This is a genomic window from Lentibacillus halodurans, from assembly GCF_900112045.1.
GTDB classification, from domain to species: domain Bacteria; phylum Bacillota; class Bacilli; order Bacillales; family Amphibacillaceae; genus Lentibacillus; species Lentibacillus halodurans.
In genome coordinates, this window is the sequence record NZ_FOJW01000010.1 from 57,672 (window position 1) to 140,791 (window position 83,120).

Consider the following 83,120-nt stretch of genomic DNA (forward strand, 5'->3'; position numbering starts at 1 on the left):
CTCGAAATTGTCTAAAGGGATGAAACAGCGGGTTCTGCTCGCAAAGGCACTTATGCATAAACCTGATCTTGTTTTTCTGGACGAACCGACATCTGCGCTTGACCCCGGGAATGCAGCACAAATCCATCGCGGGTTGCAGAAATTAAATGAAGCCGGAACAACCATATTTATAACAACACACAACATGGAAGAAGCGACGGTGTTATGCGACCGTGTTGCATTTCTGCACAATGGTGAACTGCAGGAATTGGACAGTCCCAATGTACTTCGCTACAAGTACTCCACCCATGCTTTTCATGTGGAAACATTTGCCGGTGATAAACTGGTCATTGAAAACGAGCGTGGCAATGCCGATCAAATTAGAGATCTGATTGCAAGCGGACAAGTAAAAACAATGCATACTGATAATCCGACACTTGGTCAGATCTTTTTAAAAGTGACCGGAAAGGAGCTGGTATAATGAACATTCAACGTATAAGTGCTATTTTTGAAAAAGATATAAAAGACTTCATGAAAAACATGATGCTGCTGACGATGCCGATCATCCCTGTCGTACTGGCGTTAATTTACGATCGGATGGGTGATGGTGAGGAACTTCCACTTATGCTAATATATCTGATTGTCGGGGTGACTTTTTCGGCGGTCACAGCAAGCTGCATGATGACAATGATGGCTGAGGAGAATGAAAAGAAAACATTGCGCGGACTTATTTTGTCACCTGCTTCCTTTTTCGACATTATTATTGGAAAAAGTCTAGTAACAGGACTGATAACCATGATATCCCTTGCTGTATCTTTAATGATCATTGGTATAGAACCCTTCCTCAATGTCCAGGCGATCATAGGGTTAATTTTATTATTTCTGTTCTTTCTGCTGCTTGGTATTGGTATCGGACTATTTTCAAAGTCGATTGCGGCTACGTCTGCCTATCTGATGCCGGTTATGTTTTTGTTCGGTTTTACACCGATTATTTATTCTCTTGGGCTTAATGAAGGCGGTATGACCATTGCCATTGCCGAAACATTTCCGATCATGAAGGCCGTTGAGGCGCACGATAACAACTCCTGGTCTTCCATCGGCATCATAGCACTTTGGGTCGTAGGTGCCGCCTTGTTCATGTATATCTGTTTTAAAAAGACAGCAACCGATGATTAAAAAAGCCTTGGTATCTTTTATTCCGGCGTGCAGCCGCATTTTCAAATGAGAATGCGGCTGTCTTTTTTTGAAATTTTTCTGAAATCGATTTTCCTGTCAAGGCCGTTTCTAAATATTTTATGAACAAAGTATCACAAATTCATGACCAATTTTCAACGAATGATTGACAGCCAGCCAAAACGGGAAACTGTCTGATACAATGGTTCATACGATAAACACTAGATTCATAGTGAATACCAAATCACTAACTTAATAGCTGGGGTGTTGCCTCTTGAGAGATACACGGAAGCATCTGAACAAATGGATTGTCTTGATACTCCTTGGAATTATATTGCTGCTTAGCGGCTGCAGTGAATTAACTGTTCTAGACCCTAAAGGTCCGGTTGGTGAAAGCCAGAAAGATTTGATCCTGTATTCACTGGTATTTATGATGGGAATCGTCGTTGTTGTATTTTCCCTGTTTGCCTTTATGGTCATAAAATATCGGGATAAACCAAACCGGAAAGAAAATGACTACAAACCGGATTTGCACGGTAATCGGACGCTCGAAATCATTTGGACGATCATCCCCGTCATGATCGTAACAGCGCTGTCCATTCCAACTGTATCAACATTATTTGACCTGGAAAAACCACCAGAATCGTCAAATGATCAGGAACCGCTTGTCATTTATGCGACGTCCGCTGATTGGAAGTGGTTTTTCAGTTATCCGGAACAAGGCATCGAAACCGTCAATTATTTGCACATTCCAACGAATCGGGCCATTGAATTCCGATTATCCTCGGCTGATTCAATGGCTTCATTATGGATTCCTGCTTTAGGCGGCCAAAAGTACAATATGACCGGTATGGAGACGATACTCTATCTGCAGGCTGATGAACCAGGTATTTACGATGGGCGTAACTCCAATTTTAACGGTGAAGGCTTTGCTAGACAGACATTCAAAGTCCATGCCGAAAACAGTGCCGAATTCCAGAATTGGGTGGCATCGATACAAAACGAAGCACCTGAATTAACGCAAAATCAATATGATTCACTGCTAAAACCAGGGCTAGAGGGTAAAATGGCATTCTCATCAACGCATCTTGCGTGGGTCGACCACGGCACGAATGAAGGCAGAGATTATTCAGTCGTACGGCATTGGGATGCTTTTGGTGAATTACTGCATCTGGAGAATGGTGAAAACCATGAACATAAGTGAGCCTAAAAAGAAGGTGAATATGAATGCAGCTGGATGAATTTTTCGTTACTGGAGAACCGCTTATCTATGCAGGAATGGTTGCCATTGTACTTGTAACAAGTGCCATCATCTTCCTGCTGACCTATTTTAAAAAATGGCAATGGCTGTGGCGTGAATGGCTGACCACCGTTGACCATAAAAAGATTGGAATCATGTATATCTTAAGTGCACTTGCAATGTTGTTCCGCGCCGGTATGGATGCACTGATGATGCGGACACAGCTTGCTTTCCCAGATATGAATTTTTTGAATGCACAACATTATAATGAAGTTTTTACAACACATGGAACGATCATGATTATTTTCATGGCGATGCCGTTTCTAATTGGTTTGATGAATATTGTTGTGCCGCTCCAAATTGGAGCGCGTGACTTTGCATTTCCATTCGTCAATGCATTGAGTTTCTGGTCTTTTTTCTTCGGGGCACTGTTATTCAATATTTCATTTGTCATCGGCGGATCACCTGATGCCGGCTGGACTAGTTACACTCCGTTATCAGGAGCTGCGATGAGTCCGGGACCGGGCCAAAACTTTTACCTGCTCGCCTTACAACTGTCAGGTATTGGAACATTAGCAACCGGTATTAACTTAATGGTCACGATTATTAAAATGCGTGCTCCAGGCATGACACTATTTAAAATGCCGATTTTTACGTGGTCAACGCTGATCACATCGTTCATTATTGTGTTTGCATTTCCAATTTTGACGATAGCACTGGCGCTGTTGACCATTGACCGAATATTTGGCTCTCAGTTCTTTACTGTGACCGGTGAAGGGCTGCCAATGATGTGGGCTAACTTATTCTGGATGTGGGGTCACCCGGAAGTCTATATTGTAATACTCCCGGCATTCGGTATCTTTTCGGAAGTCATCTCAACATTTGCCAAAAAGCGATTATTCGGGTACAACGTTATGGTCTGGTCGATTATCTTAATCGCAGGCCTGAGTTTCCTTGTCTGGGTCCACCATTTCTTTACGATGGGAGCAGGCGCATTTGTCAACTCCGTGTTCTCGATTTCGACGATGGCAATCGCCGTTCCGACCGGAGTCAAGATTTTCAACTGGCTGGCTACACTGTATAAATCCAAGATACAGATGACAACAGCGATGATGTGGGCTCTTGCCTTTATACCGAGCTTTGTTATCGGCGGTGTAACAGGCGTCATGCTGGGGATGGCAGCGGCCGATTATCAGTTTCACAACTCATACTTCCTGATCGCCCACTTCCATTATGTCTTGATTGCAGGTACTGTATTTGCTTGCTTCGCCGGTCTTGTATACTGGTATCCGAAAATGTTCGGGCACAAACTTAATGAACGAATCGGCAAATGGAGCTTTTGGCTTTTCGTCATCGGCTTTCACGTGTGCTTTTTCCCGCAATATTTCCTGGGTCTGGACGGAATGCCGCGCAGAGTTTTCCATATCATACCAGAATGGATGCCGCTGAATCAAATCGCAACAGTCGGCGCATTTGTGATGGGAATAGGTTTTGCCGTCTTTGTTTTCAACATTTATTACAGTTACCGTCACAGTGAACGTGAAAAAACGGGCGACCCTTGGGATGGCCGGACGCTTGAATGGGCGACACCGACACCGGTGCCTCATTACAATTTTGCCATTGTACCGCATGTTGAGTCGCATGATGCCCATTGGGATATGAAGCAAAAGGATAAAACCATTTATAACGAGTCGAAACTTGAACCGATTCACATGCCGAACAGTACCGGCCAGCCGTTTATCATGATGGCCATCTTATTCTTTGCCAGTTTCGCGCTTGTTTTCGAATGGATATGGCTTGCAGTTGCCGGACTGATCGGTGCACTTGTGATGATGGGCATCCGTTCATTCGACTATGATGAAGGCCACCATGTTGAAGTGGATGAAATTAAGCAAACAGAACGCTCGGCGAGGAGGTTATAGCATGAATGCAGACGGATCGAACGCCAAACCGCTGGAATATCAGACAAAAGAAGGTCAACTAAACATTCTGGGCTTTTGGATTTTTCTGGCGGCGGAAATCGTGCTGTTTTCAACATTATTTGCCACATATGCCGTACTGTTTAACCGTACTGCAGATGCCCCGCCACCAGCAGAGCTATTTGAACCGGGAACTGTCCTTGTCATGACGTTCATCCTGCTGACGAGCAGTTTTACATGCGGAATTGCGATTCATGGAATGCGGCGCGGCTCGGTAAAAGGCTTAATGACGTGGCTGATCATCACATTAATCCTCGGTTTAAGCTTTCTTGGCTTTGAAATCTATGAATTTGTTCACTATGCAGGTGAAGGTGCTACACTGCAGTCGAGTGCATTCTGGTCTGCATTTTATATCCTTGCAGGTACACACGGCGTGCACGTGACACTTGGGATCGGCTGGGCCACGCTGCTGCTTGTCCAGCTTGCTCAAAGGGGCATCACTTCTGTCACAAGCAGAAAAGTATTCATTATCGGTCTGTACTGGCACTTTTTAGACGTAATCTGGATATTCATCTTTACCGGTGTTTATCTGATCGGGATGGTGGTTTAGTATGGCAAATCGTTCCAAACGGATTCCGATTCAGCATGTTGTAGGCTATGTGATGTCGATCGTCCTGACAGTGCTTGCAGCCTGGGCAGCACTTAACTCCAACTTGCCCGTGATATGGATCATTATTTTGATTCTGGCGCTGGCTGTCATTCAGGCAGGCATTCAGCTGTTCATGTTCATGCATATCATTGAGCGCGGAACAGGCCACGCACCATGGCAAATGATCTTTCATGGATTTATACTTGCAGCCATTGTCGTTGCAGGATCTTTGTTTACCATGTCATTCGGGTTTAATCATGATCATAACGATGATGGCGGGCATGAGCAGCATGAACAGCACGAACAGGAATAAAGATACATCACCAGCGTTAAAAAACCTCTTCCGAATATGATGGAAGAGGTTTTTTAAATACCTGCATCCCGCTTTTCTGATCGGACTTCCGGGAATCGAGGCATGAGAGTGATGAGCGAATAGTCAAGATGAGTAGCTTTCCTTGAATTTTTCAGAAGTGTTGACGATTTTGATAATAAACATGACCCATGCCACTTCCGCTACAATAAGGCTTGCATAGAGCATGATCCATGTAATGGAAAATGCAGCAGGAACTGCAATGAACATGACCTGAATAAAATAAATCCACATTCCCGCTAAAAGAATGGATTGAATCAATGCCAGCGTTTTCTTTTTAAGCTGAACGAAGATAAATGGTGTGACTGTCGCCAGAAGCATAAACATTAATGTGACACCCATTAAAATCCTCTCCTTGAAATGTAAACGTCTTCTTACTATTATTGTAACAAATTTGTTTTAATTTTGACACGCAATGTTCACAAATTGGTTTATTTTTTCCCATTTTAATTTGCAATCAAATACGCCCACAGCTTAAACCGCTTACTACATAGCTAACTGCTCACATGATACAGATCATTGAAAAAGCCCAAAAGCTGTTGACTTGGAGCCGACCAGCTGAATGCTTTGGCTGTTTCGCGTGCCTGCTTGCCAATCCTTTCCCGCAAGGCTGTGTCCTCCAGTTTCATGATCGTATGGATTAAGTTATCTTTGTGACCCGGATCATAGTGCAACCCATTTTCACCATCCGTTACCTGTTCTGCAGTCGGTCCTGAATTGGCTACAATAACTGGCAGCCCCGAGGCCATTGCTTCAAGTATAACTAAACCGAGTGTTTCAGTTTGCGACGGAAAAACAAAGATATCAGACGATGCATAAGCCTTTGCCAGCTCTTCCCCATGCATAAAGCCAGTAAACACAGTCGGTGTCCCTTCGAAATAAGATTCGAGTTTTTCCCGGTGCGGACCATCACCAACAATCGCCAGACGGAATTGATCGGAATAATGTAAGACATGCCGGATTTTTTCAATTTCTTTTTCCACCGCCAGACGCCCGACATATAACAATAATGTCTTATCCATTTCCCCATCACATAAGTACCTGCGTGTGGCTTCATTCTGATAGTGCGAGCCGAATGTATCCAGATCAACTCCCCGCTCCCATACATGAACATTTTTGAAACCACGGCCTGTCAGTTCGTACTTGACGGATTTGGAGGTACATAGGTTCAGATCTGCCCGGTTATGCATTGTTTTAAAAATCCACCAGAGTGCAGGTTTTAAATATGGTACCTTATAATAATCTGCGTAATGCGGAATATTCGTATGCCAGGAAGCGACAAGCGGCCATTTCTTGCCATAATAAATGCCAGCCATTCCAAGGAGTGCCGGATTCACAACATGAACGATATCCGGCTGAAATTCGTTCAGAAACCGGCCAACTTTTGGATTAGGCATCGCTACTTTTCGAGATTTATAAAGGAAGAGCGTGTGTGAAGGAATCCCTTTAACGGGAATACCGTTGAATTCATCAAGCCCCTGATCGGGAGCTATTATCAGTAATTCATGCCCCTGCTCATGAAGCCATTTGACCGTAGCGGCGATACGCGTCACGACACCGTCCACCGCTGGCAAAAATGTTTCTGTAACAATGGCTATTTTCATCCATAACAACCCCATATCTGATTTCAAGTAATGTTTATCCCGCCTGAACAGGCAGTAAGTTCCCCATTTAAGAAAGATATACAGCACATGTTGTAAACGGGGATTAACTGTCTGCATAAATCCGATGCTGTTCCATTAACATTCAGCGGGAATGCTACGCCCCGCTGAATGAAATATCACTTTATTTTTCCTAATAAATGACAAGTTATGTATTGACATCCATTTGGTGTAAAGATTTAAAAAATGGTTAATCTAAAGCAGGAGAAGACTTTCAGGAGGTGAACAGCATCGTTTTCAGCAGTCATTTTAAAGCATCCGATGGTGTCAGACTATTTTACCGTGGATGGATCCCAGAAAACCCACGCGCGCTCTTAATATTAGTTCATGGTGCAGGCGAACATTCAGGCCGTTATGCCAATATCGGTGAAGCATGTATGGAGCATCAGATTGCCTTAATTGCACCTGATCTGCGCGGATTTGGGCAATCGGAAGGAGCGCGTGGGCATGTCAATCATTTTAAAGATTATATAGATGACTTGAAAAACTTGATTGAGTTACTCCATTGTCAATATCAATTTATTCCATTGTTTTTATTCGGACATAGCCTTGGCGGGCTGATTGTCATTCGATATGGACAAATTCACTCACATAAAGCAAATGGATTTGTTTTATCGTCACCCGCATTAGGGTTTCGAATTCGTGTCCCATTACTTTTAGAAAAATTAATGGAACTCATTTCCCGACTATCCCCGAATTTCTCGGTTCAGCCGTCCAAATGGGCGGGGATGCTCAAAAAAATCCGTCAGTTGGAATCCTACTTTCCCGAGCCTGTACTGGAAATGGAGGATGATCCGTTCTACACGTTTGAATATACGCCCCGCTGGTTTACAGAGCTGCTTCATAATGGCATCCACGCCCTGTCGGATGCTTCGAGATTCAGTTTTCCCCTGCTATGTTTTTATGATCAGGAAGACCCAATTGTTCATCCCGGTTCCGTCCAACGTTTTCTGGACACTGTCTCCGTCCAGGATAAAAAGTATATTCTGTTTGCTGAAGGCCAGCACAGACCCTGGAATGCTCCCCATTGCGATCAGGCTTTGAATGATGTCTTCACATGGCTGAATACGCGTTTATGAGGATGTACATGGGGAATGATCCGATTCAGGCTGCACGAAACCGCTTTTGCTTATTCACATACGCATCCCCAAGCTGATTTAATTTAGCTAGACATAGGGACCTGTGACTGTATACGCCCGTCAATTCGTTCAAAAATATCATCTAAATCCCTGCCTGTAATGGTAAGGCCGTGATTTTTAAGACCAATGATAGCTCTTGATGGATCCTTTGAACTTCTAACCAGATCTGCCACGGTTTCAGCCAATTCAATCGTACCGCACGGGTAATTGACCTCAGTAGCCTGTACACCCTCAATCCATGCATGTATATGGACAATGGCACCAACCTGAGGATGCTCTTTATAAATCATCCAGTGCTCAATCGCATCAACCGAAGCTCTTTTCGGTTCTGTATGAGGTGGCACACTAATTTCCATCGCATTTTTCTCCGCATTAAAATCAGTAATATACAAGAGATCCTTACCGATAACCTGTAAATTGGCTTTATCGACACCGCTTGCACTCATCCAGAAACTGCTTTCATTTTCTCTGGTACTAAGATTACCATAACTGAGACCGCCGATGCCGTATAATTTTTTTAACTGTCGCATATCACGAGATGTTAGATAATCTTCCAACGGAAACGGTGCCGGCAGCAGATCCATCTTATCCAGCTTTTTACCGGATATGTACATTTTTTTTGTATTTTCATTGCCATTCCATAAACGTTTCTGAAGATTATCATTAAAATGATTGTCAATGACCAATTGCGAGGAGGCTACAGGTTCCAGACGCTCAAATATTTTCTGGAAAAATGTCTCGTCCCTCTCAGATTCATATGTGATTTTGTAAAAACCTTGTTCAGGTGTAACAAAATAGATATCCGTTTGAGTCTGCGTGTGCAGAATATATATCAAGTGATTTGACAGAGATCTGATCAAATAAGGATAGGCAGCTTCAAACGTGCTTTTAGGTGTCTCGTCCGCTTCAATAATGGAAACGACGAACGTTGCCTGCGCTTTACGGCGGAACGGGCGCGGCTTTTCACTGTCAAGAACGTTAAAAACAACCCGTATATTATCGGTAGGATCCGGACAATAATCATATCCCTCTGTTGAAAATTTTTGCTTTAAACCGTCAACAAACCATGTTGAAAATGAACTTCTTGTATTACCTGTAATCGTAAACTGATGCATATGCATTTCCTCCTTATTTCCTGTCAATTTCATAGATTTTTATGGTTCGAATACGACTTTCATCGCCGCATGATTGCCTTTGTTTGCTGCTGTAAATAAGGCATCATGATAGTTTTCAAGCGGGAATTGATGTGTAATTAATGGTGAAAGATCAGCTCGTCCAAGCCTCATTAATTCAATAGCAACATCAAAGGTTCTGACGGGTTTTCCCTGATAATCCTCTGTACCATATGCAAAAATACCTTTAATAGCCAGCTCATTAAGCCAGACATAAGACCAGTCAATACCGTCCATCACACCGGCCAGTCCCACAAGCACAACTTTTCCTCTGCTTTTTGCAAAACGGATGCCATCATTAATACTTTGCTTTCTGCCAACACATTCATAGACAATATCAGCTCCGCCCTGGATGACCTCAGGACCATACAACGGCTTTAATACCTTGCCGTTGAGCGATTTGGCCAGTTCTGGAACGTACGATGACGGACGTAAAAAAATCATCTCATCCGCCCCATAATGGGAGGCAAATTCTGCCTGTCGATCATGTTTCACTAAAGCAACGATCCTGCAATTGATATTGAGAGCTCGGATAGCCGCAATAATACAAGTCCCGATAACACCTCCCCCAATAACCAGAACAGTATCATCTTCTTTCGGCGGATTTTGCATAACACTATGTAATGCACAGCTAAAAGGTTCAACCATAACACCATTTAAATTGTCTACCTCTTCTGGCAGCTTAAATATCTGACTTTTATGTGCCACCACAGAGGAACTCCATCCGCCGCCGGTATCTTTACAGGAGCCGATTAACAATCCCGGTGCCAAATTCCCTTCCGTTTTATGCTGGCATAAACTGTATTGTCCTTCACGACACGCAGAGCACAGTTCAAAAAATCCTCTTGGCTCGCATGAGAGAACAGGGTCAATGACAACCCTATCCCCCGCTTTCAATTCAGATACTTGAGACCCGGTTTCAGAAATTTCGCCAATGATTTCATGACCAATGGTAAATGGAAATGAAGCAAACGTAGAGATTGCCGGACTGTCATTTAAAAAAATCAAATTAAGATCACTGCCGCAAATACCTCCAAACGTCACGTTCACTTTAGCCCACGCTTCATTTGGCAGTTCCGGTTCCGGCTTTTCTGCATAACGCAGACATGACAGCTTTGAATTCCAATACTGTGAAGGCTTGAATCTTCCGGCTATCTTACTGTAAACATAACGTGGCATCTTATAATCGAATTCCAGACCTTTCAATTAAAACCCCTCAGTTTCTTAACAAACGAATTACTTTTATCGTATCCAATCGAACGTCTGATTATTCAGCTTACCCTTAAAATGTAAATACAAAAGAACCTTATTTCACCGTTAAAATAAGGTTCTTCGTGGACCTAACGTTTCTTTTTATCCGTCGATTTCAACGCTTCCTCATACTCAAATTCAACTAACGCTACAATCAACTGCTTCGCGTTTTCAGCAATACGTTTCATTAACTGAACCATGATTGTTTGGCCCCCTTTTTCTGTACTGCAAAATGTATATCCTTAAGTTGTGCAAACAGAAAATTAATATACAGCGTGATGTAATGTTAATCGGCTAATATAATGGATAATTCTGGGCCATACTAATACATATACATGGTACAAACATCAAAAAGGAATCGTTATATGACTAAAAAATAGCTGTCATCCTGTTAAGTTTAACGCTGATTTTAGGAATCATTACCTGGTACGGTTTTTCTGCACCAACAAAAGACATTGATGATCAAACGGCTGCTCTTTATCTTCCAAACCAATTGTAATGCTCCTGATTGATTCTCTTATGGATGAACCTTTGCAAAGGGCAATACAAGAATGAACGGATGGTTTATATAAACTTGTTGAATGATGAGATTGGATATAGTGAAATGGCTTCAGACTTCATAGAGGATTCCAGAATCAATTTCATCGCGTGGAAAGACAATGAAGAGAATCATGTTTTATCCGCTTTTCAGCCTGAGGGAGATTATACGGACCCATACGGGCAGATATGGGATATACGTGGGGATTTTTCCATATTAGATTTATCCGTAAACGAGCAATACGATATAACATATGACAATTTTCGGACGCCCTTGCAAGACTCCATAGCGCTCTTCACTCTCATCACGGACGTTATCTTGTCGTCGATGCAAAACCCGGCTATGAATTCATTGGAGAGCACACCCCCTACTCATGTTGGAGATGCAGGACATGGCTCTTTACATAAGAAGAATTCGCTTACATCCATGATTATCACTGGAACCAACACTGTCCTGAGCATGAACGCGTGGTGGATTTTAGAAAATGGATAATTGAACTGGCAGATGATTAAAGAAAAGTCATCGGGTATTACCAAACCACAAACATTACTAGAAAAAAAGTGAGTGCCTTCCCTATGCTATATACATGGCTAAGACAAATCGCAAAATTATTAATACATTCAAGGTTTCGAGTTGAAGTTATTGGATATGATAATATCCCGAGACATCAAACGTTTATTGTGGCAGCTAATCACACTAGTTATTATGATCCCATACTCCTAGCATGTATCATAAACAGACCAATTCATTTTATGGCAAAAGCAGAATTATTTCAAAATTATTTTTGCAGTTATTTTCTCAGCTTACTTCATGCTATTCCGGTAGATCGTCAAAGCAGAAATGTCATACATCCTGTACGAAAATCTTTAAGGATTATTGACAATGGAAATATCTTTGGAATTTTTCCAGAGGGTAAAAGGTGTAAAAATGAGATGAATGTTGCACCTAAAAAAGGCGTTGCCTTTTTTGCATGCAAAACAAAAGTTCCAATATTACCTGTTGCCATCAAAGGGATTAAGAAAGGGTATCGAACACCGGTAAAAATTATAATCGGGGCACAAATCATTACAGACCAGTTTGATACATCTGATTACGCAACCATCTCCTTGAATGTAATGGATAGAATCAGAAAACTGCGGACTAATGCAGACTAAGTAATGATAGATAAATTAGTCACGTATCGTATATTTTACGATAAGGAAGGATATAGTTTTAAAAAGTGACAATAGGTGATGGCAATGTATTATTTTATTGTGAATAACACGTCTGGTGGTGGAAAAGCTTCAGAAATCTGGAATCACACCGAAACGATCCTTCAGAACAAGAATATCCATTATCGTGTCTTCCATACACAGCACGCAAATCATGGATCAACATTAGTACGCGATATTATCCATAAAGAAAAAGCCAGGGCAATTATCGCAGTGGGAGGCGATGGCACTGTCCATGAAGTTATTAATGGATTGACCGGTTCATCCATACCGCTTGGCATCATTCCGGCAGGATCAGGGAATGACTTTTGCAGAGGACTTGGGATTCCTATGAAATACAACAAAGCATTGGATCGTATCTTGCAAGATGAACCGAAATTAATGGATGTCGGCTGGATCAATGGCAGATACTTCGGGACCGTTGCTGGTATCGGCTTTGACGGTCAGGTGGCTCTTGAGACGAACAAGTCCTCCAATAAAAAAATGTTGAATCTCGCCAAAATCGGCAGGGTCTCCTATATCATGAACGTTTTGAAAGTATTATTCTATTATCAACCGACAAACGTGGAATTACAGGTCGATTCAAAGCAAACCAAACACAAGGATGTATGGTTAATTGCCATTGCAAATTTACCATGTTATGCAGGGGGCATGTATATCTGCCCCGATGCCCGTAATAACGACGAACTGTTTGATATTTGTATTTTAAAGGACATATCAAGATGGAAGCTTTTGCGATTATTTCCTTCTGTTTTTAAAGGAAAACATATTAATCATCCTGCCATTACCATAACAAAGGGAAAAAAGGTGACAATCAATTCAAATAGCCCAATTACCGCACATAGCGATGGAGAAGTCATTGGTCAGACACCATTTAATATCAGACTAGAACCATTAACCATCTCGATCCTGTAGCTGATCAAGGACGGAATACATCATGGCTTGTGATGTAAAATCCACTATGCGTATTCTTAGACTAACGATTCAATCCAATCTTTGATATCGATGGTACGTAAATATTTCGGCAATGAACTGGTGCCGCACACAATCATGGCTACGAATGAGTCCTGTTTATGCAGCCCACCATGACTTCCACCGCCAACATGTGTCGGAGAACTCTCACCTTTAAATTCATAGCCTGGTTTGGCACTGACTGCAAGATAGTCACCTTCATGTGATACAAGTGATGCATACAACCTTGCCAAAGCATCGGGATAATCTCCATACGTTATGTTGTTTTCACTGATATCGATATCCAATATATCGCGGTTTCCATCAATAAACCAGGATTGGCCATATGGATCAACTGTATCTCCTTCAGGATGAAAATACAACTGCCCATCATAAACGCCGGACATGACCGTTACTGATTTTCCGTCTTTAAATGCAATCACATCAATTCGGTCATCCTGCTTCAATATGTTGGCAATCTTGTCTAAAGGTAACCTTCTGGGATTAAGTGTATAAATGTATGCCATTCTTTCGTTGACACCCAGAACAATTTCATCCTCAGGCATGACACCTTTACTGAGCTTGACAATTCGATAGCTGCCTAGCTGTTTCCTTAAATCAATGATCGCCTTTTGTCGATTTTGATGAACCCACGCTTGCCCATTATCACCCAAAATAATCCAGATGTTGTCTACAAGTGCATCATCCCAGGTTGGATATGAATTCAGGATTTGCTGTAATTTGTTGTCCGCTTTTTCAATACCTTTAATATCCCGCCTGCCGTTCTTATGAACACTTTTATCAAGATCCGGGAAGTAGACGATTGAGAATCGCGGAAGATTGTCTTCACTTATGAGACTTTTCAATTCATTTACCGAAAATTGATCATTGAATCCATACCTTGGCCAAAAAGATATATTCTTTTGTAGAGAGGTTTGTTTACGGATGAATCCATATGAGAAAAGTTCCGGACGATATGTCTTAAGATCCCTTTCTATATCTGTCAGCGATGATAGCAGAACAGGCATTCTCAAATAGCCGGGGTAACTGCCCCTATACAGGAGCGCATTGATGGATGCCGTCTGGATTCCCTGATCACTTAATTTTTCGTGAATCGTTTTGTGCTGCTTGCTTAAATGGACGTGATTTAAATTATAAAAAACATCTCTCACAGATTGCCTAATACCCAATTTAAACAATTCTTTAACGGTGCTTCCATAATTGACGATTCTTTTTTCCCCTTGATGATACCATACTAACCCCGGAATTTTATGTTTATCACAGTAAACACCTGTCAGCAGCGTGCTGTCAACATTGACTGACATCGTAGGAAAAGGACAAATCAAATCGGGATAATAATGTCCCTTTTCCATAAAGTATTTCAGTGCAGGGGCTTTTCCGCTTTCGATAGCAGGCTGAATGGAACTATCCATTAATGTATCAACCATAAGCATGATGACATTCTTTTTCGATGAGTGCGGCATAATAATGTCCTTTCTGAAAATTGTTTGCTGTTGTTAGTATGATACAGCTCGTTGAAATTATGATATGCGCAAATGGGCCTTTACAGGCAAATGATCGGATGCTTCAGGAAGATGTGTTTCCACTTCTGCTTGGACAACATCAATAGAAGGTGCAACAAAAATATAGTCTAATCGTGATCTCGGATTATCAGACGGATAGGTAAACCCTTTCCCATTTCCGGTCATTTTCCAGACATCCTGTAAATCCTCTGTCATTTTATTCCAGCGACGGGATTCGGGTTTCATATTAAAATCACCCATAATAATGAGGGGATGCAAACACTTGTCTAGTTTGTTGACCATATGACTTGTCTGCAAATGATGAAGAAACGGATGAAGGCTGAGATGCGTCACATTGATCTGAACGATCTTTTTATCGAGCTGAATCGTTGCATCCAGCAATGACCTGCCTTCAACGATCCCGGATATGAAATCAAATGGGTACGTTTTGTCCGCTGTAATCGGATAGCGTGAGAGAAGGGCATTTCCATATTGGCGAGCCGTTGATGCATCACCGGATTTTAACGTGAGGGATGGCGCGAATGCATAATCCATATCCAGTTCTTTGGCCAGCCAGGCAATCTGATTTTTATAATGACTGCGTTTTGAATAATGTTTGTCGACTTCAGTAAGACCAATGATATCAGCACCACTTTGATCAATCACTTCAGCAATTCTGTTCAAATCAATTCGATCATCCGTTCCCTCGCCATGGTGAATGTTATAGGTCATAACCTTGAATTCCATCGTAGGCACCTCTATATGATTACTGGCATTAGTTTGGCAGATTCATCTGTAATGGATACGTGGATGAATCCGGTTATCGTTACGTCTTGCTGCCACTAGCCTTCCCCTGACTGAAAAATGTATGAATATTTCATTAGGTTTTATTACTGAAATGAATTTCATAATTTAAATCCCTTGTACCCCTATCACCAAAGATCTCAGACGATACACAGCGCCGCCCCGGGCTTAGGCCTGGCAATCCCCGCATTCGGACTGTGACTGAATAACAACGATAAGTATTTTTTAAAAACCCCCTTTAAAACATTCTGCAGGTCTTTGTATTTTCAAAAAGGGCCATTATGAAATTGATTCACTGAAAAAAAATAATTTTAGCGTGCATTTCTTCTCTCATTTCAAGTATTGCGAATGAATAATATGGGAGCGTTCTTTTATCCGTCGGCGAGCCTGGGTTTAACAGCAGCTGTTTTTTAAAGTACCGGATCATCGGAATATGTGAGTGACCGAAAATGATGACATCCACATCATCACTGTCAAATACTTCAATCGCCCGCTTCTCGGTAGTCTTTTTGTCGCCATGACCATGAACGACACCAATTTTAAAGCCATTCAGGGTCAAGATTTCTTTAGACGGTAATTGTTCTTTAATATCGTCATCGTCAACATTGCCATGCACGCCAGCTACCTCACCGTACCGTGAAAGTTCTGTATAAGCGTCGATCGATTTCCAGTCACCCGCATGAATAATAAAATCGGCTGATTCGAGTTCTGTGGTAAGTCGTGCCGGAAGCTTTCCGGCTTTTTTTAAATGGGTATCACCTGTTACTACGATTTTCATGAGAAGACTCCTTTAATATAAAGAATGGCATACCATGAACAGGTGTGCCGGATAAACGAACATATTTTCTTTTTTGGATCCACTTTTAGTATGCTTTGGTAATGCAGCTACATAGTATAGTGGGTGGTTGACCATCTCCCCTAAGAGCAGGGAGGTGGTCGTTATGACGACATATAAAGCAGCTAAAAACATCTTGTATCGGTCAAGCAATCTTTATTATCTGTCTTAAATAGTTGCTGATACTGGGCAATCCACGCTACTGGTAGCTTAGTATACGTTTGTATATGTATATTAAAAACCCCTTTAAACATGCACCATCCACTGTACATACACCTGTACCAGTACATACAACATAATCGCATACTGATAGTTAAATTTGATCCCGTTTTTAAATGGGCTTAAACCATTTGTTCCGCTCAAGACAATGACAGGCATGATGAGCGGTGACAACAGGATGGATATCGCACTTCCGGAGGTGACGGACAGAACAACCAATTCCGGCGGGTATGGGAGCGAAATGCTTTCCAGTATGCCGGCAACCAAAACCATTACCGTCAGTGGTCCCAGTCCCAAGAAACCAAGCACGACAACGATGAGTGGAAGGAAGTATAATATATTAATAAATGGTACAACTTCCTGCATCGCGTAAATCCCGTTAACAATTGCTTCCCCTATTCCGGTCTGGTTCATGGAAAATATCATAACCCCCGCTGATATCAGTACACTGAATTGATAGGACTGCCCGGACAGTCCATTCACATAATAATTATTCATCTCCGCAAGCAACTTTTTCGGTTTTTTCTTTACCAGAAAATAAATGCCGGACCATATAATGATAACTAGTGGAATCAGGATCATCAGTTCAACTGCAAGCATTTCATACAAAAGGAAAATCGAGCCGAACAGCGTAATGAACAGCAAACCAAATTCAAGCGTCTTACATATTTGCTCTTTTCGGTTTGGAGACTGCTCAAGCACTGTATCCATTTCCGATTTGATTTCGGCTGTCAGATCAACACCATAGCGCTTTTCTTCAAAATAAGAAAAAATGATGGCCATGATCATGGCGGCGGCTGTTATGCAGAACCCCTGCAATATTGCCTTCGATAGGGATGCATTTAATGCCTCTACCGCAAACGCAAAACTCGGAATACTGATCACCCATAGTGTTGACAGGGCAAACGCACGCAAGAGAGCAGTTCCCTTAAATTTTTCCCATGCTTCTCCCTGTTCTTTTTTTAAAATATCATTGATGAATTGATACATCATCGGAATAACTCCGAACAGTAAGAAGTAGGAATTTATGTGTGTGAACAACATGATGCCAGCATAAAACTTGCGGCTTGTATTAAGCATATTATGGGCCAGACCAATGATATCCTCAATATACGGTTCCGATCGTAATACCCAGCCAATCATAGGGACGACAGCCAGCAGGCCAATAATATTGCTCATTTGCAGCAGGCCGCTTTGAAAATTTTTCGGAATAAACCCTTCTGCAGACAGCATGATCGTTGTGCCCGTCAGCAAAAGAAAGAGCGGCAGTTTGAAATGATTCAATTTTAAATGGATAGCTGCCAGACATAGCATGATCAAGCCAATAATGGCATGCACACGCGTTAAGACTTCGCTATCGAAAAAATATGTAATGAAGTACAGAAAAGTATAAAGGAAGATGGATAAACGCAAGCCCTTCATGATGACACGCATTTTATGGCTCCTTAGCATAGTGATCTATCTTTTATTGTAATCTTATTTGCAGGTAAAATATAGCATAATGCTAATATCACAGAAATCTCGTATTTAATTTCCATTTTTTCTTTTCAAAAAGTCATTTATCCTGTTCCTGAAATTCACCGATAGGCAACAAACTCCTCTGTATTTCCTTTCATTTTCTTAGAAATATCATCCGGGATTCCGGCCATTTTGTAGTTGTCATTCAGCTTCTTTAGAAAGCTTGCTGTCCAGGCATTTGTTCCGGCATCATGATCCACTTTTGTCATGGAGATCCTTGCTCCCGTTTTTTCCTGCATCCTGCCGGCATAGCCGAAATGATCCGGGTGATAGTGGGTAATGATGATATCCGTCACATTCTTTCCTTCTAATTCTTTATCCCATCTTGCCTCCGTTTGCTTATTGTGCAGGCCGGCATCGATCACCATCCACCCATATTCCCCTTCAGCCAGGAAGCAATTAACATGGTCAAGCCGAAACGGCAGATCAAGAGTAATTGGCTTTACCCCGTATGATTTTGGAATATCAGTTCTTTTTGTAGATTTTGTCACTCAAACACTCTCCCATCTATGACCCTGTGGTTCCTCACATTTCTTTATGTTCATCATACAAATGCTTCATCAGTTCTTCTCTAATTTCCCACGGGATAGGCTCCGATTGCTCCGTCTCTCTATTATAATTCACATAAATGGCTTTACTCTTCGCACAAATTTTACCTCTCTGGTGGATCTCTTCATACAACTCCAGACTTGATTTCCCGATTCGCTTTACCCATGTGAATACTTCCACCTCTGTTCCAAAATAAACCTGGTCTCTATAATCAATCGATGTATGAAGGATAATCATTCGCCATTTTTCAAAGGAATCATCTGGTGTAAATAATTTGAAGATGGGATTTCGCGCAGCTTCCAGCCAGACAGGCAAGGTGGTATTATTGATATGTCCGAGGCCATCTGTTTCAGAAACCCTTGGCTCGATTATTTTTCTGTACATAACTCTCCCTCATTTGCGCTTAAAAACAGCTAGAATGTAATAATTATTCTGGAAGACTTTCCCTTTGCCAGTTTATCAAATCCTTCATTAATTTTCTCAAGCGGGATTGTTTCCGTCACTAATTGATCCACTTGAAGGCGCTCCTGTTTAAACAGGCTAATGAATCTTGGTATATCTTTGTCTGGTACACAACTGCCGATATAAGAACCTTTCAAGGTCTTTTCTTCCACTGTCAGACTGACATAAGGAAAGGAAAAATGATGTTCCGGGTGCGGTAATCCTGTGGTTACTGTCGTTCCTCCGCGCTTCGTAATTCCGTAAGAAACCTCCATAGCAGGCACTGCCCCTGCTGTTTCAAATACATAATCCAGACCACCGCCTGTTGACTTGTGGATTTGCTCGATAACGTCCTCATCTTTAGAATTAAATGTCTCTGTTGCTCCCAATTCCTTTGCCCTAGCCAGTTTTGTTTCATTAATGTCCACTGCCACTACTCTGCTCGCTCCAGCAGCAACCGTCCCAATAAGTGCACTTAAACCTACGCCACCGAGACCTACAATAGCAACAGTGTTTCCCATCTTTATGCCAGCAGTATTCACGACAGCACCGACACCCGTTATTACTGCACAGCCAAATAAAGCGGCTTTTTCAAATGAAATAGTCTTATCAACTTTGACTAATGAATTTTCAGCGACAACAGCGTATTCGGAAAAAGCAGATACGCCTATATGGTGATAGATCTTCTCTTCACCAGCATGAAGTCTCCTTCCGCCATTAAGCAATGTTCCTTCACTATTTGATTTTGTCCCTATTTCACATAATGCGGGACGGCCTTCTTTACATGGAAGGCACTGTCCGCAGCTCGGAACAAATACACAAACAACATGATCGCCAGGTTTAAAGTCATTGACATCCTCACCTGTTTCAACCACAACACCGGCTGCTTCATGTCCCAGAGCCATTGGCAGGGGGCGCGGTCTTGAGCCATTAATCACCGACAAATCCGAATGACAGAGACTTGCTGCCTTTATTTGGATTAAAACTTCACCTTGCTGCGGCGGATCCAATTCCAGTGTTTCTATTTTTAAAGGGCGGCTATATTCATATGGTGGCTCAACTCCTGATTCGCGCAGAACTGCTGATTTGATGTTCATAGATTAAAACCTCCTATTCATCGTGAATTCAAGATTTTTTTATTACAACCGTGGGTTTCTCTATCTGATCATCTTACGGATTATTAAGCAGCTATATTTTTTCAGGAGTACCTTGTACGCGGCTTAAGTCAAGGATGCGACAAAGATGGTTGCCATGTAGAGCAAGGGAGAAAATAAACCGGAAAAACCCAATGAACAAACCTCGTCATCCTATAAAGCATTTCCCAGTATATTTTCCCTGAAAAAGCGTTTAATGTATGAATTCGTATCGTTTTTTAATAAGAATCTGGTAAAATAGTACGCTAAATACATCCCTTTGTGTTCTGGTTATTTTTGTGATGACTACATTTTACCAAATCGTGATGTATTTTTGTGCAATTTTTTGAAAATATCTCTTCATATCAGGATTATTTACGCTTTTAGCTGTGAAGTTGAAATAGTAATGATTATTCTCCTTCATATGGTACAATGTCACCGTCTTCCACAGCACCGTATCTTACATCTATTTCAAAGCCGCCATTCTCATCAATGGAGGGAATAACATATACCTTTTTATCTTCCGGCAATTCATCTAGTCCATCCTGGATATGCGCACGGATTTCCTCAGCGTCTTCTACAGTTCCTGCAGCCTTCATAGCTTCCACAAAAATATACATAGTAAGATAATGAAAACCTGCTTCAGAACCGGGGGCTTCTCCATATTCTTCGCGGTATTTCTCTACAAAGGCGGGAACTCCTGGATAATCCGCATTAACCAGCGGCATGGTTCCAATGGACCCTTCAAATGGTTCATAGGAATTCGATTCGGCAAGATTCTTCATTTCATCTAATTTTGCCTGATCCATCACAATAAATCCGCCTTCAAATCCCAGATCCCTTGCCTGTTGTGCCACTTTAGCCGTCGGTTCAGAAGGGCCACCAATGAATAATACATCCGGATCCTCCTCAAGTGCATTGGTTAAGATAGTATAGAAATCTGTATCTTTAGAAAAATCAATGGAGGAATTATAGACAACGTCTCCCCCTTCTTCTTTCCAATGTGGCAACAGAGCTTCTGCCCAATCTTTTCCATATTGAGTTACTGGAGGAAGGGCTGCAAGTTTATCCCCAAATCGTTCCATAGAATACGCTGTGAACGGTTCTATATAGCCATCATAGCTCGGAGGGATACGAATGGTAAGTGAATTTCCCGTTTCGGTAATCGCTGGTTCACTTGAATAGCCACCAATCAGGAAATTCTCCTCTTCATTAAATACCTGCAGGGCAGAGATCCCTCCACTATGCGGATTGAAGATAATAGGTGTATCATTTTCCTGTACCATCCGGCGGGCATTGGATGCTGTCTCATTCGGCAGATATTCATCATCCAAAGCCACCACATTTAACCGGTATGTTTCCCCGTTAACTTCAAAACCTTCTTCGTTGATTTCATCTACAGCAAGATTCAACCCATTTAAGACATTTTCTCCATAATAGGCTGAAGCCCCACTCAACGGGCCGCTGAATCCAATATTTACGATATTCTCCCCGTTATCCGCTTCAGCCGATTCCTCTCCGTTATTACCAGCTGAATCAATACAAGCAGATAGTACACATAAAAGTAACCCAAACATGAACATAACGCCAACATGTTTCATAGTTTAACCTCCCGAATTCAAGAATTAATTTAGTAAAATTCACGCACCTAAATATGCCTTTCTTACTTTCTCATTGGAAAACAATTCCTTAGGTTTCCCCTCAACTGCAATGCTGCCATTTTCATAAACATATCCCTTAGTCGCAATGCTAAGCGCTACTTTTGCATTCTGTTCAGCTAGAAGAATTGTGGTTCCATTATTGTTAATCTGCTGAATGCTTTTGAACATCTGCTCAACTACCAACGGGGCAAGGCCTGTTGATGGTTCATCGAGAAGCATCACTTTGGGCTTAGACATTAAAGCCCTGCCAATTGCCAACATTTGCTGTTGCCCACCACTTAAAGAGTGAGCAAAATTTGTACGTTTATCATAGAGAATCGGAAATAGCTCATAAACCTCTTCTAATGACTTCCTGATTTGTTTTTTGTTTTTACGATGGACATAAGCACCCATCATTAGGTTCTGCTCCACACTCATCTGTGGGAACAACTTCCTGTCCTCCGCACACTGTACAATACCCATTTGGACAATTTTATCTGGTGATTTCCCGTCTATCGAATCGCCCTTGAACAAGATTTCACCCGATACCAGCCTCACTAGACCACTGATGGCGCGGAATGTTGTGCTTTTTCCTGCACCGTTGGCACCAAGTAACACGACTATATCTCCTTCTTCCACGGAAATATCTGCTTGCTGCACCGCCGAAAAATTGCCATAATTCACTGTAGCTCCCCTTAATTCAAGCACTTGCATCCCCCCCTAGATATGCTTCGATGACTTCATCATTACTTTTAATTTTCTCTGGTGTACCTTCAGCAATTTTCTCTCCATAGTCAAGTACCATGATTTTATCGGCCATGTTCATGATCATTCTCATTTTGTGTTCAATTAGACAGACAGTAATCCCTTCATGAGCCATTTTTTCAATAAGAATCGAGAGTTTTTCCGTTTCATCCGGATTAATTCCTGCTGTTGGTTCATCCAAAAAGACTATTTCGGGATCTGTTGCTAAAGTCAAAGCAAAGGCAACCCGTTTCTTTTCTTCTTGGGAAATATTAGCCACAACCATGTCTGTAATCTCTGAAAGTCCGACATATTCTAATACCTTTAAAGCCTTTTCCTTACATTTCTCCCCCTCCTCTTTTTCTCTTTTTGTGCGAAAAACTGCATCAAACAGATTGGATTTTGTCCTAAGACGATGTCCGACCACAACGTTTTCAAATACAGTCGCCTTTTCAAACAAATTGGTTGTCTGGAAAGTACGAGACAAACCCTGCTTTGCTATTTTATTGGCGGGAAAGGTAGAAATGTCCCTCCCTTTGAAGAATACCTTTCCGGAACTTGGATGGTGCACACCGGTAATCAAATTAAAGTACGTCGATTTACCAGCACCGTTCGGGCCTATAATGGCATTGATTTTCCCCTTATCAACAGAAAAATCCACTCCATTGATTGCCGTCAATCCGCCAAATTTTTTTGTCAGGTTACTGGTTTCCAAAAACATATAATGACCCCTCTCCCCCGATATACTAATTGTTTAAGCTTCCAGTGTTGAGTCTTTTTCTTTCTTGACGTTTTAATTGCCAACTGTGAAAAGAACCGACAATCCCTCCTGGTGAAAATATAATTAGCATTGTAAGTAAAGGGCCAAAAACTAACATACGGTAATCCTGAAGGAATTGAAGATTCTGGGACAACCACACAATAAGCAATGTTCCAATTAATGGCCCCGACAACGTACCGATTCCGCCGACAATCATATAAGTCAACAAATCAAAGACAACGGTTGTATAAGATATTTCCGGTCCAATGAAACGAATGAAACTCGCGTACAAAGCCCCTGCAACACCTGCAAAAAAAGTGGAGAGCACAAAAGAGGTCAGTTTATTTTTCATTGTTGAAATCCCCAATGATTGGGCCAATTGCTCACTATTACGGATAGCAATAAAAGACCTTCCCGTTAATGAATTTACAATCCTGTATACGAGAAAGATCACCAAGAGAAGTACTACGAATACAAAATAGTATTGACCTAACGGTGTGGAAAATGAAATGGGCCCGATATCAGCAGGTGACGGAATCCCCATCAATCCCCTTACTCCCTCTGTCAAACGATCCCATTTATCGATAACTAAGTAGATGATATAACCGACGCAAAGCGTATAGATCGCAAAAAAGTGTTCTTTCGTCCTTAATGCTACCAAACCGATTAACAATCCAAATATACTTGTAATCAGCGGAGCAAGAATAAAGGCCAACCAAAAACTCATTCCCGCCTTGACTGTTAGCAGACCAAGTGAATAGGCACCTATGGCAAAGAAACCGGCTTGGGCAAGAGATAGATATCCTGTAAATCCGGAAATCAGATTCAATCCGTATACTGCGATTGTCCAGATAAAAGCCAATGTCAAAATGTGTATATAGTATTGGTTCGGAACAAACAAAGGAAAAAGTATGGCAAGGACAATCAAACTCACAATCAGCATTTTTTTATTAAGTATGACTCTCACCTAAGCTACCCCCTTTGCAAAAATACCCTGTGGTTTGATGGATAGTATAGCAATCAGCAGAACGAAAGCAATGATATCCTTATAGTCAGCGGAAATATAGGTCGCCCCAATACTTTCCGCGAACCCGAGGATATAGCCACCTAGAATGGCACCGGGAATGCTCCCCATTCCTCCGATAATAATAATGACGAAAGCTTTTAGTATAACCAGGTGACCCATACCTGGAAAAACCAGATTAATAGGTGAAGACAGTGAAGCACCAATTGCAGCCAAGGCACCTGCTACGAAGAATGTAAGGATTGCCACTTTGTTTGTATTTATGCCAACCAATGAAGCCCCTTCCCGGTTTTGTGCCATTGCTATAATCGTAGAACCCGTAAACGTCTTTTTTAAAAACAAATAGAGCAAAACCATTACTCCAATGGCTGAGACAACTATAATCAATCGTTGCCATGTAAAAGTAACACCACCCAAAGTGACCGCTTGACCATAAGGTGTCGACATTTCTCTGAAATCTGGCCCCCAAATCAGCTGTGCCACAGCTTCCAAGAAAAGAAGAATACCAATGGCAGCCACCTTATGCTGAATTGGGGTGGAATGCCGCAACGGATGGAAGACAATACGCTCCATCAGCACACTTATCAACCCTACTGTCAGTATAGATATAAGGATGGACACCCAATAGTTCATGCCGAAGTACACCATCATTGTCAATGTTAAATATCCCCCGAGCATATATAAGGCACCGTGTGCAAAATTGGGAATATGCAGGATACCATAAACTAGCGTAAGTCCTAATGCAACCAGACTATATACACTTCCTATAGTCAGACCATTAAAAAGTTGCTGTAATAATATATCCACTCTTTCCTCCTCCTTTTTAAGTTAACTACACTGGAAAAGAAGAAGGTGTCCCCTCGCTTCCCAGTCCCGATCATATTTGTTGTAAATTCATACATTTCTTCGTTCAGCAGCTTTCTCAAAATTGCATTGGTAGCTGCGGCAGCTTTTTTCTACATTCGACTTCAACTTGCCGGAGTTAGTTGTATGTGCAGCCATATGTTCGCCATTTGACAATTTCGTCATCTTTTTTAGTTTCAGAATAATAATAGCTTTACAGATTCTCCCTTTCTGGAAAACACATAGCTGCTGAACTTCAGGGTGTTTATTTAGCAATGATTCGAGCTCTCCACATGCCATACCTTATACTAAGAAATACTAATCATCCCGCTTTTGCCCCATCGATGATCTTCACCGTACCTGAACATGGTTAGAAAAAACTTGCGCAATCCAAGTTGATAAAAGCGCTTTCATTTTTTCCCTGTTATCTTTTTTCTTGTCTGGGGAACTCATTATGCCAGGTTAACTACAATCTTGTTATACCAGTGGTCAACAGAACATTATAACCAACCTTTTCTTGACTGCTGTTGTCTCCCGCGCGTACTGAATCAGGTTATACACATAGGAATCCTGGTTTGCAAAACGCTTATCCTGTGTCAGCCTCCTTCTTCCATCGATAATAGATCTGCTGGCAGATGATGAAAATACTGACTTTTTATTGTGCAACTAGGTAGTTCTCCAACCTGCTCCGCACTTCATGCGGAATATTGATCGTTTTTTGTTCTTCATAATTGAAACAGACTGTAACGGCCTGGGATCTTGCCACAGTCATCGCCGTCTCCAGATTGATCATGGTATGGGAGACAGTAAAACTCTTCCCTCCCACTTTTTCCACGTCCGTCAACAGTTTCAGTCTCTGTCCGGGGTATGCCTGAGAGACATAGTCACAGGAGATCGAAGCCAAGATGAAATTAAGGGAATCCCCCCGTTCTGGACATATTTCCTGAAAGAGCTTGGTCCGGGCCTCTTCGAAATACAGGAAGTAACTGACATTATTTACATGACCGGCAGCATCTGTCTCTGCAAACCGGACGTAAACGTTTATTTCATGGGAAGCCATCTATTACCTCCTTCATACCTACCAGTCAGTATGTTATTACTGACGATGCTTTAACCGCTAGACTCTTGTCGATTACAGATTCACATATCTCTTTCGATTATAGCAGCAATGCCTTGCCCGCCGCCGATGCAGGCGGTTATCAACCCGTATTTTCCTCCGAATCTTTGCAGTTCATGAACAGCCTTGGTGACCAGAATTGCTCCTGTGGCCCCCAATGGATGACCATGGGCAATGGCACCCCCATTTACATTAACTTTTTCAAAATCCATCTGCATCTCTCTGTCGCAGGCAATCACTTGTGCTGCAAATGCCTCATTAATCTCAATGAGATCCATTTCTTCCAGCTTCAGTCCGGATCTATCCATTACTTTTCTAGTTGCAGGAACCGGACCGATTCCCATCATATTTGGATCTACCCCGGATACAGCAGAAGCCTTTACTACTGCAAGCGATGTAAGCCCCAATTGGTTTGCTTTCTCTCTGGACATAATAACAAGAGCGGAAGCCGCATCATTGAGCCCGGAACTGTTTCCTGGAGACACACTTCCTCCATCACGGAAGGCCGGTGGCAGCTTTTGCAGTTTTTCCATAGTTGTATCCGGTCGTGGGTGTTCATCTCTCTCAAAGACAATGGAATCTCCTCTTCGAACAGGGACCGTAATTGGAACAATCTGTTCATCGAATCGTCCTTCCTCGATTGCGTTTGCCATCCGCTGCTGGCTTCTTAGTGCAAATTCATCCTGTTCCTCTCTGGAAACATTGTACTGGTCCACCAGATTTTCCGCAGTGATTCCCATAGGCGGGTCCCCTATTTCCTCCGGTGAAAGCTGGGATTTTCTAAACTTTGGCAAGGCCGGACTGTAAGCCTTAGAAGGTCGATCCATCAAATACGGAGCCCGTGACATACTTTCCGTTCCACCAGCAATAAACACATCTCCTTCTCCAGCCCGAATTGCCTGAGCGGCAAGTGCCACTGCATTGATTCCTGAACCACATTGCCTGTCAACGGTCAGGCCCGGCAGGTTTGTCGATAATCCCGATTGCAGTGCAGTCAGACGTGCAATATTTCCTCCGCCGCTTAAGACATTGCCGAAAATTACATCATCAATGGATTCCGGCGTGATCTTTGCCCGCTTCACTGCCTCTTTTATCACTTCTGCTCCGAACACATGGGCAGGTACGGATGCCAGTGCACCACCCTGCCTGGCAATTGGCGTCCGGACTGCCGATACGATTACAGCTTCTCTACTCATTTATGTTTCCACTCTCCCCTCTTAGCTCAGTTATCCACCTTTATATGGTATTCAAATCGCCGTCTACAACAATCGTCTCTCCAGTTAAATGAGCGGAGTCAGCCAAAGCTGTTCCACATGGCTACGTTCATTCGTATAAATATCATTTTCCATAGAATCGTTCAACTTTTTCTGATAATCTTTTACTTTATCGGAATATTCAAACCCTGTGGCTGACACTCCATGTTTTTATAGATTGCTCTCCCACTCCAGGGAACACGCTTTCATCGATCTGTCAGTCATACGTGGAAAAACGGACCTTCCCCTTGATTACGACTTTTCCTTTCTGATTCACGGTCCAAACACGAAAATCCAGGTACGAATCCGTGTGTTCCTCTACCTCCGCTTTCAATGTGAGTACATCATCAAGGAATACCATCCCGGAAAATCTGATTTGGTAATCCTCGATAAACCCTTCTTCATAGTAAGGGGTAAAAAGCTTCGCCAGATTGCCCATCGTCCACATCCCATGGGCAATAATACCGGGCAGTCCGGCCTTTTTAGCTTCCTCATCGATGGTATGAATAGGGTTGAAGTCTGCTGAAGCTCCTGAGTACTTGATCAAATCCATCCGAATCACAGGCTCAAGTGTTACATCATCCAGAGATTCACCTGTATGTAACCTTGTTAAGTTTTTCATACATTCATCGCCTTCCTTACTGCTTCAGTGATAATAGTAATCATTTCTTCTGTGAAAACAACGTTTCCGCGGGCATCTTCTCCATATCTCTTGACGACGAGAAATCCCATCAGTCCATTGCTTCCCGATTTTTCATAGTAATCTTCCACTTCGGTATAGCAGTAGATTTCCTCATCGACCAGTAATGGTCTTTCATAATGATAGTTCTGCTCGCCGTGGATCAAGCCTTTCTTTGGCAAGTTCAGCCCTTCTACTGTACCGTAGTCAAAAACCCTGGGAAATGTCGGGGGTGCAATGTTCCTGCCAAACCTGGAGTTCTCTCCAGTTTGCTCATTCACATAAATGGGATGCAAATCTCCGATGGCCTCTGCAAACCGCCGGACATGCCCCCGCTCTACCACATTTTTCACCTTTTCAGATTTTCTTCCGATCATATCTCTATACATAAAACGGCTCCTTTCTATTAATCTTTCGGCCCGCCTGCAACGTAAATGACTTGCCCATTGACAAAGGATGAATTCTCATCCGCAAAGAAGGCAACCGCATTGGCAATATCCTCGGGTTTCCCGCTTCTGCCTGCTGGTATCTTACTGATAGCACCTTTTACGAAGTCTTCATATGGAACACCGATCCGCTCAGCTGTCGCTTTGGTCATATTAGTCTCAATAAAACCCGGTGCTACGGAATTTGCCGTAATACCAAATTTACCAAGTTCAATGGCCAGTGTTTTGGTAAATCCCTGCAGTCCTGCTTTCGCAGTGGAATAATTCGCCTGTCCTCGATTTCCGAGCGCGGAGGTAGAAGAGATATTGATAATTCTGCCATACTTCTGTTTTACCATGTATTTCTGGGCAGCCCGCGAGGCGTTAAATGATCCTTTCAGATGAACATCCATTACCTGCTGCCAGTCATCATCTTTCATCTTGAATAACATATTGTCACGGATGATTCCCGCATTGTTGACCAGGATATCGAGCTTACCAAAGGTATTCACTACCTCCTCAACAGCTGCTTCTACTTCCTCTGCTTCTACAACATTTGCTTTTTTCGTCAGCATGGTATAGCCTTGTTCTTTAAAATCTTTTTCAGCCTTTCCCAGAGCCTCTTCATTAATATCAAGAATGGCAATCTTTGCCCCTTCTTCGGCGAATTTCAGTGCAACCCCTTTTCCAATACCTTGACTTCCTCCTGTCACCAGTACGACGCTTCCTTCAAATCTTCCAGCCATTTTTATACCTCCCAGAAATTTAGAAATTAAAATTAGATAAATTGCCCTACTTTTACATGACCTTTTAATAAGTTCCGTGCAATAATCATGCGCTGGATCTCATCTGTACCATCATAGATTCTCCATAATCTTGCTTCACGGTACCATCGCTCAATTGGCAGCTCCCTCGTGTAACCCATACCGCCATGGATTTGCATTACTCGGTCAACCACCCTGTTACCCATATTAGACCCATATAACTTGGCCATGGACGCAATATGCCGGTTATCTTCTCCCTGATCAAGGGTGAATGCCGCGTTAAGCACTATCCATTTCGCTGCCTCTATCTCTATAGCTGAATCTGCTATCTGCCACTGTATTGCCTGTCTGTCGCCAATCGGCCGGCCAAATGTCTTTCGTTCCTTGGAATAATCGATTGCCATCTGCAATAAACGTTCTGCTGCTCCGATCGCCCTTGCGCCGACAATCCATCTTGCAAACCCGATCCATTCCAGTCCAAGATTATAGCCGCCATGCAGTTCTCCTAAAATATTTTCCTCAGGAACCCTTACATTATCAAAAATAAGAGCAGCTGGACCCCATTCTCCCATCGTATCGATATATTCGGATTTCCAACCCATATCTCTGTCAACGATAAAGCAGGTCACACCTTCTCTTCCAGTCTGCTGATGTCTTTCCTTGTCGGTGACAGCAATAACCATCACAAAATCTGCCTCATTTCCACCGGTGATAAACGTCTTCTCTCCGTTAATCACCCATTCATCTCTGTCCTTTACCGCAGTTGTCTTTATGTTTTGGGTATCTGATCCAGCATCTGGTTCAGTCATGGCAAAGCATGACTTCTTTTCCCCATTAATGGTTGGAATCAGGTATTTTTCCTTTTGTTCTTCATTGCCGTAGTAAAGGATGTTATCCGCAGAGCCTCCAAAAGTAAAAGGAACGAACGTTTTAGCAACTTCCATGGACACAATGGCCTGCATCATCTGTCCAAGATCAGCCCCGCCATACTCGCTCGGTGTATTGATTCCCCAGAACCCAGATTCCTTCGCTTTTCGCTGGAGCTCCTCTAGTTTTGCAGGGGACAGACTTGGCCTCCCTTCTCTCTCATTCCTTAATACTTCGTTTTCCAAAGGGATCAGTTCATTCTCCACAAATTTACGAATGGTTTCCTGAACCATTTTCTGTTCATCTGTCAGTCTTAAATACATGTTGTTAACCTCCAATTTATATCTACATACGAATTAGTTGGTATCTCATATGTGCGGTTACCTATGAATATGTTTCAATCAACGATCTTTTTAATATCTTCCCTACAGTAGTTTTTGGCAGTTCACGAACAATCTCCACAGACTGTGGTACTTTATACGCCGCCAATCTCTTCCGACAGTATGCAATCAACTGCTCACCATCAAAATTCTTCCCGTCTTTGGGCACGATGACTGCTTTGATCGTTTCACCCCTGTATTTATCTGGCACGCCGATCACCGCAGCTTCCAGAACATTTGGATGGGTATAAATGACATCTTCTACTTCCACCGGGTAGACATTATAGCCACTGGCGATGATCATTTCCTTTTTTCGCCCAACAATATAGAAAAATCCGTCGGCATCCATTTTTGCCAAGTCACCGGTAAACAGCCATCCATCCCTAAGAACATTGTCCGTTTCCTCCGGCATGTTCCAGTAGCCTTTCATAATCTGAGGTCCCTTGATTACCAACTCACCGACTTCCCCGATTTCCAGCTCTTCCACCCCGGAAGCGGAATCTACGATTTTTGCGTCCGTATTAGGAATCGGGATCCCGATGCTCCCCGGCTTCTGAAGGCCGGTAATCGGATTCCGGTGGGTGACCGGTGACGCTTCAGATAGACCAAACCCTTCTGCTACGTTGGTACCACTCGTTTCATTGAATTTATTCAGGACTTCCACAGGCAGTGGAGCAGAACCGCTGGTACATGTTCTGAGGCTGGTTAAATCAAATTGCTTCTCTTTATAATAATTCAATAAAGCAATGAACATGGTCGGTACGCCGGGAAAGATGGTTGGTTTGGTATTTTCGATAATCTCCACTGTCTGCTCCACGTCAAACTTGGGAGTCAGGATCAGGTTTCCCCCGATATAGAAGGTTAAATTCATACAGCTAGTCATCCCATATACATGGAACAAGGGGGAGATACTTAGGACCCTTTCCTCTCCAATCCGGGTTCGGACCTGGGAGGTTGCATAACTCTGAAGCGTATTCGCCACCAAATTATAATGGGTCAGCATAGCCCCTTTGGAACGGCCGGTTGTACCGCCCGTATACTGCAGGACCGCTATATCTTCTTTCGGGTTAATGGAAACCTCCGGAACCCGATATTCCTGAGTTCTCATGTATTCATCGAATTTGCAATCGCTTTCAATGGATACCGGAATAAGGGCCTCCACTTCTGTATCGTTCATCACCTCTTTGACACCGGGGAGCAATTTATTCAATGCAATCATCACCCTGGCTCCGGAATCATTCAGGACATGCAACAGTTCAGAAGACTTATACATAGGGTTGACCTGTACCACCGTGGCACCGCACATCAAAACTGCAAAATAGCTGATTGGATACTGTGGACAATTTGGCAGCATCAGTGCCACGCTATCTCCTTTATTTACCCCCAAATTTCTCAGAGATCCTGCTACATTCCTAATCAACTGGTTGAGGTGTCTGTAAGTATAGGTATTACCACTGAAGGTAATAGCAGTATAGTCGGAAAACTTTCGAACAGATTCCTCAAATATGTGTGTCAGAGAGACTTCAGGGATCTCTATTTCATTAGGAGTTCCTTCGGCTACATACTTTAGCCATGGTTTTTCCATTAACAAACCCTCCTTGCTTTTTATGCTTTTTTGTTCACAGAAACATATTGACCGTTTAGTATGTTCTGAATATTTGGTATTTATTATATCAAATCCTATCCAAATTACAATACATTTTTTCAATTCCTTTTAGCAAAGAAGCGTTTTAACAATAACGCTAAACTTTCTCTCAGTTAATCTCTGATCAACTTATAAGTCCCCAATCCCTTAGCTAGTATATTCCCATTCTCATCCTTCATCTCCCCCTCTACTGTTACTATACGATATCCTTGTTTCAGGATTTCTCCTGTTGCATATACATCACCTTCTGTAGAGGGAGCAAGATAATTAATGTTCAGGCTGATGGTCGTACACCTTGTCTTGGTCGTGGACCGGATGCACATGCCCAATACAAGATCCAGCATAGTTGCATGAACCCCGCCATGCAAAGAATCATTGGCATTCAACAACTGATTTCTGATTGGCAGTTTCAAGAGAACGTTACCTTCCCTGAACTCGATGATTTCAAAGCCGATATGTAAAAAGAATGGGCTGGATTCAAAACTTTTCCGTACATCCTCAATTAATTTGGCCAAACTGTTCTTCACCTTCCTACTCTGTTTTACCTATCATTCCGTCCAGTCAGACTCTTCACTAAACACTTACTTTTAACTGCTTCAGTTCTTCGGTAAGTTTCGGCAGCACCTCAAACAAGTCACCTACGATACCGTAACAGCCACATTAAAGATATTTGATTCTGGGTCCTTATTAATTGCTACAATCACCTTGGAGTTGGACATACCCGCAAGATGCTGGATGGCTCCTGAGATTCCTACAGCAATATACAAATCTGGTGTCACGACTTTCCCTGTCTGGCCTATTTGCAAGGCATAATCACAATACGCTGCATCACATGCACCACGTGAGGCACCTACTGCACCACCCAGTACTTCAGCCAGTTCATACAGCGGTTCGAATCCATCCTTACTTTTCACACCTCGGCCACCAGCGACGATCACATTCGCTTCAGACAGGTCTACTCCCTCAGAAGCTTTACGGATGACATCCTTGATAATGGTGCGGATGTCCCCTATATCCACGTTCTAAGCCGCTACTTCCCCGCTTCTGGATTCATCCCGGTCGAGTGGTTTGATATTATTCGGACGAATGGTCACGAATGTTAACCCTTCTGTAATGACCTTCTTCTCGAAAGCCTTCCCGGAATAAATTGGCCGTATGAAAGTAACATTGTCTCCATCGTAATTGATATCAGCTGCATCTGATATTAGCCCGCTGTCCAGCTTTGGTGCCAGCTTTGGTGTCAGATCTTTACCGATGGAAGTATGTCCCATTACGATTCCGTCCGGTGATTCTTCCTGAATATCAGCCATTGCTGCCTGCCCATAAGCTTCAGAAGTATAGTTTTCCAGATTTTCATGTTGCACAGTAATCGCACGGTCTGCTCCGTAACGAATGATTTCATCCCCTTGCTCCTTGAAATTTCCAGCCCCAAAGATGACTCCCACAACAACTTCTGCATCTGCATCGATTTTTTTTGCTGCTGCTACCGCCTCAAATGAAACATTCCGCAGTGTTCCTTCCCTGCTTTCAGCAAATACTAATAGTTTGCTCACTGTAATTCTCCTTCCATCTGGTATTTATAGTACTTTCTTTTCATCCCTCAATAAGGTAATGAGTTCTTTCACCTGATCGTCCACTTCTCCTTCGAGCACTCTTCCTACCTCTTTTTCCGGAGGCAGAAAGATATCAATTGTCGCTGTCTTCGGCTCCAGCTCCTCTTCCTCCAGATCAAGGTCATCAATTTCGAATTCCTCCAGCGGCTTTTTCTTTGCTTTCATAATACCCGGTAAGGAAGGATAACGAGGTTCATTTAATCCCTGTTGACAGGTGACGAGCAGCGGAAATACACTCTCAACCACCTCCACATCCCCTTCAACATCCTTTTCAATGCTGGCAATATCTCCATTAACCTTCAGGCTGGTGATTGTAGTAATGTGTGGAATATCAAGGGCTTCTGCCAACCTTGGACCAACCTGACCACTCGCTTCATCAATGGCTACATTACCAGCAAGTATCAGGTCGATTTCCTTATCTTCAAAAAAGGATTCCAGAATTTTTACTGTTGTCGACTGATCTCCATCTTCCAGGTCCTCTTCAGTATTGATTAGCACCGCTTTATCTGCCCCCATTGCCAGAGCTGTACGCAATTGTTTTTCCGATTCATCATCACCAATCGTAACGACGGTCACTTCTCCACCAAGTTCATCCCGTTTTATAATCGCTTCCTCTACAGCATATTCGTCATACGGATTGATAATAAACTCAGCCCCGTTCTCCTCAATGTGTCCATCGGTGACTTTGATTTTTTCCTCGGTATCAAAAGTTTTTTTCAATAGAACATAGATATTCATCTTCCCACTCCTTTTCGCTAACTAGATGGATAAAGTCCTTTCCGGTATTACACCTTCAAAACTCATTTACATCCCTTCTCTCTTTTCTGCCTTTCATCCACCAGCTTACGTTTCAGTACCTTACCTACATTGTTTCTCGGCAGTTCATTTATAACCTCAAACCGCTTCGGTACTTTATAGGGCGTGAGGCTTCTATAACAAAATCCCTTTAGTTCTTCCAAATCAATAGATACTCCTTTTATCGGAACAATATATGCCTTGACTACTTCCCCCTTTTCCTGGTCAGGAATGCCAGCAACCGCACACTCCTCAATGTCAGGATGTTCATATAGGACATTCTCCACCTCCTGGGGATAGACATTAAAGCCGCCATTAATAATCATTTCTTTTTTTCTGCCAACGATGAAAAAGTATCCATCCCCATCCTGAATAGCCAAGTCACCAGTGTATAGCCACCCTCCCTTCAGGCTTTTTTTTGTCTCTTCTTCATTATTCCAATAGCCCTTCATGATTTGCGGTCCCTTGATTACCAATTCTCCAACGGAATTCTCCGGGAGTTCACTATCTTTCTCATCTACCACTTTACTGTCTGTTTCTGGCATTGGAATACCAATACTTCCCACTTTCCTTATTCCCTTTGAAGGATTTCGGTGGGTAGATGGTGAAGCCTCTGACAACCCAAATCCCTCTCCAATGACCGCACCAGTGATTTCTTCAAATTTACGGATCACTTCTACTGGCAATGGAGCTGAACCACTGGAACAAAACTTCAGGCAGTCAAGTCCGTATTCCCAAACCCTTTCGTGATTAATGAATGCATTATACATACGGGGAACACCTGGAAAAAAGGTAGGCTGGTAATCTCTGATTTTCTCCAGCACATCATCCACCTCGAATTTTTTGATGAGAAGATTGGTGGCACCAATATAGATTCCCAGATTCATACCACTCGTCATAGCATACACATGATATAACGGAGTAGCGGTCAGCACAATCTCTTTTCCAAACTCCATATCTTTTCCATACATGGCATAACTTTGAACGACATTGGCTACAAGATTGTAATGTGTCAGCATCGCTCCTTTAATGATGCCTGATGTTCCGCCGGTATATTGGATAACAGCCACGTCCTCCCTCGGATTAACTGGTTTCTTTTCTTCCAGTTTCTGTGACTGTTTGATAAGCGACATAAGAGAAATAGATGCTTCATCGGGAGATCCTATTACAAAAATATTCCGGAATGGATAAACCCCATCTAATTGCCTGACTTTTTCAACCGTGTTCTCTTCAGCTACGATGGAAACCATTTCAGCATCGTTGGCTATCTGTAAAAGCTCCCTTACTGTATAACGGGGGTTAATTTGAACAATCACTAGACCAAGTTTCATGGCAGCATAATAACTAATTATATACCCTAGATCGTTCGAGACCATCAGCCCAATCCTATCCCCTTTTGTTAAGCCAAGCTCAATCCAGCCGCCTGCAAGCCGGTCTGCCTTTTCCTTCATTTCCTTATATGTGATTTTTTCGTTATCCTGGATAACAGCAATTCGACCCGGGTATTGTTTGCTGGTATCTTCCAAAAGGGAATACACAGATACCACTGGAATATTAAGTTCTTTTTTCATATCTGCCGGATAAGATTTAAACCATTTTCGTTCCTCTAGATGTTGCAAAGAATTTTCAACCTCCATTTAAGATTATTCGATCAAATCGTTTTCCTCATAGTATCTTTTTGCTCCCGGATGTAATTTTTCCGGGTCTATTCCATTCAAAGCAGTATCCAAAGTGAAATTCTCAGCCCGCTCGGGGACCTGCTCTTCAAAGGTATCCAAGTTTTCCCAGAAAAATTTGGTCAGGTTATACACATAATCTTCATCCAGATTAGAATCCGCCGTTATCATAGTTTCCATGACATATGTCGGGACTTCTTCTTCTAGTCCTTTATAAGTACCCCCTGGCAAGGCACCCGCCGTGATTCCGAGTCCTTTCTCCTCGATGCTTTCTATTTTGTCTTCGTCTATCGGAATAACCTTAATAGGGCTGGTTATCTCAATTTCCTGTAAAGCCGGGATGAATGGGGCCCCACCTCCGAGAAACACATCCACATTCCCATCTTTCAACATCGATGCGCCATCGGAATAATTTCCATAAGAAACCTTTCCGCCTGCCTCTTCTATGGTCTGTTCATCAATCCCGTATTCCGCCATCATCTTCCAAAATGCCACTGGTCCTCCGCCACCTTTAGGACCAAGAAAAATATGCTTATCAACAATATCTTCAATCGAATGAATATCCTCATTTTCCGCTGTGGTAGCAATCGTTTGGTAGACCGGATAAATGGCTGCAATCGCAGCAAGATCCTCAATTGGTTTATCGAATCCGTCCCCGCCTTCCATAGCAGAGATAAAATCCGGTGTGTAATTAAGCCCAATCTGTATATCCCCCACATCCAGGGATTTCAGGTTTGCTGTGGAACCGCCTTCCAGCTGGGTGGCATTCAATCCATCGAAATATTCTGAGTATATTTCCGTCATTGCAGTAGTGATGGGGTACCACCCTGAACCCATTGGACCTGAGCCAATCTGTAAAAACTTATCTGGTGCTGTCGGCTTATTCTCTGAACCAGATGACTGTTCTCCTCCACATGCTCCAAGCAATAGGACAACCATCATCACGACAACCGCATAAACAATTCTTCTTTTCATGATTCCACCTTCCTTTTACCAATAAATTGTGTTTCCTTTTCTGAATTTAGCTTCCGAATTCTCCATTGCCATAGAAACAATTCCATTGCCAGTGCCAACCCAAGAATATCCCCCAGAAACCCAGGTGTTACTAGCAATACGGCCGCCCCCATACTAAATACTCTTTTAAGTACTTCTAATTCGCCAAATAGATAGCCTTCCAACGCTGCTGCAAAAAAGATACAGCTTATAAAAGCGCTTCCAACAGCGACTGCAATTTCTGCCAGATCCCCTCCCTGCATCAACAAAACAGGATTATAAGCAAATATGAACGGTACGAAGAAACCGCCGAGTCCGATTTTAATTGCGTAAAAGGCTGTTTTGAGCGGATCCGATCCAGCTATTCCAGCTGTTGTATAAGCTGTAATGGCAACCGGCGGAGTCAGCCCGGAAAGAACACCAAAGTAAAAAACAAACATATGAGCAGCAACTACGTTCACTCCCATATCAATAAGTGCCGGAGCTCCCAACACCGCCAGGATGACGTATGCAGAAACAGTCGGCATTCCCATTCCCATAATGATAGAGGCGACAGCTACCAGGAACAGAAGAAGTAATAGGTTCTGACCCGCCACATCAATAACAAATCTTGAAAAAGTAATGCCAAGTCCTGTCAAAGAAACTGCTCCAACGATAATACCGGCTGTGGCACAAGCTGCTACCACCGTAAGTGCGTTTCTTGTACCATTTTCCAATGCTGCAAGGATATCTAGTAAACTCATTCTTGTCGCTTTACGGACCCAACTTAAGATGATAGTTGCAACGGTAGCATAGAAGCCTGCTTTCATTGGACTGTAACCATAAATCATTAGTGCTATGATAATGATAATCGGCAAAAACAGATATCCCTGTTTCAGCAATACTTTTTTTAAATCAGGCAGCTGTTCACTTGGTATACCGGTCATCTTCAATCGTTTGGCATGGTAGTACACAACCATGCCTGCGATGAAAAAATAGATGACAGCGGGTATTAATGCAAATAGTGCCAATTGAATGTAAGGGATGCCAATGGTTTCAGCCATTATGAACACCGAAGCCCCCATTATTGGCGGCATAATCTGCCCCCCTTGTGAGGCAACTGCCTCCACGGCGGCCGAAAACCTTTTATGATATCCCAGCTTTTTCATTAATGGAATCGTGAAAGAGCCGGTAATCGCTGCATTTGCTGCTCCATTACCTGTAATTGTTGCCACTAATGCACTTGATCCAATGGACGAAAGTGCCGGACCTCCCGTCTTGTTTCCCAATAAGCCAAATGCAGCATCGGTAAAGAACTGCCCTCCACCTGACCGTATTAGGAATGCGCCAAAAATAACAAACAGAATCAATACCGTAGAACTAACGTATATGGGTGCACTAAATATTCCCAATGTTCCACTAAACATATGGTCAACCATTTTTTCATACCGGATCCCGGGATGCGCCAATGCTCCCGGAAAATACTGTCCGAACAGGGTGTAAACCAGAAAGAATATCCCCACTGATGCCATCAGAATACCGTTCGTTCTTCTGGTAGCCTCCAGAACAAGAAAAATGAATGAAGTTCCAAACAGTATATCCGTGCCATTGATGTTACCTTGTCTGCTCTGGATGGGTTCCGCTTCAGTTATCATGTAAAACGAGGTCACCAGCGTCAGTAAAACCACCAAAATATCAAAAATTCCAAAGCTTTTCCCCTTACGAAACGGAAACAACAAGAAGATTAATAACATTGCCCATAACACGTGAATACTCCGCTGCTGCCACGAAGGCAATGTGCCAAATCCTGCCGTATAGATATGAAAGATGGACAACCCGATCGCAAGTAAGGAAATAATCAGAACAAGGAACCTGGAAAAATTCCATCTCTCCCCTCTATTTTTCCAAATCTCTTCCACATAAGCAGATTTTTCCTCAATCATCGTATCAATCTTATTACGATTTGCTTCATTCGCACTCATGTGATCTCACCTCCGTTCCTTTATAAAGTGCTCCCACCATCCACACTCAGAACCTGCCCTGTCATGAAATCACTTGCTTCGGTCGCCAGCAAAAGAGCTGTACCCTTAATAGCATCTTCATCCCCAATCCTGTTAAGCGGGTTCTTTTCCACGATGGCATCACCAGTCCGATCCAGAACAGCCTTTGTCATTTTCGTCGGAAAAATACCTGGTGCAATCGCATTAACATAAACACCGTGGTGTGCCCATTTTCTTGCTAGGTCTCTGGTGAAATGCGCAACTGCTGCCTTGCTGGTGCTGTAACCAATAGCATTGAGTACCTCCGGAGGCTCCGCTTTCAAACCAGCTGCAGATGCAATATTGATGATCTTGCCGGACGCTAGTTCAATCATCAACCTGCCTACAGCCTGCGACATAAGAAACGTTCCAGTAACATTCACTCTCATTACTTTCTCCCAGGCTTCCAGGGGCATGGATTCCACGTTGGCTCCCCAAGTGGTGCCACTATTATTTACGAGAATATCTATCTTTCCAAAGTCTTCAATAACATCATTCACGACCCGGTTAATATCCTCTTCATTTCCCAAATCACACTGATAAGCTTTGGTATCAACACCTTTAGATTTCAATACTTGTGCGGCATCTTCACAAGTCTCTAACTTTCTTGAGCACAAAGCAATAGCACAGCCTGCGTCGGATAATGCTTCTGAAATTTGAAAACCTAATCCTCTTCCACCCCCCGTCACGAGAGCTACTTGACCTCTTAATTGAAATAAATCAAACGTATTCATTATCCACCTCAATTTTCTTCTAAGATTTTTCTTGCCACAATCAAACGCTGTATTTCATTGGTTCCTTCGTAGATTTTAGTGATACGTGCATCCCGATAGAAACGCTCAACTGCATATTCACCTATATAGCCAATGCCACCATGAATCTGTAATGCTTTATCAGCAACTTTATTGAATACTTCTGAAGCAAACAGTTTTGCCATTGATGCCTCTTTAATTACTTTCTTACCTTCATCGATCTTTTCTGCCGCATTCATAGTCAACGTTCGAGCCGCTTCCGTTTCAGTTGCCATATCAGCAAGCATCCATTGGATAGCCTGATTACTGGCAATTGGTTTTCCAAACTGCTCTCTTTCCTTTGCATAAGCAGCAGATAATTCTATCAACTTGTCACAGGATCCTACTGCCCTTGATGCCAGTCCAATCCTGCCTTCACCAAGTATCTTTAATGCATTCATATAACCCATGCCCACTTCACCAATCACATTTTCATGTGGTACAACACAGTCTTCAAAAATAAGTTGCGCTGTGGCAGATCCACGCAGTCCCATTTTCTTGTCTTTTTTGCCTATTATGAGTCCCGGAAAATCTTTTTCCACTAGAAACGCGGTAATACCGCCTTTTGCCCCTTTTTCTTTATCTGTTAAGGCAAAAACAGTGAATACGTCAGCTATTGGGGCATTGGTAATAAAATGTTTGGTTCCATTGAGGATCCAGTAATCTTCTTGCCTTTCCGCCTGGGTAGCCAGATTAGTAGCATCGGATCCCGCTCCCGGTTCGGAGAGTGCAAACGCCCCTATCTTGTTACCTGCAGCCATATCCGGAAGATATTTTTGTTTTAAATGATCGGACCCCATTTTGACGATTCCTGTGCTCCCTATTCCCGTATGTGCACTTATCAGGGAAACAAAACCATTATGTGTCCTTCCTAATTGTTCCAATACATTCGTTTTTCCAACTGCATTTAATCCAATTCCTCCATACTTTTCCGGAATGCTGATACCAAAAAGCCCAAGTTCTTTTGCTTTTTCAATCAAATGCTGTGGTAGAATATCTTCATCTTCAATCTGCTGAGCATAATAATCGACTTCTTTATCTGCAAAGTTTTTTATCATTGTCTTCATTTGTTCTAGTTCATCATTTATTGCCACCGTCATGATTATCCTCCTTTTAAGTGTTTTCATAATATAAGAAGCAAAAATTATGCCAACTTTCACACAAAGAAAACAAAAACAACAGAAAACGCTTTCAAAACAATACGTAAAAAATTCTAAACCGTGTTTAATATTTGTATTTATGATATCGAATTCATAATTGAATTAAAAATATGTAAAATAGCCATCCTACAGTGATTTAAAAATGAATTAAATGATTCAAAATTGAATCATTACGCCAATAAAATAAACCTCACAGCATTGATTGTAAGGTTTATGACGCTAAACAGTTATTCAATTTGTTCACTGATTTCTTTCATTCATAAATGTAAGCAGATAATAGATTGTTTCCAATGTTGGAGCAGGCACCCCTAACTCCCGAGCTTTTCTGACGACATAGCCACACATGGACTCAACCTCCATCTTCTTCCCTCGCTGACGATCCTGTAACATCGAAGTTCGGTGGCTCCTTGCCAGCTCTGCATTCGAAAAAATAGTCGAAAAAGCCTTCTCTTGATCAATCGTTATTCCTGTTGCAGCAACAGTCGCCAAAGCCTCCCTGCATATATTCTCTGCAGTCTTTCGCAATGGGGCTGAATCAAGAATCTCTCCTAGCTTTGCTTCAATCGTCGCAGATAAAGGATTAAAAGTAATATTCCAAAGCAGCTTCTGCCATTTCCGTTCCAGTATATTCCCGGAATATTGAGTATCAATACCGGCTGAGCGAATCTCTTCAGTTATCTTTTTCGCTTTTCTAGACGCTCTGGGGATCAATTCACCTATAACCAATTTCACCCTTCCTCGCTGATATACCTGTCCCGGCACTTTCATGGATACCTGAACATACGTTGCAGCTGAGAGTACTCTATTTGCCCCGAAAATTTCCTGTAGCTTTCCTTCGTTATCTACTCCATTTTGCAATGTTATGACAAGTGCATCCTCTTTCAGGATGGGATGAAGTTGTTTAGCCATTTGTTCTGTATCATTGGATTTGACACAGAATAATATAAGATCAGATTGTGCCAATTCATATGGATCTCCTGTGAATTCCCCGCCAATACGTATGTTCTCGGACTCTCCTTGGATTACCAGTCCCTGTTGATTCAATACCTCCAGTTGTTCCCCTCTTGCAAGGAATGTGACATCATGCCCTCCTTGGTGCAATAATGCGCCAAAGAAACTGCCAACGGCACCTGCCCCGGCTACACCGATTTTCATAGTCTCTCCCCTTTTTCTATTAGTGATCGAATTTAATTTTGTATTTTTTCATCTTCCTTACAATAGTAGGCTGGCTTGTTTTCAATGCTCTGGCTACCTCATATGTGTTTTCGAGTTTTTTTACAGCAGTTGAAATGATTTCTTGTTCAGCTGCTTCAGTAGCTTCTTTTAGTGAAATGATTTCATTCGTTTCCCAAACACCCTGATGATGTTCAGGTGGAAGGTTTTCTATAGGAATTTTATCACTTTTGGCCGTTACAGCCATTCTTTCAATGAGATTATATAGTTCCCGGATATTTCCAGGCCATTCATAAGAAAGCAAAAATTCCTTTAAGTTTTGGTCAAATTCTTTGTTCAATTGGTACTTATCGTTTATCTGATTAAGGAATAGCCTGACCAGCGGCAGAATATCATCGCTTCTTTCTCTCAACGGCGGAATGTGGATGGGAATAACTTTCAGCCTGTAATACAGATCCTCACGAAAACCACCTTCAGCCACCATCTTCTCCAGATTCCTGTTGGTAGCAGCAATTATTCTCACATCCACCTTCTTCGTATGGAGCCCCCCGACTCTTTGAATTTCACCTTCCTGGAGAACCTGAAGCAGCTTAATCTGAAGTTTTATCGGCAGTTCTCCAACTTCATCCATAAATAATATGCCTTTGTCAGCAATCTCAAACATTCCTGGTTTTCCTTTTTGGCTTGCTCCAGTAAACGCCCCAGGTTCATAGCCAAACAATTCAGATTCCAGTAAATCCGGGGGTATTGCACCGCAGTTGATTTTTAGAAATTCTCCTTCCTTGGATCGCGTCCCTTTTTCATAGATGTATTTTGCCAGTACATCCTTTCCTACACCGGTTTCTCCTAAAATAAGAACAGTGGCATTTATATCCGCAATTCTTTCTGCCGTCTCATAAACCGCTTTCATTTGACTGCTTTGAGTAACTATGCTCCTCAACTGTACGTGTTTATTTTTCAGGTGGGACAGTTCCTTTTTGTACCTGTCGTTCAGCTGGTTTAGTTTCGTCAGTTCCTCCTGCAGTTCATTGAGGTCAGAGAGATCTCTGATATTCGTTACGATTTTTTCAACTTCATTTTCTTCATTAAAAACTGGTGTTCCAGTCAGAAGTGTTTCCTTTCCGGCATAATTCTTCTGTACATAGGACACAGTTCGCCCGAATTCTACTACTTTTTTGGTGACGGAATTCTTCAGGATACCCCGATCGACAAGCTCATCCACATTCTTATTTAAGTAGTACTCCTTCGGTATACCTGTTATTCGTTCGATAGCTGAATTTGTCTTCCAGGTATCTCCTTTGCTGTCGGTGATATAGATACCGTCGTAGGAATTTTCAATAACCGTATCCAATTCTCTGTTCATTTTTTCAAGTTTTTTATTTTGCTTTGCCAGCTCTGCTAAAAACGCGGTTTCTATGCCAATGAAAAAGTGATGTTGTTCCCGGCAGCTCTCAATAAACAAAAAAGACTTCCCATCATGAACCGCATCCACTAGTTTAGTTCCCGGGGTCTTCTCCCAGACAGAAAAAATATCCGATATTTGATCACCTGCTTTCACTTCCCCTATATGTGATGACAGCAAGGAGTTAAAAGTGCAAACCCGGTCATCTTGATCCAATACAATTCCCGGGAATGGAACTGTTTCTATGGAATAAGTACTTACCATCCCATTCCTCCTTTAAAGTCAAGATCCAGTCAGCTATGGACATGTTTGACATAACCTAATTCCTTAGAAATTTGTTCTGCTGCCTCCCTAATATTTTCAAGAATAACGATTTCCCAATCTTTTGAATAATCAGCAGCTGGTATTGTCACCCCAAGCGAGGAGATGACCTTCCCACTAAAATCCCTGACTGGATAGGAGAAACCCATCGTTTCTTCAAAGCGTTCAGACTTGCTGATGGAATATCCCCTCTTCCGAATCGTCCTTATCTCTTCCTTTAATTTATGTTTATCATCAATGGTGTTATTCGTGAATTTTTCCATTTCAAGATCTTCTAAATAGTTTTCTATATAATCCCAATCCATATATGCAAGCAGTAGCTTTGGAGCAGAGCCCGCATAGAGCGGCGATCTTCTACCTACTTTTATAACGAGCCTTACAGGTTTTGTACTGTTTATTTGTTCAATGTAGACTGCTTCATTTCCTTCGATCACCGACAAATATACCAGTTCATTTAATTGCTTGTTAATTTTTCTCATATAAGGAAGGGCAATTTTTTTGTACTCCAATTGTTCACTAACGTTATTTCCCAGTTCCAAAAGCTTGAGACCCATTCTATATTTCACATCATGGCCAGATCGTTTGATTTTAACAAGCAATCCAGCCTCTTCCAGCGAAGAAACCAACCGGAAAACGGTTGTCTTCGGTAATCCGGACAACTTGACCAAATCTATCAGAGACAAATCTCTTTTCCCATTAAAACAATCCAATATTTTTACAGCCTTCAACAGACTTTGACTCATTTTCTATCAGCCTCCACTATTCAAAAACCATTTTAAAGTTATAACCTGTAGACAAAAGCCGGCAGTAGACTTACCGCCTTCAAGAAAATTAATATATTCAGCTTTGTATTTTAAGAAATTTATGTATTAGACTCAGATTTCACATACCGGAATTACTGTGCTATTCTTATTATTTTGAATTATAATTTAGGCAATGATAAAAATCAACCGGCACTCAAACAGGATTGGTCTTCAAAACGGCTATCTAATATCTTTTTTAGCTAAACGATCATGACCGCTTTTATTACGTTTTAATACGTTCTGTTAATTGGTTCACTTGTTCTAACTGCTTCTTAAAATCATCGATAATCATTTCTATAATTTCCTTAACACTCTTTGCTTCTTCAATCATGCCAATGGTTTGTCCAAGCGATAATACCCCCTTGTTGGTCCTACCGTATACAATCAATTCCTTATAGGATTCCCCGCTGATATAAGGTAAAATGTCATCCAATGGAGCGCCCTTTAATTCCTTATCAGCCAACTCTTTTGACCGTTCATTTTTCCAAACACGTGCTGTCTTTCCAATTGACTTTTTCACAAGAATTGTATCGTTTTCCTGCATACAAAGAAGTTTCTGTTTGATTTGCGGATGAAGTTTGGATTCTTTTGATAAGAGAAAACGTGTTCCCATCTGTACGCCTTCAGCTCCTAATGACAATGCAGCTAAAAGTGACTTTCCTGTGGAGAAACCTCCTGCAGCAATAACCGGTATCGATAATTCACGGGACGCCTTTTGAACAATAGTAAGACTAGTTACATCATCTTTACCTGGATGACCACCACACTCATATCCATTAACCACGACTGCATCACATCCAATCGATTCAGCTTTTTTTAAAAAACGAATAGAAGGTGCCACATGTACAACGATCGTATCATTATTTTTTAACTGTTCAATATAAGGTTCAGGGTTTCTTCCTGATGTAAATACTATGGGGACGTCTGCCTCAACAGCTCCATCAATAAATTGATCCATCGGCTTTCGAATGCCAGTAGCGATATTTACACCTAATGGTTTGTTTGTTATATTTCTGGCTTTTTCAATATCATGTATCATTTCCTCTTTCGTATCAAAGCTGCCGGCTGTTATTAATCCTAGACCACCAGCCTCAGATACCTTTGCTGAAAGTTCTGACGTACCTAATCCTTGCAGTCCTCCTTGAATGATTGGATACTTAATACCGAGAAGCTCTGTTATTTTTGTATGTATATTCATTATGATTCTCCTCCAGATAATGTTAGGGTGCTGGATATATTGAATAAATGGCTGGAGAATGAACATCTGCCAGCCAATTCTATCATTATAGATATTCAACTATGGTTGATATACCTTGGCCGCCACCGATGCATAGGGTGACAAGACCATACTTTTCTCCACTTCTTTCCATTTCATGAAGCAATTTCGTAGTGATAATTGCACCAGTAGCCCCTATAGGATGTCCTAGTGCAATGGCACCTCCATTTACATTAACTCGATCCAAATTCAGGCCTAATTCACGGATAACTGCAATCGACTGTGCCGCAAACGCCTCATTTAATTCTACAAGTCCAATATCATCCAAGGAGAGGCCAGCCTGTTTTAACGCCCTTTTTGTCGATTCCACTGGACCTATCCCCATTATGTCTGGTGAGACACCACTTACAGCCTGTGCAATAATTTTCGCTTTTGCGTTCAAACCATAGTAATCAGCCTTTTTCTTATTCATCATTAAAAGTGCAGCTGCACCATCATTTCTTCCACTGGCATTACCTGGTGTTACACTACCCCCCTCTTTAAATACGGCCGGAAGTTTTGCCAACTTTTCCAGAGATGTAAGTCTTGGGTGTTCATCTGTATCAAAAGTAAAAGTATTTTTCTGTTCTATTACTTCATAGGGTGCAATTTCGTCTTTGAATCTTCCTTCTTTAATTGCCTTATCTGCAAGTTCTTGACTTCGATGGGCAAACTCATCCTGTTCCTTCCTGGAGATATTGTGTTTCTCAGCAAGATTCTCTGCAGTTAGTCCCATTGTCAGATCACCATAAACTTCTCTTGGTTGTGAGCATGGTTGACTTTCAGTATTCGGATCTACCAACACACCATTTCCGGCGCTGTACCCATATCTTGCATTTCGCAAATAAAACGGGGCAGTACTCATACTTTCCGAACCACCAGCTATCACGACATCATTTAAACCGAGTTTAAGCTGCATATCGGCGTTATTGATGGCTTGCAAACCTGAACCGCATTGTCGGTGAACCGTATATCCGCTAACAGTTACCGGTAAATCTGCACGTAGCGCAGCAAGTCGTCCAACGTTTGCCTGATCCTGACTTTGCTTCGACTGCCCCAAAATGACCTCATCCACCTCTGCTTCAGGTCCAAACCGCGTTAACACTTCCCGGATTACTTTTTCTCCCAAGTAATCTGAAGTAATATTTTTCAGTGATCCTCCCATTTTTCCAACGGCTGTACGAACCGAACCTATAATATAGGATTCTTCCATATTATCCTTCCTTTCTCTTTAACTCACGAATTAGTTCACCTGCAATAATATTTCGCTGGATCTCTGATGTGCCTTCATAGATTTTAGTAATACGTGCGTCTCGGTAGTAACGTTCAATTGGATAATCTTTCATATAACCAATTCCACCGTGGATTTGAACCGCTAAGTCAGCAATATTATTATAAACCTCCGAACCATATAATTTGGCAATTGCTGCTTCTTTTACGACACGCTCTTTTTGATCTGTCATCCATGCAACACGATAGGTAAGTGAACGCAAAGCTTCCATTTGGAGACTAATATCAGCAAGCATATTTTGAACGGTTTGAATTTCCAGGAGTGGCTTTCCGAACTGTTCTCGTTCATTAGCATAGTCTAAACAATGCTCTAACAGTTTCTCACATGATCCTAAATTCCGAGCAGCGAGGCCAGCACGTCCATTTGCTAAAATCTTCAGGGCATTCACATATCCCTGTCCTTCTTCACCAAGTACATTTTCAACAGGAACTTCCATATCTTCAAAAAAAAGCTCGGCGGAATGTGAACCACGGAGTCCCATTTTTTCTTCAACGCTTCCTAACTTAAAACCGGGAAAATCTTTCTCTACAATGAATGATGTAATGCCTTTAGCTCCTTTGGAAGGATCAGTAACTGCCATAACTGTAAATACATTAGCATCAACCGCATTTGTTATGTAGTGTTTGGAACCGTTAATGATATATTGATCCCCTTTTTTTTCAGCGGTTGTTTTCAGGTTAGCTGCATTTGACCCTGCAGCAGGCTCTGTCAGTGCAAAAGCACCAATCCATTCTCCTGTCGCCATTTTCGGCAGATATTTCTGCTTCTGTTCTTCGTCTCCAAGCTCAACAATTCCAACACTGCCGATACCGGTGTGCGCACCTATCAACGTCGTAAACCCATTATGTGTTTTTCCAATCTCTTCATAGATTGCACACTTACCAACCATATCAAGATCAAGTCCCCCGTATTCTTCCGGGATACTCAAGCTGAATAATCCCATTTCCTTGGACTTCTCGATTATTTTTTCAGGTATTTCATTATCTTCTTCAATTTTCATGGCGACCGGTTCGACTTCTTCTTTAACAAATTTACGTACATTTTCACGTAATAGCTTTATATCCTCTGGTAAATTAAAATCCAATTTAATCTTCCCCCTTCTTCATTTGTTCTGAAATTCAGCTTTTCGTTTTTCAATAAATGCCCTTGTTCCTTCTTTTTTGTCCTCTGTTCCAAAAACGACTGCCTGTGAAATTTTTTCCAACCACATTGCCGTTCCTTCATCCAAATCATACCCCTTGTGAACAGCCATTTTGGCAAGCTGAATGGCAACAGGGCCTTTTTTCAAGATTTTTCCTGCAACTATTTTCGCTTCACCTGTTAAATCTTCCACTTCCTGAACGAAATAGTTCGCCAAACCAATACGCTCTGCTTCTTTCCCATCAATCATTTTTCCGGTTAATATCATATCTAATGCTCGCCCTTTGCCAATTATCCTTGCCATACGCTGTGTCCCGCCTGCTCCGGGAATGATACCCAAATTTAGTTCCGGAAGACCAATTTTTGCTTGTTTGGCAGCAATGCGTATATCACAAGCCATTGCCAGTTCACAGCCTCCACCTAATGCATAGCCATTTACTAATGCGATCGTAGCCTTGTTTAAGCTTTCTATTTTGTCATAAAGCCCTTGCATGCCAGGAACTAATGCTTCTAACGGCTTTTTGTCATGTAATTGCTTAATGTCTGCTCCTGCAGCAAAGGATTTTTTTCCTTCACCTTGAATAATCACTACTTTTATGTCTTCGTCCTTTTCTGCTTCGTCAATCGCTTTCTCAATTTCTGAAAGCATCGCTGCATCCAGGGCATTACGGGATTCTGGCCGATTTAATGTCAACCAGAAAATACCTTCTTCTTTTTCCACACGTACATTTTCATACTGACTCATCATATCCCCCTCTTTATGAATAGTTATAGAACCCGCTGCCACTTTTCTTGCCAAGCCTTCCAGCTTTTACATACTTTGTTAGGATTGGTGATGGCCGGTATTTCTCACCTAAAGTTTCATGCAGGTATTCGATGTTGCGCAGTCTCGAATCCAGACCAACTAAATCTGCAAGTTCCAAGGGGCCCATCGGATGATTAAGTCCAAGCTTCATCGCCTTATCAATATCCATCGCACTTGCCACACCTTCCATTAACATATTCATCGCCTCGTTACCAATAAGACAATTCATTCTGGAAGTGACAAATCCCGGGAATTCATTTACTTCTACTGCTTCTTTATTCATTTGTTCTGAAACGTTCATAACTTTGCTAACCGTTTCATCTGATGTATCCAAACCACGAATCACTTCGATTAACTTCATTTTATGAACTGGATTAAAGAAGTGCATTGCTACTACATTGTCAGATCTGTTTGTTTGTGCCCCAATTTCAGTCGGGCTCATCGTTGAAGTATTTGTAGCCAAAATAGCCTCTGGTTTACAAATTTTATCCAGCTGTTGAAAAACCTGAACTTTTAAATCTATCTTTTCCAGTACAGCTTCGACTACAATATCGGAATCCTTAGCGGCTGTTTCCAAATCCGTATCATATTGAAGATTCTCCTTCGCTTGCTGATAAATGGATTCTTTTAAAAAGCCTTTTTTATAACCTCCTTCCATCAAATTCTCAATATCTGTTTTCGCTTTTTGAAGAATATCCTCTTTAATGTCACTTACATAAACTTTAAAACCAGCAATTGCAAACGCATATGCGATTCCTTTTCCCATTACTCCTGATCCAACGACAGTTGCTTGCTTCATTGTTACATCTCCTTTGCTTCCTCCGTAGTTTTTTCAAGTAAAGTTTTTTTCGAATGCTTCTGCAGCAAATAAATTCCTACTAATGTAACAACACCAATGATGTCTGTGTATATTTCCGGTATGACCATTGTCAAGGAGCCGGCAAACAGAGTAACACGTTCATACCAGAAAGTATGGCGCAGCATCCACCCCTCTGAAGCACATGCAATTCCAATAACACCGATAATAGCAGTCAGAACCGACAGAACAATTTCAGAAATGTCACCAATAAGTAAAAGTTGTTCCCCATACACAAATAAATATGGAACAATATAAGCGGCTATTCCCATTCGTACTGCAGTTAATCCGGTTTTCATTGGTTCAGAACCAGCTATTCCAGCTGCAGCAAATGCTGCCAGGGATACTGGTGGGGTTATATTCGATAACGCTGCAAAATAAAATACAAATAAATGTGCTGAAATGGGTGTAACACCTAAATCAACTAATGCAGGAATGGTCAATGGAACTTGAACAATATAAGCAGCAACAGTTGGAAGACCCATACCCAAAATAATGCTTGCAATCATTGTAAAAAGCAAAGCGATTATTAGAACCCCACCGGAAAAGTCAATAATCAGACTGCTAAACTTAAGTCCAATTCCAGTTAAACTAATCATACCGACAATTAATCCTGCAACAGCACAGGCAATGGCCGTTTCCAATGATGCTTTCGCGCCAATATCTAAAGCCTTAATAATCTGTTTCCAGGAAAGACGTGTGGTGGGTTGAACCGCTGCTACAAGTATGGTTGAGATAATGGCATAAAGTCCTGCTTTCATTGGTGAACTACCTCCAACAAGAAAGACAACAATAATGACAAGAGGGATTAAAAAAAGAAACCCTTTTTTAAATACACTCCAGAAATTTGGGAGCTCCTCTTTCTTTAACCCTTTCATCCCATTTCTTCTTGCTCTTAAGTCCACCTGAATAAACAAGGATACATAATAGAGAAGGGAAGGAATTATCGCAGCAACTGCTAGCTCCATATAAGGCACTCCTAAGTAGGCAGCAATGATAAAAGCAGATGCTCCCATAATAGGTGGCATAAGTTGTCCACCAGTTGAGGATACTGCTTCCACCGCTCCGGCAAAGTGTTTCCGATAACCCGTCTTCTTCATCAAAGGAATCGTAAACGCTCCAGTCGTAGCAGTGTTAGCAACTGCACTTCCTGATATTGTTCCTAAAACAGAACTTGCCACAACGGCCGTCTTGGCCGGTCCCCCCCGATTTTTCCCCATTCCTGCGACAGAAATATCAATGAAGAAATTCCCTGCACCAGAAACCTCCAAGAATTTTCCAAACAGGATAAATAGAAAGATAAAAGTTGCCGATATACCAAGCGCCGTACCAAATACACCAGAAACAGTAAAAAATAAATGGTCCATAATCCACATTGGTGTAAATTCGCGATGTCCAAGTCCTCCACTAATCAAATGACCCCAAAAGCCATAGACTAAAAAAAGGATAGCCAAAATAACCAACGTATTCCCTATAACCCTCCTCGTAGCCTCCATTAACGTAAACATAGCTACAAATCCAAGTATGATCTCAAATCCTGTCAATTGTTCAATATAGCTCATTCTGGATTGAATTTCCTGACCATTAAAAATAAAATAAGAATAAGAGATAAAGGATAGAATAATGAGTATCCAATCATACCAAGGAATAGTTTTCCCTTTCCCTGCTTTTTTGCCAGGCTTATAAATTGCAAATACTAGAATTAAAGCAAAACCTAAGTGGGCAGAACGCTGAAGAATGGACTCGAAGATACCGAACAAACCCGTATATAAGTGAAAAATCGACATACAGATCGCAACAACTGATATTATTTTTCCGACTGTTCCTTTTAGCACTCGAGACTTTACATTCGTTTCTGCGGAATCTTCTTGTTGAGTTTCATTCCAATCAGCGTAATTGTTCTCCTGCATATGTCCTCACCCTCCTTTGGCGGTAGCCTTGAATAACTTATTCCAAGGCCCCTACCTCTTTGTAGTATTTCTCTGCACCTGGGTGAAGTACACCTACATTATTCTCAGCGGAGTATTCCGCATCAAATTCAGCCATAACTGGTGAAATGTTTTCCCACGCCTCTCTTTCTTCCACAATCATTTTCGTTAATTCATAAATGTCTTCTTCGCTCATTAAGTCATTATTTGTCAATAGAACGGTGTATCCAGCAGTTGTTACAATATCTTCTTCCTGGTTAGGATACGTACCTGCTTCTATGGTGTATTCCAAATACCCTTCATTTTTGTCATGCAATGCACTGGCAATTTCTTCTCCGATTGGAATTAAGCGAATCCCCAAGGTTGTGTCTAATTCCTGAATGGTTGAAGCCGGTGCTGCTAACATGTTCGAAATCGCATCAATATGACCATCACGGAGTAAATCTGCTGCATCAGAAGTACCTACATATTCAATCCCGCTAAGATCGTCATAACTCATTCCTACCGTTTCCAAAACATCCTGAAATGCAAGTTCCCCACTGTACCCTTTGATACCAGGGCTAACCGTTTTCCCAGCTAAGTCCTCAATACTATAAATATCAGAATCTTCCCTTACCACGAGATGCAAAACATTTGGGTAAAGCGTTGCAACTGTACTTACATTCGTAATTGGTTCTTCAAATTGATTTTCTCCATTTAATGCTTCTGGTACGGTTTGACCATTGCTAAAAGCAATATGGTATGTACCTTGGCCTAGTCCTAATAGATTGGATATAGATCCACCTTCAATAATTGATGTGGAAGAGTCCGGATAAATCTCTGTCATCTTATCAGACATTGCTCCTGCCAATGTATACCAAAACCCGCCCTCTGTAGCAGCTCCGAATGAAATTTCAGATGGTGTTCCTCCATCTTCTTCCCCTGCTTCTTCCGAGCTGGAGTCAGATGAGCAGCCTGCTAAAAGAGCCATAACAATAAAAACTCCTGGTAGTAACTCAATAATTCTTTTCATATCCCTTTTCCTCCCATAAGCATTATGTCGTAATTTTCTCTTTAAATTTAGTCCCTGTAATTTTCCTTAATTCATCTATTGAAATATCCGATAATATCTCAGAAAGTTCAGGACCATAATCCGTAAATTTAAATACTGCATGTTCAGTAACTAGCATATCCGCCTTTCTAACTCCATTGCTTGGAAACGTTAATTCATTTATCAACTTTGGCTGACCATTTTTTGCCTGATGAGTCGATGCAAGAATAATCTTCTTGGCACCAGCTACTAGATCCATTGCACCGCCAACTCCCAGAATCGTTTTTCCTGGGATAGTCCAATTGGCAATTTCACCATACCGATCTACCTGAAGAGCACCTAGAACGGCAACATCCACATGTCCGCCGCGAATCATCACGAAGGAATCCGAACTGTCAAACAATGATGCACCTTTATCCATTGTAATCGGTTTCTTACTTGCGCTAATTAAATCCATGTTAATGTGCTCTTCATCTGGTGTCGGTCCAATTCCGAGCAAACCATTCTCAGACTGCAAATAAACTTTCTTTCCATTCAGATAGTCAGGTATTAATGTTGGAATTCCGACTCCAAGATTGACAATTGATCCTTCTTCAAGCTCTTCAGCAACCTTTTTAGCTATCTTAATGCGATCAAATCGACTCAACATAAACCCCTCCTTGTTTCATGTATTTATTTTTTACCAGGTAATCGACGTATACATGAGGTGTTACTATATCATGGGGAGAAATTTCTCCGACTTCTACAATTTCGTCAACCTCTGCAATTACGATGTTTCCTGCTGCAGCCATTACAGGGTTGAAATTCCTTGCCGTATGGTCGTATATCAGGTTCCCTAATGTATCCGCTTTCAAAGCCTTTATAATAGATACGTCTCCTTTTATTGCTTTTTCAAGGATATACCTTTCACCATCGATGTTTTTCTCTTCTTTTCCCTCAGCTATTTTTGTTCCAACGGCAGTCTTTGTATAAAAACCCCCAATACCTGCTCCAGCACAGCGGATCGCTTCGGCAAGTGTCCCTTGTGGTATTAGGTCAATTTTCAATTCGCCGGAATTCCAGGCCGATACAGCATCCCGATTTGTTGTAAAATAGGATCCAACTGCTTTTTTTAAACAGCCGGCCAAAAGCAATTTCCCAAGTCCTCTGTCGGATTCTCCCAAATTATTGCTCACTACCGTCAAATCTTTCTTATCCGATTCAGCTAGTTCATCAAGTATGGTAAGGGGTGTACCAGACAATCCGAAACCACCGACTAATAAGGTATCTCCGTCATTAATGAATTGAAGCGCTTCACTAGAATTAATTAATTTGCTCATCTATTTTCACCCCTCCGCGAATTCATTCTACATATCGGAATGATCATTCTGCATTTTTGATTAGTTTGAATTGTACTGGAAAAGTTTTCATAAGTCAACTTTTATTTTTAATTTTTAAACTAGATGAATTAATTTGAATATTACCCTATTTGCCATTTAAAAAAGGTCTATCTCTTAATTAGAAATAGACCTTTTTCTAATGCAGACAATTTATTTATAAACGTCTTTCTGAATAGAAAAAAATAACCGCCCCACGATCATGAGTGCGATCACTTCCTTCAATTCTAAACACCGTATGGTCAGCCATTCTTTAGAATAGTTCTTCATAATACTAGAAGAAAAATTTCACTGCAGCTTGAAGCATTCAGGAGCGTTTCCATATGGTGATTTTTGAAACAGAAAACAATGCCAGGAAGTTACGAGGGAGACGTGGATATATTATAAGGATTAACTTGGATCATCATTTCAGCAGAAATTTTAAGAGCAGGGATGATAGCATCCTGCTCTTTTTATTGAAAAAGTATACTGTTAAAGTATTGAATGCAGCACATATTTTATGAATTCACATTAGCTCATGTACAGGCAGATGGTGAACTCAGCTTAATCTGCCTGCATTCCGCCATCCACATTATATAGTGAACCATTCACAAACGATGCTTTATCGGAGGCCAAAAATATCACAACCTGAGCCACCTCTTTTGGCATGCCAAACCGTCCGGCAGGGATTCCCTGCTTTAGGGCTTCCGCTGCTGCTCCCGGATCATCAGGAGAGGTATTTTGCTGAATGGTCGTCAACATTTGCGTATCGATTGCCGCCGGGGCAACTGCATTCACACGGATGCCATTCTCAGCCGCTTCCAGTACAGCTGATTTCGTCAGCCCTGCTACCGCATGTTTCGATGCAATATATCCAGCCATGCCGGCTGAACCTATATAACCTATATATGCTGCATTCGAGGCAGTATATTAATGATACTACCATACCCCTGTGATTCCATTTGCAGAATGACATGTTTTAACCCAAGAAAGATACCAGTTACATTGATTCCCATAACCTTTTCGAACTGCTCTTTCTCCAAGTCTTTGATTTTGGCAAAAGGGCCATTGATACCGGCATTGTTAAAAAATACGTCAATATGGCCATAAGTATCTACCGTCTGTTTAACATAGCTTTTCACATCTTCTTCGTCTGTTACGTCAGCCTGTATTAATTTGATTTTATCCTTATCGCCTTTCAATGAATCTTTTGCCCTAGCCAAAGCCTCCTGATTGATATCAACAAGTACAACTGAGTCCCCGTCATTTAAAACTGCTGGGCGGTTTCCATTCCAATACCGCCAGCCCCTCCTGTGATAAGTACGACCTTCCCCGCCATTAATACTTCCTCCTCTAATTTAGTGTTTTATATGTTCTTTCTATCATGTTCATATATACTGTAAAAATCTTTAACTTATGCATTTTGTTCTAGTACAACTATATTAGCCAGAAGATCATGAATAGTTCGGCGATCTTTGCGCAAGCAAAAGCATGATACAGCTGCTATAGGGAGTCCATAACTGAATACTGCAGCTGTGATCAGCATTATAACTGGTAGATTCCAATAATCGCTCGTCCCAGCTCTCTTATAGCGATTACCGACGCCCTGATAAGGTCTGCGGCAATTCCATACATTCGGAGGTATTAAAAATCTATATCTTATTCTTCCAGTTTATCCCGTCTCTGCTTCCTAATCATCCAAAAAACGATTATTACCATAATAGCCAATATAATCAGAATCGGCAAATTGCCCGCAACAAAAATGAAGAGTCCCGAAAATGCTGAGAGCAGGAAGTTAATACTTTTCATAAACTGTTGTTTCGTTTTTTCCCACGTATTTAAGTCTTCTTCACTGGAAATGCTTACATCGTTTTCTTCAATTTGAATTGTGACTGTTGCAAGATCGACTTTGTTTTCCAAATAATTCATTCGCCCCGTTATTTCCTCTATCTCTTGCTGGACTGCTGCCAAATCATCCGAAATCTTCAGCAAATCTTCAGTCTCTTCAGCTTGTTCCATAAATGAAAGAAGCCTTTCTTCCACAACTTGTTTCGATTCAAGGCGGGATTCCAGATCAATGTATTCCTCTGTTACGTCCTGACCGGAAACCGAGCTTTCCACTACATCACTGCTCCCTTCTTCAACCAGCTGGGTAAATTCCCGAAACTGATCTTGAGGAATTCGTGCAGAAATTCGGCCGCTTATCGATCCATCTTCACTGCTTTCATGCATATTCGACTCTACAATATAGCCATCGCGTTCTGATACCTGAGTTTGAATACGATCCACCGTTTCTTGATAATCCTTCACTTCAATACGAAGGTTAGCCGTATAAATAACTTTTCGATCTTCCTGAGCATTTTCATCAGCTTGTGAGACAGCATTATCTTCGCTGGAGTCGTCCTCTGGCTGATCGATTGAATTATCCTTTTGCTCACCGCCCGATTCATCTGCTTCGTTCAAAGACCTGCTGTCCTCCGATGTCAATTCCTTCGTACCTGAATCAGCATGATCTGCTGTTGACTCATGATCCTCCGATTCATTACTGCAGGCTGTTGCCAAAATACCGATAGCCATCACCATGAAAATGATAAACTCTTTTTTCATCATAACCCCCCTACCTTTCATCCGTATGGTTTCTTTTTAAATACAGACGGTGTTTAATGGAAAACGTTACACATTTTATGTGGTAATCATAGTAAAAAGGACTTATTGTAAAATAATATGTAAGAGGAGGTGTTTTAATTTGGATAAAAATTATCGTGAATTTAGAACAGGACAGGGTGTGCCAGCATCAGGAACATACACCTGCCAATCCGGCGCCAAAGCAGAACTTAGTGAAAAGGATCAATTTCCCGTATGTCCAGTCAGTAATGAGGAGACGTATTGGAAGCATGATGATGAATGAATGGCCATTTTATCAAAACACCATTCAAAAAGGCTAAACTACTGTGAGAAAGGTTAAATATTATGCAAATCGACACTGCATCGATTACTGACAAATGAGAGAAAAACAACATGGAAAATCCTCCGTTAATCCATTACAGAGGATTTTTGCAGCCTTTTTAAACGTTATATGACAATTGAACAATAAGGTCCATTTATAAACATTTTACCAAGACTGCAGCTTATCAATTATTTTGTCGACTTCTTTTTCATCTCATTATTTGAAATCGGTCTGCATACCTTACGTAAAGGATTTAAGGTAACGGATTTCTGATCCGACGTGAGCCAACTGAATCAAGTTGTCCCAGTAGTTTTCCCATAAGCTAACCTTTCTTGTGAATGGATTAGTATTCTATAATACAGAATTTCCCCCCATTCTTTAGCCTGTTTAATATTATTCGGAACAGCTTTAGCAATGTAAGTAAGTCCTTCTTCCATATTACTTTGTTGATGGGGGTGAATTGTTTTTTTGTTCCGGCACGGTCTAAAATACATTTTAATAATATATCTCAAGGTATCTACACTCATACGCCTTTTTAAGTTTACGCTCTGTGACAAACAAACAGGCGTCGCGTCATCTAAATACCTTTTCAACCAAACCCCACAGCGTATATATTAAAGTATACCTCCCTTTCCTTATCACCTTTATCATTCACACACAATTACTGAGTTTCCTGCGAAATTAATATCATCACTGGTTAATTATTTCGCAACTTCTCCAATACGACAGCCAGTCGAATAAAAAATTCAAACAAAGCATTTTAACAATATAGTACCCTTCTCTGAGGTGTTCAATTTCATGCTCGGAAAAATACTTTGGAATTCACTTTCCTAACCTATATTCTTTTAATTTAGCAGCCGGATTTTTTAAGATAAAACCTCCCTCATGGGGCCATTTAAACAAAGATTTTATGAATCGTGCAGGATGCCCCAAACTAGATGGTTTTAGATATCCCCCAGATTCACTCTTAACAATTCGATATTTTTTATGTTAAAAATGTCGAGTATTTTTTAAACAGCTTTGCTATTATGAAGACATGAAAAGGAGGGGATATATTGTTAAAAGAATTAAACCTCGTGATTGACTATATTGAAGATCATTTAACTGATGAACTATCTCTTGAAAAAGTTTCTGAATATGCTGGGGTTTCCGACTATCATTTTAGAAAAATATTTTTTTATCTTTCAGGGTTGACACTAAGTGAATATATAAAAAACAGAAAATTGTCGGAAGCAAATAAGGAATTAATGGATGGAGAAAAAGTAACGGATGTTGCTTTTAAATATGGTTATCAGTCAGTGGATGGCTTTACTAGGGCATTTAAAAAATGGAGTGGCTTTTTACCCTCAGATGTAATAAAAAAAGGGGTAAGCCAGTCATCTCCCAAACTTTCATTCGTCATAACTGTCAAAGGAGGAAATACTATGGAATTTAGAATTGAGGCAAAACCAGCGTTTAATTTAGTCGGTGTAAGCAAGCGTGTTCCTATGCAGTTCGAAGGTGTTAATAACGAGATTGTAAAGCTTGCAGAAAGCATAACAGATGAACAAAAAGAGGAAATGCATTCTCTTCAAAATATAGAGCCTTATGAAATTGTTAATGCTTCTTATGATGCTGACGCTAATTTCTTAAAAGAAGAAGGCGGTTTAACTCACTTGATAGGTGTATTAACGACTAAAAATCAGGTAAGTGATCTATTAGAAAAAGTACCAGTCGAAGCCTGTACTTGGGCAATATTTCCAAATGAGGGACCATATCCATCTACGTTACAAGAAACTATGGCAAAAACATATTCGGAATGGCTTCCTTCTTCCGATTATGAAGTAATCAATGCCCCTGCTTTTTCTTTTACTAAAATGGATAAGCATAAAAAAGACTACGCTTATAGTGAAGTTTGGATGCCTGTTCGGAAGAAATAAAAATACAGAAATCATTGTATTCAGTACAATTTTGCTCTTTAGAAGTCAAGAAGAATACCGTAAGATAACGACGTAAAGAACAGAATCAATAACCTATGAAGAGTAACGCTGATAAGATGGCGTTGCTTCTTTTGAATTGAGTGCCCACGTTACATTAAGTATTTCACAAACTATCTCTGTCTTTTAAATTCCAGTTTAAGGGTTCCTAGTTATCAAATAATCCCCTTCCTATCAAGTTGGCATTCACCGGCTTTTTCCCTATTTCACATGCCCATACGGATAGCTGGCCTATATGATGTATCTCGTGGGCAATAACATGACGCATGATCTCTCCGTATCTAAAGTTAATCGTCTCGCCACTAGAATCGGTTTCTGAAAGAGTCTGTGATTCCATCTCAGTCGTCCATGAAATAATAAAAGGTTCCACTTTCTTATGGCAATGTTTTTACTAAACTTATTCCGTCAAATGGCCCTTCATATGATACGTTATTGGCGCTATTCCTTATTATGAAAAAGCGACCTATAATTGAAGATCTTTTGTTCCATTTATATAGTGACAACCAATTACCTTATATCAATATGAACAGGCGTCCTTTGAAAAAAGACGGCTATAATAGGTTAATTCCGAAAAAGATAGAGACCAAATCCTAAAGTATCTCTACCCCATTTGTTGTAAGGAACGTCGCTGACTGCTAAGAGAGAATACATTTACTGACAATGGCTCTGCGGGTGCACCAACATTTACTAGGGTACCATCCAGCGTTAGCAATGAGAAATAAGCATTAATATCAATCTTTGCACTAACCGTATTAATGATCAGGTCAAAAGAACCTGCAAGCTTATTAAATGTCTCAGGATCACTGGTGGCATAGTAGTTGTCGACACCGAATTGCAGACCATATTCTTTTTTCTTCAATGTTTGTGACAGAACAGTAACTTCTGCACCCATGGCGTGTGCAATCTTGACAGCCATATGACCAAGACCACCCATACCAACAACCGCTACTTTCTTACCAGGTCCAGCCTCCCAATGATTTAGTGGGGAATATGTCGTAATACCTGCACAGAGTAATGGTGCTGCTACATCAAGCTCAATGTTATCGGGGATTCTGAGTACGAAATCCTCCGTTACAACAATATGGGTAGAATAGCCACCTTGAGTAGGCTCGCCGTATTTGTCAACAGCTGCGTAGGTGTCTGTTTTTCCATTGAGGCAGTATTGTTCTTCTCCATTACGGCAGTTCTCGCATTCACCACAGGGATCAACCATGCATCCGACCCCTACTCGGTCACCGATTTTATACTTTGTCACCTCGGCTCCAACATCTGTTACAATACCCGCAATCTCATGTCCAGGTACAAGAGGATAGTTCACAGGACCCCATTCGCTATGAGCAATATGGATGTCGGAATGACATATGCCTGCATATTTAATTTCAATCAGAACATCATGTGAATCAAGATTACGTCTTTTAATTTCAGCAGATCGAAACGGTTTGTCTGGAACGTCTACTACTCGCGCTTTAGCTGTTATCATTTGTTTAAACCTCCAATAACTTGTTTTTTTAATACTTGTTTTTTCTCTTGCAAAATTATAATATTCAATTTGATTTCGAGTACTTGTTCCAACAACTCCGTCTACCCAAAGATGTGTTTCATATTGAAAATCTTTAACTGCCCTTTCTGTTAGTGGACCATAATACCCCGTAGGATCTGTATTTAAATACCCCATTCTAAACAATTTTGCTTGTACATCGTATACTTCTTGTCCTGAACTTCCATTCTCTAATAAAGTTGCTGCTTGTACATTAGTATCTTCACTAACAATGATTAGTACTGTGAATACTAAAAACGCATTGACGATTCAATCGAAGCATAATCCCTGAAGACTTGGAGATGATAATATGAAGATTCGTCTGGAGGGAAGTGGAACAAATGCCTGACAAATTGTACGATATAATCGGGATTGGGATAGGGCCTTATAATCTTGGATTAGCTGCTCTCTTGGACGTTATCCCTGAACTTGATGGCTTGTTTTTTGATAAGACGCCAAAGTTTGAATGGCATCCCGGGATGTTAATTGAACGGATGAATTTAACCACCCCCTTTTTAGGGGACCTTGTCACATTCGCTGATCCAACAAGCCGATTCACCTACATCAACTATTTACATGAACACAATCGTCTGTACCAGTTCTACTTTTTTAACAAGTTTCAGATTCCCCGTCAGGAATATAATCAATACCTGCAATGGGTGGCCGATCAATTGGAACAGCTCAACTTCGGTTATGAGGTAGTCGATGTGATAGATCATGAAGAAGCCGATGAACCGCACTATGAGGTGGTCGTGGAAGAAACCTCAACTCAAAAACGATCCTCATACTTCGCCAAAAATATAACCATGGCAACTGGCAGTGAACCCCTGGTACTAGACACCATGACAGGACACCCAAAGGAAGATGTTTTACATACTGATCGATTCATGTACGAAAAGGAAAACTTAGTTGAATCCCCTCACATTACAATAGTAGGTTCTGGTCAGAGTGCCATCGAGGTCTTCCTGGATCTGTTAAAAGAACAGGAAAATAAAGTATTTCAATTGACGGTATTCACGCGTTCCAGTGGCCTATTTCAATTGGAAAAAGCCAAATTTGGCCAGGAGTATTTTTCGCCCGATTTTGTAGATTATTTTCATTCGCTTGGCTTTAAGCAGCGCCTCGACACATTAGACACACTAGGAACACTAAGAAAAGGGATTAATCCACAGACATTGATGGAATTATACGAAACGCTTTACCATAAAACAATTGGCCAAACGAAACAGCCGGTAACCATCCAGCCCAATACAGAGGTGAAGCACATAAGCCGAAACCATAACAAGTATGTATTGCACTGTCATCAGTGGCAAAAAGAAAATTCCTTCAACTATGAAACGAATAAGGTCATCCTGGCAACAGGCTATAAGCCACATATTCCTGCATGGTTCTATGATCGTTTTAAGGATAAAATTATGTGGGAAGACGAGGAACTTTATAAAGTTACCCGAGATTATCAACTCGTGTTTAATGATCAGCGAGACCACCGTTTTTTCACCATGACCAATTTGGAGCATTCTCATGGCACGGCAGCCACCAACTTGGGATTGGCCGTTCAAAAGAACATTCAAATCATAAACTTGCTTGCTGGACAGGAAGTATACAAGGACAGACGTGACACCATCTTTCAGCAGTTTACAATGGAAGATGAATAACCTATCCAAAAATAGTAATCCATTCAATTTTCGTAAAAAAGATATGACGTTAGATCAACATATGCCATTTTTACTTGAATCTAAACTGCGAGAAAAAGGTGCTGAGTTTGTTCGTAGTGATGATTGGACAGATTTTTCAGTTCTTGACTGTCATTTGGCTACCGGACAAATTCCAATGACCAGCCAAAACAAAGCTGAAAAAGTCATCAAAGTTCTGGAAAGCTAAACAAAAAAGTAGCAAATCTTGATTTCCAAGTGTTTGGGATTCACGATTTTCTTATTGGGGGTCTCAGCCCATCCCTTCGAAAAAGTGGAATAAGGGATTTTCGATAAACAAATCTCCATCAATATAATACCTTCTTATTCGAGAAAAGCGAAAATTGATTGAGCAAGTAGTGTTTTCAAATTACACTACTTATTCTTGTTCGTCCAGTTCGATAAAATAATGACCTTTACGGTACGAAACATATCATGGTAGCAATCAAATTTTGCCCATGTTAAATGTCAGTTCGGTAGAATCCTGTACGATAGTTTCGTTAAATTCCGTCGTCCGTGCAACTATCTTGTCACACGGTTTTGCAGATTCAATAAATTGAATTGTTGTCGAGAGTCCTAATGATGTTCGCGTTACAGGCTGCAGAAAATGCATGGCTGCTAAAGCATAAATAACTGCCCCATGACCAGTTCCATATGCATTTATCATATGGTTTTGCTCATCTAGCATTGCTTCTGCAAAATCAGCTTCTAATTTTGTTAATTGAATACCTAGCGTTTGAGCATATGGATCGTTTCTCACTTGCTCCAAAAAATTGCCAATGCATTGGGCAACGTTAAAAACTATTATATTTAAGGGAAAGGCGTCCGATTCTTGAACAGAGGAACAGATATTGTTAAATATTCTCATAAAACACATCTTTAATTTTATGCTTTCCGTACATTGGCGCAGTCACATTATGGGTCATCACATTTATAAAGAATTGGTATAACCCATAATTATGTTTACTGAACAATTTCAGCCCCGAAGAAAGGGAGCTTAATAACCCGACTGGAATGTATGTTATGTGTTCCTTCTGATCCAATACATCAAAGGCGAGTTTAGCAATCTGTTGATATGTAAGTGTTTCGGCACCGCCAACATCGAGTGTTCGGTTTGCCTCTGAGAAAGATTGTATACAAAATTGGGCCAGGTCTTCGCCATGAACCGGATTCCCCCTCGTTTTACCATCCCCAATCAAGTAAACCCTTCCTTTTTTGGCCATAGTCAAAAACTTGTTAAATCTGAAAAATATCCAGTCGGCCTTATTATAATGTGATCGACATTTGATGCTGTTAAAACATCAACAAAACGCTTCTTAGCTTCAATCAAGGGACCAGTTTTCTTCCAATCGTCGTTTATACATACATGAATATACATAAATTTGGCGACATGACTATTTTCTGCTTCCTTCAATAAGTTGACATTACCTTGATAGTCAACATCTTCAAAGGTCATACCGTTACTTTTCCTTGTTATTCCAACAGATGAGAAAACATAATCAATGTTGTCACAAACATGTTTTAATGTATTTGGTTTGGTAATATCACCTATGGCAACCTCATCAACATCTTCACCGATAGGAGGCTCTAGGAAATCCCCAGTTTGGTTCAATTTGTCTGGATTTCTCACTAGTATCTTGATATAAAATCCTTGCTTTTTTAGTTCCTTTACAACGTATCTTCCTAAATAACCTGTAGCGCCAGCGACTAACACTCGTTTCATATGGACTCCTCCGCTCTACCTTTTAAATGATTCATCTAATTTTACTTACGAACTTGCTTAAGCATATGTTTCACAACTATTCAATAGTATGGGTCTTATATTCAGCTTCAGTGCTAATACTTATTCCTGATTTGCGCCCGATTGTTGAAGTACAAATTAACCTATTTAACTCTTTTACTTATGATTACTCCAGTAGCCATTATGATAGCACCCAAAGCTATGGATACAATAGAAATATTCGTGATAATAGGATCTAAATCATTGATTTTAGATACCCAATATACCAATGCTGCCAGTATCATTAAAATTAAACCTACCCATTTCATAAAATCACCACTTAATTACATTTTAAGAACCTTAGCTTAAATTTAATTTAATGTTGTATTTTCTTATTCAACAATCCTGCCCAGATAGTTCAATAAACCTTATTCTCCAAAATGGCCCTATTCAGAACGTTATACTTATTCAACTACTGCGCCCGATAATTGAAAAACATTGATAAACCAAAACCACCCTTTGTCTTGGTTATTGTTCAAATTGATGTATGTACATAATTTACCTCGTATCCATCTCCGAGTTCGAATTTTAATTTTTGATACAAACTCAATCCTTTTTCATCGTGAGATTTAACTAATATTGCCGTATCACGCTATTTTGTCACCGTAATCAGTCTGTTCTAAAATTTTTCCATACTCAATTACTCAATTCATTAACTCAGATTTCAATTCATCAGAAAGAGGAAAATCATCAATATCAAGGTTATAGCCACACTTTGAACACCACAGAGGATCAACGCCATAGTCAGCTTCCATCTTATAGGTATCGAGCGAACATTTTCTTTTTGAGAAGATTGTCATTACCTTCTACCCTCTTTATTTAACAAATTAGTTTTCCCTGCTCCATATCCTGGACCTTATATATGCTATATGGACGCTACTCCTTATTAGGGAATGGCGCCCGATTGCAGAGCATTATTTCCCAACTATCCCTTGACTTTCAACAATATTTCTTTTTTCATAATAACGGATTGCAAATCCTTGTACAGTAAATAGCAGCAATACTAATACCCACATGGTATCCCTGTATGTGTCATACGGAATGTTTGCTATAAAACGCTGATATAACTCTAAAATAAGCTAGCCGATTGGAAATACACCAAGTGCATATTTAGATGAGTTAGCTACTATTTGTTCTTTTTTGTTTTTAGATATCTCACTTCTCAAGAATTTAAAATATATAACAAGAGAATATATAAAAAATGGGAGCAATAATGCACCTATAATAAAGCATTAATCACCCCCCTTTAACATAGTTAGTATTTCTTTATTCCGCAAAATAGCTCTTATGTATGCTACGAGCGCCAAATCTTATTCCGGAATGGCGCCCGATGATTTAAGATTTTTCTTCATTTGAGATTTTTAACTGTTTAGCATTTATAAAAAAGGCAGTCCCTATTATGAATAAACCTAAACAGGCAAATGTGGCAATTCCTGAGTATTCGTTATCAAAAAACGTTGTATTTACCAGAATAACCAATATTATTAATACAAGTGATACATACATTCCCCGAATATATTTCATAAAATAAGCCCCCCCCTTTTTACCTTTCAATATGATTTCACAAGGATTTATTCCGTTAAATGCCTTTACAATGGCAATTTGGGCGCTGCCTTTTATTCCAGAAGTGCGCCCGATTGTTGAAAGAAAAGAAAACATCTCTTCACTCAAAGACAAAGCTAAATAAAAGAACATGTAGTATAGCTATTTATTCATTACTGTAAAAATCAATAACGGACATGGCCAACGATACGACTTTATTCGGAAGATCCTTTGGTGAAATCACCTTGATTTTATTTGAAAATCCTAATATGAACTCGATAGCCTCTTGCTTATCATTAAATCTCAAAGTCGCTGGTATCCATTTATCTCCATTTGGAATTTCTGTTTTTATCATTTGAACAAACTTACCTGTAAAATTAATTCTTTTAATAATTGCCGGATGTATTTCTACCTGTACATCATATTTGGGTAAATTTTGTATAAATTCTACTTTTGATTGTTCCCAGTATGCCGCCAAATTGAAATTAAGCGGTCTTCTAAAAACTTCATTTTCAACTTTTGCAGTGTGTATGCGTGAAACCCTGTAATTACGTAGTTCTCCATCTCTTGATGCAACAAGATACCACCTATTCCCTTTTGCTACCAATCCTAATGGTTCAAGCAACCTTTCTTTTTGTTCCCCATCTGCTTGTTCATAGTGAATTTTTAGCTTTTTATTTTCCCAAACAGCTTGTTGAACGGTTTCAAGAGCGTGCATTTTTTCTTTGGATTGTCGCCAAGTGCTTGAATCTATATAAATTCTTTCCCACATCGCTTGTGCTTCATCCCTATAAGACCCTGGGATGGCTGCAAGTAATTTTTGCCTAGTATCTAATGCCTGGCTATTTAATCCTAAGTCTTCGAGTAGTTTTCCTGAAGGGAAGAGAAATAGAGATTTCATGTCATCTATGTTTAATCCACTTAATTTACTACGAAAGTTATCTAACAGACGCCATCCTCCCGCTGTTCCCCTATCGGAAACAATGGGTATTCCTGCAGTACTTAATGCATCCATGTCTCTAAGAATTGTCCTGTCAGAGACCTCTAATTCGTTTGCCAACTCTTTGGCAGTCATTTTTCCTCTATTTTGTAACAATATCATAATGTTTATCAATCTGTCCGCTCTCATCTAATCCATCCTTTGCGGAAAAATAATTTACTCTTTTTTATTTAACACGACAGAAGATGTCGTCTTTTCATTATATACTCTTGCTAAAGGTAGAGAAAGGAGATGGAACAAACAATATGAATACATTAGAAGGTAAGGTTGCTGTAGTTGCTGGTGCTACTCGTGGAGCAGGGCGAGCAATTGCTACTATGCTAGGCCAGGCTGGAGCTACTGTATATGTCACCGGTCGAAGTGTCAGGGGGAACCCTTCTCCAATGGAACGTCCCGAAACCATTGAAGGCACCGCAGAACAGGTTACACAGCAAGGTGGAAAAGGATTACCGGTCAAGGTGGACCACACTGTTGAAGGAGATGTCAAAGCACTTTTTGAAAAAATCAAAGAAGAACAAAATGGCCAACTTGATATTCTTATCAATGATGTTTGGGGAGGAGATCCACTAACCAATTGGGATCAAACTTTCTGGGAACATAATTTACATGATGGATTAAAAATGCAAAAACAAGCGGTTCACTCACATATCATCACAAGTCACTATGGAATACCATTGATGATAAAACGTGGGCAAGGACTTGTTGTTGAAATAACAGATGGAGTTAATTATAACTACAGAGGAAACCTCTTTTACAGTCTTGCAAAAATATCAGCCATACATTTGGGAAAAGCCATGGCACATGATTTAAAAAAGCATCGTATAACTTCTGTTGCTGTCACACCAGGATTTCTCCGATCTGAAGCTGTACTTCAGCACTTCGGCGTTACAGAAGACAACTGGCAGGAAGGGGCTAAAATTGAACCGCATTTTATTGCGTCGGAAACGCCTTATTATATTGGAAAAGGGATTGCTGCTTTAGCATGTGATAAAAATGTATTCCAAAAAACAGGACAGGTATTAAGTTCATGGGGTCTGGCCAAAGAATATGGATTGACGGATATAGACGGAAATCAACCCGATTGGGGAACATATTTTGATGAAAATATTTAACAGTAACCTGTGGGAAAAACAGTGATTCTATTTTTTCTGAATATGGCCGTTTAAAAGCAAAAGTGGCGCAAGTCTTCCGTTCTTGCGCCTCGTTTGCTGAATATTTCCTATATACTTGGTATAAAGGACTGATCTCGCACTACAACCGTTTCTGGAACAAATCGAATTAAAATGTTACCATCCTCTAAATCCTTGAATCTTGGATCCCATTTTTCCTCTTCTGATCCTAGGTAACGCGTTAATAATCGTGTCGCAATTCCTTTATTAAATGGTTCTACGGTAGCGCGTCCCCTAAACCCTACGTGTAATACCTTTCCAGTGATGTGATCAAAGTCAACTATACCGATGGAACATTCAGGGGTTTCTTCTATCCTCCGTGGAAAGCTATCTGAAGAGGGAGATCCGATAATCCAAATACACTCATTTTTCCAGTGATACCAAACAGGAGATTCCCTTGGCCCTTCCTGTGATAAAGTCGAAAGATGTGCAAATAATGGTTTCATTAGAAATTCATCCAAGTTAAAACTTCGGTTTCCTCTGATAACTTTCAATTCCTACACCCTTTCCAATAGGTGATTCTTTCTTAACACCAAATTTAGCTGTCTATTCAAAATTTAAACCCTTAGCGAGCCACGGAAACCTCTGGCGCCATAGTAAGAGGACGGACCGCTGTGATACACGAAGACGTGCCCGGCATAGCAATCACAAAAAAGCGCACCGCCAAGTTCTCTAATATCAGAAGGAGTTTTCACCCAACTTGACGTTTTCATATCGAAATCTCCAAGTTTCTGCAATTCCCGATATTGTCCTTCCATTAGTAGTTCAATGCCTATAGCAGTTGCCATATCAATCGCATTATTTTCCGGTTTATGTTTTTCCTTGACTCCAGCGCTTGACGGTCATAACAGACACTTCTACGACCTTTAGGACTTTCTTTCGAGCAATCATAAAAAATGTATTCATCTTTATCATGACCAACAACATCAGGTTCTCCACCAGTTTCTTCCATTTCGTTGAGCGACCACAGTTTCTTAGGATTAGATTCCAACCTTCCCTGGACGTTAGCCCATTCAAGATTTTCATGGCGGTTCATGTTTTTCTCAAAACGGTGTTTTAATGTACTAAGGGGAATTCTTCACTTTGTTTTGGTGACAATTCCTTTTTATTACCGATTTTATTTCCCTTTGTCATGATTAATTTCCTCCTTTTTATAAGACTTCCCTATACTTAGGACGTATTTCCTTTGGAATTTTTAAAAAAATACATCTGATTAACCCATGAAGGGCCTCCAATACCAGTAAATAAGAATCGCAACGATGAATATTCTATAGTAAATTACTATTTAGGTTCTAATAACCAGGAAAAACATCTTTTTTGATATTTCGTTTTGAAATATTATTATTCTGTAAGTCAGTGGAAATGGAATCTACCATTGACTTAGATCCTGAAATAAAGTATTGGCCATTATTTGCATAGGAGGTGGTAAATGCATCTATCTCCTGCTGTAAGTCCTCCCTTGAATCAAGGTAAGTTACATTTATGGAAGTGCTATTACCAATGTTATCAAGCTCATCTTTAAATAGATATAACTTTTGGCTATCCATGTAGAGTAGGTTAATTTGTTGCTCAACTCTATTTCCTTCTGTCTCTATTTGTTTTAACATGGATCGAAATGGGGTAATTCCCATTCCGCCTGCAATCAACAGGGTGGGGCTGTTATCTTTTAAATAAAATGATCCAACAGGCCCGCTCATCTTAATCTTCATTCCCTTTTCTAATTCTAGTAACGCTTTCTTAAAGTCACTTGGGTTATCACTAATACTCGTTGTTATTTTAATTGTATTTTCTGTAGGGGCAGCAGACACACTAAATGGTCGTATAGGTTTTTTGATGGTATTATGAATAATATTAAACAAACCATGCTGCCCCGCCTGCCAAGTTACATCTTTATCTTTTTCAAAAACAAATGTATATACATGTTCTGCTTCTTTGTAGCTTTCTAAAAATAATAATTTCCTCTTTTTGAATATTCCTAATGCATATTTAACAAAACTCATCTTTCCGACCTCCCTGATTTGACAAATATTATTCTGAAACAGTCTAAGGGTGTTTTCCAGCACTAATTACTCCCTATTGTAACCGCTTACCTCCATTTCATATAGGTGTTAGTTCTGATTCCGAAAGTTAAAAAACAGATCACGTGTTGGACATGGATACCATTTTGTGATCTGTCTTATGATACCTAGCTATTTCTTACAAATGAACATTGGGACAGGAGATGTTTTCGTAAGGAATGCAGTTATTGTTCCAACACTTTTTCGAGCTGCTCACCAAATTTCGTCCAGCTATATTTTGCTCCTTCGAGGGCTCCCTTAGTGGCTTTTGTTTCTTCACTGAATCCAGTTTGATCGAAATGTAGATGAGTTCCATCTGAACTTTTTGTCAAAGTCCATGTAATAGTAGTCTTTTCTCCGGCACTTTCCCAAGTGTAAGATAATTTATTAGGCTTCTCTACTTCGAGCACTTCACCATCTACAATTCCATTCCACCATTCATTCGGCTCAGCCCGGAATTGAAATGTATGCCCAACAACTGGTTTAAAGTCATTTTCCCAAATCCATTTTGCAAGCATATCCGTATCTGTTAATGCGTTCCACACTTGTTCAATTGAACTTGTAAATTGAAAATCTAATGATACATCTGATTTCATTTTTTGTCCCTCCAATAAATGATTTAATTTCGCAATTCTTTCTTTCCAGAAATCTTCGTAAAAAGATACCCAATCTTGAATTTCTTTCAACGGAGTGGCATTCAAGCGATACCTGGTTTCTCTGCCAACTTTTCTGCTAGTTACAAGTCCCGCCTCTTTTAGAATTGCCAAATGCTTTGAAACTGCAGTACGCCCCATTTCGAAATGAACAGTTAACTCATAAAGCGGTAAATCTTCCACATCCGCTAATAATCGGAGTAGCTTTCGTCGGTTAAAATCGGCAACAGCTTCATAAACATCCCTTTCCGTTCCTTTTTCGTTCAACATCACCCTCCCCTTAATCCTCCCAATTCAAAAAAGACACTTAATGGTGTCGTATTTGGGTTTAATAATACGACACCATTAAGTGTCGTGTCAAGAGTCCCCTTTATAAAATATTTTGTAAACCATCCACCTAAACCCATCCTTGGGGTTGTCAACTATAAAGTAATCATCAACTTGTTTATATTCCAACGAATTCACTCCTTTTAATAAAACAGTATATCTTGATTCAATATTAGCATAATTTCTTCGACAAATGACCAATATTAATGGGGCGCTTCCGTTGATCTTATTCAAGAAGCGCGCCCGATTGTTTCACAATATAACTTTTATACGCCTAATGTACGCAGAAGTAATGCGCCGTACCTTGATACCCATAAATAAAGAATGACAAGCATAAAAGCAAAACAGACCGATCTCCAAATATTATTTCTTCGCAAGAATTGAACAGGATATAAAATGCTCCACAACACCAATAAAATAAAAGCCGATAAAATAACTAAAACCAGAATATTAGCTATATGAAGTAGAACTTTATTCATCATTTCCTTCTATGACATAACAAAAGTAATCAACCATTTATTTTTTAGTAATGGTTTTCCACACCTTTCTTTAGCAATTGTATATGAATTGTCGTGTGAAATGGATTTGAATTTCGATGACTCTACAACCGCCTTGTATTATCATCATCAGCGATTATGAGATTAAATGTTTCAAGTTGCCCGCCTACACTTTGATATTTTGACGATTGAAGCGAGTGTCTGAAATTAATGTCAAATGTTCTATGTTCATTCGCATCAAGTTTCAATTGGTGGTCTTTCAAATTAATTATGTCCATTACATTGAATCTATTGTAATCATATTTTTGGTCTATTGAAACACGGAAAGTAACGGGATCGCTACTATGGTTCGCAATGGAGATTTTGCAATTGCCTTCAACAATACCTGAATCATTTGTATCATATTCACAATTGCTTCCGTCCTGTTGGAATTCTAACGCATAAATACCATTTGCAAAGATTGATTGATACACGTTTGCAAACAAGTTAGTCGGTATGAGGATCATCACAAGAAAGAAAACAAAAATCATTTTACCGCTGTATCGTTTGGCCAGAAAAAACAGACCTGTGATTAATAGTATAAGAGAAATAATTCCTGTGAAATGAAAACCACTATTACCATTAGACCAGGCAGTTACACCAATCAAACCAAGCAACCGATCGACACCCGGTTCGCTATATATGAATTCCCACTTAAATAAAAAAGCGAAGGCGAGCAACACAAAACCTGTGATAACAGATGATCTTGTTTGCTTTTTTTGATCCATCCTTATCCCTCCTCTTTCTTACTCAATTAAATGATCCTTAGGTGTACAAGCGCCAAGTTTATTTCGGATATGCGCCCGTAGCTTAATTATTATTCATTTAATTTCTTTTTTCATTTTTCTATAAGTATAAAGTAATGTAACCAATGTTACTGATACAAGTACTGTAATAAATGCAATCGATAAAAACAATGATATTTTATCTGAGAGTAATATCCATACTATTAAAGCCAAAACCACAGGAACTTGTACTAAATTCCACAGATATTTTTTTCTTATAAGTCCAATCCCAATAAGTCAAATATTCTCATCCAACTTTTGAACCAGTCCATAAAAACCCCTGCAACGAAACTGCTAATTAAAACCTAATAATTGGCAATTATCGTTCGGTATTATTCTCTCTACTTCCATTGTACTATTATTCTTAAATTATTTATAGACTACTTTTTCTAAAATTCGCATATTATACTATTATAAATAAATCAAAAAATATGAGAGGTGTATAAGTATGAATGACAAAAAAGATGTCTTAGATAATGGTCCTTTTTTTCATGGTACTAAAGCAGAACTAAAAATTGGAGATTTATTAGAACCACAACACTTATCAAATTACCAAGACAAAAAATCAAACTATATATACTTTACTGCGACATTAAATGCTGCTAAATGGGGTGCTGAATTAGCAACATCTCAATCAAAAGAAAGAATTTATATTGTAGAACCATTAGGTGATTTTGAAAATGATCCAAACGTAACTGATAAAAGGTTTCCCGGAAATCCAACACGTTCTTACAGGTCTAAATCCCCTTTGAAAATAATAGCTGAATTAAGTTCATGGGAGAGACATTCCGATGAAGAAATAAATCATATGCTTACATCTTTAAAAAAATTACGTGAACAAGGTAAAGCTGTAATATACGATTAATCCTTGAAATCTATAAAATCATGACATAAGAAAACCAAAAATCAAGCCCCTCAATAATCCTTGAGGGGCAACTTTCAACAAACTTGGCCTAATGCAATATTGGCGTTCTCCCTTATTAGTGAAATGCGCCCGATTGTTTAACAATTTTCTTCTCGATCCTCAATTACAATAAATCCTTATTTTTGTTTTTCCCACTATACTTCTGAATCAATCTTCTTTAATAGTTCATAAAACCAATTTACATTAACTTTATGGTGCGAAATGGAGTTTTCTAACATACGAACAAAACCCTTTATGAGTGTTGATCTATTTGCTAAAGCATCCTCTATGAGAGAAATTTTTTTCTCTGTTTGTTTAATCTGAACAAGAATTAGTTCCCTCATCTTTTCTTTGCCGAATTCATCTTCAAAAAGCATAGCACCATAAAAGGAAATATTTACATAATCCGTTTTTGTCCCATACTTTATCATTAAACGATTAAACTCTGTAATTCCTAAATCAGTAAGAATGTATTTATTTTTTCCCTCGATTCTGATTTCCCCACTTCTTTCAAAAGTGGGTTTATTTTCCGTTATATGGAAGTTCATGAACCGCTTTAAATCAACGTTTTTCCCTTTTAGGTTTCATGGGATTTTAACCGATTTTGCATAAAGGGTATTCAAGGGGTATTCAAAAAGGAGTCAAAATAAATATGCTGGCAGGCTATATATAGGAAAATTTTTGTTCAGTTCAGATTGTTTATAACTTTACTTTTATCTGACACAAATTCACTCTCCAAAGTCTAATTTAGATTGGTATGAAACACCTAATGTTACAAGTAAAAGAAGGAAAACAAACGAACCTATTATACCGATAGAAAAATTAAAAAAAGGCCTCAAAGCGAGAAACATCTGTTCACCAATACTACTGTATACAGCGACTGCGGTAGGTCGATGCATTTTAAGAAGAATAGAAAAGGGTATGTGTGTGGTAATTACAACAAACACGGATTTAAGGCTTGTAGCGATCATTTTGTAAAAGAAGTCGAATTATCAAACGCAGTAATACCAGATATAGAAAACCTTTATACAAAATTAAACAAGGATAATTACTACAAAAGATTAAGTGAAAAGGTAGAAAAAAACAAATTAAAAATTAAGGCCAAGATTAAAGAGAACAAAAAACAATTGGAAGCAAAGAAAAGTGATAAATCAAACCTTGTAATTTCACTTGCGAACGGCGTTATCTCTAATGAAGTTTATCAGTTGGCTGTTCAAGTAACAAATGAACTCATTTCTAAGGTAGAGAGTAGCAATTATATTCTCACTAAACAATTAGAACATCAAGACATTGAAAAAGAACTAAGTGAATTCAAAAAGTACTTAGATAAGTTTATTGGTTATAAAATACTAACTCCTGAAATGCTTCCTATGTTAGTTGATAAAATTGAAATTTATGCAGACGGAACAGCTAACGTTCATTATCGATTTAAAGAACCAACTAATCCATCAGCATAAACCAAACAATTTATTTTAATTCTATCAACGCACAGCACTCGACATGCCCTGTATGCGAAAGACGCCCCCTGTAAGGGGTTAAAGATACTCTGCCGTTAATCTGTGCGCTTGCAGAAAATAAGCTTGATTTCATCGCTCAAATCGAATGTAACTTACGATTCAACTGCACAAAACTCAAAATCTCCCGTTCGAATTATTTCGTTTTTCTGCCGGAATCCTTAGCAGGCAAATTCCCCCTTTAGCAAAGTTACTTGTTGGACAAAGCTGATTGAAATATACCTTTAGCGAATTTTACGACCATACTCCGAGGCAGTAAACGCGGCAGTTGAGCCATAATATAATTATTCCGTCCAACTATTATGTGGCTACGATCTTTTTTCACACCCTTAAATGCCGCGTTCACGACATCAATCGGCTCCATGCGCTTACCTTTCAAGCTTTCCGTACCGGATACAGCATGAAATGAGCTCTTCGTCTCTCCTGGGCATAACGCAACGATATGAACACCGCTATCTCTATACTCGGCCCATAATGCTTCCGTGAAAGAAAGAACATAAGCTTTCGTGGCACCATATACAGCCATGTACGGTGCCGGCTGAAACGCTGTCATTGAAGCAACATTGATAATAATACCTTCCTTCCTCTCAATCATGGAACCAATGAATTGATGAGTTAATTCAGTCAAGGATATTACATTGAGCTGAACCTCTTGATGAACACGGGTTGACGAGATTTGATTGAAAACCCCCATAGTTCCAAACCCGGCATTATTAATAAGTATATCAACTGTTAACCCGAGGATTTCAACTTCCCTGGCCACTTTCTCTGCAGCGTTAACTGTAGATAGATCAACCGAAAGAGGTACCGCATGGATTAAGTACGTTTTTTGAAGTTCTTTCGCAATTTGTTCGAGTTTATCCTCCGATCGGGCAACCAATATTATGTTACATCCTTTTTTGGCAAGTTCGGTTGCAAAAACCTTCCCTATTCCAGATGATGCGCCTGTTACCAAAGCTGTTTTCTTTGAAAAGTTCATTTCTGTAACCTCCATTAATTTTAAATGATTAAATGATTAAACATTTGAACATATTGTGCAAAAAAGAGCTCCTTACTTTTTGTGGGAAAGTCATGTATGTTCTTCAAACGATTTAGCAGGGTCATTGGATAAGCTTTCGGCAGCACGAATGACTGCTTTGAGCTGGTCTATAACCGAGTTCTCAAGGGTTAAGCTGTAGTAAATTTCCGTCTTCTCCTTCAAGGAGTCTAAGATGCCTGCTTGTTTAAGTATTTTTAGATGATGAGATATTGCCGGTCTGGATAAATGCGATTGCTCCACAACTTGTGCGACGTTCATTCGTTTAGCTATCATAAACATCATTAGAATATCTTGCCTTACGGGATCAGCAAGTGCTTTGAAAATATCTGTGGACTGACGAATCTCATGAAGAAGGGCCTGCTTCTTTTCTAATAGTGCGCTTCGCTTTTGTTCCTTCAATCCACTACCCCCAAACAAATGTTTAAATGTTTAATTATTTATATCCAATATAACATGTAGCTTTTAAAAAATCAATGGCGGCTCCACGCCGTAACATCCTGACCAAGCTAACACAGGGGGCCGCGACAATCGGGAGGTCGCCGATCCTTCAAAATTAGTGCACCCGCGATCTCCCAGCACCTCAAGGTAGTTGGAGCGAGCAGGGCTAACCGAACGTAACACACAGTGGCTGACCCTGACGATACGCACCGATCCTTTTGATGAGGTGTCAGCCCGGGTTAAGAAGCACCTCCGCGAATGGAACCATCGTTTCGATGCATTGGAAGAACACTTCAAAACCATGACCAACGAATAGCAGTAGATGGCGAGCAACCATAAAGTTTCAAGCTGTACCACTGCATACTTATTATTCTGAGTTTGACGGTTTAGCGATTCAGAAATCTGCATCAGATCAATGAATAGGTAAATACGGCTTTAATTGCTATTTCTTTACAAGAGACGCACAGCACTCCGTATGGCTCGAATAGTGATCGCAGACATATTGATGTAGTGGTGTTTACCTTATTTAAAACTTCTACCAAAGTCCATTGAAACTCCGAAGGGAATAACTGGGGGCGAGTATATAGTATTGAGTGGGACTGCTAACAACATCACTTATGCAATACTTCCTCGATTAAAAGCTTCAACTTTTCTACAAACTGTTCATGTTTTCGTCAAAATCTCTCTTGCTTCTTCATAATCAAACTCGATCTCGGGGAGTAGTCTGCATCTGCTCTTTTATCCATGAGTGTATTATAATGTTTGGTCAAATCGAGGGGGAGTTTCGATTTTTTGGCAAGCTTTTTGTTTACCCATTGCCTTGTGCGAGGGCTGAGTTTGACGGTAAGTTCTGGGGACAATACGCAACAGTGAAAGCCGCTTTGCCTTTCATCAGTGCTGAACTAGTTGAACGAGATACTGGGGGATTCACGGTCTACTCGACCTCTTTCACTCCATGAACGAGCGCTCGTTCGAGGCATCGTATTTTAGAATGTCCATTCCCATCCTGTTTCCCCACTTTTTTTAAAACGGCGCCGTCTTTTATCTTTCAAGATGGGCCGTCAGCGATTCTTGATCTTGCCATCGCTCTACGATCAGCATGCGTCCGGCGCGTGCATCTTCCAAAGTAACGGCATAAAAGAGGCACCCCTTTTCAGCTCTCGTGCTGGAAGCGATGACCTGAACGTCTGTAGTGAACTCATTCACATCAGACGTATTCAGGTGAAGGTAACCCATGAGTACAATCATTTTTGTTCATCCTTTTTTGCTTAATTAAATTGGCAAACTTCTTCAAAGCTCATTCGCGGTGCTCGCTCGTGGAACGTCGCAAAGTTTTGCGACGTTCCACGAGGAGTGCGACAATCATTCAGCTGTCGTTCTTACACGACCGTGAGCACAATCTTGCCTTGAATGTGCCCACCGGCGGCTCGTTCGTGCGCCTTGCGAGCATCGACAAGTGGAAACGTGCTGTCGTTGGCGACGCGAACCGTCCCAGCATCGAGCAAGCGCCCGAATTCCGCCAGCTGCGGGCCGTTCGAGCGCACTTGGGTCATCGAGACTATGACGCCCCGCTTCGCGGCCTCCTCGGCGTCGGGGTAGCCTAAAAACACCGGGAACAAAGCGCCGCCACGCTTGAGCGTACGCAAGAAACGACCAGTGGTGGGACCGCCAAGGGTATCGAGGACGAGGTCAACGTCATGCGCGATGTCCTCGGGAGGGCTCTTGGTGTAGTCGATGAATTCGTCGGCACCGAGCTCGCGCAGGAACGACTCATGCATGCCCGATGCCACCGCGATGACGTGTGCACCCTTCCATTTAGCCAGCTGCACCGCTAAGTGGCCCACGCCGCCCGCGGCACCATTGACGAGCACCGTCTTTCCACTGAGCGGCAACGGGCGATGCCTCTCCGGTTGAAGCGGGTTCGGTTCATTGTGCCCCAGCTCGATCAGGAACTGCCACGCGGTGAGGCCTGACATCGGCGCCCCTGCGGCGTGCACGTGATCGATGCCAGCCGGCTTGAGTGCAAGGTCCGACGCTGGCGCGGCGACGTACTCGGCATAAGCAGCGCTCTCCCCAAAACTAGGAAAGCGAACCATTCCGAAAACTTCATCGCCGACGGAGAAGCCCTGTACATCCGTGGCTACCGCCTCGATGACACCCGACACGTCCGACCCCAGAATGACAGGAAAGGGCACCGGCGGCCGCCACTCAGGAGGAAGATCCTTATACCCGTCGCGCAGGTACCAGTCGGGAGGATTGATGCCAACCGCGTGAACGCGGACAAGCACCTCACCCAGTTTCAGTTCGGGGATCGGCGCCTCCTCGTAACGCAGTACCTCAGGGCCGCCGAATTCGTGCAGCCGAATTGTCTTCATTGTGTCTGTAGACATCTCTTTCTCCTTTCACGCAGATGTGTTATCCTTACTTGAGCAGTGTTCCACATAAACGGATCAATGCTCCGTTTATTATACAGAGCACCGATCCGATTGTCAAGGAGGCGGCACATGCGAGCCGATGCGAAGAAGAACTATGAGCACATACTTGCAGTCGCGAACGTCGTTGTAACCAAGCACGGCGCCAATGCATCGCTGCGCGATATCGCTCGCAAAGCTGGCGTCGGGCTCGGCACATTGTATCGTCATTTCCCGACCAGAGCGGCGCTACTTGATGCATTGCTCCGCACAGGCTTCGACGAGCTGACGGCAAAGGCACGTGAGCTCGAAACTGCGAGTTCACCCGATGATGCACTTGTGTCGTGGCTACGTGACGTTGTTACATTCACGGGCAACTATCAAGGTGTTGTGGCAGCTATGACTGCAGCCATGGAGGACACGGAGTCCGCACTCCATGCTTCGTGCGTCACGTTGCGAACGGCAGGCACGCGGCTTCTCACTCGCACTCAGGCCGAGGGTCTAGCGCGAACCGACATGAATGGTGATGACTTGTTCTCGCTAGCTGCTGCGCTCGCGTGGCTCGGCGACCAGCCCTCGTCCGCGCCACGAGCTGAGCATCTCTTCAGAATTATCGCGAGTGCAATCTTGTCGAATAGAGCGAGCGGCGATTAAAGTAGCAGCCACAACCCTGAAGCAGGTTGCCGCGTGGCGGAGGTCGGCATTGGCACTCTCTAACGTCACTTCCCGACACGCGACGCGCTGATCGAGGCGGCCGCACAACTGATGATGGAGCGGGAGCCGGTGGCGACGCTCCGCGAATGGCTGCTGCTATTCGTGGATTTTCTTGACGCCAAGCAGGGCATGGGAAGGCACTGAGTACGTTGATCGGCGACCCAGATGCCCTCTACAGAGAAACCCCGGCCCGCCTCACCGCTCCTATTACGGCGCTGATTGACCGTGCAGTCAAAACGGCCCCCTCAAATTGCATTAGTAACTTACACATTTATCTTAACGTTTTATCCTCAACAATAATGACGCTTTCACGTCTTTTTAATAGCACTTTCACGACGTCCTCGGGTCAGATCTGCGATATTTAGTATGGTACCGATGTGAAGCATATCACTAGCTTTTGAGCTTACCGTCCACATCTCTGTCAAACAACAGCTTAGCGGGCGTAGGTCCTCCAAGTGCTGAGAATGTTGCTCTTACATTCATTTCCCCCTCTTTGAACCGGTCAAATGAAGGTTGGCTTCGTAGCGACTTTCACCGGTTACATATGAAAAATGGACTTGCGCGAGTACGAGTATAAAGTGTCATCTTTATACAAGGTTGCATGATCCACTTATGACCTCCAAAAAGGAGTGGCTTGTTGTAGATGCGATTTTGGAACGATGTGCAGGTTTGGACGTCCATCATTCTATCATCCTCATTGGTTTCCTGGTCCGCTGTCCTTTTTTTCAATCCATTTCCAAAAGACAACAATTTGGCCTTTCTCCCCTGTTTTCACTACGTGGTATGGTCTAACCCAGAAGGTTTGATTGCACTCGCGGCATTTATACCGCTCAATGGATCCGAGTTGGAGATCCTTTTGGTTCGGATGTAACAATCGGTCGGGTTAATAACGAAGGACAGGTCAAAATCGTCCAAGATTTAATTGATGATGCTAAAAATCGTGGTGCCGAGGTTATTCAGTTAGGAAAGGTGGTCAACCCCGAACTATTTGAAGAGGGCTATTTCATGCATCCTACCGTGGTGTTGGGAGTTGGCAATGACGCCCCAATTGTTAAGGAAGAACAGTTTGGACCCACGGTTCCGATCTTGCCCTACGATGATGAGGAAGAGGCTATTTCTTTGGCAAATGTCAGCATTTATGGACTGACTAGCTCAGTATGGGGAAAGGAAGAGCATGCAATCCATGTGGCAGAGAAAATCGAGGCTGGAACTACCATGATCAACACGGCTGCGGTTCAGGGTCTTGATGTACGTTTCCCATTTGGTGGTGTTAAACAGTCTGGCATTGGACGCGAATATGGTGCCGAAGGCAAAGAAGACTTGGAAAATTTCAGAAGAAAACAGAACAGACGCTCTTTCTGCGGCAGTTAACGAGGCAACACAGCGCTTTAACTGACAGTTATGTCGAAATTAAGCTTCAGTTTCAAGCCGCGCTGGATCAAATTTTTCCTGAATATCATCGCGTTTTTAGTAGCCTTTATGGCCGTCTCTCTTTGAACACCTTACTGCATTATCCAACTGCTTTTGATATTCAAAAGGCTAGCCACCAAGAGTTGGCTACTAAGATGCGACAATTCGGAGCGAGACGTTCCTATGCATGGTTTTTGGATAAAGCATATCAACTAAAGGATGCGGCGGAACATAATCCTTTTCAACATCCTGTCTGTCACGGTCATCTTGTCAGCTTGCGGATGTACATTCAGATGCTTTTTCAATACCAGGTCACCTATCCAAGCTAGAAAAAGAGATAGATGCCCTGGCCCAAAGCTTTAAAAATTATAGATTGGTTCAATCGATCCCCGGTATCGGAGATAAGATTGCGGCCACAATCATCTCCGAAATCGGTGAAATCAATCAGTTCAACCACCCCAAGAAGTTGGCTGCTTACGCAGGATTGGATCCAGAAGTTTTTGAGTCAGGCAAGTTTAAAGCCACCAACAACCACATCACGAAAAGGGGATCCTCAAGATTGCGTCAAGCCCTTTATTCAGCCGTACAATGCGGTTTAGCCAAACAACGGAACACCAAAATCAGGGCTTTTTATCATCGCAAACGAAAAGAAGGTAAACCCTTCAACGTGGCTGTGATTGCTTGTACGAATAAGCTCGTTCACTGGATTTATGCCATGTTAAAACGTCAAGAAGTCTTTGTGAATCAATAGCAGCAATATTAGCAACTTTACATTCCATATACTTCCATTATGAATGGAAGGCTATTTGGCATGCCCAAATTTAGTGTAACATGTTTTTTTGAACTTTTTTAGGCCTGATTGTTGACAGCTATTGGCTGGTATTGCTAAACAAAGTTGCTATCTTCATATAGTGCTTATAGACAAGGGGGATTCTAACAGACGTATCCCCATGGAGTTATCTGCTGTTTAGCATGGTAACTGAAGATGAATTGACGATGGTGCCATTTTTAAATCAGCGACTGACATTCGTTAAATTACTTCCCCATTCTCCATTTGGGGTTAAATAACTTATAATTCTATCCTCAAGTAGATCACCAAGAACTTCCTCATATTTTTTTCGATAAGGCTTTGGCAATTCTTCCTGTAACCAACTGTCTTTTGTACCTTGCCAGATTTCATAAATTACAAGATCATCTGGTTTTTCAATATCATCGCTTATAATAGCATTTATAAAGGTAGGTTCATTTGACATCACGTCAACAAGTGAATAAAGTGATTTTCGAAAAGCTTCTTTTTTACCTGCTTTAACTTTGAAACGAATGTTTAAAACAACTTGATTGGCGTAGCTAGTCATAGTAATATGCAACCCCTCAAAAAATTTATTTGGAAATAATCCCATTAAGCCCATCTCTCAGTGTAGTAGAATGCGTTTCCTTATTCCACAAAAGTGCCTATGCTAATGCAATACCCTTCTTCCATTAATCCCAGCTAACAAGAAGTCAACCCCTGAGACTAAAAAAGTTTCTAAGAACATGATACAATAAATTCGCAACGACAAATAGCCTTCCCAATCGGAAGGCAATAAAGAATATTTGTTCGTATTGTTCCTAAGCTTCTACAAAAGCTTCTTTTCGCTTAAGCATGTAAAAGATCCAATGAATCAGCTTGTTCATGCACGCCCCCATTACGACTTTATGCGGTTTGCCTTCTTCTCGCTTGCTTTGATAAAAAGCGATAAGTCTCGTATTTCGTGATTTACGCAAACCACATAAAACAGCGGTATACAAGGCTTGACGCAGTTTACTGGAACCGCGTTTGGTCATGCGATTTTGCGTGGCTTTGAATTTTCCTGATTCATGAACCCTGGG

Annotated in this window: 78 protein-coding genes and 8 pseudogenes (1 of these 86 only partly in view); 19 read left to right on the forward strand and 67 right to left on the reverse strand. The window is 41.1% G+C overall.

The window, feature by feature from the left end; all coding sequences use genetic code 11:
- The 6 genes from BM195_RS12605 to BM195_RS12630 all read left to right on the forward strand — a co-directional run.
- Nucleotides 1–460, forward strand: the 3' portion of a protein-coding gene (locus BM195_RS12605) for an ABC transporter ATP-binding protein (protein ID WP_090238786.1). 389 nt of this gene lie to the left of the window's left edge; only the last 460 of its 849 coding nucleotides appear in the window; its start codon lies off the left edge, out of view; the stop codon is at nucleotides 458–460.
- Nucleotides 460–1,155, forward strand: a complete 696-nt coding sequence (locus BM195_RS12610) for an ABC transporter permease (RefSeq protein ID WP_090238789.1) — start codon at nucleotides 460–462, stop codon at nucleotides 1,153–1,155. Before BM195_RS12605 ends, BM195_RS12610 begins: the two co-directional genes overlap by 1 nt.
- 271 nt (nucleotides 1,156–1,426) lie before the next feature.
- Nucleotides 1,427–2,356, forward strand: a complete 930-nt coding sequence (qoxA, locus tag BM195_RS12615; RefSeq protein ID WP_090238792.1) for a cytochrome aa3 quinol oxidase subunit II — start codon at nucleotides 1,427–1,429, stop codon at nucleotides 2,354–2,356.
- Between the two features lie 23 nt (nucleotides 2,357–2,379).
- Nucleotides 2,380–4,314 (forward strand): cytochrome aa3 quinol oxidase subunit I, encoded by a 1,935-nt coding sequence (gene qoxB, locus BM195_RS12620; RefSeq protein ID WP_090238795.1) that lies wholly within the window; start codon nucleotides 2,380–2,382, stop codon nucleotides 4,312–4,314.
- Between the two features lies 1 nt (nucleotide 4,315).
- Nucleotides 4,316–4,921 carry a cytochrome aa3 quinol oxidase subunit III gene (gene qoxC / locus BM195_RS12625; protein WP_090238798.1) on the forward strand — a complete coding sequence of 202 codons (606 nt, stop codon included), beginning with the start codon at nucleotides 4,316–4,318 and terminating at the stop codon, nucleotides 4,919–4,921.
- Nucleotide 4,922: 1 nt separating this feature from the next.
- Complete coding sequence (locus BM195_RS12630; RefSeq protein ID WP_090238799.1) at nucleotides 4,923–5,273, forward strand: cytochrome C oxidase subunit IV family protein; 351 nt, start codon at nucleotides 4,923–4,925, stop codon at nucleotides 5,271–5,273.
- Between the two features lie 123 nt (nucleotides 5,274–5,396).
- Here BM195_RS12630 and BM195_RS12635 read toward each other — a convergent pair whose 3' ends face one another.
- Together BM195_RS12635 and BM195_RS12640 are read right to left on the reverse strand one after the other, a co-directional pair.
- A complete protein-coding gene (locus tag BM195_RS12635; RefSeq protein ID WP_090238802.1) occupies nucleotides 5,397–5,672 on the reverse strand; it encodes a hypothetical protein in 276 nt (91 codons plus the stop codon).
- Between the two features lie 152 nt (nucleotides 5,673–5,824).
- Complete coding sequence (locus tag BM195_RS12640) at nucleotides 5,825–6,934, reverse strand: glycosyltransferase family 4 protein (RefSeq protein WP_090238805.1); 1,110 nt, start codon at nucleotides 6,932–6,934, stop codon at nucleotides 5,825–5,827.
- A 278-nt stretch (nucleotides 6,935–7,212) separates the two neighbouring features.
- Between BM195_RS12640 and BM195_RS12645 the strand changes: the two genes are divergently transcribed.
- Nucleotides 7,213–8,070: an alpha/beta hydrolase gene (locus BM195_RS12645; RefSeq protein WP_090238808.1), complete on the forward strand. Its 858-nt coding sequence runs from the start codon at nucleotides 7,213–7,215 to the stop codon at nucleotides 8,068–8,070.
- 83 nt (nucleotides 8,071–8,153) lie between these two features.
- Here the strand turns inward: BM195_RS12645 and BM195_RS12650 are convergent, their stop codons facing one another.
- Together BM195_RS12650 and BM195_RS12655 are read right to left on the reverse strand one after the other, a co-directional pair.
- Entirely contained in the window at nucleotides 8,154–9,245 is a 1,092-nt protein-coding gene (locus BM195_RS12650) for a class II aldolase/adducin family protein (protein WP_090238811.1), read from the reverse strand.
- Nucleotides 9,246–9,284: 39 nt separating this feature from the next.
- On the reverse strand, nucleotides 9,285–10,508 hold the full coding sequence (locus BM195_RS12655; RefSeq protein WP_090238815.1) for a zinc-dependent alcohol dehydrogenase: 1,224 nt from the start codon (nucleotides 10,506–10,508) through the stop codon (nucleotides 9,285–9,287).
- Between the two features lie 1,158 nt (nucleotides 10,509–11,666).
- On the opposite strand from BM195_RS12655, the gene BM195_RS12665 reads away from it, so the two are divergent.
- Both BM195_RS12665 and BM195_RS12670 read left to right on the forward strand, forming a co-directional pair.
- Nucleotides 11,667–12,245 carry a lysophospholipid acyltransferase family protein gene (locus BM195_RS12665; RefSeq protein ID WP_090238821.1) on the forward strand — a complete coding sequence of 193 codons (579 nt, stop codon included), beginning with the start codon at nucleotides 11,667–11,669 and terminating at the stop codon, nucleotides 12,243–12,245.
- A gap of 84 nt (nucleotides 12,246–12,329) precedes the next feature.
- The gene (locus tag BM195_RS12670; protein ID WP_090238824.1) at nucleotides 12,330–13,217 is read left to right on the forward strand and encodes a diacylglycerol/lipid kinase family protein; all 888 of its coding nucleotides are present in this window, start codon (nucleotides 12,330–12,332) and stop codon (nucleotides 13,215–13,217) included.
- Between the two features lie 56 nt (nucleotides 13,218–13,273).
- On the opposite strand, the gene BM195_RS12675 is transcribed toward BM195_RS12670, so the two are convergent.
- From BM195_RS12675 to BM195_RS12885, 42 genes and pseudogenes are all read right to left on the reverse strand, one after another.
- Nucleotides 13,274–14,737: an alkaline phosphatase family protein gene (locus BM195_RS12675; protein ID WP_170848255.1), complete on the reverse strand. Its 1,464-nt coding sequence runs from the start codon at nucleotides 14,735–14,737 to the stop codon at nucleotides 13,274–13,276.
- A 57-nt stretch (nucleotides 14,738–14,794) separates the two neighbouring features.
- Nucleotides 14,795–15,523, reverse strand: a complete 729-nt coding sequence (locus tag BM195_RS12680) for an endonuclease/exonuclease/phosphatase family protein (RefSeq protein WP_090238830.1) — start codon at nucleotides 15,521–15,523, stop codon at nucleotides 14,795–14,797.
- 349 nt (nucleotides 15,524–15,872) lie between these two features.
- Complete coding sequence (locus BM195_RS12685; protein WP_090238832.1) at nucleotides 15,873–16,358, reverse strand: metallophosphoesterase family protein; 486 nt, start codon at nucleotides 16,356–16,358, stop codon at nucleotides 15,873–15,875.
- A gap of 303 nt (nucleotides 16,359–16,661) precedes the next feature.
- Nucleotides 16,662–18,068, reverse strand: a complete 1,407-nt coding sequence (locus tag BM195_RS12690; RefSeq protein ID WP_090238835.1) for a hypothetical protein — start codon at nucleotides 18,066–18,068, stop codon at nucleotides 16,662–16,664.
- Nucleotides 18,069–18,211: 143 nt separating this feature from the next.
- A complete protein-coding gene (locus BM195_RS12695; protein WP_244535761.1) occupies nucleotides 18,212–18,643 on the reverse strand; it encodes an MBL fold metallo-hydrolase in 432 nt (143 codons plus the stop codon).
- 34 nt (nucleotides 18,644–18,677) lie between these two features.
- Entirely contained in the window at nucleotides 18,678–19,085 is a 408-nt protein-coding gene (locus BM195_RS12700) for an acyl-CoA thioesterase (protein ID WP_090238838.1), read from the reverse strand.
- Between the two features lie 29 nt (nucleotides 19,086–19,114).
- Nucleotides 19,115–20,239 carry a zinc-dependent alcohol dehydrogenase family protein gene (locus tag BM195_RS12705; protein ID WP_090238841.1) on the reverse strand — a complete coding sequence of 375 codons (1,125 nt, stop codon included), beginning with the start codon at nucleotides 20,237–20,239 and terminating at the stop codon, nucleotides 19,115–19,117.
- A 446-nt stretch (nucleotides 20,240–20,685) separates the two neighbouring features.
- Nucleotides 20,686–21,876, reverse strand: a complete 1,191-nt coding sequence (locus BM195_RS12710) for an ABC transporter substrate-binding protein (RefSeq protein ID WP_090238844.1) — start codon at nucleotides 21,874–21,876, stop codon at nucleotides 20,686–20,688.
- 39 nt (nucleotides 21,877–21,915) lie between these two features.
- The gene (locus BM195_RS12715) at nucleotides 21,916–22,623 is read right to left on the reverse strand and encodes an ABC transporter ATP-binding protein (protein WP_090238847.1); all 708 of its coding nucleotides are present in this window, start codon (nucleotides 22,621–22,623) and stop codon (nucleotides 21,916–21,918) included.
- Nucleotides 22,616–23,380, reverse strand: coding sequence for an ABC transporter ATP-binding protein (locus BM195_RS12720; protein ID WP_090238850.1), 765 nt, complete (start codon nucleotides 23,378–23,380; stop codon nucleotides 22,616–22,618). Before BM195_RS12720 ends, BM195_RS12715 begins: the two co-directional genes overlap by 8 nt.
- A gap of 25 nt (nucleotides 23,381–23,405) precedes the next feature.
- Nucleotides 23,406–24,362 carry a branched-chain amino acid ABC transporter permease gene (locus BM195_RS12725; protein ID WP_090239021.1) on the reverse strand — a complete coding sequence of 319 codons (957 nt, stop codon included), beginning with the start codon at nucleotides 24,360–24,362 and terminating at the stop codon, nucleotides 23,406–23,408.
- A 24-nt stretch (nucleotides 24,363–24,386) separates the two neighbouring features.
- Nucleotides 24,387–25,250, reverse strand: coding sequence for a branched-chain amino acid ABC transporter permease (locus tag BM195_RS12730; protein ID WP_090238853.1), 864 nt, complete (start codon nucleotides 25,248–25,250; stop codon nucleotides 24,387–24,389).
- Nucleotides 25,251–25,941: 691 nt separating this feature from the next.
- Nucleotides 25,942–26,346 carry an acyl-CoA thioesterase gene (locus tag BM195_RS12740; RefSeq protein ID WP_090238862.1) on the reverse strand — a complete coding sequence of 135 codons (405 nt, stop codon included), beginning with the start codon at nucleotides 26,344–26,346 and terminating at the stop codon, nucleotides 25,942–25,944.
- A gap of 80 nt (nucleotides 26,347–26,426) precedes the next feature.
- Complete coding sequence (locus tag BM195_RS12745) at nucleotides 26,427–27,599, reverse strand: thiolase family protein (RefSeq protein WP_090238865.1); 1,173 nt, start codon at nucleotides 27,597–27,599, stop codon at nucleotides 26,427–26,429.
- Between the two features lie 274 nt (nucleotides 27,600–27,873).
- Nucleotides 27,874–28,278 carry a MaoC/PaaZ C-terminal domain-containing protein gene (locus BM195_RS12750; RefSeq protein ID WP_090238867.1) on the reverse strand — a complete coding sequence of 135 codons (405 nt, stop codon included), beginning with the start codon at nucleotides 28,276–28,278 and terminating at the stop codon, nucleotides 27,874–27,876.
- The gene (locus BM195_RS12755) at nucleotides 28,275–28,724 is read right to left on the reverse strand and encodes a MaoC family dehydratase N-terminal domain-containing protein (protein WP_090238870.1); all 450 of its coding nucleotides are present in this window, start codon (nucleotides 28,722–28,724) and stop codon (nucleotides 28,275–28,277) included. The genes BM195_RS12750 and BM195_RS12755 overlap by 4 nt, the downstream gene beginning before the upstream one ends.
- Nucleotides 28,725–28,741: 17 nt before the next feature.
- Nucleotides 28,742–29,506: a 3-oxoacyl-ACP reductase FabG gene (gene fabG, locus BM195_RS12760; RefSeq protein ID WP_090238873.1), complete on the reverse strand. Its 765-nt coding sequence runs from the start codon at nucleotides 29,504–29,506 to the stop codon at nucleotides 28,742–28,744.
- Between the two features lie 32 nt (nucleotides 29,507–29,538).
- Complete coding sequence (locus tag BM195_RS12765; RefSeq protein ID WP_090238876.1) at nucleotides 29,539–30,714, reverse strand: acyl-CoA dehydrogenase family protein; 1,176 nt, start codon at nucleotides 30,712–30,714, stop codon at nucleotides 29,539–29,541.
- Nucleotides 30,715–30,775: 61 nt separating this feature from the next.
- Nucleotides 30,776–32,356: a long-chain-fatty-acid--CoA ligase gene (locus tag BM195_RS12770; RefSeq protein ID WP_090238879.1), complete on the reverse strand. Its 1,581-nt coding sequence runs from the start codon at nucleotides 32,354–32,356 to the stop codon at nucleotides 30,776–30,778.
- Nucleotides 32,357–32,529: 173 nt separating this feature from the next.
- Nucleotides 32,530–32,931, reverse strand: a complete 402-nt coding sequence (locus BM195_RS12775; RefSeq protein WP_090238882.1) for a PaaI family thioesterase — start codon at nucleotides 32,929–32,931, stop codon at nucleotides 32,530–32,532.
- A gap of 58 nt (nucleotides 32,932–32,989) precedes the next feature.
- Nucleotides 32,990–33,969, reverse strand: a pseudogene (locus BM195_RS12780) (electron transfer flavoprotein subunit alpha/FixB family protein).
- 24 nt (nucleotides 33,970–33,993) lie between these two features.
- Complete coding sequence (locus BM195_RS12785) at nucleotides 33,994–34,767, reverse strand: electron transfer flavoprotein subunit beta/FixA family protein (RefSeq protein WP_090238885.1); 774 nt, start codon at nucleotides 34,765–34,767, stop codon at nucleotides 33,994–33,996.
- A gap of 62 nt (nucleotides 34,768–34,829) precedes the next feature.
- On the reverse strand, nucleotides 34,830–36,443 hold the full coding sequence (locus tag BM195_RS12790) for a long-chain-fatty-acid--CoA ligase (protein WP_090238888.1): 1,614 nt from the start codon (nucleotides 36,441–36,443) through the stop codon (nucleotides 34,830–34,832).
- 24 nt (nucleotides 36,444–36,467) lie between these two features.
- Nucleotides 36,468–37,475, reverse strand: a complete 1,008-nt coding sequence (locus BM195_RS12795) for a TAXI family TRAP transporter solute-binding subunit (RefSeq protein ID WP_090238891.1) — start codon at nucleotides 37,473–37,475, stop codon at nucleotides 36,468–36,470.
- Nucleotides 37,472–39,454, reverse strand: coding sequence for a TRAP transporter permease (locus tag BM195_RS12800; protein ID WP_090238894.1), 1,983 nt, complete (start codon nucleotides 39,452–39,454; stop codon nucleotides 37,472–37,474). The genes BM195_RS12795 and BM195_RS12800 overlap by 4 nt, the downstream gene beginning before the upstream one ends.
- A 20-nt stretch (nucleotides 39,455–39,474) precedes the next feature.
- Nucleotides 39,475–40,245: an SDR family oxidoreductase gene (locus BM195_RS12805; protein WP_090238897.1), complete on the reverse strand. Its 771-nt coding sequence runs from the start codon at nucleotides 40,243–40,245 to the stop codon at nucleotides 39,475–39,477.
- Nucleotides 40,246–40,253: 8 nt separating this feature from the next.
- Nucleotides 40,254–41,402, reverse strand: a complete 1,149-nt coding sequence (locus BM195_RS12810; RefSeq protein WP_090238900.1) for an acyl-CoA dehydrogenase family protein — start codon at nucleotides 41,400–41,402, stop codon at nucleotides 40,254–40,256.
- A gap of 300 nt (nucleotides 41,403–41,702) precedes the next feature.
- A complete protein-coding gene (locus tag BM195_RS12815; RefSeq protein ID WP_090238903.1) occupies nucleotides 41,703–42,617 on the reverse strand; it encodes a ketopantoate reductase family protein in 915 nt (304 codons plus the stop codon).
- 19 nt (nucleotides 42,618–42,636) lie between these two features.
- Nucleotides 42,637–44,301, reverse strand: coding sequence for a sigma-54 interaction domain-containing protein (locus tag BM195_RS12820; RefSeq protein WP_090238906.1), 1,665 nt, complete (start codon nucleotides 44,299–44,301; stop codon nucleotides 42,637–42,639).
- A 29-nt stretch (nucleotides 44,302–44,330) separates the two neighbouring features.
- Nucleotides 44,331–45,086, reverse strand: coding sequence for an IclR family transcriptional regulator (locus tag BM195_RS12825; RefSeq protein ID WP_170848257.1), 756 nt, complete (start codon nucleotides 45,084–45,086; stop codon nucleotides 44,331–44,333).
- Nucleotides 45,087–45,384: 298 nt separating this feature from the next.
- Nucleotides 45,385–46,359, reverse strand: coding sequence for an NAD(P)H-dependent flavin oxidoreductase (locus BM195_RS12830; protein ID WP_090238911.1), 975 nt, complete (start codon nucleotides 46,357–46,359; stop codon nucleotides 45,385–45,387).
- Between the two features lie 85 nt (nucleotides 46,360–46,444).
- A complete protein-coding gene (locus tag BM195_RS12835; protein WP_090238914.1) occupies nucleotides 46,445–47,629 on the reverse strand; it encodes a thiolase family protein in 1,185 nt (394 codons plus the stop codon).
- 1 nt (nucleotide 47,630) lies between these two features.
- Nucleotides 47,631–48,791, reverse strand: a complete 1,161-nt coding sequence (locus BM195_RS12840; protein ID WP_090238916.1) for an acyl-CoA dehydrogenase family protein — start codon at nucleotides 48,789–48,791, stop codon at nucleotides 47,631–47,633.
- Nucleotides 48,792–48,809: 18 nt separating this feature from the next.
- Entirely contained in the window at nucleotides 48,810–49,592 is a 783-nt protein-coding gene (locus tag BM195_RS12845; protein ID WP_090238919.1) for an enoyl-CoA hydratase/isomerase family protein, read from the reverse strand.
- A 13-nt stretch (nucleotides 49,593–49,605) separates the two neighbouring features.
- On the reverse strand, nucleotides 49,606–50,451 hold the full coding sequence (locus BM195_RS12850) for a 3-hydroxyacyl-CoA dehydrogenase NAD-binding domain-containing protein (RefSeq protein ID WP_090238922.1): 846 nt from the start codon (nucleotides 50,449–50,451) through the stop codon (nucleotides 49,606–49,608).
- A 2-nt stretch (nucleotides 50,452–50,453) separates the two neighbouring features.
- Entirely contained in the window at nucleotides 50,454–52,418 is a 1,965-nt protein-coding gene (locus BM195_RS12855; protein ID WP_090238924.1) for a TRAP transporter permease, read from the reverse strand.
- 37 nt (nucleotides 52,419–52,455) lie between these two features.
- On the reverse strand, nucleotides 52,456–53,448 hold the full coding sequence (locus BM195_RS12860; protein ID WP_090238927.1) for a TAXI family TRAP transporter solute-binding subunit: 993 nt from the start codon (nucleotides 53,446–53,448) through the stop codon (nucleotides 52,456–52,458).
- A 22-nt stretch (nucleotides 53,449–53,470) separates the two neighbouring features.
- The gene (locus tag BM195_RS12865; RefSeq protein ID WP_090238930.1) at nucleotides 53,471–54,115 is read right to left on the reverse strand and encodes a 3-oxoacid CoA-transferase subunit B; all 645 of its coding nucleotides are present in this window, start codon (nucleotides 54,113–54,115) and stop codon (nucleotides 53,471–53,473) included.
- Nucleotides 54,099–54,785 (reverse strand): CoA transferase subunit A, encoded by a 687-nt coding sequence (locus BM195_RS12870; RefSeq protein ID WP_090238933.1) that lies wholly within the window; start codon nucleotides 54,783–54,785, stop codon nucleotides 54,099–54,101. The genes BM195_RS12865 and BM195_RS12870 overlap by 17 nt, the downstream gene beginning before the upstream one ends.
- Nucleotides 54,786–55,385: 600 nt before the next feature.
- On the reverse strand, nucleotides 55,386–55,703 hold the full coding sequence (locus tag BM195_RS18875) for an SDR family oxidoreductase (protein WP_280141267.1): 318 nt from the start codon (nucleotides 55,701–55,703) through the stop codon (nucleotides 55,386–55,388).
- Between the two features lie 20 nt (nucleotides 55,704–55,723).
- Nucleotides 55,724–56,044, reverse strand: a complete 321-nt coding sequence (locus tag BM195_RS18880) for an SDR family NAD(P)-dependent oxidoreductase (protein ID WP_280141268.1) — start codon at nucleotides 56,042–56,044, stop codon at nucleotides 55,724–55,726.
- 436 nt (nucleotides 56,045–56,480) lie between these two features.
- A complete protein-coding gene (locus BM195_RS12885) occupies nucleotides 56,481–57,428 on the reverse strand; it encodes a DUF4349 domain-containing protein (RefSeq protein ID WP_170848258.1) in 948 nt (315 codons plus the stop codon).
- 139 nt (nucleotides 57,429–57,567) lie between these two features.
- Between BM195_RS12885 and BM195_RS18375 the strand changes: the two genes are divergently transcribed.
- A complete protein-coding gene (locus tag BM195_RS18375; protein WP_170848259.1) occupies nucleotides 57,568–57,729 on the forward strand; it encodes a hypothetical protein in 162 nt (53 codons plus the stop codon).
- Between the two features lie 1,094 nt (nucleotides 57,730–58,823).
- On the forward strand, nucleotides 58,824–59,687 hold the full coding sequence (locus tag BM195_RS12895; protein ID WP_090238942.1) for an AraC family transcriptional regulator: 864 nt from the start codon (nucleotides 58,824–58,826) through the stop codon (nucleotides 59,685–59,687).
- 205 nt (nucleotides 59,688–59,892) lie between these two features.
- Here the strand turns inward: BM195_RS12895 and BM195_RS12900 are convergent.
- The 3 pseudogenes from BM195_RS12900 to BM195_RS19020 form a co-directional block, all read right to left on the reverse strand.
- A pseudogene (locus tag BM195_RS12900) lies at nucleotides 59,893–60,123 on the reverse strand (DinB family protein); the annotation flags it as partial.
- 240 nt (nucleotides 60,124–60,363) lie between these two features.
- A pseudogene (locus BM195_RS12905) lies at nucleotides 60,364–61,224 on the reverse strand (NAD(P)-dependent alcohol dehydrogenase); the annotation flags it as partial.
- Nucleotides 61,225–61,305: 81 nt separating this feature from the next.
- A pseudogene (locus tag BM195_RS19020) lies at nucleotides 61,306–61,551 on the reverse strand (peptidoglycan-binding domain-containing protein); the annotation flags it as partial.
- 71 nt (nucleotides 61,552–61,622) lie between these two features.
- Between BM195_RS19020 and BM195_RS12910 the strand changes: the two are divergent.
- Complete coding sequence (locus BM195_RS12910; protein WP_090238953.1) at nucleotides 61,623–62,936, forward strand: lysine N(6)-hydroxylase/L-ornithine N(5)-oxygenase family protein; 1,314 nt, start codon at nucleotides 61,623–61,625, stop codon at nucleotides 62,934–62,936.
- The gene (locus BM195_RS12915; RefSeq protein WP_090238956.1) at nucleotides 62,929–63,162 is read left to right on the forward strand and encodes a type 1 glutamine amidotransferase family protein; all 234 of its coding nucleotides are present in this window, start codon (nucleotides 62,929–62,931) and stop codon (nucleotides 63,160–63,162) included. The genes BM195_RS12910 and BM195_RS12915 overlap by 8 nt, the downstream gene beginning before the upstream one ends.
- Nucleotides 63,163–63,417: 255 nt before the next feature.
- Here BM195_RS12915 and BM195_RS12920 read toward each other — a convergent pair whose 3' ends face one another.
- From BM195_RS12920 to BM195_RS12940, 5 genes are all read right to left on the reverse strand, one after another.
- Nucleotides 63,418–63,732 (reverse strand): PaaI family thioesterase, encoded by a 315-nt coding sequence (locus tag BM195_RS12920; protein ID WP_244535762.1) that lies wholly within the window; start codon nucleotides 63,730–63,732, stop codon nucleotides 63,418–63,420.
- A gap of 94 nt (nucleotides 63,733–63,826) precedes the next feature.
- A complete protein-coding gene (locus tag BM195_RS12925; protein WP_090238959.1) occupies nucleotides 63,827–64,171 on the reverse strand; it encodes an SDR family oxidoreductase in 345 nt (114 codons plus the stop codon).
- 26 nt (nucleotides 64,172–64,197) lie between these two features.
- On the reverse strand, nucleotides 64,198–64,695 hold the full coding sequence (locus BM195_RS12930; RefSeq protein WP_090238962.1) for an SDR family oxidoreductase: 498 nt from the start codon (nucleotides 64,693–64,695) through the stop codon (nucleotides 64,198–64,200).
- A gap of 1,392 nt (nucleotides 64,696–66,087) precedes the next feature.
- Nucleotides 66,088–66,276: a hypothetical protein gene (locus BM195_RS12935; RefSeq protein WP_090239023.1), complete on the reverse strand. Its 189-nt coding sequence runs from the start codon at nucleotides 66,274–66,276 to the stop codon at nucleotides 66,088–66,090.
- A gap of 184 nt (nucleotides 66,277–66,460) precedes the next feature.
- Nucleotides 66,461–67,423 carry a helix-turn-helix transcriptional regulator gene (locus BM195_RS12940; RefSeq protein ID WP_090238965.1) on the reverse strand — a complete coding sequence of 321 codons (963 nt, stop codon included), beginning with the start codon at nucleotides 67,421–67,423 and terminating at the stop codon, nucleotides 66,461–66,463.
- Nucleotides 67,424–67,539: 116 nt separating this feature from the next.
- Here BM195_RS12940 and BM195_RS12945 point away from each other — a divergent pair, with 116 nt between their 5' ends.
- Nucleotides 67,540–68,406 carry an SDR family oxidoreductase gene (locus BM195_RS12945; protein WP_090238968.1) on the forward strand — a complete coding sequence of 289 codons (867 nt, stop codon included), beginning with the start codon at nucleotides 67,540–67,542 and terminating at the stop codon, nucleotides 68,404–68,406.
- A gap of 107 nt (nucleotides 68,407–68,513) precedes the next feature.
- Here the strand turns inward: BM195_RS12945 and BM195_RS12950 are convergent, their stop codons facing one another.
- The 6 genes and pseudogenes from BM195_RS12950 to BM195_RS12970 form a co-directional block, all read right to left on the reverse strand.
- Nucleotides 68,514–68,909 carry a pyridoxamine 5'-phosphate oxidase family protein gene (locus BM195_RS12950; RefSeq protein ID WP_090239026.1) on the reverse strand — a complete coding sequence of 132 codons (396 nt, stop codon included), beginning with the start codon at nucleotides 68,907–68,909 and terminating at the stop codon, nucleotides 68,514–68,516.
- Nucleotides 68,910–69,020: 111 nt separating this feature from the next.
- A pseudogene (locus BM195_RS12955) lies at nucleotides 69,021–69,597 on the reverse strand (DUF4256 domain-containing protein).
- Nucleotides 69,598–69,755: 158 nt separating this feature from the next.
- Nucleotides 69,756–70,463: an FAD-dependent oxidoreductase gene (locus BM195_RS12960; protein ID WP_090238972.1), complete on the reverse strand. Its 708-nt coding sequence runs from the start codon at nucleotides 70,461–70,463 to the stop codon at nucleotides 69,756–69,758.
- A 242-nt stretch (nucleotides 70,464–70,705) separates the two neighbouring features.
- On the reverse strand, nucleotides 70,706–71,116 hold the full coding sequence (locus BM195_RS18625; protein ID WP_244535765.1) for an SRPBCC family protein: 411 nt from the start codon (nucleotides 71,114–71,116) through the stop codon (nucleotides 70,706–70,708).
- 138 nt (nucleotides 71,117–71,254) lie between these two features.
- A pseudogene (locus tag BM195_RS18630) lies at nucleotides 71,255–71,443 on the reverse strand (ArsR family transcriptional regulator); the annotation flags it as partial.
- Between the two features lie 658 nt (nucleotides 71,444–72,101).
- On the reverse strand, nucleotides 72,102–72,764 hold the full coding sequence (locus tag BM195_RS12970; protein ID WP_090238978.1) for a hypothetical protein: 663 nt from the start codon (nucleotides 72,762–72,764) through the stop codon (nucleotides 72,102–72,104).
- A 505-nt stretch (nucleotides 72,765–73,269) separates the two neighbouring features.
- On the opposite strand from BM195_RS12970, the gene arr reads away from it, so the two are divergent.
- The gene (gene arr / locus BM195_RS12975) at nucleotides 73,270–73,686 is read left to right on the forward strand and encodes an NAD(+)--rifampin ADP-ribosyltransferase (RefSeq protein WP_090238981.1); all 417 of its coding nucleotides are present in this window, start codon (nucleotides 73,270–73,272) and stop codon (nucleotides 73,684–73,686) included.
- A 194-nt stretch (nucleotides 73,687–73,880) separates the two neighbouring features.
- Here arr and BM195_RS12980 read toward each other — a convergent pair whose 3' ends face one another.
- Nucleotides 73,881–74,273: a hypothetical protein gene (locus BM195_RS12980; protein WP_244535763.1), complete on the reverse strand. Its 393-nt coding sequence runs from the start codon at nucleotides 74,271–74,273 to the stop codon at nucleotides 73,881–73,883.
- Nucleotides 74,274–74,618: 345 nt separating this feature from the next.
- Here BM195_RS12980 and BM195_RS12985 point away from each other — a divergent pair, with 345 nt between their 5' ends.
- Nucleotides 74,619–75,182, forward strand: a complete 564-nt coding sequence (locus BM195_RS12985) for a hypothetical protein (protein ID WP_090238985.1) — start codon at nucleotides 74,619–74,621, stop codon at nucleotides 75,180–75,182.
- 247 nt (nucleotides 75,183–75,429) lie between these two features.
- Here the strand turns inward: BM195_RS12985 and BM195_RS12990 are convergent, their stop codons facing one another.
- The 4 genes from BM195_RS12990 to BM195_RS13015 all read right to left on the reverse strand — a co-directional run bounded on the left by BM195_RS12990 (nucleotide 75,430) and on the right by BM195_RS13015 (nucleotide 79,106).
- A complete protein-coding gene (locus BM195_RS12990) occupies nucleotides 75,430–76,218 on the reverse strand; it encodes an SDR family NAD(P)-dependent oxidoreductase (protein ID WP_090238988.1) in 789 nt (262 codons plus the stop codon).
- A 90-nt stretch (nucleotides 76,219–76,308) separates the two neighbouring features.
- On the reverse strand, nucleotides 76,309–76,677 hold the full coding sequence (locus BM195_RS12995; RefSeq protein ID WP_090238991.1) for a metalloregulator ArsR/SmtB family transcription factor: 369 nt from the start codon (nucleotides 76,675–76,677) through the stop codon (nucleotides 76,309–76,311).
- 1,080 nt (nucleotides 76,678–77,757) lie between these two features.
- Nucleotides 77,758–77,964: a putative quinol monooxygenase gene (locus tag BM195_RS13010; protein ID WP_211772928.1), complete on the reverse strand. Its 207-nt coding sequence runs from the start codon at nucleotides 77,962–77,964 to the stop codon at nucleotides 77,758–77,760.
- A gap of 131 nt (nucleotides 77,965–78,095) precedes the next feature.
- On the reverse strand, nucleotides 78,096–79,106 hold the full coding sequence (locus tag BM195_RS13015; RefSeq protein ID WP_090238997.1) for an NADP-dependent oxidoreductase: 1,011 nt from the start codon (nucleotides 79,104–79,106) through the stop codon (nucleotides 78,096–78,098).
- A 114-nt stretch (nucleotides 79,107–79,220) separates the two neighbouring features.
- Here BM195_RS13015 and BM195_RS18885 point away from each other — a divergent pair, with 114 nt between their 5' ends.
- From BM195_RS18885 to BM195_RS13035, 3 genes and pseudogenes are all read left to right on the forward strand, one after another.
- A complete protein-coding gene (locus BM195_RS18885) occupies nucleotides 79,221–79,781 on the forward strand; it encodes a TetR/AcrR family transcriptional regulator (protein WP_090239000.1) in 561 nt (186 codons plus the stop codon).
- Nucleotides 79,782–80,672: 891 nt separating this feature from the next.
- Nucleotides 80,673–81,152: pseudogene (locus BM195_RS13030) on the forward strand (aldehyde dehydrogenase family protein); the annotation flags it as partial.
- Nucleotides 81,153–82,002 (forward strand): annotated as a pseudogene (locus BM195_RS13035) (IS110 family RNA-guided transposase); the annotation flags it as partial.
- A gap of 262 nt (nucleotides 82,003–82,264) precedes the next feature.
- Here BM195_RS13035 and BM195_RS13040 read toward each other — a convergent pair.
- Together BM195_RS13040 and BM195_RS13045 are read right to left on the reverse strand one after the other, a co-directional pair.
- Complete coding sequence (locus BM195_RS13040; RefSeq protein WP_244535764.1) at nucleotides 82,265–82,651, reverse strand: antibiotic biosynthesis monooxygenase family protein; 387 nt, start codon at nucleotides 82,649–82,651, stop codon at nucleotides 82,265–82,267.
- Nucleotides 82,652–82,859: 208 nt separating this feature from the next.
- Nucleotides 82,860–83,120 (reverse strand): transposase (locus BM195_RS13045; RefSeq protein ID WP_139224004.1); only part of this gene is annotated, 261 nt, incomplete at its 5' end.

Coding starts and splice junctions, on each gene's coding strand:
- BM195_RS13010 (WP_211772928.1), bottom strand. CDS start 77,964: ATGATTGTACTCATGGGTTACCTTCACCTGAATACGTCTGATGTGAAT.
- BM195_RS12700 (WP_090238838.1), bottom strand. CDS start 19,085: ATGTACAGAAAAATAATCGAGCCAAGGGTTTCTGAAACAGATGGCCTC.
- BM195_RS12855 (WP_090238924.1), bottom strand. CDS start 52,418: ATGCAGGAGAACAATTACGCTGATTGGAATGAAACTCAACAAGAAGAT.
- BM195_RS12765 (WP_090238876.1), bottom strand. CDS start 30,714: ATGTATTTAAGACTGACAGATGAACAGAAAATGGTTCAGGAAACCATT.
- BM195_RS12680 (WP_090238830.1), bottom strand. CDS start 15,523: ATGGAATTCAAGGTTATGACCTATAACATTCACCATGGCGAGGGAACG.
- BM195_RS12970 (WP_090238978.1), bottom strand. CDS start 72,764: ATGGATCAAAAAAAGCAAACAAGATCATCTGTTATCACAGGTTTTGTG.
- BM195_RS12930 (WP_090238962.1), bottom strand. CDS start 64,695: ATGAAACGAGTGTTAGTCGCTGGCGCTACAGGTTATTTAGGAAGATAC.
- BM195_RS18875 (WP_280141267.1), bottom strand. CDS start 55,703: ATGGCTGGATATATTGCATCGAAACATGCGGTAGCAGGGCTGACGAAA.
- BM195_RS12945 (WP_090238968.1), top strand. CDS start 67,540: ATGAATACATTAGAAGGTAAGGTTGCTGTAGTTGCTGGTGCTACTCGT.
- BM195_RS12675 (WP_170848255.1), bottom strand. CDS start 14,737: ATGCCGCACTCATCGAAAAAGAATGTCATCATGCTTATGGTTGATACA.
- BM195_RS12845 (WP_090238919.1), bottom strand. CDS start 49,592: ATGAGTCAGTATGAAAATGTACGTGTGGAAAAAGAAGAAGGTATTTTC.
- BM195_RS12935 (WP_090239023.1), bottom strand. CDS start 66,276: ATGAAATATATTCGGGGAATGTATGTATCACTTGTATTAATAATATTG.
- BM195_RS12960 (WP_090238972.1), bottom strand. CDS start 70,463: ATGAGTTTTGTTAAATATGCATTAGGAATATTCAAAAAGAGGAAATTA.
- BM195_RS12640 (WP_090238805.1), bottom strand. CDS start 6,934: ATGAAAATAGCCATTGTTACAGAAACATTTTTGCCAGCGGTGGACGGT.
- BM195_RS12915 (WP_090238956.1), top strand. CDS start 62,929: ATGAATAACCTATCCAAAAATAGTAATCCATTCAATTTTCGTAAAAAA.
- BM195_RS12610 (WP_090238789.1), top strand. CDS start 460: ATGAACATTCAACGTATAAGTGCTATTTTTGAAAAAGATATAAAAGAC.
- BM195_RS12800 (WP_090238894.1), bottom strand. CDS start 39,454: ATGAGTGCGAATGAAGCAAATCGTAATAAGATTGATACGATGATTGAG.
- BM195_RS12725 (WP_090239021.1), bottom strand. CDS start 24,362: ATGCTGATTGTGAGTTTGATTGTCCTTGCCATACTTTTTCCTTTGTTT.
- BM195_RS12740 (WP_090238862.1), bottom strand. CDS start 26,346: ATGGCTTCCCATGAAATAAACGTTTACGTCCGGTTTGCAGAGACAGAT.
- BM195_RS13015 (WP_090238997.1), bottom strand. CDS start 79,106: ATGTCTACAGACACAATGAAGACAATTCGGCTGCACGAATTCGGCGGC.
- BM195_RS12885 (WP_170848258.1), bottom strand. CDS start 57,428: ATGAAAAAAGAGTTTATCATTTTCATGGTGATGGCTATCGGTATTTTG.
- BM195_RS12685 (WP_090238832.1), bottom strand. CDS start 16,358: ATGAAAATCGTAGTAACAGGTGATACCCATTTAAAAAAAGCCGGAAAG.
- BM195_RS18885 (WP_090239000.1), top strand. CDS start 79,221: ATGCGAGCCGATGCGAAGAAGAACTATGAGCACATACTTGCAGTCGCG.
- BM195_RS18625 (WP_244535765.1), bottom strand. CDS start 71,116: ATGAAATCAGATGTATCATTAGATTTTCAATTTACAAGTTCAATTGAA.
- BM195_RS12720 (WP_090238850.1), bottom strand. CDS start 23,380: ATGTTTTTGGAAACCAGTAACCTGACAAAAAAATTTGGCGGATTGACG.
- BM195_RS12980 (WP_244535763.1), bottom strand. CDS start 74,273: ATGAACTTCCATATAACGGAAAATAAACCCACTTTTGAAAGAAGTGGG.
- BM195_RS12810 (WP_090238900.1), bottom strand. CDS start 41,402: ATGACGGTGGCAATAAATGATGAACTAGAACAAATGAAGACAATGATA.
- BM195_RS12710 (WP_090238844.1), bottom strand. CDS start 21,876: ATGAAACATGTTGGCGTTATGTTCATGTTTGGGTTACTTTTATGTGTA.
- BM195_RS12690 (WP_090238835.1), bottom strand. CDS start 18,068: ATGCGTGTCATCATGAAGGGCTTGCGTTTATCCATCTTCCTTTATACT.
- BM195_RS12805 (WP_090238897.1), bottom strand. CDS start 40,245: ATGAATACGTTTGATTTATTTCAATTAAGAGGTCAAGTAGCTCTCGTG.
- BM195_RS12650 (WP_090238811.1), bottom strand. CDS start 9,245: ATGCATCAGTTTACGATTACAGGTAATACAAGAAGTTCATTTTCAACA.
- BM195_RS13040 (WP_244535764.1), bottom strand. CDS start 82,651: ATGGGATTATTTCCAAATAAATTTTTTGAGGGGTTGCATATTACTATG.
- BM195_RS12870 (WP_090238933.1), bottom strand. CDS start 54,785: ATGAGCAAATTAATTAATTCTAGTGAAGCGCTTCAATTCATTAATGAC.
- BM195_RS12630 (WP_090238799.1), top strand. CDS start 4,923: ATGGCAAATCGTTCCAAACGGATTCCGATTCAGCATGTTGTAGGCTAT.
- BM195_RS12705 (WP_090238841.1), bottom strand. CDS start 20,239: ATGAACATCAAATCAGCAGTTCTGCGCGAATCAGGAGTTGAGCCACCA.
- BM195_RS12770 (WP_090238879.1), bottom strand. CDS start 32,356: ATGGAAAAACCATGGCTAAAGTATGTAGCCGAAGGAACTCCTAATGAA.
- BM195_RS12815 (WP_090238903.1), bottom strand. CDS start 42,617: ATGAAAATCGGTGTAGCCGGGGCAGGTGCCGTTGGCAGTTTCTTTGGC.
- BM195_RS12865 (WP_090238930.1), bottom strand. CDS start 54,115: ATGTTGAGTCGATTTGATCGCATTAAGATAGCTAAAAAGGTTGCTGAA.
- BM195_RS12665 (WP_090238821.1), top strand. CDS start 11,667: ATGCTATATACATGGCTAAGACAAATCGCAAAATTATTAATACATTCA.
- BM195_RS12750 (WP_090238867.1), bottom strand. CDS start 28,278: ATGAAAAACTTAACAAGGTTACATACAGGTGAATCTCTGGATGATGTA.
- BM195_RS12635 (WP_090238802.1), bottom strand. CDS start 5,672: ATGGGTGTCACATTAATGTTTATGCTTCTGGCGACAGTCACACCATTT.
- BM195_RS12835 (WP_090238914.1), bottom strand. CDS start 47,629: ATGGAAGAATCCTATATTATAGGTTCGGTTCGTACAGCCGTTGGAAAA.
- arr (WP_090238981.1), top strand. CDS start 73,270: ATGAATGACAAAAAAGATGTCTTAGATAATGGTCCTTTTTTTCATGGT.
- BM195_RS12670 (WP_090238824.1), top strand. CDS start 12,330: ATGTATTATTTTATTGTGAATAACACGTCTGGTGGTGGAAAAGCTTCA.
- BM195_RS12830 (WP_090238911.1), bottom strand. CDS start 46,359: ATGAATATACATACAAAAATAACAGAGCTTCTCGGTATTAAGTATCCA.
- BM195_RS12950 (WP_090239026.1), bottom strand. CDS start 68,909: ATGAAACCATTATTTGCACATCTTTCGACTTTATCACAGGAAGGGCCA.
- BM195_RS12910 (WP_090238953.1), top strand. CDS start 61,623: ATGCCTGACAAATTGTACGATATAATCGGGATTGGGATAGGGCCTTAT.
- BM195_RS12745 (WP_090238865.1), bottom strand. CDS start 27,599: ATGAGTAGAGAAGCTGTAATCGTATCGGCAGTCCGGACGCCAATTGCC.
- BM195_RS12940 (WP_090238965.1), bottom strand. CDS start 67,423: ATGAGAGCGGACAGATTGATAAACATTATGATATTGTTACAAAATAGA.
- BM195_RS12820 (WP_090238906.1), bottom strand. CDS start 44,301: ATGGTAAGTACTTATTCCATAGAAACAGTTCCATTCCCGGGAATTGTA.
- BM195_RS12850 (WP_090238922.1), bottom strand. CDS start 50,451: ATGAAGCAAGCAACTGTCGTTGGATCAGGAGTAATGGGAAAAGGAATC.
- BM195_RS12990 (WP_090238988.1), bottom strand. CDS start 76,218: ATGAACTTTTCAAAGAAAACAGCTTTGGTAACAGGCGCATCATCTGGA.
- qoxC (WP_090238798.1), top strand. CDS start 4,316: ATGAATGCAGACGGATCGAACGCCAAACCGCTGGAATATCAGACAAAA.
- BM195_RS12795 (WP_090238891.1), bottom strand. CDS start 37,475: ATGAAAAGAAGAATTGTTTATGCGGTTGTCGTGATGATGGTTGTCCTA.
- BM195_RS12785 (WP_090238885.1), bottom strand. CDS start 34,767: ATGAATATCTATGTTCTATTGAAAAAAACTTTTGATACCGAGGAAAAA.
- fabG (WP_090238873.1), bottom strand. CDS start 29,506: ATGGCTGGAAGATTTGAAGGAAGCGTCGTACTGGTGACAGGAGGAAGT.
- BM195_RS12860 (WP_090238927.1), bottom strand. CDS start 53,448: ATGAAAAGAATTATTGAGTTACTACCAGGAGTTTTTATTGTTATGGCT.
- qoxB (WP_090238795.1), top strand. CDS start 2,380: ATGCAGCTGGATGAATTTTTCGTTACTGGAGAACCGCTTATCTATGCA.
- BM195_RS12755 (WP_090238870.1), bottom strand. CDS start 28,724: ATGTATAGAGATATGATCGGAAGAAAATCTGAAAAGGTGAAAAATGTG.
- BM195_RS12985 (WP_090238985.1), top strand. CDS start 74,619: ATGCATTTTAAGAAGAATAGAAAAGGGTATGTGTGTGGTAATTACAAC.